Annotated in this window: 96 protein-coding genes and 2 tRNA genes (2 of these 98 running past the window's edge); 56 read left to right on the top strand and 42 right to left on the bottom strand. The window is 64.3% G+C overall.

Features of this window, described 5'->3' with window-relative positions:
• The 3 genes from ACYQ00_RS15600 to acs form a co-directional block, all read right to left on the bottom strand.
• Positions 1-12, bottom strand: the 5' end (the start) of a protein-coding gene (locus ACYQ00_RS15600) for a HAMP domain-containing methyl-accepting chemotaxis protein (protein WP_460033025.1). The gene continues 1,761 nt to the left of window position 1, outside the view; 12 of the gene's 1,773 nt are visible here — the first part of the coding sequence; it begins with the start codon at positions 10-12; its stop codon lies beyond the left edge, outside the window.
• 26 nt (positions 13-38) lie between these two features.
• The gene (locus tag ACYQ00_RS15595; protein ID WP_460033024.1) at positions 39-617 is read right to left on the bottom strand and encodes a PDC sensor domain-containing protein; all 579 of its coding nucleotides are present in this window, start codon (positions 615-617) and stop codon (positions 39-41) included.
• Between the two features lie 408 nt (positions 618-1,025).
• Positions 1,026-3,011, bottom strand: a complete 1,986-nt coding sequence (gene acs / locus ACYQ00_RS15590; protein WP_460033023.1) for an acetate--CoA ligase — start codon at positions 3,009-3,011, stop codon at positions 1,026-1,028.
• Positions 3,012-3,310: 299 nt separating this feature from the next.
• On the opposite strand from acs, the gene ACYQ00_RS15585 reads away from it, so the two are divergent.
• From ACYQ00_RS15585 to ACYQ00_RS15575, 3 genes are all read left to right on the top strand, one after another.
• Entirely contained in the window at positions 3,311-3,658 is a 348-nt protein-coding gene (locus ACYQ00_RS15585) for a DMT family protein (RefSeq protein ID WP_460033022.1), read from the top strand.
• A 120-nt stretch (positions 3,659-3,778) separates the two neighbouring features.
• Entirely contained in the window at positions 3,779-4,459 is a 681-nt protein-coding gene (locus ACYQ00_RS15580; protein WP_460033021.1) for a response regulator transcription factor, read from the top strand.
• A 10-nt stretch (positions 4,460-4,469) separates the two neighbouring features.
• Positions 4,470-5,954 carry a HAMP domain-containing sensor histidine kinase gene (locus ACYQ00_RS15575; RefSeq protein ID WP_460033020.1) on the top strand — a complete coding sequence of 495 codons (1,485 nt, stop codon included), beginning with the start codon at positions 4,470-4,472 and terminating at the stop codon, positions 5,952-5,954.
• An 82-nt stretch (positions 5,955-6,036) separates the two neighbouring features.
• Here the strand turns inward: ACYQ00_RS15575 and xopAW are convergent, their stop codons facing one another.
• Entirely contained in the window at positions 6,037-6,948 is a 912-nt protein-coding gene (gene xopAW / locus ACYQ00_RS15570; protein WP_460033019.1) for a XopAW family type III secretion system calcium-binding effector, read from the bottom strand.
• A gap of 393 nt (positions 6,949-7,341) precedes the next feature.
• On the opposite strand from xopAW, the gene ACYQ00_RS15565 reads away from it, so the two are divergent.
• Complete coding sequence (locus ACYQ00_RS15565; protein WP_460033018.1) at positions 7,342-10,071, top strand: bifunctional acetate--CoA ligase family protein/GNAT family N-acetyltransferase; 2,730 nt, start codon at positions 7,342-7,344, stop codon at positions 10,069-10,071.
• A 93-nt stretch (positions 10,072-10,164) separates the two neighbouring features.
• On the opposite strand, the gene ACYQ00_RS15560 is transcribed toward ACYQ00_RS15565, so the two are convergent.
• Together ACYQ00_RS15560 and ACYQ00_RS15555 are read right to left on the bottom strand one after the other, a co-directional pair.
• Complete coding sequence (locus ACYQ00_RS15560; protein ID WP_460033017.1) at positions 10,165-11,337, bottom strand: hypothetical protein; 1,173 nt, start codon at positions 11,335-11,337, stop codon at positions 10,165-10,167.
• Positions 11,334-12,686, bottom strand: coding sequence for a tetratricopeptide repeat protein (locus tag ACYQ00_RS15555; protein WP_460033016.1), 1,353 nt, complete (start codon positions 12,684-12,686; stop codon positions 11,334-11,336). The genes ACYQ00_RS15560 and ACYQ00_RS15555 overlap by 4 nt, the downstream gene beginning before the upstream one ends.
• A 185-nt stretch (positions 12,687-12,871) precedes the next feature.
• Between ACYQ00_RS15555 and ACYQ00_RS15550 the strand changes: the two genes are divergently transcribed.
• The 3 genes from ACYQ00_RS15550 to ACYQ00_RS15540 all read left to right on the top strand — a co-directional run bounded on the left by ACYQ00_RS15550 (position 12,872) and on the right by ACYQ00_RS15540 (position 15,950).
• On the top strand, positions 12,872-14,239 hold the full coding sequence (locus ACYQ00_RS15550; protein ID WP_460033015.1) for a GGDEF domain-containing protein: 1,368 nt from the start codon (positions 12,872-12,874) through the stop codon (positions 14,237-14,239).
• A gap of 426 nt (positions 14,240-14,665) precedes the next feature.
• Positions 14,666-15,187 carry a hypothetical protein gene (locus ACYQ00_RS15545; protein WP_460033014.1) on the top strand — a complete coding sequence of 174 codons (522 nt, stop codon included), beginning with the start codon at positions 14,666-14,668 and terminating at the stop codon, positions 15,185-15,187.
• A 7-nt stretch (positions 15,188-15,194) separates the two neighbouring features.
• A complete protein-coding gene (locus ACYQ00_RS15540; RefSeq protein WP_460033013.1) occupies positions 15,195-15,950 on the top strand; it encodes a hypothetical protein in 756 nt (251 codons plus the stop codon).
• Positions 15,951-15,974: 24 nt separating this feature from the next.
• Here ACYQ00_RS15540 and ACYQ00_RS15535 read toward each other — a convergent pair whose 3' ends face one another.
• Positions 15,975-16,814, bottom strand: a complete 840-nt coding sequence (locus tag ACYQ00_RS15535; RefSeq protein ID WP_460033012.1) for a hypothetical protein — start codon at positions 16,812-16,814, stop codon at positions 15,975-15,977.
• Positions 16,815-16,963: 149 nt separating this feature from the next.
• Between ACYQ00_RS15535 and ACYQ00_RS15530 the strand changes: the two genes are divergently transcribed.
• Positions 16,964-18,028 (top strand): hypothetical protein, encoded by a 1,065-nt coding sequence (locus ACYQ00_RS15530; protein WP_460033011.1) that lies wholly within the window; start codon positions 16,964-16,966, stop codon positions 18,026-18,028.
• Here ACYQ00_RS15530 and ACYQ00_RS15525 read toward each other — a convergent pair whose 3' ends face one another.
• The gene (locus ACYQ00_RS15525) at positions 18,029-20,245 is read right to left on the bottom strand and encodes a fused MFS/spermidine synthase (protein WP_460033010.1); all 2,217 of its coding nucleotides are present in this window, start codon (positions 20,243-20,245) and stop codon (positions 18,029-18,031) included.
• A 51-nt stretch (positions 20,246-20,296) separates the two neighbouring features.
• On the opposite strand from ACYQ00_RS15525, the gene ACYQ00_RS15520 reads away from it, so the two are divergent.
• The 5 genes from ACYQ00_RS15520 (at position 20,297) to ACYQ00_RS15500 (ending at position 26,938) form a co-directional block, all read left to right on the top strand.
• Complete coding sequence (locus tag ACYQ00_RS15520) at positions 20,297-21,217, top strand: SAM-dependent methyltransferase (RefSeq protein WP_460033178.1); 921 nt, start codon at positions 20,297-20,299, stop codon at positions 21,215-21,217.
• Positions 21,218-21,337: 120 nt separating this feature from the next.
• Positions 21,338-24,589 carry a UvrD-helicase domain-containing protein gene (locus ACYQ00_RS15515; protein ID WP_460033009.1) on the top strand — a complete coding sequence of 1,084 codons (3,252 nt, stop codon included), beginning with the start codon at positions 21,338-21,340 and terminating at the stop codon, positions 24,587-24,589.
• Positions 24,586-25,359: a cobamide remodeling phosphodiesterase CbiR gene (gene cbiR, locus ACYQ00_RS15510; RefSeq protein ID WP_460033008.1), complete on the top strand. Its 774-nt coding sequence runs from the start codon at positions 24,586-24,588 to the stop codon at positions 25,357-25,359. The genes ACYQ00_RS15515 and cbiR overlap by 4 nt, the downstream gene beginning before the upstream one ends.
• A complete protein-coding gene (locus tag ACYQ00_RS15505; RefSeq protein WP_460033007.1) occupies positions 25,356-25,892 on the top strand; it encodes a bifunctional adenosylcobinamide kinase/adenosylcobinamide-phosphate guanylyltransferase in 537 nt (178 codons plus the stop codon). The genes cbiR and ACYQ00_RS15505 overlap by 4 nt, the downstream gene beginning before the upstream one ends.
• Before the next feature lie 23 nt (positions 25,893-25,915).
• On the top strand, positions 25,916-26,938 hold the full coding sequence (locus ACYQ00_RS15500; RefSeq protein ID WP_460033006.1) for a DHH family phosphoesterase: 1,023 nt from the start codon (positions 25,916-25,918) through the stop codon (positions 26,936-26,938).
• Between the two features lie 213 nt (positions 26,939-27,151).
• On the opposite strand, the gene ACYQ00_RS15495 is transcribed toward ACYQ00_RS15500, so the two are convergent.
• Both ACYQ00_RS15495 and ACYQ00_RS15490 read right to left on the bottom strand, forming a co-directional pair.
• Positions 27,152-27,481, bottom strand: coding sequence for a P-II family nitrogen regulator (locus ACYQ00_RS15495; RefSeq protein ID WP_460033005.1), 330 nt, complete (start codon positions 27,479-27,481; stop codon positions 27,152-27,154).
• A gap of 72 nt (positions 27,482-27,553) precedes the next feature.
• A complete protein-coding gene (locus tag ACYQ00_RS15490; protein WP_460033004.1) occupies positions 27,554-28,972 on the bottom strand; it encodes an ammonium transporter in 1,419 nt (472 codons plus the stop codon).
• A gap of 648 nt (positions 28,973-29,620) precedes the next feature.
• On the opposite strand from ACYQ00_RS15490, the gene ACYQ00_RS15485 reads away from it, so the two are divergent.
• The 14 genes from ACYQ00_RS15485 to ACYQ00_RS15420 all read left to right on the top strand — a co-directional run bounded on the left by ACYQ00_RS15485 (position 29,621) and on the right by ACYQ00_RS15420 (position 43,616).
• Positions 29,621-30,424: a 2-amino-3,7-dideoxy-D-threo-hept-6-ulosonate synthase gene (locus ACYQ00_RS15485; RefSeq protein ID WP_460033003.1), complete on the top strand. Its 804-nt coding sequence runs from the start codon at positions 29,621-29,623 to the stop codon at positions 30,422-30,424.
• Positions 30,425-30,456: 32 nt separating this feature from the next.
• Positions 30,457-31,260, top strand: coding sequence for a 2-amino-3,7-dideoxy-D-threo-hept-6-ulosonate synthase (locus tag ACYQ00_RS15480; RefSeq protein WP_460033002.1), 804 nt, complete (start codon positions 30,457-30,459; stop codon positions 31,258-31,260).
• A 10-nt stretch (positions 31,261-31,270) separates the two neighbouring features.
• Entirely contained in the window at positions 31,271-32,248 is a 978-nt protein-coding gene (locus ACYQ00_RS15475; RefSeq protein WP_460033001.1) for a 3-dehydroquinate synthase II family protein, read from the top strand.
• Between the two features lies 1 nt (position 32,249).
• Positions 32,250-33,401, top strand: coding sequence for a prephenate dehydratase (pheA, locus tag ACYQ00_RS15470; RefSeq protein ID WP_460033000.1), 1,152 nt, complete (start codon positions 32,250-32,252; stop codon positions 33,399-33,401).
• A gap of 11 nt (positions 33,402-33,412) precedes the next feature.
• Complete coding sequence (aroA, locus tag ACYQ00_RS15465; protein ID WP_460032999.1) at positions 33,413-34,831, top strand: 3-phosphoshikimate 1-carboxyvinyltransferase; 1,419 nt, start codon at positions 33,413-33,415, stop codon at positions 34,829-34,831.
• Positions 34,828-35,658 carry a prephenate dehydrogenase/arogenate dehydrogenase family protein gene (locus ACYQ00_RS15460; protein WP_460032998.1) on the top strand — a complete coding sequence of 277 codons (831 nt, stop codon included), beginning with the start codon at positions 34,828-34,830 and terminating at the stop codon, positions 35,656-35,658. Before aroA ends, ACYQ00_RS15460 begins: the two co-directional genes overlap by 4 nt.
• A 186-nt stretch (positions 35,659-35,844) precedes the next feature.
• Positions 35,845-37,263 carry an anthranilate synthase component I family protein gene (locus ACYQ00_RS15455; RefSeq protein WP_460032997.1) on the top strand — a complete coding sequence of 473 codons (1,419 nt, stop codon included), beginning with the start codon at positions 35,845-35,847 and terminating at the stop codon, positions 37,261-37,263.
• Complete coding sequence (locus tag ACYQ00_RS15450) at positions 37,244-37,840, top strand: anthranilate synthase component II (protein WP_460032996.1); 597 nt, start codon at positions 37,244-37,246, stop codon at positions 37,838-37,840. The genes ACYQ00_RS15455 and ACYQ00_RS15450 overlap by 20 nt, the downstream gene beginning before the upstream one ends.
• Positions 37,841-38,875, top strand: a complete 1,035-nt coding sequence (gene trpD, locus ACYQ00_RS15445; RefSeq protein WP_460032995.1) for an anthranilate phosphoribosyltransferase — start codon at positions 37,841-37,843, stop codon at positions 38,873-38,875.
• Positions 38,869-39,687 (top strand): indole-3-glycerol-phosphate synthase, encoded by an 819-nt coding sequence (locus ACYQ00_RS15440; RefSeq protein ID WP_460032994.1) that lies wholly within the window; start codon positions 38,869-38,871, stop codon positions 39,685-39,687. The genes trpD and ACYQ00_RS15440 overlap by 7 nt, the downstream gene beginning before the upstream one ends.
• Positions 39,687-40,358 carry a phosphoribosylanthranilate isomerase gene (locus ACYQ00_RS15435; protein ID WP_460032993.1) on the top strand — a complete coding sequence of 224 codons (672 nt, stop codon included), beginning with the start codon at positions 39,687-39,689 and terminating at the stop codon, positions 40,356-40,358. The genes ACYQ00_RS15440 and ACYQ00_RS15435 overlap by 1 nt, the downstream gene beginning before the upstream one ends.
• Positions 40,359-40,382: 24 nt before the next feature.
• A complete protein-coding gene (trpB, locus tag ACYQ00_RS15430) occupies positions 40,383-41,585 on the top strand; it encodes a tryptophan synthase subunit beta (RefSeq protein WP_460032992.1) in 1,203 nt (400 codons plus the stop codon).
• Complete coding sequence (trpA, locus tag ACYQ00_RS15425) at positions 41,582-42,355, top strand: tryptophan synthase subunit alpha (RefSeq protein WP_460032991.1); 774 nt, start codon at positions 41,582-41,584, stop codon at positions 42,353-42,355. Before trpB ends, trpA begins: the two co-directional genes overlap by 4 nt.
• Positions 42,356-42,548: 193 nt before the next feature.
• Positions 42,549-43,616: an acyltransferase family protein gene (locus ACYQ00_RS15420; RefSeq protein ID WP_460032990.1), complete on the top strand. Its 1,068-nt coding sequence runs from the start codon at positions 42,549-42,551 to the stop codon at positions 43,614-43,616.
• Between the two features lie 85 nt (positions 43,617-43,701).
• Here ACYQ00_RS15420 and ACYQ00_RS15415 read toward each other — a convergent pair whose 3' ends face one another.
• The 4 genes from ACYQ00_RS15415 to ACYQ00_RS15400 all read right to left on the bottom strand — a co-directional run bounded on the left by ACYQ00_RS15415 (position 43,702) and on the right by ACYQ00_RS15400 (position 50,037).
• Positions 43,702-44,055 (bottom strand): EF-hand domain-containing protein, encoded by a 354-nt coding sequence (locus ACYQ00_RS15415; protein ID WP_460032989.1) that lies wholly within the window; start codon positions 44,053-44,055, stop codon positions 43,702-43,704.
• A 236-nt stretch (positions 44,056-44,291) separates the two neighbouring features.
• Positions 44,292-48,371: a class I adenylate cyclase domain-containing protein gene (locus ACYQ00_RS15410; protein ID WP_460032988.1), complete on the bottom strand. Its 4,080-nt coding sequence runs from the start codon at positions 48,369-48,371 to the stop codon at positions 44,292-44,294.
• 7 nt (positions 48,372-48,378) lie between these two features.
• Positions 48,379-49,746 (bottom strand): cyclic di-GMP phosphodiesterase, encoded by a 1,368-nt coding sequence (locus ACYQ00_RS15405; protein ID WP_460032987.1) that lies wholly within the window; start codon positions 49,744-49,746, stop codon positions 48,379-48,381.
• Between the two features lie 30 nt (positions 49,747-49,776).
• The gene (locus ACYQ00_RS15400) at positions 49,777-50,037 is read right to left on the bottom strand and encodes a hypothetical protein (RefSeq protein WP_460032986.1); all 261 of its coding nucleotides are present in this window, start codon (positions 50,035-50,037) and stop codon (positions 49,777-49,779) included.
• 46 nt (positions 50,038-50,083) lie between these two features.
• On the opposite strand from ACYQ00_RS15400, the gene ACYQ00_RS15395 reads away from it, so the two are divergent.
• The gene (locus ACYQ00_RS15395) at positions 50,084-50,431 is read left to right on the top strand and encodes a hypothetical protein (RefSeq protein ID WP_460032985.1); all 348 of its coding nucleotides are present in this window, start codon (positions 50,084-50,086) and stop codon (positions 50,429-50,431) included.
• Here the strand turns inward: ACYQ00_RS15395 and ACYQ00_RS15390 are convergent.
• The 10 genes from ACYQ00_RS15390 to ACYQ00_RS15345 all read right to left on the bottom strand — a co-directional run bounded on the left by ACYQ00_RS15390 (position 50,421) and on the right by ACYQ00_RS15345 (position 63,140).
• Complete coding sequence (locus ACYQ00_RS15390; protein ID WP_460032984.1) at positions 50,421-51,815, bottom strand: hypothetical protein; 1,395 nt, start codon at positions 51,813-51,815, stop codon at positions 50,421-50,423. The two genes, ACYQ00_RS15395 and ACYQ00_RS15390, sit on opposite strands and share 11 nt — an antisense overlap.
• 175 nt (positions 51,816-51,990) lie before the next feature.
• Positions 51,991-53,268 (bottom strand): class II aldolase/adducin family protein, encoded by a 1,278-nt coding sequence (locus ACYQ00_RS15385; protein WP_460032983.1) that lies wholly within the window; start codon positions 53,266-53,268, stop codon positions 51,991-51,993.
• 16 nt (positions 53,269-53,284) lie between these two features.
• Complete coding sequence (locus tag ACYQ00_RS15380) at positions 53,285-55,060, bottom strand: aldehyde ferredoxin oxidoreductase C-terminal domain-containing protein (RefSeq protein ID WP_460032982.1); 1,776 nt, start codon at positions 55,058-55,060, stop codon at positions 53,285-53,287.
• Positions 55,057-55,533: a tRNA (N6-threonylcarbamoyladenosine(37)-N6)-methyltransferase TrmO gene (gene tsaA / locus ACYQ00_RS15375; RefSeq protein ID WP_460032981.1), complete on the bottom strand. Its 477-nt coding sequence runs from the start codon at positions 55,531-55,533 to the stop codon at positions 55,057-55,059. The genes ACYQ00_RS15380 and tsaA overlap by 4 nt, the downstream gene beginning before the upstream one ends.
• Before the next feature lie 18 nt (positions 55,534-55,551).
• On the bottom strand, positions 55,552-56,112 hold the full coding sequence (locus tag ACYQ00_RS15370) for a biotin transporter BioY (RefSeq protein ID WP_460032980.1): 561 nt from the start codon (positions 56,110-56,112) through the stop codon (positions 55,552-55,554).
• Between the two features lie 31 nt (positions 56,113-56,143).
• Positions 56,144-57,190, bottom strand: coding sequence for a biotin synthase BioB (gene bioB, locus ACYQ00_RS15365; protein WP_460032979.1), 1,047 nt, complete (start codon positions 57,188-57,190; stop codon positions 56,144-56,146).
• Entirely contained in the window at positions 57,168-58,271 is a 1,104-nt protein-coding gene (locus ACYQ00_RS15360; RefSeq protein WP_460032978.1) for a thiamine-phosphate kinase, read from the bottom strand. Before ACYQ00_RS15360 ends, bioB begins: the two co-directional genes overlap by 23 nt.
• A 67-nt stretch (positions 58,272-58,338) precedes the next feature.
• A complete protein-coding gene (locus tag ACYQ00_RS15355; protein WP_460032977.1) occupies positions 58,339-58,740 on the bottom strand; it encodes a hypothetical protein in 402 nt (133 codons plus the stop codon).
• 128 nt (positions 58,741-58,868) lie between these two features.
• Positions 58,869-61,604 carry a response regulator gene (locus ACYQ00_RS15350; RefSeq protein ID WP_460032976.1) on the bottom strand — a complete coding sequence of 912 codons (2,736 nt, stop codon included), beginning with the start codon at positions 61,602-61,604 and terminating at the stop codon, positions 58,869-58,871.
• Positions 61,605-61,664: 60 nt separating this feature from the next.
• On the bottom strand, positions 61,665-63,140 hold the full coding sequence (locus ACYQ00_RS15345; RefSeq protein ID WP_460032975.1) for a PAS domain-containing sensor histidine kinase: 1,476 nt from the start codon (positions 63,138-63,140) through the stop codon (positions 61,665-61,667).
• A gap of 214 nt (positions 63,141-63,354) precedes the next feature.
• Between ACYQ00_RS15345 and ACYQ00_RS15340 the strand changes: the two genes are divergently transcribed.
• The gene (locus ACYQ00_RS15340; RefSeq protein WP_460032974.1) at positions 63,355-63,942 is read left to right on the top strand and encodes a helix-turn-helix domain-containing protein; all 588 of its coding nucleotides are present in this window, start codon (positions 63,355-63,357) and stop codon (positions 63,940-63,942) included.
• Positions 63,943-64,012: 70 nt separating this feature from the next.
• Positions 64,013-65,674, top strand: a complete 1,662-nt coding sequence (locus tag ACYQ00_RS15335) for an AMP-binding protein (RefSeq protein ID WP_460032973.1) — start codon at positions 64,013-64,015, stop codon at positions 65,672-65,674.
• A 110-nt stretch (positions 65,675-65,784) separates the two neighbouring features.
• Here the strand turns inward: ACYQ00_RS15335 and ACYQ00_RS15330 are convergent, their stop codons facing one another.
• From ACYQ00_RS15330 to ACYQ00_RS15305, 6 genes are all read right to left on the bottom strand, one after another.
• The gene (locus ACYQ00_RS15330; RefSeq protein ID WP_460032972.1) at positions 65,785-66,699 is read right to left on the bottom strand and encodes a diguanylate cyclase domain-containing protein; all 915 of its coding nucleotides are present in this window, start codon (positions 66,697-66,699) and stop codon (positions 65,785-65,787) included.
• Positions 66,696-70,226, bottom strand: a complete 3,531-nt coding sequence (locus tag ACYQ00_RS15325) for a hybrid sensor histidine kinase/response regulator (RefSeq protein ID WP_460032971.1) — start codon at positions 70,224-70,226, stop codon at positions 66,696-66,698. The genes ACYQ00_RS15330 and ACYQ00_RS15325 overlap by 4 nt, the downstream gene beginning before the upstream one ends.
• 198 nt (positions 70,227-70,424) lie before the next feature.
• The gene (locus ACYQ00_RS15320; protein ID WP_460032970.1) at positions 70,425-71,849 is read right to left on the bottom strand and encodes an esterase-like activity of phytase family protein; all 1,425 of its coding nucleotides are present in this window, start codon (positions 71,847-71,849) and stop codon (positions 70,425-70,427) included.
• A gap of 192 nt (positions 71,850-72,041) precedes the next feature.
• On the bottom strand, positions 72,042-72,371 hold the full coding sequence (locus ACYQ00_RS15315) for a hypothetical protein (RefSeq protein WP_460032969.1): 330 nt from the start codon (positions 72,369-72,371) through the stop codon (positions 72,042-72,044).
• A 331-nt stretch (positions 72,372-72,702) separates the two neighbouring features.
• Entirely contained in the window at positions 72,703-73,158 is a 456-nt protein-coding gene (locus ACYQ00_RS15310) for an amphi-Trp domain-containing protein (RefSeq protein WP_460032968.1), read from the bottom strand.
• Between the two features lie 37 nt (positions 73,159-73,195).
• Positions 73,196-73,522 (bottom strand): hypothetical protein, encoded by a 327-nt coding sequence (locus tag ACYQ00_RS15305; RefSeq protein WP_460032967.1) that lies wholly within the window; start codon positions 73,520-73,522, stop codon positions 73,196-73,198.
• A 493-nt stretch (positions 73,523-74,015) separates the two neighbouring features.
• Here ACYQ00_RS15305 and ACYQ00_RS15300 point away from each other — a divergent pair, with 493 nt between their 5' ends.
• The 18 genes from ACYQ00_RS15300 (at position 74,016) to ACYQ00_RS15215 (ending at position 96,918) form a co-directional block, all read left to right on the top strand.
• Positions 74,016-74,753, top strand: a complete 738-nt coding sequence (locus ACYQ00_RS15300) for a cytochrome c3 family protein (protein WP_460032966.1) — start codon at positions 74,016-74,018, stop codon at positions 74,751-74,753.
• Between the two features lie 4 nt (positions 74,754-74,757).
• The gene (locus tag ACYQ00_RS15295; protein ID WP_460032965.1) at positions 74,758-75,954 is read left to right on the top strand and encodes a 4Fe-4S dicluster domain-containing protein; all 1,197 of its coding nucleotides are present in this window, start codon (positions 74,758-74,760) and stop codon (positions 75,952-75,954) included.
• An 82-nt stretch (positions 75,955-76,036) separates the two neighbouring features.
• Positions 76,037-76,993 (top strand): RnfABCDGE type electron transport complex subunit D, encoded by a 957-nt coding sequence (locus ACYQ00_RS15290; protein WP_460032964.1) that lies wholly within the window; start codon positions 76,037-76,039, stop codon positions 76,991-76,993.
• A 7-nt stretch (positions 76,994-77,000) separates the two neighbouring features.
• Positions 77,001-77,582: an RnfABCDGE type electron transport complex subunit G gene (gene rnfG / locus ACYQ00_RS15285; protein WP_460032963.1), complete on the top strand. Its 582-nt coding sequence runs from the start codon at positions 77,001-77,003 to the stop codon at positions 77,580-77,582.
• A gap of 34 nt (positions 77,583-77,616) precedes the next feature.
• Positions 77,617-78,336 (top strand): electron transport complex subunit RsxE, encoded by a 720-nt coding sequence (gene rsxE, locus ACYQ00_RS15280; RefSeq protein ID WP_460032962.1) that lies wholly within the window; start codon positions 77,617-77,619, stop codon positions 78,334-78,336.
• 12 nt (positions 78,337-78,348) lie between these two features.
• On the top strand, positions 78,349-78,924 hold the full coding sequence (locus tag ACYQ00_RS15275; RefSeq protein WP_460032961.1) for an electron transport complex protein RnfA: 576 nt from the start codon (positions 78,349-78,351) through the stop codon (positions 78,922-78,924).
• A gap of 16 nt (positions 78,925-78,940) precedes the next feature.
• Entirely contained in the window at positions 78,941-79,822 is an 882-nt protein-coding gene (gene rnfB / locus ACYQ00_RS15270) for an RnfABCDGE type electron transport complex subunit B (protein WP_460032960.1), read from the top strand.
• A gap of 23 nt (positions 79,823-79,845) precedes the next feature.
• Complete coding sequence (locus tag ACYQ00_RS15265; protein WP_460032959.1) at positions 79,846-80,889, top strand: FAD:protein FMN transferase; 1,044 nt, start codon at positions 79,846-79,848, stop codon at positions 80,887-80,889.
• Positions 80,890-81,080: 191 nt separating this feature from the next.
• Positions 81,081-82,640: a sigma-54-dependent transcriptional regulator gene (locus tag ACYQ00_RS15260; protein WP_460032958.1), complete on the top strand. Its 1,560-nt coding sequence runs from the start codon at positions 81,081-81,083 to the stop codon at positions 82,638-82,640.
• A 431-nt stretch (positions 82,641-83,071) separates the two neighbouring features.
• Positions 83,072-84,772 carry an L-lactate permease gene (locus ACYQ00_RS15255; RefSeq protein WP_460032957.1) on the top strand — a complete coding sequence of 567 codons (1,701 nt, stop codon included), beginning with the start codon at positions 83,072-83,074 and terminating at the stop codon, positions 84,770-84,772.
• A gap of 69 nt (positions 84,773-84,841) precedes the next feature.
• Positions 84,842-86,224, top strand: a complete 1,383-nt coding sequence (locus tag ACYQ00_RS15250) for an FAD-binding oxidoreductase (RefSeq protein WP_460032956.1) — start codon at positions 84,842-84,844, stop codon at positions 86,222-86,224.
• 14 nt (positions 86,225-86,238) lie between these two features.
• Complete coding sequence (locus ACYQ00_RS15245) at positions 86,239-87,519, top strand: (Fe-S)-binding protein (RefSeq protein ID WP_460032955.1); 1,281 nt, start codon at positions 86,239-86,241, stop codon at positions 87,517-87,519.
• 215 nt (positions 87,520-87,734) lie between these two features.
• The gene (gene pta, locus ACYQ00_RS15240) at positions 87,735-89,846 is read left to right on the top strand and encodes a phosphate acetyltransferase (RefSeq protein WP_460032954.1); all 2,112 of its coding nucleotides are present in this window, start codon (positions 87,735-87,737) and stop codon (positions 89,844-89,846) included.
• A 4-nt stretch (positions 89,847-89,850) separates the two neighbouring features.
• Positions 89,851-91,068: an acetate kinase gene (locus ACYQ00_RS15235; protein WP_460032953.1), complete on the top strand. Its 1,218-nt coding sequence runs from the start codon at positions 89,851-89,853 to the stop codon at positions 91,066-91,068.
• Positions 91,069-91,078: 10 nt separating this feature from the next.
• Entirely contained in the window at positions 91,079-91,705 is a 627-nt protein-coding gene (locus ACYQ00_RS15230) for a LutC/YkgG family protein (protein WP_460032952.1), read from the top strand.
• Between the two features lie 3 nt (positions 91,706-91,708).
• Positions 91,709-93,874, top strand: coding sequence for an L-lactate dehydrogenase (quinone) large subunit LdhH (ldhH, locus tag ACYQ00_RS15225; RefSeq protein ID WP_460032951.1), 2,166 nt, complete (start codon positions 91,709-91,711; stop codon positions 93,872-93,874).
• 36 nt (positions 93,875-93,910) lie between these two features.
• On the top strand, positions 93,911-94,948 hold the full coding sequence (locus tag ACYQ00_RS15220; protein WP_460032950.1) for an alpha-hydroxy-acid oxidizing protein: 1,038 nt from the start codon (positions 93,911-93,913) through the stop codon (positions 94,946-94,948).
• Between the two features lie 143 nt (positions 94,949-95,091).
• Positions 95,092-96,918: an SLC13 family permease gene (locus ACYQ00_RS15215; RefSeq protein ID WP_460032949.1), complete on the top strand. Its 1,827-nt coding sequence runs from the start codon at positions 95,092-95,094 to the stop codon at positions 96,916-96,918.
• 3 nt (positions 96,919-96,921) lie between these two features.
• On the opposite strand, the gene ACYQ00_RS15210 is transcribed toward ACYQ00_RS15215, so the two are convergent.
• The 3 genes from ACYQ00_RS15210 to ACYQ00_RS15200 all read right to left on the bottom strand — a co-directional run bounded on the left by ACYQ00_RS15210 (position 96,922) and on the right by ACYQ00_RS15200 (position 99,612).
• Positions 96,922-98,172 (bottom strand): hypothetical protein, encoded by a 1,251-nt coding sequence (locus tag ACYQ00_RS15210; protein ID WP_460032948.1) that lies wholly within the window; start codon positions 98,170-98,172, stop codon positions 96,922-96,924.
• A gap of 135 nt (positions 98,173-98,307) precedes the next feature.
• The gene (locus tag ACYQ00_RS15205; protein ID WP_460032947.1) at positions 98,308-99,147 is read right to left on the bottom strand and encodes a DUF169 domain-containing protein; all 840 of its coding nucleotides are present in this window, start codon (positions 99,145-99,147) and stop codon (positions 98,308-98,310) included.
• Positions 99,148-99,159: 12 nt separating this feature from the next.
• Positions 99,160-99,612, bottom strand: a complete 453-nt coding sequence (locus tag ACYQ00_RS15200) for a MarR family winged helix-turn-helix transcriptional regulator (RefSeq protein WP_460032946.1) — start codon at positions 99,610-99,612, stop codon at positions 99,160-99,162.
• A gap of 146 nt (positions 99,613-99,758) precedes the next feature.
• On the opposite strand from ACYQ00_RS15200, the gene ACYQ00_RS15195 reads away from it, so the two are divergent.
• Positions 99,759-100,598 carry a carbohydrate deacetylase gene (locus tag ACYQ00_RS15195; protein WP_460032945.1) on the top strand — a complete coding sequence of 280 codons (840 nt, stop codon included), beginning with the start codon at positions 99,759-99,761 and terminating at the stop codon, positions 100,596-100,598.
• A 45-nt stretch (positions 100,599-100,643) separates the two neighbouring features.
• Entirely contained in the window at positions 100,644-101,657 is a 1,014-nt protein-coding gene (locus ACYQ00_RS15190; RefSeq protein ID WP_460032944.1) for a glycosyltransferase family 2 protein, read from the top strand.
• A gap of 3 nt (positions 101,658-101,660) precedes the next feature.
• Here the strand turns inward: ACYQ00_RS15190 and ACYQ00_RS15185 are convergent, their stop codons facing one another.
• The 7 genes from ACYQ00_RS15185 to ACYQ00_RS15155 form a co-directional block, all read right to left on the bottom strand.
• Positions 101,661-102,785, bottom strand: a complete 1,125-nt coding sequence (locus ACYQ00_RS15185; protein ID WP_460032943.1) for an HD domain-containing phosphohydrolase — start codon at positions 102,783-102,785, stop codon at positions 101,661-101,663.
• Positions 102,775-104,769 carry an HDOD domain-containing protein gene (locus ACYQ00_RS15180; protein ID WP_460032942.1) on the bottom strand — a complete coding sequence of 665 codons (1,995 nt, stop codon included), beginning with the start codon at positions 104,767-104,769 and terminating at the stop codon, positions 102,775-102,777. The genes ACYQ00_RS15185 and ACYQ00_RS15180 overlap by 11 nt, the downstream gene beginning before the upstream one ends.
• A gap of 10 nt (positions 104,770-104,779) precedes the next feature.
• Positions 104,780-106,018, bottom strand: coding sequence for a response regulator (locus ACYQ00_RS15175; RefSeq protein WP_460032941.1), 1,239 nt, complete (start codon positions 106,016-106,018; stop codon positions 104,780-104,782).
• Positions 106,015-107,415 (bottom strand): sensor histidine kinase, encoded by a 1,401-nt coding sequence (locus ACYQ00_RS15170; protein WP_460032940.1) that lies wholly within the window; start codon positions 107,413-107,415, stop codon positions 106,015-106,017. The genes ACYQ00_RS15175 and ACYQ00_RS15170 overlap by 4 nt, the downstream gene beginning before the upstream one ends.
• 120 nt (positions 107,416-107,535) lie before the next feature.
• Positions 107,536-108,558 (bottom strand): AI-2E family transporter, encoded by a 1,023-nt coding sequence (locus tag ACYQ00_RS15165; protein WP_460032939.1) that lies wholly within the window; start codon positions 108,556-108,558, stop codon positions 107,536-107,538.
• 260 nt (positions 108,559-108,818) lie between these two features.
• A tRNA-Asp gene (locus tag ACYQ00_RS15160) sits at positions 108,819-108,895 on the bottom strand.
• Positions 108,896-108,912: 17 nt separating this feature from the next.
• Positions 108,913-108,988: transfer RNA gene (locus ACYQ00_RS15155), tRNA-Val, on the bottom strand.
• Positions 108,989-109,243: 255 nt separating this feature from the next.
• On the opposite strand from ACYQ00_RS15155, the gene ACYQ00_RS15150 reads away from it, so the two are divergent.
• From ACYQ00_RS15150 to cobT, 4 genes are read left to right on the top strand one after another with little or no spacing between them, the layout of a single operon-like run.
• Complete coding sequence (locus tag ACYQ00_RS15150; protein WP_460032938.1) at positions 109,244-109,765, top strand: universal stress protein; 522 nt, start codon at positions 109,244-109,246, stop codon at positions 109,763-109,765.
• A complete protein-coding gene (locus tag ACYQ00_RS15145) occupies positions 109,762-110,346 on the top strand; it encodes a peroxiredoxin family protein (protein ID WP_460032937.1) in 585 nt (194 codons plus the stop codon). Before ACYQ00_RS15150 ends, ACYQ00_RS15145 begins: the two co-directional genes overlap by 4 nt.
• 9 nt (positions 110,347-110,355) lie before the next feature.
• Positions 110,356-110,958, top strand: a complete 603-nt coding sequence (locus ACYQ00_RS15140) for a peroxiredoxin (RefSeq protein WP_460032936.1) — start codon at positions 110,356-110,358, stop codon at positions 110,956-110,958.
• Positions 110,959-110,964: 6 nt separating this feature from the next.
• Positions 110,965-112,044 carry a nicotinate-nucleotide--dimethylbenzimidazole phosphoribosyltransferase gene (gene cobT / locus ACYQ00_RS15135; RefSeq protein ID WP_460032935.1) on the top strand — a complete coding sequence of 360 codons (1,080 nt, stop codon included), beginning with the start codon at positions 110,965-110,967 and terminating at the stop codon, positions 112,042-112,044.
• A gap of 212 nt (positions 112,045-112,256) precedes the next feature.
• Here cobT and ACYQ00_RS15130 read toward each other — a convergent pair whose 3' ends face one another.
• Positions 112,257-113,102 carry a transposase gene (locus tag ACYQ00_RS15130; RefSeq protein ID WP_460032934.1) on the bottom strand — a complete coding sequence of 282 codons (846 nt, stop codon included), beginning with the start codon at positions 113,100-113,102 and terminating at the stop codon, positions 112,257-112,259.
• Positions 113,103-113,223: 121 nt separating this feature from the next.
• Between ACYQ00_RS15130 and ACYQ00_RS15125 the strand changes: the two genes are divergently transcribed.
• Positions 113,224-113,538, top strand: a complete 315-nt coding sequence (locus ACYQ00_RS15125; protein ID WP_460032933.1) for a hypothetical protein — start codon at positions 113,224-113,226, stop codon at positions 113,536-113,538.
• A gap of 68 nt (positions 113,539-113,606) precedes the next feature.
• A complete protein-coding gene (locus ACYQ00_RS15120) occupies positions 113,607-114,812 on the top strand; it encodes a TOBE domain-containing protein (RefSeq protein WP_460032932.1) in 1,206 nt (401 codons plus the stop codon).
• 158 nt (positions 114,813-114,970) lie between these two features.
• Here the strand turns inward: ACYQ00_RS15120 and moaA are convergent, their stop codons facing one another.
• A protein-coding gene (moaA, locus tag ACYQ00_RS15115) for a GTP 3',8-cyclase MoaA (RefSeq protein WP_460032931.1) crosses the window boundary here: on the bottom strand, positions 114,971-114,981 show its 3' portion. Its footprint extends 1,048 nt past the window's final position; 11 of the gene's 1,059 nt are visible here — the last part of the coding sequence; the start codon falls outside the window, past its right edge; the stop codon is at positions 114,971-114,973.

The following is a 114,981-nucleotide window of genomic DNA, read 5'->3' as shown; positions in this document are numbered from 1 at the left end:
GAGCAGATGCATGGGGATGCTCCTGGCGGTGCAAGCAGTTAGTTTGGCAGCTTATCCACGTCGACACCCACCACGAGCACGCCAATGGCCTGGCCGTTCTGCCGGATGGGTACGGACACCTGCACCAGATAGGCCTGGGCGCTTTTGTCGAATTCCACCTCGCTAAAGTACAGCTCGCCAGGGCCACCAGTCATGCATTTGGTAAACTTGCCCTCATCGCCCTGCCAGTAGTCCGACGTCTTGTCGCTCATGGCCACATTGGCGCCCTGGTTGTCTGTGACGAAGAGTTCGGCCAGCCAGGGTTCCCTGGCCTGCCATTCCCGCAGCCGGAGGCTGGCGGCGTTGCCATGCAGGGCGCGCATGAAGTCGTCCATGCCGGCCTGTGCCATCCAGGTGGCATCGCGTTGTTTGATGACCTCCAGCGTCAGGCCTTGCGCATTCTGGTGTTGCACCGCGGCGAGCAACACCGGATCTTCGGCCATGGCCAGCAACTCCCTGGCAGCCAGGTCCTTGACGTGCTGGGGCGCAGGCTCTCCGGCGGAGACTGCACCCTTCATGCACATGAGCAACAGGATTCCCATCAACAGGATAGCGCCACGGCGTGAGATCAGTTGCATCGCCCCCTCCCTGGTCATGGTGTTACTGCGCGGGCTTTCATGATGAAAGCAGCGCAATGGATCTCTGACCTTATCGTATTTCTACTTCATCATGCTGGGCATGCATAGATCAGCACAGGGGATATCCCCCTCATTTGAAACGAAATAGCGACAATAAAACAGGCCGGCCGGGACAATGCGTCCCGGCCGGCCATATTTCCGCACCGCAAGAAGGGAAAAACCCTGCACGCTGGCGCTAGTGTTGCGTCCTCCAAAAGGATCCATGCAGCATAGACGCAACACTGGGCCGCTGTGCCAGCGGCCCCGGAGCAGCATGCTCCGTGAGTCAGCCGAAATCCGCGCAGTTCGGCTGACGATCTTCCACGAAATCTGATGACATTCTTGTCACCTTATTTCGTGGACATCACACTAGTCACCAGTGAGTTCTTTTTTGCCCTCGATGAGATCCTGCACCACGCCCGGATCGGCCAGGGTGGAGGTGTCCCCAAAGTCGTCATACACGCCGGCGGCGATCTTACGCAGCACGCGGCGCATGATCTTGCCCGAGCGGGTCTTGGGCAGGCCATCGGTAAACTGGATGACTTCCGGCGTGGCGATGGGGCCGATTTCCGTGCGGACCCAGGCGCGCAGGGCCTTGCGCAGGTCTTCGGACTCGTCAATGCCGGTTTTGAGGGTCACATAGGCGTAAATCGACTCGCCCTTGATGGGGTGCGGCATGCCCACCACCGCGGCCTCGGCCACGGCCTCATGAGACACCAGGGCGCTTTCCACCTCGGCCGTGCCCATGCGGTGGCCGGAGACGTTGATGACGTCATCCAGACGGCCCATGATCCAGAAGTAGCCGTCGTCATCCACGCGCGCGCCGTCGCCGGATTCATACATGCCGGGGAAGCGTTGAAAGTAGGTGGACTTGTACCGCTCCTGATCCCCGAACACGCCTCGCAGCATGCCAGGCCAGGGCTTGCGGATCACCAGGTGGCCACCTTCGTTGGGGCCGGCGGGGGTGCCGTCGGCGCGCACGATGGCCGCATCCACGCCGGGCAGGGCCTTGGTGGCCGAGCCGGGTTTGAGGGTGGTGGCGTATGGCAGGGCGGAGATGAGGATGCCGCCGGTTTCGGTCTGCCACCAGGTATCCACAATGGGTTTTGTCCCTGCACCGATGTAGGTGTGGTACCACATCCAGGCCTCGGGGTTGATGGGCTCGCCCACGGAGCCAAGCAGGCGCAGGGAGGAGATGTCGTGCTTTTTGGTCCAGTCCACGCCCTCGCGCATCAGGGCCCGGATGACTGTGGGGGCGGTGTAAAAGATGTTGACCTTGAACTTTTCCACCACCTGCCAGAAGCGGTCCGGCCCGGGCCAGGAGGGCACGCCCTCGAACATGAGCGAGGTGGCCCCAAGGCAGAGGGGACCGTAGACGATGTAGCTGTGGCCGGTAATCCAGCCCACGTCCGCGGTGCACCAGTAGACATCGTTATCCGTGACATCAAAGACCCACTGGGTGGTGTGCGCGGCGTAGGTCAGGTACCCGCCGGTGGTGTGAACCACGCCCTTGGGCTTGCCCGTGGAACCGGAGGTGTACAGGATGAACAGGATATCCTCGGCATCCATGGGTTCCGGCTCGCACACATCGGTAATGCCGTCGGCGTGCATGCAGTCATGCCACCAGCAGTCGCGGCCTTCCTGCATGGCCACATCAAGGCCGGCGCGGTTGACCACAATGCAGTGCTCCACGCTGGGGCACTTCTTCATCGCCTCATCGGCATTGGGCTTCAGGGGGATGGTCCGCCCGGCGCGCAGGACGGCATCCGCGGTCACCACCACCTTGGCCGCGGAGTCCTGGATGCGGTTCTGCAGCGAGACGGCGGAGAAGCCGGCAAAGACGATGGAATGCATGGCCCCGATGCGGGCACAGGCCAGCATGGCGATGGCCAGTTCGGGAATCATGGGCAGGTAGAGGGAAACGCGGTCGCCTTTTTTGACACCCTTGCTCTTGAGCACGTTGGCGAAGCGGCAGACCTCGGTGTGCAGCATCTGGTACGTGTAGACCTTCACATCCTCATCCGGCTCGCCCTGCCAGATGAGGGCCGCCTTGTTGCGGCGGCCGTTTTCCAGATGACGGTCCAGGCAGTTGTAGGCCACATTGAGCTTGCCGCCGGCGAACCATTTGATCTCCGGCTTGTGCATGTCGGCTTCGAGGGTCTTTTCCCAGGGGCTGAACCAGGTGACGAGCTCCTTGGCGCGCTCTGCCCAGAAGCCTTCCGGATCCTCGGCCGCCCGTTTGCACAGGGCGTCGTACTCGTCCATGGAAGACACATAGGCCCTGGCACGCGGATCTTCGATAGGCGTGAAGCTGCGCTTTTCTTTCAACAGACTTTCGATGTCCAATTCGCTCATACAGGGGGCTCCTGGATCTGGAATGATGGGTGGCTGCCGGGGCATCGGCCCGTGCCGCCACGCAGCGTCCGAAACACGGCGCGGCGCGGGTTGATTCCTGCCGTCATGACGTCACGATATGCGCCAATCAGCGTCTGTTGGCAAGCCGGCCGCCGCCGCAAGACTGCCGTTCGTCGAAAAGACAAGGCCGTTGCCCGAACCACTCGGCTTGACCCGCATCGCCCAGAGGCATAGAGAGCCGGAAGCCTGATGCCGTCATCGCCCCCGCGCACTGCCGCCATAGTGGCAAGGACTCCTGCATGCCAAGCCTGGTTGTTTCAAAAACCATTGGATTGTTGATTCTTTCCAACGTATTCATGACCTTTGCCTGGTACGCGCATCTCAAGCACCTGCATGCGCGCTCCTGGGTGGTGGCTGCCCTGGCCAGCTGGGGGGTGGCGCTGTTCGAATACCTCATCCAGGTGCCGGCCAACCGCCTGGGCTACACGGCGCTGAGCCTGCCGCAGCTGAAAATCCTGCAGGAAGTGATCACCCTGGCCGTGTTTGTGCCCTTTTCCGTCTGGTACATGGGCGCGCCGCTCAAGCTGGATCACCTCTGGTCCGGGCTGTGTCTGCTGGGGGCGGTGTATTTTGCCTTCCGAAGCTAGGGATATTGTGCCCCACTTTTGGCCCGCGCCCATTGCCTTCCGCAACACTCCATGCCAGCATGCGGAGAGGAGTCTGGCTCAGATGCGACCGTGTTCACCCCCTGCCACAGGCGGCTCTCCATGACCAAACGCGTGCTCCTGGTTGACGATGATGTGGAACTCAGCGCCATGATCAAGGAATACCTTGAACAGGAAGGCATGAACGTGGTGACCGTGCACGACGGCCTGGCCGGCGTGGAGGCCATTCGCAGCGGCGGCTTCGACATTGCCGTGCTGGACGTGATGATGCCCGGCATCGACGGCATGGAGGTGCTGCGCCGCATCCGGGCCTTCAGCCGGCTGCCCGTCCTCATGCTCACCGCCCGCGGCGATGAGGTGGACTGCGTCGTGGGCCTGGAACTGGGCGCGGACGACTATGTGTCCAAGCCCTGCCCCCCGCGCGCCCTGGCGGCCCGGCTGCGGGCCATTCTGCGCCGTGCCGGCGGCGAGGGCCCGGCCGAGGTGGTCCAAGCAGGCCCCCTGACCATGTGGCCCCAGGAACGACGGGCCCAGTGGCAGGAAGCCCCCCTGGAGCTGACCAGCACCGAATACAGCCTGCTGGAACTCCTGGCCCGCAACGCCGGCCGGCCCGTGAGCAAGGCCGACCTTTCCGAACACGCCCTGGGCCGCCCCCTGGAACGCTACGATCGCAGCATCGACGTGCACATGAGCAGCATCCGCCACAAGCTGGGCAACAGCCTGGACGGTCGCTCCTGGATTCAAACCATCCGCGGACATGGCTACCAATTCGTCAAGATCTGAGCCCCCCATCATGGGCCGCCTGTTCTGGAAGTTCTTCTTCGCTTTCTGGTGCGCACTCCTGACTGCCGGCGTGGGCGTCTGGCTGGGGATGACGCTGTACGACCGCGCCAATCAGCCGTCAGAGAATACCCTGGCCACAGGTCCGCGCGCGCTTTTCATGGTCGATACGGCCGCAGGACTGGCGGCCAGGGAAGAGTTCACCGCCCTGAAAAATCTGCTGGAACAGTGGCAACACTTCACTCCCGCCTTAGAACCGGTGTATGTGGTTGATCCACAGGGCAAGGAACTGTTTGACCGGCCGCTCCCGATAGAATTGCTGCGCAAGGCCCGGGAACTCGCGCCCTTGCGCTCACCGGGAGACATCCCCTTTGAACCCTGGCTGGCCGCGGCTCGCGATGTGGTCACCACCACCGGCGAGCCGTATCTCGTGTTCGCCCTCGTCGGTGACTCCCTCCCGCTGAACATCCCGTTGGCCTCTTCTGACAGCCCTCCCAGCGGTCCTCCAGGCTCGCCCATGGGCTCGCCCCTTAGCCACCCCCCGCGCGGGCTGCCCCTGGCGGCCGGCCTGCTGGCAAGCCTCGTCTTCAGCGCCCTGCTGGCCTGGCACTTTGCCAAGCCGGTCCGGCTGTTGCGCTGGGCCCTGGGCGCCGTGGCCGCCGGCAATCTCGATACCCGCGTCCGCCCGCTCATGGGCGACCGGCGCGACGAAATTGCCGACCTCAGCCGCGACTTTGACCGCATGACCGAAGAACTCCAGCATCATATCGCCGCCCAGCGCCGGCTGTTGCACGACGTTTCCCACGAACTGCGCTCCCCCCTGGCCCGGCTGCAGGCGGCCATTGGCCTGGCCCGGCAGAACCCGGCAAAAATGACCGCCACCCTGGACCGCATCGAACGCGAAGGCCAGCGCCTCGACATCCTGGTGGGAGAAATCCTCACCCTGGCCCGCCTGGAAGCCGGTCCGACCCAAGGCACTGCCGAATCGCTGGACCTGGCGGAACTGCTGGCCGACGTGGTGGCCGACGTGCGCTTTGAGGCGCAGACGGCACAAAAAACACTGGTATTTGGTGAGATTGCCTCATGCCCAATGCAGGGACACCTCGAGTTGCTGCACCGGGCCATGGAAAATATTCTGCGCAATGCCCTGGCCTACACCCCTCTGCACGGCGTGGTGGAGGTGATCTTGGAATGCACCGCATCCAAGGACAGTGGCGAGCGAGGGGACCCGCCCTGCCAGGCGCGCGTGGTGGTGTGCGACCGTGGCCCTGGCGTCCCTCCTGAGGAGCTGGAGGAAATTTTTTCCCCCTTCTATCGCATCAGAAAAAAACTGCCCACCGGCCACCCCCCGCCGGCCTCTGGCAGCAATGGCTTCGGGCTCGGCCTGGCCATTGCCCGCCGCGCGGTGGAAGCGCACGGTGGCATGGTGCGGGCCTTCAATCGTGAGGGAGGCGGCCTGTGCGTGGAGGTGCAGCTGCCCCTGGCAGGCTGCGCGTAACCCCCCCAGACATCAATGCACGAAAAGGCTGGAGCTCGCCGCCTTTCCGTGCATTGGCGCAATGAGGTTCCGCGTGATGGCATCAGGCCATCTGGCTGAACACTGACGACATGCCCCCACTGGAGGATCTGCCGTACTGGGAAACAAGAGTCTTGAGGTAGTCGGCAGCGGTGCTCGACCCGGCAAGCGCACCGGTGTCCTCAAGGCTGTCGTCCGACTGACCGAAGATCGAGGAATCGTCCTGGGAGGCAAAGAGCTCCTCAAAGGTTGGAGCGTCTTCAATCCCCATGAATTCCTTGAGTTCTTCCATGGTGACCACGCCGTCCTGATTGAGGTCGGCGTCTTCGTATTCCTCTTCTTCCTCCCCGGAAGAGGAGGAGGCGCTGCCGGCCCCACCGGCGCCGCCTGCGGGGGGGGTGCCGCCGGCCATGGCCTGCGCGCCCTGCATGGTCTGGCTCATGTTTTCCAGGGCCTCGGTGTGTTCCGCTTCGGTGACCACGCCGTCGCCATCGGCATCCAACAGTGCGAAGAGTTTGTCTGCATCATCACTGTCACCGCGGCTGGCCAGGGCCTCTTGCAGTTCTTCCAGGGTGATGGCGCCATCGCCGTCGGCGTCGGTGGAGGCGAACAAGTCGGACGCCGAAAGTGCCTCCTCGCCGCCCATGGCGATGCGGGTCATGCTGGCCTTGGTTTCCAGCTTCTGGTTCAGGGTTTCGAGGGCTTCCTCGTGTTCTGCCTCGGTCACAGAGCCGTCGCCATTCAAGTCAAGGCTGGCGAAGAGTTCTTCAGCGCTGGGCCCTGTTCCCTGGGTTTCGCCGGATTTGGCGCGGGATTCCAGGGCCGAAGCGAGCTCGGTTTGGGTGATGAGGCCGTCGCCGTCGGCGTCGGTGGAGGAGAACAGCTCTGCGGCGGAAGGCTGGGTCTTGGCCTTTTCGTAGAAGCTGCTCCAGGAGGTGGACGATGTGCCGTAACTGCTGCCGATGCTGCTGATCATCTTCATGCCTCCATTCGGGAGTGGCTGCGAGCGGGTGCGCATGGTCCGACATCGGGCCGCGCGACCGCCCCATCGCAGACTGGCAACCCGGCAAATGTTGCCGCGTGCAGTCCATGCGCAAGTCAAAGCAAGCCTGGCTCCAACTCTGCCAAATTATTTGTAATGATATGTTAAGCCACGTAAAAGATCCGCGCCGGGAACGAGCATGCACAAATCCCGCCAGCGGAAGAGCCTGAAACCGCCGGACCAGAAACTCCCCGCCGGACTGCATTCCGGACATGACGCGAACACAACAGCCCAGGCGCCGGACCGGCTGCGCCCATTGACTTGCCACGCCCGGCACGCCATACCAGCCATACCATCTGGGGCCAGATGCAGACCAAGGAGGCGCAGGTGAACGCGGCCTGCTTCAAGCAGCTCTTCAATCCCACGTCAGTGGCCGTCATCGGCGCAACGGACGAACCCGGGCACCCCGGCCAGATTCTGATGAAGAATCTGCTCTCGGGCACGTTCCTTGGTCCGGTCATGCCCGTGCATCCGGAGCTGGCCACCGTGGCCGGGGAAGAGTGCTACAAAACCATCGACACCCTGCCGCTGACGCCGGAGCTGGCCTGTTTCTGCACGCCCCTGCACGAACTGCCAGGGCACATCGCCGAACTTGCCCGGCGCGGGGTGCGTTCCGGCATGGCCCTCAGCCTGGGCGCGTTCCGCTATGCCGGCGGGGCCAGCCTGGAGGTGAAGCAGGCGGTGATGCAGGCCTGCAAGGAGCACGAATTCTGCCTGCTGGGACCCAACTGCCTGGGGTTCATCAATCCTGGCATCGGCCTCAACGCCAGTCTGGCCCACCGCCACGCCAAACCGGGCAAGGTGGCCTTTATTTCCCAGTCCGATTCCCTCTTTGCCACGGTGCTGGACTGGGCGGCCTCCAAGGGCATCGGCTTTTCCCATTGCATCGCATTGGGCGACCGCTACCAGATCCACTTCGGCCATCTGCTGGACTTCCTGGCCCGCGACCCGAACACCCGGGCCATTCTGCTCTATCTGGAAACCATCACCTTCGCCCGGGCCTTCATGTCCGCCGCCCGGGCCACGGCGCGCAACAAACCGGTGCTGGTGGTCAAGTCCGGCCGCTCCCCCGAGGGCGCGCGGGCAGCGGCGGCGCACTCCGGGGCCTTCCTGGGGGCGGATGATGTTTATGACGCCGCCTTCCGCCGCGCCGGCATGCTCCGCGTGTTTGATATTGACACTCTCTTCGATACCGTGGAAACCCTGGCCCACACCCGGCCCCTGCGCGGCGAGCGCCTGGCCATCCTGACCAATGGCGGCTCCCCCGGCTTCATGGCCGCGGATGCGTTGCTCCTGGGCGGCGGGCAGCTGGCCCGGCTTTCCCCGGAAACCAGCCGCAGCCTGACCGAGGCCCTGGGGTGCGACTGGTCCTCGGCCAATCCCCTGGTGCTGCGCAGTGATGCCGATGCGGACAAGTATTCCACAGCCCTGAAAATTCTGCTCAATGCCACGGAGGTGGACGCGGTGCTGGTCATGCACGTGCCCACAGCCAAAATCCCCGCCCTGGAGATTGCCAGGGCCGTGGTCGCCGTGAGCCGCAAGACCAAGCGCAACGTGCTCACCAGCTGGCTGGGCATTGATGACGCCCTGGAATCACGAGAGTTTTTCGCCCAGTCCGGCCTCTCCACCTATGACACGCCCGAGAAGGCCATCCGCGGCTTTCTTTCCATGGTGCAGTACCGCCGCAACCAGGAACTGCTCATGGAGACCCCCACCTCCCTGCCGGAAACCTACAATCCGGACACCTTCCACGCCCGCGAGGTGGTCCGCAACGCCATCGAAAGCCAGGGCCCCCTGCTCACCGGCCCGGAAACCATGGAAGTGCTCAAGGCCTATTCCATCCCCGTGGTGGACATGCGCGTGGATCTGCCGGTGGACGATGACGAAACCGTGGTGCGCGCGGCGCAGGATCTGGGCTTTCCCGTGGCCCTCAAGCTGGACAGCCCGGACATCATGCGCAAAAGCCACATGGGCGCCGTGGCCCTGGACCTGGACAGCCCCGAAGCCCTGCGCCACGCGGTGAAAACCATGCGCGAACGCATCCGGACCGCCCTGCCCGAGGCCCGGCTGACCAGCTTTGCCGTGCAACGGATGATGCGCCGGGCTGCGGCGCACGAGCTGCTGATTGAAGTGGTGAACGACCCTGTCTTTGGCCCGGTCATCCGCTTTGGCCAGGGCGGCAGCCGGACGGACATCGCCGGCGACCGGCAGGTGGCCCTGCCGCCCCTGAACATGCATCTGGCCCGTGAGCTCGTCTCCCGGACCAAGGTCCACACCCTGCTCAAGGGTTCCAGGGATTTCCCCGGCGCGGATATCGAAGCCATCTGCCTGACGTTGTGCAAGATATCCCAGCTGATCATCGACATTCCGGAAATCTTCGAACTGGAGATCAATCCGCTCTTTGCCGATTCCCACGGCGTCTTCGCCCTGGACGCCCACTGCTCGGCCGCCCGGGCCGACCATGCCAGCGGCGCGGAACTGCTCTCCATCCGCCCCTACCCTCGCGAGCTGGAAGAATGCACCCTGCTCAAGGACGGCCGGCAGGTGACCCTGCGCCCCATCCGCCCCGAGGATGAGCCGGCCCACTACGAGTTTTTGGAGCATGTGTCGGCCGATGACAAGCGGTTCCGCTTCTTCTCCAACATCGGCGAGCTGCCGCGCATGGAAATGACCAAACTGACGCAGATCGACTACGACCGGGAGATGGCCTTCATCGCCAAGGGGCCAGACCGGGCCTGCTCGCCCGACGAGCCGGGGGAGCCTTGCGAGATCAAGACCCTGGGCGTGGTCCGGGCCATGACCGACCCCGAGAACCGCGACGCCGAGTTCGCCATCCTCATCCGCTCGGACTGCAAGCGGCTGGGGCTTGGCCGGATTCTGATGGACAAGATCATCCGCTACTGCCGCTCGCGCGGCACGCACCGCATCATCGGCCAGGCCCTGTTCATGAACAACGCCATGGCCGGCCTTGCGGAACGGGTGGGCTTCCAGGTCTGGAAGGACTACGACGACGAGGTCTACAAGTTCGAGATGGAGTTGAACCCGGAAGCCGGATAGGCGGTGGCGAACTCACCCGCCGCGTTGTCCTGGCCCTGGCACTTGCACTGGCCCTTGCACGGGCACGGCCACGCGCAATCGCCCCCCCTGCCGCTACAGGGCCCGGTTGCTTCCTGGCGCAAGGGCCGGCGTGCCTGCCAGAAAGCCTGCCACCATCTCGGCCACGCGGAATCTGCCATGCAAAGAGGGGTGCCCGTCCACATCCAGAGGAGGGTACATCGGCTCATGCAGCAGGGCGGCCAAAGGCGCCCCCAGGCAATGCGACGGCACCGCCAGCGCCGCCAGATGCTCCGCAATGCGCCGGCCAACCTCAACTTCCATGGCCCAGAGGCGCTGCAGTGCCGCCTCTGCAGAGAGCCTGACGTCGCCGAACTCGCGGTGGCGCTCATAGACCACCCGCTCCTTGGTCGGCATGCGCAGCACCACCAGCGGCACCCCCCTCTCCCGGGCCAAGCCGGCCAGTTTGGTCAGGGATTGCAAGGCCAGCTCCAGTCCGCCGGCCACATACTCGTTTTGCAGATTCTGCACCGCCAGACGCAGGGCTGGCAGCATATAATGGGTGAACTGCCTGACGCGGGCAAAGCAGAAGCCTTCCGTGTCGGTTTTGGCTGCCTGCATGAATTGTTCAATACGCTTGGCCGGGTCGCTGCTTTCAATCTGCGTGGCGTGATGCGTGGGAAAATTCGCCGCGGCCTCCAGGCCACTGGCCACGAAACCCTTTCGAAACGCATCCGGAATGTTTCTAAATGTGTTGGCGCTGTTATAGACATTATTACCCATGTACAGCACAGTCACCACGCAGCCTGCGTGCAATGCATGGAGCTCCCGGTAGCCCAGAAAATACTGTATTGGGCTGTAGCTGCCCATGGCGCCATTGTACACGGCCAGGCCAGTGCGGGCACCCAAAAACGTCGGCCAGGTCTCTTGCGGCGGAGCATATAGCGAATGCACCTGGGAATTACCCAGCACCAGCACGTCCACAGACTCGGGCACGCCTAGGTTCTTGTACCCCAAGGCGTCGTGCAGGGGATGATCCGGATCGCCCCGGAAGGCCAGCATGGGATCTTTGACCAGCAACCCGCTTGGACCAAATGGGGTGGAAGGCGAGCCAATGCGCAAACGCATCTTGCGCACCACCTCCTCCAGTGCAACCCTGTCCACAGGGTGGCCGGCCCGCTCGGCGCGGCGGCGCAGCAAGACGGCCAGGAGGGAGTTCCCATCGGGGTGTGGCAGGATCCGCCCTGGTTCTGCGGTTTCGGAGCTCACCCCAGCGATTCCAGCAGCTTCTTGGCCTTTTCGAAGCTGGGGTTCAGCTCCAGAGCGGCCTTGAGGAATTTCTTGGCCTCGGCCGTGCGGCGGCCACGGGAGAAAATAAGGCCGAAGTTGTAGGCCATGATGGGATCCTGCTGGTAGCAATCCGGCCGCAGTCTGAGGGCGTCTTCCAGGTGCGCCACCGCGCGCACGGCGTCTTTGCCTTCCGCATAGGCCATGGCGATGTTGTATTGCAGGTTTTCATCGTCCGGGGCAATGCGCTGGGCTTTCTTGTATTCATCGATGGCTTCCATCCAGCGGCCCTGCCGGCGCAGGGCAATGCCCAGGGAGTTGAAGGTGCCCAGGTCACTGGCATCAAGCATATCGCCCTTGAGCTCCAGGGCCTTGCGGTAATATTTGACCGCCTTGGCCGGGTCCTTGAGGCTGTACGTGTCGGCCACGCGGCTGGTGATGTCTTCCAGATAATTCATGGCCTCGCGCTTGGCTTGCTCCAGGGCAGTGTCGAACAGCGCCTCGGCCCGCTCCATGTTACCCAGCTCCACGTGCACGCTGCCCATCTCCACCTTGCGGTCCACATTGAGCGGGGATAGCTTATCCAGCTTTTCCAAGAACTTGAGCTGCTCTTCCAGTTGCCCTTCTTCCTTGTAGAATTCGGCAAGCTTTTTGAGCGGTTCCAGATACAGCTGGGCGGAGTTGGAGGCCTCATGATAACATTCCAGCGCTTTATCTTTTGATCCCAGCGCCTTGAATGCATCTCCCATAATCAGCAGCCCCGCGGCGGAGTTGGGCTTTTCTTCCAGAATCTGCTGGCAGACCTTGAGGGTATCTTCATGATGGCCGGCGATGAGCAGCTGCCGGGCCTTGTCGATAAGTTTGCCGATCTTGCCCTGCGGCTTGATGGTGAAGGCCAGCTTTTCGATGAGCACGTTCACGGAGATGGGTTTGGCAATGAAATTGTCCGCGCCCACTTCGTGCAGCAGCACCAGACGCTGCCGCTCGGCCTCCCCGGTAAGGATGATGACCTTGACGTTGGCATACGCGTTTTTCACCTGCCGGACGAGAAAGGAGGTCTCCTTGTTGTTCAGCAAACGCTCAATGAACAGGATAGCCCGCTTTCGACGCGTGGTAACATCCCGCAATGACCGCAGAATGTGGTTTTCATCGGTGATGGGCGTCACGCAGTCTTCGTTGACGTTGAGCTGCTTGTATAATGTGTTGCGCACCACGGCCATGAAGGTGTTGTCCGTGGAAGCCACCAGAAAATGGCCATTTTCCTTTTGGACAAATTCCGTCACTGTCGTTTCGTACTGCTTGATGCGGGAGTCTGTGATGACTGCGGCCACGTCCACCTCGCTTGAAAATGTCAGGAACACTCTCGCCCATCCAATTATTACGCGGGGGTTTTCACCTGTGTCAAGCCAAGGAAATAATTCCCCGGGGTTCATGCCCGGAAAAAGCACGTCACGGCTTGACGTTGCGTACTATCTCTTCTACCTCTGAGAATACGCCATCACCATGCGAGGCCTGCATGCCAGACGTGTCCACCTATACGCGTATCATCGAGCTGTGCCGTCAAGGACGGGAGGGCTTTCGTGGCGGCCGCCCGGAACAGGCGGTGAACGCCTTGGACGCAATATCCGAGCTGGCGCTGCATGCCATGGCCGCCTCAGGCATGTTGCCGCCGGTGCTGGGCCGGCTCCGTCCGAATGCGCAGGGCGCAGGGGGGCAGAGCGTGGAGCAGGCCCGCCTGCAACTCCTGCGGCTGAAAACAGCCAACAAAGCCCTGGCCGCGGCATACGAATCCACCATTACTGCGTTCCATAAATTTCGCGACTGCCTGGATGTGGTCCAGCAACTGCGGTCGGTGCACGAGCTGCCTGCCCTGTGCCACCGCATCGAACACCTGTTCGAACTGACCGCCGTGGAGCTGGTCATGGCCACGGAAGCCCTGCCGGAGGAGACCTGCCCTGCGCCAACGCTTCAGGACGATACGCCGCCCATTCCCTGCCCCGCCTCCCTGGAAGCCGCACTCCTGGCCTCCGCCTGGGCTGCGCTGGAAGAAGCCGTGCCTGCCGGCAGCGGCCACGGCGGCTACGGCGACCGCGGGGAGCTTCGGCGCTACATCGGCCCGGCCTCGGCCCTGGAATACCCTGCCGCCTTCTTTCCCATGGCAACAGCCCAGAGCCCTGATGGGGTGTTGCGAGGGTCCTGCTTTATCTTCCCCTTTCGCCGGGGGAACACGCCCGGCCCCATCGGCTTTCTGAGCCTGCTCGACGCCGATCCAGCCCGGTACACGCCAGACAAGGCCACGGATTACCTGGAACATTTTTGCGCCGTGTTCGAGGCCATCATCTTCACCCTGCTGGAAAAGGAATCCGTGAGCGGCCGCCAGTACCTCGATCCCCTCACCGGCATTCGCAACCGGGCCTATCTGGAGCATTACGGTCGCCAGCTCCTGGAGCAGGCCGGCATTCTGGATATTCCCATCTGCCTGCTGTTCCTGGATTTGGACAACTTCAAGCCGGTCAATGACATCTGGGGGCATGAAACCGGGGATCTCGTGCTCAAGGAAGTCGCCCGGTTGCTGGACCGCGTTTCCCGGCGGGGGGATGTGGTCTGCCGTCTTGGAGGGGACGAATTCATCGTGCTGCTGCCCGATGCGTCTGCCGAAGAGGCCGCCATTTACGCCAACCGCGTGCATGCGGCCCTGGCCACCATCACGCCGCAATCCCTGGGACTGACGGCCAGGGACAAGCCGCCCTTCCAGGTGCAGGCATCCATCGGCACTGCCTGCCACAGCGGCGGCATGGATTTGGAGGCACTGCTCCATACTGCGGATATGGACATGTACGCCATCAAGCGCAGCCGCAAGCATACTGCAACACCTCGTTCGTAACAATTCGCCGTACAGCATCTCTCTCTGCCACAGGCCTTATCCCCGCGTTTGGGGACCATCCCGCAATGCTATCGGCATCAGCTTTCGGGCTGCTGCGTCTGTGCGGATGGTGACGCATTCCACATCGCACCTTGTCACACCGGCGCGAAACCGCAGCAGCTGGTGTTGCATCGGTCAAACACCTCATGCAGACCTTTTCGCCTCTTGCCATGGCCGGTTAATTGGAGTATGCCAGTTATGGATTGTGCAGTGCAGTACAGCCCGCTGCACCGCTGCGTGCACCTGTGTGTCATGATGATGGCAGATTACGCGCTGTGTGTGCCTTTGGCGTGCTGTCGTGGCAGTGTGCAACACCGTCGTTGCATGGCGTCCCTAGAGATATTGATTCAGGATCCGCAGCCCGGGCGGCGAGCCCAGGAGGAGTTCATGAAGAAGGGTGTTTCCCTGCGCCTGACCGGCACGTCGCTGGTGCCGACCCGGTTCGTTGCCTTGCTTGCTGCCGCGCTGTTGCTGACGGGCGTTGCCTCCCAGGCCCTGGCCGCCGAAAAATTCTGGGTGGAGGCCGCCGGCTACGTGCTGTTCAAAAACGACCGCGGCGATGTGGTGCGCAAGGATTTTGCGCAGTACCGTGACGTGCTTTTTGAAGACCAGCCCAAAAAGGTCGGGTACTTCCTCTGCACGCTTGACGGGTTGGAGACCCAGGTGCCCGTGCGCGACGTCAGCATGGTCAAGCGCGACCCCTCCACCGATTTCGGCGCCGTGGTCTCCATGGCCACGGGCAGCCACGCCGTCAAGGTCCCGCACGATCTGGCCGTCAGCCTCACCGGCATGCCGCATCTTGAACTGGAATACTTCAACCCCCTGACCGGCAAGAACGAAATCGGCTTCCTGCCGGGTGTGGATATTCTGGAAATCCATTTCACGGACACCACCCGCGTCAGCAAGTAGCACTGTCATGTCGCCCCTGGTGTTCGCGACATCCATCCTGTGGCTTCCACGGTCCGAAGGCCTGCGCCCTTTGTTCGGCCGGGCTTTCGGACCGCATGCCCGCAAGGTGCTGGTCATGCTCGCCGCAATGGTCTGGGCGCTGTGGTCGCAGCACGAGGCATGGGCCCAGCCCAACCAGCCTACCGGATGTTTTTCCGTGGAACTCCTGCTGAGCATGGCCCTGCAGGAAGCCTCCGGCGGGCCGGCGCCGTTTAACGCCACCATACACGCCGCCCGTGCCGGCCGCTCTCAGGACATGACACTCTTTGTGGATGGCCCGAAAGCCCGGCTACAATACGGCAACACCGCCCAGGTGGAGCGCCGCGACCTCGGTCGGCTCTGGCTGTTTGACCTGGAAAAGAAAACCTTCCTCGACCTCCCCCTTGGCCGGGACACCCTGCCTCCGCCAGCCCTGCTGCGTCAGGAAACCACCCTCACCCCTCAGGGCGAGGAAGAAATTGACGGCCGCAAGACCCTGAAATACCATGTGCAAATGCCTGCCCGTTTCTTCGAGCCCCAACTCATCAGCCCTGTGGATGACACGCGCTATGTGGAGCTGACGGTCTGGCACTCGCCGGAACTGGGCGTCATGCTCAGGCGCCTCGGCCCGGACAATGCCACCATGACCATGGAGCGCATCAGCCAGGGGCCGCAGGCAGCGGAACTCTTTCAGATTCCTGATGGCTTCCGCAAGGCCGGGCTGCCCGTGTCCTTTGCCAAATAGCCTTGCTGCGTCTCGGCGGCCCGCCTATTGCGGCAGCTGCACCTTGACCACCAGCGCCCGCTTGGCGTCCTTGTCCTTGCCGTTGGTAAATTCCTTCACCAGCGCCGCCACCCCGGCCGCCGTGGCCAGATCCCAGCGATGGGCCCCGGCCTTGGGCGTGGCGTGCATGATCCAGACATGCCCCGCCGCATCGGCGGCCAGCACACCCACGTGATAATAGAGCAGCGTGTATCCCGGCCAGGTGGTCGGCTTGCTCACCGCGGCCAGGGCCAGTTCCCCAGGTCGCAGCTGCGCAGCCACGGCCTTCCAGGCAGCGGCGTCGGTCATGGAGAACCCGCGCTGCAAGGCCGGGTCTGCCGTGAGCAGCGCCTGTCTGGTGGTTGGATGCGCCCCGGTGGCGTCCAACAGGGTCAGTTCCGCGCCTTCGGACAGATTGAGCAGCACGTCGTAGCCAAAGTCCCAGTCCTCACCCATGGGGCTGCCTGTGGCGCTGTTGGCGTTGGCGTCAGCCCGGGCCTCGTCCAGGGTGATGTTTCGGCCGGTCAGAAACCGCCAGAGCGAGACGGCCAGTCCGCTGCAGTTAACGCCCGGGGTCGGCAGGATGGCCCGCGGCGGCTCGAAGGTGGTGTAGCGGCCCTGCTCGTCCAGGACACCGTCCTCGCGATACGGCACGCCCATGAGCGCGGCGGCCAGTTCCAGGCCCATCGCATTGGCCGGCAGCTGGGCCAGGGCCTCCGGCAGGGCCGGGCGAGGGATGGCCGCGGCAGGCCCTGTTGCGGACACAGTTGCGGAAACAGTTGCGGACACAGTTACAGGCATGGCCAGAAAACAGATCAGCAGCAATGACACAACAGCGCGGTGCATGGGCAGCTCCTTGCCTGATTGCAGATGCAGCTGCTGTAGCGCGTTGGTGAAAAAAGACAAGCCAGACCGTCGTCATGCCCGGCGTGGCCAAGAGCAGCCGTTTCCGCTATGAGGCGGGAAACCCCGCCGCGAGCGGCAATGGAGGCTTCATGTCCACTCCCGTAAGCGTGCACCGCGCCGGCATCTATGCCATCCTGGCCCCCGGCTGGGGGGACTGGTACGCCGGCCGCCCCGTGCGCGGCGTGCTGCTGTTGTGCGGATTCCTGGCCTGCTTCACCTGGCTGTGCTGGGTGGGGGCCACGCTGCTCCTGGACCTGACGCTGGCGCCCTTTGCCCGGGAAGGGCTGGTGCCGGGGGCGCGGGCTTGGGCCGTGGATCCCCGCTGGCAGCTGGGGGTGGCCACGCTGGGGATGGTCTGGCTGTGGCACCTCGGCGTCTTTTCGGCCATTGCCTCGGCGCGGGAGCTGTACCGGCAGGAAGGACGGGAGTTCGAACGGGCGCCCTGGTTCGCCGTGCTGGTCAGCGTCTGCGCGCCTGGTGCGGGGCAGGCCTATGCAAGCCCGGGCGCAGGCCCGCATACAGGGCGAGTCCGCTTTGGCCTGGGGCTTCTGGTTGCCTATCTGCTGGGCTACCTGACCCTCATCCCGGCCCTGCAGGCCAGCCTGGGCATGGCTGCCGAGGCAACCAAGCAATTGGAACAACTGGGACAACTGGGGCAGCCGCAGGGCACATCGCCACTGCACCTTGCCTCCGTACTGCACAATCTGGTCATGGCCGCCAAACTCCAGGCCGAATTCAGCCTGCCCTGGAAGCTGCACGACCTGCTCAAGGCCTACGCCATTGCCGACGTCTGCGCCTGTTTTGGCGTGTTCCGGGCCGCCCCCGCGCCAGACGGGGAAGAATTTCTGCTGGAACCTGCGCCCCCACGTCCGAGACCGGCCTGGGAATCCTCCAACTTCGCCCGCGTGTTCGGGCATCTGGCCCTGGGCTGGCTCTGCCCTGGCGCGGGGCAGTTTCTGCAAGGACGGGAACGGGCCGGCTGGATTTTTTTCGGCATGAACTGGGGGCTCCTGCTCTCCGGCAGCATCATCCTGGGTCTGGACGCCATCAGCTTCCCCCGGCTTTCCCTGCTCCAGGATGCATGCACCCTGCTGGCCATCGCCGCGGGCATGGAAGCCTGCTGGCGCATGGAAGCCCGCACCCTCAAACGCTGACTATTTCAACACGCCAAGAACGTTGCTGTAGCGGTCGGTCCAGGGACGGATGGCCTTGTCCTCCTCGGGCATCCAGCGCCAGCCAAAGCGCTCGGCCAGACGCAAGGCCGTGCCCCGGCCCGTGGGCTCCCGCGTCAGGGCCATCCACTGGCAGGCATCAGCATCTGGATGTACAGTGCCTCGGTAGGTCTTTTCCAGGACAAACCATTTTCCTGCCTGGCCTCCAGCCCGCCCAGTAGCCGTGACCACTGGAGCCAGCTCCAGATATTTGTTGGAAATATGCAGAAGCAGCACACCGTCCGGCTGCAAGACTCTGGCGTATTCGTCCAGGGCCTCTCGGGTCAGCAGGTGCACGGGGATGGAATCGCTGTTAAAGGCATCCACCACCAGAATGCCATAGTGCGCGTCCGGGGCCTGACGCAGGGTCAGCCGGGCATCGCCAAAGGTCAGGGAAACCTTGCCCGGGCTGCGCTCCAGAAAGCTGAACCAGTGCCGGGCCACATCGCCGTTGTGCGGATCCAGTTCAAAGATGTCCACGGGCTGGCCGGGCCGGGCATACACGGCCAGACTCCCCGCCCCCAGCCCCACGATGCCCAGGGGCGCCACGGTATCCAGCACGTCCTCCTGCCGGGAAAGCAGCGCGCCCGAAGGTGTGGTGCGGTGATAATAGGTCAGGGCCTCACTGGCCCGGGCCGGGTCCAGATACTGGGAGCCATGCAGGGTGGTGCCGTGCTTTAAGTGCCGCTTGTCCTCGCCATCATACACGGTGGTGATTCCATAAAAATTCCGATGCACGCTTCGCACGTTGCCGCCACCGGCGTGCAGGGTCAGCCACTGGGCCGCGGCCATGAGCACCAGAAGCATCAAGGCTGCCGTGCCCGGCCGGCGCTCCAGTCGGAAATACAGCAGGGCCATGCCCATGCCGGCCACCCCGGCCAGCACATTGGTGGGCAGGTCCGGCCATCTGGAAAGGGCCAGGGGCCAGGCCAGGATCAGGGCCAGCATGCCCAGCATGCGCAGGGGCCGGTCCCAGCGTCGTCTGCCTTCCCGCTGGCCCAAGGCCAAGCCTGCCGCAGCCAGTCCAAGCGCCGCCGGGTACTCGGCCAGGGTGACGAAGGCCAGCGGCGCCAGAAAGCTCGCCAGCAGACTGCCAAGCGCCCCGCCCAGGGAAAGGAGCAGGTAGAACCGCCCCAGCCGCCGCGGATCCGCCGGCGCGGTGCGGGCCAGTTCCCCATGGCAGATCAGGCAGACCATCAGCAGCGTCAGCCAGTACGCCGGCAGGGCCACCATCACCGGCAGGTGGTACGAGAGCTGGGACAACAAAAAGAGCAGGCTGCCCACGGCCAGGGCCAGGGAAAACCGCGTCCGCACCCAGGCCGGCAGCCAGGGTGTGGGTTTGAACACCAGCACAAAACTCAGCAAATACAAGGCCAGGGGGATGATCCACAAGAGCGGGATGGCTGCCAGATCCATGGTCACCACGTTGGTGGTGGCGATGAACAGGGCCGAGCCGGCGGCAGAGAGCGCCAGCCAGCGCAGTTGCAACATCCGGGAAAGTCCTTGGAATGCCGGGATCTTCTGTAGAGCCACGCCGCACAGGCGCGGTTTGAGCCGCCAGAGCAGCAGGCCCAGCAGCCCCGCCACCAGCACGTAGCCCACCTGCCAGACCCGGAGCTGGTCATCCAGATCCACAAACGGCTCCACCAACAGAGGATAACTGAGCAATCCGGCAAAAGAGCCAAGGTTGGAGGTGGCATACAGCGTGTACGGCCGGCTGGCCTGGGGCAGTTCCGAGGCGGCCAGCACCCGTTGACAGACCACGGATACCGTGGCCAACATGGCAAATCCAGGCCCCACGGTGGTGGCCAGCATCAGGGCGATGGCCGGCCAGGAGCCGTATTCCCAGCCCGCAAAGGTCTGATCCGGCGTGGACAAGGTGGCCAGGGATATGGGAAACAGCGCCGCCGGGGCCAGAAACAGCGCGGCATGCAGCACGCGGGCGGCCGGTCGCTCCAATTGGTTGCCAATGGCCGCGGCCCAGGCGTAGCCGCCCAGCAGCAGGGCCTGAAACACCAGGACCGACGCGGCCCACACCAGCGAGCTGCCGCCGAAGCCCGGCAACAGGGCCTTGGCGGCGATGAGTTCCACCTGAAACAGCAATGCGGCGGCAAGGAAGACGAGACCGTGGCAGACACACAGCATGAACAAGGGCGACATGCCCCCGTGCATACAGCAATATTCCCCAAAACGCCATCGCTGGGGGGCGAAATTTTCTGTGCCTGCGCCCTGCTGGCTCCGGAAGGCTTTGAAGACGTCCTGCATGGCGAACTGGCCCATCGCGGTCTGGCGTTCGAGGTCCTGGGCCGGCTCTGCCTGCTGGAGGAAATCCCTGCGCCCCTGCCGGCCTGGGCGCAGAATGTCTGGTTTGCGCCGCGGCGCATCGCCTTCGGCTCCATTTCCCAGGCAGCCAAGGCCCTGAAGGCCATCCAGCGCAACTGGGCCGTGTACAGCCAGGCGCACCACCGCCGCGCCGCCCTGATCCAGGACCAGCTGCCCCCCGTCTCGGCCAGGCCATTGCCCTTTGGCGCACCGCCCCCCACCGCTCCCCTGGGCTCCTGGACCCTGCTGGATGAGGGCACGCTCCTGGCCGCCCCGCAGTGCAGCTCGGCCTTTCCGCACGGGGTGGTCCAGTTCGAGGAAGACAGGACCGGCCCGCCCAGCCGGGCCTATCTGAAGCTCTGGGAACTCTTCACCGTGACCGGCCTGCGGCCCGAGGCCGGCGCGCTGTGCCTGGATCTGGGAGCCTCACCCGGCGGCTGGAGCTGGGTGCTGGCGCAGCTGGGCTGCCGGGTGTTGGCTGTGGACCGCGCGCCCCTGGCCGAACGGGTGGCGGCCATGCCCGGCGTTTCCGAGCACCGCGGCAGCGCCTTTGGCCTTGATCCCCGTTCCTCCAAAAACGAGGTGCATCCGGACTGGATTTTTTCCGATGTCATCTGCTATCCTTCAAAATTACTTGAATATATCCGCCGCTGGCTCACGTACGGCCAGTGCCGGAACTTCGTCTGCACCCTCAAGTTCCAGGGCGGGACAGACTACGAAACCATGCAGGGCTTTCAGGCCCTTGGCGGACGGTTGCTGCATCTTTCCCACAACAAACATGAGCTGACCTGGATTATGACGGCAGGGTAGATTCCCGTGACCATCCGGTGACGTCAGTAGAGGAGAGTGGCGCTTGGTTTAGATTTTTGCTAGAATTGAGCCGTCCGAAGGCGCCTGCTGCAACCTCTTGGAAAGCCCGGGGATCGACTCATGAAGACGTTCATTGCCGACCTGCACATCCACTCCCGGTACTCCAGGGCCACCAGCAAGGCCCTGAATCCGCGGCTTCTGGCCGCCTGGGCGCGCGCCAAGGGTGTGGACGTCCTGGGCACAGGCGACTTCACCCACCCCGACTGGCTCAACGAGCTGGAAGAGACCCTGACCCCGCACCAGGACAGCGGCCTCTACCGCCTGAAGGACGAACGCGGCCTGACCCGCGAGCTGCCCGAGCACATCGGCCTGGAAGGCGCCCCCCTGCCCGGTCGCAGCCTCTTCATGCTCCAGGCGGAAATCAGCTCCATCTACAAGCGCGGCGGCAAGGTCCGCAAGGTGCACAATCTGGTCTTTGTGCCGGATTTCGAGACCGCCCGCGCCCTGAACCGCAAGCTCGCCGCCATTGGCAACCTCGCCTCCGATGGCCGGCCCATCCTGGGGCTGGACTCGCGCAACCTGCTGGAAATTGTCCTGGAACTGCATCCCCAGGCCTTTCTCGTCCCGGCCCACATCTGGACGCCCTGGTTCTCCCTCTTCGGCTCCAAGTCCGGGTTCGACACGGTGGAGGAATGCTTCGGGGATCTGAGCCCGCACATCTTTGCCCTGGAGACCGGCCTGTCCTCGGATCCGGAGATGAACTGGCGCATCTCGGCCCTGGACCGCTATTCACTCATCTCCAACTCAGACGCCCACTCCGGCGAAAAGCTGGCCCGGGAGTGCAATCTTTTCCAGGGCGAGCCGGATTACGGCGGCATCTTCCACGCCCTGCAGCGCGAGGGGCTCTCGCACAAATTTCTGGGCACCGTGGAATTTTTTCCCGAGGAAGGGAAATACCACCTGGACGGCCACCGCGCCTGCGGCGTGGTCATCGACCCCACGGTGGAGCGCCTGCCCGGCGACCGCTGCCCGGTCTGCGGCAAGCCGCTCACCGTGGGCGTGCTGCACCGGGTCATGGATCTGGCCGACCGCAAGGAGCCCGTGCAGCCGGCTGTACAGCCGGGCTTCACCTCCCTCTTCCCCCTGGCCGAATGCATTGCCGACGTGCTGGACGCCGGGGCGGGCACCAAAAAAGTCAAGCAGCTCTACGCCAAAACCCTGCAGCGCCTGGGTCCGGAACTGCATGTGCTGCGCGAGGCCCCGCTGGAAGACGTGCAAAAGGTCAATCCCGTCCTGGCCGAGGCCCTGGACCGCATGCGCCGCGGGCAGGTCATCCGGCAGGCCGGCTATGATGGCGAATTCGGTGTCATCCGCGTCTTTACCGAAGAGGAACGCGCCCAGCGCGCCAAGGGCGGGCAGCTCGTGGGCCGTGCCACCTCCACCCGGAAAAAGAAAGCCTCGGCCGCGGACTCATCGGATGCGGACGGCGACATCGGCCCGCCCGCCCGCGCACCTGCCTGCCTGTCCTTTCAGGAGGAGCCCCCCGCTCCGGAACGCATCACCCCGGCCAGTCTCAACCCTTCCCAGCAGGCTGCGGCCGTGGCCGGCCCCGGCCCGGTGCTGGTGGTGGCCGGCCCCGGCGCGGGCAAGACGCGCACCCTCCTCGCCCGCTGCCTGACCCTCCTGGAAGCCGGCCACCCGGCCCGGCACGTGCTCCTGGTGACCTTCACCCGCAAGGCCGCCGCCGAGCTGGAGGAACGACTCCTGGCTGCCCTGGGCGACTGCCAGGCCCTCCCCCGCGCCGACACCCTCCACGCCCTGGCCTACGAGGTCTGGAGCGAGGGCTACAGCGGCGATCCGCCCACTCTCATGGACGAGCCCACGGCCCGCCGGCTCTTTCGCGAGTCGGCCAGGGAGGTCCGCCCCGGCCTCTCCACCCGCGAGGCCGACGCCCTCTACGACGCCTGCCAGCTGGCCCGCGAACGTCTGGAGCGTCTGGACGACTGGGAAGACATCCTCCTGCGCTACGCCAAGCGCAAGGAGCACGTGAATCTGGCGGACTACACGGACCTGCTGGAATTCTGGCTGCAATCCATGCAGCACGGCATCTGGCAGCGGCCCTGGACCCATGTGCTGGTGGACGAGGTCCAGGACCTCACGCCCCTGCAGCTGCACTGCCTGGCCCAGCTCATGCCTTCCAGCGGCGACGGGCTCTTTCTCATTGGCGACCCCGACCAGAGCATCTACGGCTTTCGCGGGGCCGAGGCCGCCGTGCAGGAGGCCCTGCTGCGCCACTGGCCCAGCCTGCAGACCGTGACCCTGGAGGAAAACTACCGCACTCTGCCGGCCATCCTGGAGGTGGCCACGGCCGTCTTCCCGCCGGAGGATTTTCTTTTGCGCCCAGTCATCCGCCCCGTGCGCACGGGCGAAGCCTGCATCCGGCTCTTCGATGCACCCACGGCCGCCGCCGAGGCCCAGTGGATCGCCCAGCAGATGCGCCAGCTCCTGGGCGCCACCAGCCATACCATCCAGGACGCCCACGCCGCAGCCGCCGGTTCCCTGGCCGGTTCCCTGGCTGGCACCGGCCTGACCGGCGTCATGGCCCCGGGCGATCTGGCGGTGCTGGTCCGCCTCTCGGCCCTGGCCGCCCCCCTGCGCAATGCCCTGGCCGACGCCGGCCTGCCCGTGGCGGCGGCGGAGACGGAACAGTTCTGGGACGAACCACGCACGGCCTTCATCATCCGCTCCGTGCGGGGCATGCTCGGCCTGGGCTTTGAGGAAGATGATGCTCCGGAAGAGCCTCCGCTCATCCCCGAGCCCCTGCTGGCCCGAGGACCGGGCGCGCTCCCGCAAATCCTGCACGCCTCACACCCCTTTGACCCGACGTATTGGACGTCGCCATCCTTCAAGGCCCTGGTGGCCGCCTTCACTGCCCAGGGCACCTGGCAGGCCTTCTGCAACTGGCTGGCCCTGCAGACCGAGGCCGAACAGGTCCGCGCCCGCAGCCAGGCCATCCGGATCATGACCATGCACGCCGCCAAGGGGCTGGAGTTCCGCGCTGTCTTTTTGCCAGCTCTGGAAGACGGCCTCGTCCCCTTTGCCGGACCAGGGCTGCTGACCGGCTCCCTGGAGTCCGGCGCGCTGCAGGGACCCGATCTGGAGGAGGAACGCCGCCTGCTTTACGTGGCCTGCACCCGGGCCCGGGATGCCCTGTTCCTCTCCCGCGCCGCCCGCCGTCGGCTGTATGGCCGGGAGCTGCGCCTGCCGCCCTCCCGTCTGCTCACCGCGGCCACGGCACATCCGACTTGCCGCCGTTCGGCCCTGGCAGTGAAGGTCCGGCAAAAGGAAACCGCACTTTCACTCCTGGGATGAACCACCAGCTATCCGCCCCCCCCGTTCCCTGGCCCATCGCCGCGCCCTCCTGGGTGCTGGCCGGCGATGTGCTGGAGAACTGCCGCTTTCTGGCCGGTCGGGTGGAAGAAGCCGGGCTGTGCCTGTTCGAATCCGCGGCCTGCCTGGACTATCCGGCGTCCATGTGGGCGGTCCTGGCCGGGCTGCCCTTGTGTTACCATCTCCATTTGCCCCTGGATCTGGAGGAGCAGACGGACCCGGCCGCCGTCTGCCTGGCCCTGGCCCAGGCCGCCGCGCCTCTCGCGCCCTGGGCTGTGGTCATCCACCCATTCGCCGACCCCGCACGGCTGGGGGAAGTCGTCGCGGCCTGGACCGCTGCCGGCCATGCGCCAGGCCGGTTGCTGCTGGAAAATATTCCCACCCTGCCGCTTGAAACAATCGTCTCCCTGGCGTACCAGTATGATTTGGGAATATGCCTGGACCTGGGCCACTTGCTCCTTGCCCGGAATGCGTCCGCCGCATCAGATATAGCGGCGCCGATACCGCCCGCTGCCCTGGCCCGTTGCCGCATGCTGCACCTGAGCTGTCCGGAATCGCGCGGGCCGGGCCGCCCCGGGCATCGCCATCTGCCGCTGGATAGTCTGAATCCGGCAGAGACACGGCTGGCCGAGGCGCTCCTGCTTGGCGCGCCTGCGGCGCGGCGCATGGTGGAGGTCTTCGACTGGCAAGGGGTGCAGGACTCCATGCGATGGCTGAGGGCCAGGGATCGGCAGCCGGAGGGGAACGCATGAGCACGCACGGACACAGACTGGTGCTGGGAGGGGAGAAAAGCGGCAAATCCGCCTTTGCCATGACCCGTTTTCTGCAAGGCGCGGCGCCGCATCGGCTGTTGGTGACGGGCAAGGCCCGGGATCTGGAATTCCGGCGGCAAATCGAGCAGCACCGGCGCAGCCGGTCGCCCTCGCTGTTTGTGGAAGAGGTGGCGGCCACGCCGGAAGCCCTGCCGCGGGCCCTGGAATCCGCCGCCACGGCCGGTACGGCCTCAGTGCTGGTGGACAGTCTGGAATTCTGGCTCTTTGCCGTGCAGGAAGCCGGCAGCGAACTGGAGCACTCCATCAACACCCTGGCCGACACCCTGGATGCCCTGGCCGGCCGCCTGACCGTGACCCTGGTCTCCTGCGAAATCGGCCTGGGGCCCATTGCCGCCAGCGCGGCCACCCGGCGCTTCGTGCGCAGTCTGGGTGCCTGCAATCAGGCCCTGGCCGCGCGTTGTGCGGAAGTGTTCCTGGTGGCGGCCGGCCTGCCGCTGCCGCTCAAGGGCTGAAACGACGCGCAGGGACCGACCTCATGGCCTACTTCCGCAACCTGACCGCCCAATGTGCCCAGCTGGAAAAGCTGCTACGTCGCGAGGACCGTTGGCTCATCACCATCAATGCCGACCCCGACGCCCTGGCCTCGGCCCTGGCGCTCTCGCGGATCATGCAGCACAAGGTCAAGGCCGTGGGGATCATGCACGTCAATGAGGTCCGCCGGCCGGACAATCTGTCCATGATCCGCTACCTGCGTATCCCCACGGAATTCTACGACGCCGAAAAAGCCCGCACCTACACCCGGTTCGCCCTGGTGGATTCCCAGCCGCATCACCACCCCGTCTTCGAGACCCTGCGATACTCCATCGTCATCGACCATCATCCTCTGGTCCCGGCCAGGCCTGTGAAGGCGGAATTCATCGAAATCAAAACCGAATACGGCGCCAACTCCACCATCCTCGTGGAGTACCTGCACGCCCTGCGCATCAAGCCCGGCAAGCGCCTGGCCACGGCCCTGCAATACGCCATCAAGGCCGACACCCACAGCTTTGGCCGCGCTTTTTCCGATGTGGACGTCCGCGCCTTCCGCATGCTCACCCCCCTGGCGGATCAGGGACTACTGCGCAAGGTGGCCCGCAGCGAGTTCCGGCTGGACTGGCTGCACTACTTCTCCCGGGCCATCGAGCAGATCCGCTTTGACAAAAACGGCCTGCACGTGTTCATGGGCCCGGTGGAGAATCCTGACGTGCTGGTCATTCTGGCCGATTTCTTCATGGGAGTGCACGAGATTTCCTGGACCACCGTGGCCGGGCTCTTTGATGGCCGCCTCATCTGCATCTTTCGCGGGGACGGACAGAGCCGCGGCGTGCGCGACCTGGGCAAGCTGGCCGCCGCCACCTTTGGCGATGTCGGTTCCGCCGGCGGCCACACCACCATGGCCCGCGCTGAAATCCCCCTGGCCGCCCTGAAGGACGAAGACCCCGAGCCCTTTGTCTGGAACCGGCTCTGCCGCAAGCGCGGCCGGAAGGACGCGGCCACGCCAGCCACGACAACCGGATAACCCCGCCCCCCGCCTGCCCCCCGCAAGGCCGCCATCGTGGCAGGCAGCCCGGTCGTTTCGCCCAATTAAACAAATTTGTAAATGTTCACTGTCGCCTTCGATGCGACAGTCCTCTCGCGTGCTGGTCAGGCCATAGACGCCATAATGCCGACCTCCCGAAGGAAGCCGGCATTATGGCTGGGGGCCGGCGCGAAGCCGGCCGTAGGGGTTGACTTACAGGCCTTCTTCGCCGGTGCGGACGCGGATGGCGCGGCCGAGGTCCTGGACGAAGATGATACCGTCGCCTTCTTTGCCCGTGCGGGCGGCGGAAGTGATGGCCTCGATGGCGCTGTCCACCTTGTCATCGGCCAGGCCGAGTTCCAGGCGGATTTTCTTGAGCAGGTTCACTTCGATCTGCACGCCGCGGTACATCTCGGTGAAGCCCTTCTGCCGTCCGGCGCCCAGGATGTTGGTGACGGACATGGAGTAGATGTTCTTGGAGAAGAGGGCCTGCTTGACGGAAGTCAGGCTCTCGGGCCGAATATAGGCGATGACGAGTTTCATGCTGGCGTCCTCCTGATCTGGCTGATCATGCTGATCTGGCTGCTCTGGCTGATCCGGCTGCTTGCGGGATCGCTATTCCACGGTGAAGATCTGGAAGCCGCTGTACGCTTCGCTGCCGTGTTCGGTGATGTCCAGGCCCTTGAGTTCTTCCTCGGGGCTCACGCGGATGCCGAAGATCATGTCGGCCAGCTTGAAGACCACGAAGCCGCCGCCAAAGGCCCAGATGGCGATGGAGCAGGCGCCGATGAGCTGGGTGATCAGCAGCCCCGCGCCGCCGCCGTACAGCAGGCCGTCCACATCGCCACCAAAGCCGGGAGCGGCAAAGAAGCCCACCATCACGGTGCCGAAGAAGCCACACACGCCATGGACAGACACGGCGCCCACGGGATCGTCGATCTTGAGGACCTTGTCGATGAATTCCACGGAAAGCACCACGAGGATGCCGGCGAAGAAGCCGATGACACAGGCGCCGGCGGGAGCCACGTCGTTACATCCGGCGGTAATGGCCACCAGACCGGCCAGGGCGCCGTTAAGGGTCATGGACGGGTCCGGCTTGCCATAGCGCGCCCAGGCGGTGATCAGCGCGCCGACCACGCCAAGGCAGGCGGCCAGGTTGGTGTTCATGGCGATGTAGCCCACGGTGCCGTTGGCCGCGGTGGTGGAGCCGGGGTTGAACCCGAACCAGCCGAACCAGAGGATGAACACGCCGAGCGCTGCCAGGGGAATGTTGTGGCCGGGAATGGCGCGGGCCTGGCCGTCCTTGGTGTACTTGCCGATGCGGGGGCCAAGGAGCATGGCCCCGGCCAGGGCAATCCAGCCGCCGCAGGAGTGGACCACGGAAGAGCCGGCGAAGTCCACAAAGGGCACTTCAAGCGCCTGCAGCCAGCCCATGGCTTCGTCGCCCAGCCAGAAGCTGCCCCAGGCCCAGTGGCCGGAGATGGGGTAAATGATGGCGGAGACGAACATGGTCATGAGCAGATAGGCTTTGAAGTTCGTGCGCTCGGCAATGGCCCCGGAGACGATGGTGGCCGCCGTGGCGCAGAACACGCACTGGAAGAACCAGAACGTCAGGGTCCACTGGCCGTCCAGCTCGGCGCCATTCACGCCGGCAAGAGCGAACCCGGAAAGGCCCATGAAGCCGCCGCCCACGTTGCTACCAAACATGAGGGCAAACCCGACCAGGAAGAACAGGGGCGCGCCCAGGGAGAAGTCCATGACGTTCTTCAGGATGATGTTGTTGGCGTTCTTGGCGCGGGTGAACCCGGTTTCCACCAGAGCGAAACCGGCCTGCATGAACATGACCAACATGGCCGCAATGAGGGTCCAGATGATGTCACCGTGTTTCTGCAGGAGCATGGCCGGGGCTTCTTCGGCCGGGGCATCCTGAGCCAGGGCCAGGGCCGGCACCATCGCCACGAGGGCCAACGCTCCCAGCATCCCCGCCCGGAGAACCGCGGGGCGGCACATGCGGGAAGAAATCCAAGAAATCATAATCAGCCTCCTTTAAAATGTGTGAGTCGTTCCCATCTGGAGCGAGCCTTCACGCACCATGCGTGCACATTCCGGCAGCTCGGGCAGGAGCGACTCCTTGCAACGAAAGACAACCGCACGCCACTGCGTTACGCGCTACCAGAAGCAATATTCTCGCCAATTCAAAAAAAGCTTGCATATTGGTGAGTTGTGAACTCGGATGCCCAAACTGCCCCTGAGGCTCCCCTCATTTTTTACAATTTGGACAACTTTTCTCCATCCAAGCTGACAAATATGAACATCTGTCCACGCCGGGGACATTGGTTCAGATCAACAAAAATGTCAAAACAAAAACAGCCTCCGCAATCCCCCCAGCCCCGCAGCCCGGGAAAACGTCCCGGCCATCCGGGTAAATGGTTCGCCACACTTCCCGCTTGACATCCCGCCGCGCCCTGGGATATTCGCTCCCCATGCACACCTCCCAGACCTCCATGTACTTTTGGTTTTATTTCTGGTTTACCAGGGCCCGGGGTCCGGCAGGGTGGGTGCATCCTTAACCAGAAAGACAGAGCACCAACACCACACGGGCCGCGGGCGACAAGCCGGCGGCCCGTTTTTTTTGGCCCCGGAACCCCCAGCACGCGGCCCACAGCTTCAGGAGGCTTCCCAATGCTGCTCGGAAAAAGCGTCCGTCTGGAACGAATCTTCAACCGGAACACCGGCCGAACCATCGTTGTCCCGATGGACCATGGCGTCTCCGTGGGCCCGATTTACGGTCTTGTCGATTTCAAGGGCACGGTGAACAAGGTTGCCGACGGCGGCGCCAATGCCGTGCTCATGCACAAGGGCCTGCCCCGCTGCACTCACCGCGGCTACGGGCGCGATGTGGGTCTCATCGTGCATCTTTCCGCCTCCACCTCCCTGTGCCCCTTCCCCAATGCCAAGACTCTGGTGGGCAGCGTGGAAGATGCCATCCGCCTGGGTGCGGACGCCGTCTCCGTGCATGTGAATCTGGGTGATGAAACCGAACCCAAGATGCTTGAGGATCTGGGCCGCATCTGTTCCGACGCCGCCGGCTGGGGCATGCCCGTGCTGGCCATGATGTACGCCCGGGGCAAGGGCATCAAGAATCCCTACGATGCCGACGTGGTGGCCCACTGCGCCCGCGTGGCCCAGGAGCTTGGGGCGGACATCATCAAGGTGGTTTACACGGGCGACGTCGCCTCCTTCAACAAAGTGGTCGAAGCCTGCTGCGTGCCTGTGGTCATTGCCGGCGGGGAAAAGATGGAATCCACCCGCGACCTGCTCCAGATGGTGCACGACAGCGTGCAGGCTGGTGGCGCGGGGCTTTCCGTGGGCCGGAACATCTTCCAGCATGCCGATCCCGTGCGCCTCTGCCAGGCCCTGCACGGCATCGTTCATGAGGACTGGGATGTGGACCAGGCGCTCGAGCTCGTCGGAGCCGAGAGCTAATTACCAATTTTGCACATCGCGAGGGCACGACCATGCGCATCGGCAAATCCGTCCGGCTGGAACGATTCGTCAACAGAAACACCAACCGCACCATCATTGTCCCCGTGGATCACGGCATCTCCATCGGACCCGTGGAAGGGCTCATCGACATGCGGGAAACCGTGAGCCAGATCGCCGAGGGCGGCGCCAACGCCGTGCTCATGCACAAGGGGCTGGTGCGCTGCGGCCATCGTTCCCGCGGGCAGGACATCGGGCTGATCATCCATCTCTCCGCCTCCACCGATCTTTCCCCCTCCCCCAATTCCAAAACGCTGGTGACGAGCGTGGAAGAAGCCCTCAAGCACGGTGCGGACGCCGTCTCCGTGCACATCAACCTGGGCGATGAGCTGGAACGCCACATGCTCAAGGAAGCCGGCGAGGCTGCGGAAAAGGCTGCGGACTGGGGCGTGCCCTTCCTGGCCATGGTCTACGGCCGCGGCCCCAAGATCAAGAATTCCTTTGATCCCCAGGTGGTGGCCCACTGTGCCCGTGTGGGCATGGAGCTGGGCGCGGACATCGTCAAGGTGCCCTACACCGGGGACCCGGAATCCTTTGCCAAGGTGGTGGACGGCTGCTGCATCCCGGTGGTCATCGCCGGCGGGCCCAAGCTGGATTCCGAACGCGCCTTTGTGCAGATGGTCTACGACAGCGTCCAGGCCGGCGGCGCGGGGCTTTCCGTGGGCCGGAACATCTTCCAGCACCGCAGCATCCGCGAGCTGGTGGCCGCCCTGCACGCCGTGGTCCATGAAGGCGCCACCGTGGACGAAGCCCTGGCCATGATCCCCAGACCGCAATAAGGAATTCTAGATGAAAACCGTGTACTTCAAGGCCATTCCCTACGAGAAGTCCCTGGTCACCCTGGCGCTGGAAAGCGGCGTGGACGGCGTCATCGTGGAGCCGGAGCACGTGGCGGATGTCCAGTCCCTGAGCCGCGTGGAAGCCCTCACCCCGGCGGACTTCACGGCCATTTGCCTTGCGGCCAAAGAAGACGAGGAACAGGCCGTGACCTGCCTCATGGCCGGAGACAAAGTCATCCTGACCCGCGGCTGGGAGATCATCCCCGTGGAAAACATCCTGGCCCAGACCACCGGCCTGGGCGTGGAAGTGGACACCCTGGACCAGGCCCGGCTGGCGGCCGGCATCCTGGAGCGGGGCGTGGACTTTCTGGTGGTCAACCCCCAGGCCGCGCCGGAGCTCAAGACCATCGTGCAGGAAATCAAACTCTCCCAGGGCCGCATCGAGCTGGCCACGGCCACGGTCACCGGCATCAGCGCCGTGGGCCTGGGGCACCGTGTCTGCGTGGATACCATGAGCGTCTTCAAGTCCGGCCAGGGCATGCTGGTGGGCAACTCCTCGGCCTTCACCTTCCTGGTGAACGCCGAAACCGAGTCCAACCCCTACGTGGCCGCCCGCCCCTTCCGCATCAATGCCGGAGCCGTGCACGCCTACGCCCTCATGCCCGGTGACAAGACCAGCTACCTGGAGGAAGTAACCTCCGGTCGCGAGGTGCTCATCGTGGCCCATGACGGCAGCACCACCGTGGCCACCGTGGGCCGGGCCAAGGTGGAAGTGCGGCCCATGCTGCGCATTGACGCCGAAATCAAGGCCACGGGGCAGAAGGGATCCATCTTCCTGCAGAACGCCGAAACCATCCGCCTGGTGCACCCCGGCGGCCAGCCGGTGAGTGTGGTGACGGTAAAGGTGGGCGATGAGGTGCTGGTGAACGCCGACGCGCCGGGCCGCCATTTCGGCATGCGCATCCAGGAACAGATCAAGGAGCACTAGGATGCCAGCCGAGGACAACACCAATCACAACGCGCCAGCCTCGGCTCCCGAGGCGCGCATGCGCGAACTGCGCGAGCAGATCGACGGCATCGACAAGGATCTGCTGACGCTGCTGAACAAACGCGCCGCCTGCAGCCGCGAGGTGGGCGTGGTCAAGGCCGGGGCCCAGGATCTGATCTTCAAGCCCTTCCGCGAAAAGGACGTCCTGGACAAGCTCATCCAGGCCAACGAAACCATCGCCGGCACCCTGCCGGAATCGCACCTCAAGGCCATTTACCGGGAGATTTTCTCCTCCTCCCGCAGCCTGCAACGGCCGCAGCAGGTGGCCTATCTGGGCCCTGAAGGCACCTTCTCCTACTTTGCCGGCCAGCAGTTCCTGGGCCACAGCGTGGACTTCACCCCCATGCACGATCTGCAGGCCGTGTTCCACGCCGTGCACAATCGGGAATGCGAGCTGGGCATCGTACCCCTGGAAAACTCCCTGCAGGGCACCGTGGGCCAGAGCCTGGATCTCTTCCTGCGCTATGAGGTGTTCATCCAGGCCGAGCTCTCCAGCCGCATCTCCCACTGCCTGCTGGGCACGGTGGAGGATCTGGCCCAGGTGGACGCCGTGTATTCCCACCCCCAGCCCCTGGCCCAATGCGGGGACTGGCTGCGGGCCCGCCTGCCCAAGGCCAGCGTCATCCCCACGGAATCCACCGCCGCCGCCGCGCGGCTGGTGGCCGAGCTTGGCAGCAAGGGCAAAAAGGCCGCGGCCATCGGCCATGCCGCCCTGGCCGAACGCCACGGGCTGCACATCCTGGCCCGGTCCATCGAGGACATGCCGGACAACTGGACGCGCTTTGTCGTCATCGGCGCTTCCCCGGTCAAGCAGGAAACGCGGGACAAGACCTCCATGCTCTTCACCCTGCCGGACAAGGCCGGCTCCCTGGTGCGGGTGCTGATGGTCCTCTCCGGCCTGGGCATCAACATGAAAAAGCTGGAGTCCCGCCCCCTGCGCGGGGAGCGCTGGCAGTACGTGTTCTTTGTGGATGTGGAGGCCGACCTGCAGGAGATCAGCTACCGCGGGGCCCTGGAAGCCATGCGCGAGCACTGCCACACCCTGCGTATCCTGGGCAGCTACCCCCAGGGTCCCTACCTGGAATCCATGTAAAGGAGGCCGGCATGACTGCATCCATCGCACCCACCGTCACGGTCACGGCGCCGGCGTCCAAGTCCGTCTCCCACCGGGCCTGCCTGTGCGCGGCCCTGGCCGGGGGCGTCTCCACCATCCGCAATGTCCTGGAAAGCGAGGATCTGGCCCGCACCGCAGCCGTCCTCAGCGCCATGGGCGCGCGCATCACCCGCCAGGGTCCCGGCGCCTATGCCGTCACTGGCCTGGACGGCCATCCCCTGGGCGCAGCCCTTGAGACTGCCGCAGATCCAACCGAACTGACGAATGACGATGCAGCGGATCTGCCTGCCGCTGCCCCGGCAGATCTCGATGTCGGCGAATCCGGCACCACCTGCCGGCTGGTCACGGCCATTGCCGCCGCCGGGCAGGGGCGTTTCCGCCTGCACGGCCGCGGCCGCATGCACGACCGGCCCATCGCCCCCCTGGCCCGGGCCCTGGAAGCCCAGGGAGCCGTCTTCCGCTGGGAAGGCACCGTGGGCAACCCGCCCTGCATCATCGAGGCGCATGGGCTGGCCGGCGGAGACGTGGAAATCGACCTGGAGGAAAGCTCCCAGTACCTCTCCGGCCTGCTCCTGGCCGCGCCCATGGCCCGGGAGGCGACCACCCTGACCATCGGCGGCCGAAAAACCGTCTCCTGGCCCTATGTCTCCCTGACCTTGCAGGCCATGCAGGACTTCGGCGTGGACGTCACCGTCCAGGAGCTGACGGACGACGGCTGGAAGCTCGTGGACTGGCAGACGCTGCGGGAAGTCGCGCCCGGAAGGTTCCGCTTCCTCGTCAATCCGGGAGCCTACAGATCCCGCGATTACGTGGTGGAGGGCGACTGGTCCAACGCGTCTTACTTCCTGGCCGCCGGCATCCTCGGGCCTGGGGCGGTGACCGTGGCCGGACTGCGGCAGGATTCCCTGCAGGGCGACCGGGCCATCCTGGCCTGCCTGGAGGCCCTGGGCGCCACCCCGCGCTGGGAGGGCGGCACGGTGACCATGTCCCCCACCCCGCTACACGGCGCGGAGCTGGATATGGGCCACTGCCCGGATATCGTGCCCACCGTGGCCGTGGCGGCGGCCTTTGCCGATTCGCCTACGATCATTCGCAATGTCGCCCACTTGCGCATCAAGGAATGCGACCGCCTGGACGCCGTGGCCACGGAGTTGCGGCGCATCGGGACGATGGTGGAAGTGCTGGCCGACGGCCTGCGCATCGTCCCGCAGCCCGTCCCCGCCGCCGTGCTGGCCAATGGGGTGGACTGCCGGGCCTACAATGACCATCGCCTGGCCATGTGCCTCTCGCTCTTTGAGCGCAAGGGCATTGCCGTGCGGCTGGATGAACCCCATGTGGTGTCCAAGAGCTTCCCCGGCTTCTGGGACGCATGGAACGTGCTGCGCGGCCAGCATGGAGCGCGCTCGTGAACCTTCCGTTTCGAGAACTGGCCGTCTTTGGCGGCCACGGGCAGATGGGCGGGCTCTTTGTCCAGCGGGCCGAATCCCAGGGGCTGGTCGTGCAGGTGTACGACCAGCCCCTGGACGAGGCTGCCCTGGCCCAGGCCCTGCCCCGGGCGGATCTGGTGCTGCTGGCCGTGCCGGTCACGGCCTTCGCGGCCTTGCTGGAAATCATCGTCCCGCATCTGGCCCCGGAGGCTTGCCTGGCCGACGTCTGTTCGGTCAAGCTCGGCCCCATGCAGGCCATGTGCAAGGCCAGGACCGACGCCGCAGCGCAGCGAACCTCGGCGACGGCGCAAACATCCGCAGGCTGGCACGGTCCGGTCACCGGCACGCACCCCCTCTTCGGCCCCGTGCCGCCGGAAGACGCGCGGGTGGCCATCGTCCAGGGACCGGACTCCCAGGACGCCGAAGCCGCCGCCAGGGTCTCGGCCCTCTTCGAGGCCATGGGCTTTGCCTGCTTCCCCACCACGGCCGAGGAACACGACCGGGCCATGGCCGCCATCCAGAATCTTAATTTCGTCACCACCGTGGCGTATCTTGCAGCCTTGTCGGGAGACGCGTCCCTCAAACCCTTCCTGACACCGTCCTTTACCAGACGGCTGGACGCCTCCCGCAAGATGCTGACCCAGGACGCCGCGCTTTTTTCCACATTGTTCGACGCCAATCCATATTCCATGGATCTGGTGCGGCAATACCGCAGCTTCCTCCACGTGGCTGCAGGCGGGGATCTGGACCTGCTGGTCCAGCACGCCCAGCGCTGGTGGGAGGAACCATCGCCAAGGAGCGAGTCATGAGCACAGACTACGGCTGAAGGACTGACCGGGTTTTCCACACCTGGCGGATCTGGCGAGCCTGGCGAGTCTGGCGACTCCGGCGAGCCTGGAAGCGCTGGCAATCCTGGATGGGCTGGCGATTCGCTCCGGAAAATCCGAGTTGGCAGGGCAGTGCAGCACAGTAACCCAACCCAACGGAGTACGACGATGGAACCTGTGATATTGAGACAAACCGGGTCCTGGACGGCCGCGGATATTCATACTCCCATCAGCCTGTTTCTGGGTCTGGTGGGCTCCAAGCAAGGCCTGCTGCTGGAAAGCGCCGAAGTGGACGGCCGCCTGGGCCGTTATTCGGTCATCGCCTGGAACTACCGCCTCCGGCTCTCCTGCAAAAACGGTCAGCTGGAAGTGGCCTGCCGGGACAACCGCCTGGAAGGCCTGAAAGAATTCGAAGGGATGCCCTACCTTGAGGGCCTGCGCAAGGTCATGCAGCACATCCGCATCGAACCGGACCAGGAATTTGCCGACCTGCCGCCCATCTGCCGCGGCCTGTATGGCTACTTCGGCTATGCCACGGCCCGGCTCTTCGAGCCCAAGCTGGAAGCGCTCATCCCCGTGGAAGCCGCGGAATCCACCCTGGTCCTGCCGGGGCATGTGGCCCTCTTTGACCACCTCTTCGGCAAGCTGTGCATCCTGAGCGTGGTGGAAGGCGTGAAGGTGGAGCTGGACACCCAGAGCATCAACCGCCGCCAGGACATTCCCGTCCACGGCCCGATCATGAACATGCCCGAGGAAGTGGCCTACAAAAAAGGCGTGCTGCGGGCCAAGGAGCTGATCACCCAGGGCGAGGCCATTCAGATCGTCCTTTCCACGCGGTTTCAGGCCTCCTTCACCGGCGAGCCCTTTGTGCTCTACCGGCGGCTGCGGCAGATCAACCCGTCGCCGTACATGTTCTTCCTGCGGCTGCCCAAGGTGGCGGTGTTCGGGTCTTCGCCGGAAATGCTGGTCCGTTGCGACAACGGCCGCCTGAGCACCTGCCCCATCGCCGGCACGCGCCCCCGTGGCGCCACCCCGGCCGAGGATCAGCGCCTGGCCGAAGAACTCCTGGCCGATCCCAAGGAGCGCGCCGAGCACGTCATGCTGGTGGACCTGGGCCGCAACGACCTGGGCCGTATCGCCACCCCCGGCAGCGTGCAGGTGGACCGCAGCATGGAGGTGGAACGCTTCTCCCACGTCATGCACATGACGTCATACGTCTCGGCCCAGCTGGCCGAGGGCAAGGACAGCCTGGATGTGCTGGCCAGCTGCTTCCCGGCCGGCACGGTTTCCGGCGCGCCCAAGGTCCGGGCCATGGAGATCATCGCCGAGCTGGAGGGCGTGGCCCGCGGGCCGTATGCCGGGGCCATCGGCTGGTTCGGGCTGGACAAGGACCGCGTGGACATGGACACCGGCATCCTCATCCGCTCCTTCTGGGTGCGCGACGGCCTCGTCCAATGGCAGACCGGCGCCGGGCTGGTCTTTGACTCCGACCCGGACAAGGAATGGCAGGAGTGCCACAACAAGGCCCGCGCCCAGCAAGCCGCCCTCGCCGGCGAAGGAGTGCAGCATGTTCTTGCTCATCGATAATTTCGATTCGTTTACCTACAATCTCGTCCAGGCCTTCCAGAAGATCGGCCTGAACCCGACTGTGGTGCGCAACGACCGGCCCGAACTGCTGGACCTGGCCACGTCCCCGGAATTGGAAATGGTCTGCATCTCCCCCGGTCCCAGCCATCCCGTGAACGCCGGGCTGTGCCTCAACTTCCTGGAGCGCCTGCCCAAAACCACGCCCGTGCTCGGCGTGTGCCTGGGGCACCAGATCCTCGGGCACTTTGCCGGGGCCACGGTCAACGTGGGTCCGCGCATCATGCATGGCAAGACGTCCCCGATCCGGCACAACAATGAAGGTCTCTTCGCCGGCCTGCCCAACCCGTTCGAGGTGGGCCGCTACCACTCCCTGCTCGTCCGGGCCGAGGAAGCCCCGGATCTGCTGGAAGTGACCGCCGTGGTGGACGAGCCCGGCGGCGAGCAGGAAGTCATGGGCCTGCGCTACAAGGACCGGCCCTGGGCCGGGGTGCAGTTCCATCCCGAATCCGTGCTCACCCCGGACGGCCCGACCCTGCTGGCCAACTTCCCTAACAAGATCCTGATGGAGAACACGTAGATGTCCATCACCATTGCAGAAATACTGGAAGCCCTGGCCGGGAGGCAGCCCCTCTCCCGGCCGGAAGCCGACACGGCCTTCCGCATGCTCATGGCTGGCGACCTGACCCCCTCCCAGGCCGGCGCCCTGCTCATGGGCCTGCGGGCCAAGGGCGAGACCGCCGATGAGCTGGCCGCCGCCGTGGACGCCGCCCTGGGGCAGGCCCGGCTGGTGCAGCCCAGGGCCAGCTACCCCGTGCTGCTGGACACCTGCGGCACCGGCGGGGACCATAGCCACTCCTTCAACTGCTCCACGGCCGTGGCCATCTGCGTGGCTGCCCTGGGCTACCCCGTGGCCAAGCACGGCAACCGGTCCATGACCGGCAACTGCGGTTCGGCCGACGTCCTGGAAGGCCTGGGCATGGAGCTGACTGCCGACGCCGACGCTGCCGCCGCCCTGCTGGCCGAGCGGGGCTTTGTCTTCCTCTTTGCCCCGCACTTCCACCCGGCCTTCCGGCATGTCATGCCCATCCGCAAGGAGCTGGGCGTGCGCACGCTGTTCAACGTCCTGGGCCCGCTGCTCAACCCGGCCCGGCCCACGCACCAGCTACTTGGCGTGGCCCGGCCCGAACTCATGGAGCTGGTGGCCGAAACCCTGGCCCTGGCCGGGGTGCGCCGCGCCGCTGTGGTCTGCGGCAGTGGCGGGGCGGAAGGCAAACGCTGGGACGAGCTGACCACCTTTGGCCCCTCCCTGATCACCTGGGTGGCCGAAGGCGAGCTGGCCCACACCGAGCTGGACCCGCAGGACTTCGACTTCCCGACACACAGCCCGGCGGACGTGGGCATCAGGGACCGCGAAGACGGCGTGGCCAGGATGCGCGAAGTGCTGGCCGGCAAGGGCCCCCAGGCCATGCGGGACATGCTCGCCCTGAACCTGGGCGTGACCCTGCACCTGGCCGAGGAAGACACCACCCTGGGTGACTGCGTGGACAAGGCCCGGGGCGTGGTGGCCTCGGGTGTGGCCGCCCAATACCTGCGCGAGCGTTTCGGATGCTAGCGCGTTTCCGCACCGCACAGGAACCGGGCATTGCCCGGCTCAAGGCCCTGGCTGCCACCGGCTCATTGCCGGCAGCGTTTCCCGGCCCGCGGCCGCCCATGGGCCTGTCCCTGGCGGCAATGCTGGCCGCGCCGCCCCTGGCCGTCATCGCCGAATACAAACGGGCCTCGCCATCCAGGGGGCCCATCAACCTGACCATGCCCCCGGAGGACGTGGCGGAGAAGTACGCCCGCGCCGGCGCCTCGGCCATCTCCGTGCTCACGGAGGAGGCGCACTTCCAGGGCTCGCTGGCCTTTCTGGCCCGCATGACCGGCCCCGGCCTGCCGCTGCTGCGCAAGGATTTCCTGCTGGATCCCCTGCAGCTGGTGGAAACCGCGGCCACGCCGGCCGCGGCCGCGCTGGTTATCGTCCGCATGTTCGAGACGGACGACGCCCTGGCCGAGATGCTCCGCACGGCCGAGGCCCTGGGGCTGGAAGCGGTGGTGGAGGTCTTTGACGAAACCGACCTCGCCCGTGCCCGCTCGGCCATGGCCACCCTGCGGCAGGCTGCCACCCCGCGCATCATCCAGGTCAACAACCGCGATCTGGACACCCTGCGCATGGACATGCAGACCTCCGCACGGCTGATTGCCCTCAAACCCAAAAGCCCTGCCGGCGAGCTGTGGATCAGCGCATCCGGCATGGCCAAGCCCTCGGACCTTGCCCAGATGCGATCTCTTGGGTACGACGGCGTCCTGGTAGGCTCGTCCCTCATGGCCGCGCCGGATCCGGAAACCGCCCTGCTCCACCTGCTCTCGGAGGTCCGACCCTAATGTACGACAATTCCTCCTGCGCCTGCGCCTGTGGCAACGTCCTGGTCAAGGTTTGCGGCATCACCCGGCAAGAAGACGCCGACGCGGCTGCGGCCGTGAACGCCTCGCTCCTGGGATTCATTTTTCATCCCAAGAGCCCCAGAGCGGTCACGCCGGCCCAGGCCAAGGCCATCTGCACCGACGAGCGCATGCGCGTGGGGGTGTTTGTCAATCAGACTGCCGGAGAGATCCTGGACATCATGGACCAGGCCGGGCTGCATCTGGCCCAGCTGCACGGCGATCAGGACGAAGCCTGCTGTCTGGCCCTGGGCCGGCAGCGCGTGATGCGCGCCTTCTGGCCCCAGCGGCACGAAACTGTCGCCAGCTTCGAGGCGGAGTTGGCCCGCTTTGCTCCCTACTGTCGCTTCCTGCTCCTGGACGCCGGCGCCTCCGGCGGCGGACACGGCAAAACCCTGGACTGGGCCGCCCTGGGCAGGATCAAAATGCCCCGCAGCTGGTTCCTGGCCGGGGGGCTTTCGCCCGAAAACGTCCGCCAGGCAGTCGACCTCTGCAACCCCGATGGCGTGGACCTCAATTCCGGGGTGGAATCCGCTCCCGGCATCAAGGATCCCGCCAAGCTGGCCGCGGCGCGCGAGGCGCTCTGCCGGCCGGCCGATCCCCCAACACCATGAAGCATTCCATATAAAGGCAATGTCATGACCACTTCCGCACTCCGCGCCGGCTGGTTCGGCGACTTCGGCGGCCAGTTCGTCCCCGAGCTGCTCATGCCGCCCCTGCAGGAGCTCGAAAAGGCGTACGCCACCATCGCCGCCTCGGCCGAATTCAAGGCCGAGCTGGCCGAACTGATGGCCGATTATGTCGGCCGGCCCACGTCCCTGTACCATTGCCGGGTCCTCTCCAAGGAACTCGGCTTCAACCTCTGGCTCAAGCGCGAGGACCTCGCCCACACCGGGGCCCACAAGATCAACAACACCATAGGCCAGGCCCTGCTGACGAAACACATGGGCAAAACCGTGCTCATGGCCGAAACCGGCGCGGGCCAGCACGGTGTGGCCACGGCCACGGCCGCGGCCATGATGGGGCTGAAATGTCTGGTGTTCATGGGCGCCACCGACGTGGCCCGTCAGGCCCATAACGTCCGGCGCATGGAACTGCTGGGCGCCACGGTGCATCCTGTGGAATCCGGCACCCAGACCCTCAAGGACGCCATCAACGCCGCCCTGCGCTACTGGATTGCCGAACAGGACACCACCCACTACTGCATCGGCTCCGTCGTCGGGCCGCACCCTTTCCCCATCATCGTCCGGGACTTCCAGCGCTGCATCGGCGACGAGATGCGCGCCCAGTTCCGCGCCAAGATCGGCCGCCTGCCGGATTATGTGGTCGCCTGCTGCGGCGGCGGGTCCAACGCCATGGGCACCTTCTTCCCCTACATCGAGGACAAGGATGTGCAGCTCGTGGGCGTGGAAGCCGCCGGCACCGGCGAACCCGGCTGCTATCATTCCGCCACCCTGAATCTGGGCTCCGACGGCGTGCTGCATGGCACCCGCACCAAGCTCCTGCAAACCGAGGACGGGCAGATCATGCCCTCGCATTCCGTGGCCCCCGGCCTGGACTACCCCGGCGTGGGTCCGGAACACGCCTGGCTGCAGGCCACCCGCCGCGCCACCTACGAATGCGTGAACGATGCCCAGGCCCTGGCAGCCTTCCACACGCTGTGCCGCGCCGAAGGCATCATCCCGGCCCTGGAAAGCTCCCACGCCGTGGCCTGGGTGCTGGCCAACCGGGACCGGCTGCCCAAGGGCTGCCACGTGGCCGTGACGCTCTCGGGCCGTGGCGACAAGGACCTCGGCATCATTCAGGAAATTCAGGAAAATGAAAGGAAGCAGCAGGCATGAGCGCCCCATCCAGAATCGAGACAGCCATCCGGACCGCTGCGGCCAACGGCCGCCCCGCGTTGATCCCCTTCCTCCCCGCCGGCTATCCCAGCAAGGAGCGCTTCTTCACGGAGCTGGCCGCCCTGGACGCAAACGGCGCGGATGTCATTGAAATCGGCGTGCCTTTCTCCGACCCCGTGGCCGACGGCCCCGTGGTGGAGGCGGCCTCCCTGGAATGCCTGGACGCCGGGGTGACCCTGGCCTGGATCCTCAGCGAACTCAAGGCCCTGGCCGCGGCAGGCAAATCCCCCAAGGCGCCCCTGGTGCTCATGGGCTATGCCAATCCCTTCCTGCAATACGGCCTGGACGCCCTGGCCAGGGATGCGGCCGAAGCCGGCGTGTCCGGGATGATTATTCCGGACCTGCCGTATGAGGAATACGGGCCCTTCCTGGAGGCGCTCACGCCGGCCGGGGTGGATTTGATTCCCCTCATCGGCCTGAACACCAGCCCCGAGCGCATGCAGCTCTACGCCGGGACGGCCCGCGGTTTTGTGTATCTGGTCAGCGTTCTGGGTGTGACTGGCGAGCGCGACAGCCTGCCCGAGCCCGTCAAGGCCCAGCTGGCGTTGGCCGGGTCGCTCTTCCCGGTGCCCGTGGCCCTGGGCTTTGGCATCAGCCGGCCCGAACAGCTTGAAAACCTGCCGGCGGACGCGGCCATCTTCGGCAGCGCGTTGATCCGGCACATCAAGAACGGTGGCGACGCCGCCGGCTTCATGGCCCGCTGGAAGTAGCTCGCTGCCTCCAGCTGCACGCCTTTCGGCGGGAGGGTCTCCCTCCCGCCGTTTTTGCACTGCCCCGTCATTGGTGAACAACTCTTCATTTGCCTGGAAGGTAAGCTGCATGCGAGCAGAATGAACAAGCCAGCCAGCCGGCCGCATCGCACTCCGGAGTCCAACGCCACCAGGCACAGATGAAAGGTACAGAATGACTGATCGAACCGTGCCGCCTCGTGCGCATGTCAAATACATTCATTATTTTCGTGGTGTTGCCATTTTATGCATCGTGGCGGTGCATACGCTGTGGCCTAGCACGTCCCTGCGGGACAACACCTTCGCCCTGCCGCTCGACTGGCTGCGGGAGCTGGCCTTTCATAATAGCACAGTCTTTTTCGTATTCATTTCGGGCTTTTTGTTTCAGCATCTTTCCGACCGCTTCGACATGCGGACGTTTTTCCGCAAAAAACTGCTCTATGTGGTGTGCCCGTATGTGGTGATGTCCCTGGTGGGGCTTGGGGTGGGCGAATTGCTGGCCTGGTTGCGTACGGGGGAACTTTCCTGGCCCTCGCTGGCCGGTCTGCCCAGGCTCGTTGCCGTGCTGGCGCAGGGAACGGCATCGTTTCAATACTGGTATATCCCTTTCATCATGCTGGTGTTTGCGGCCAGCCCGTTGTTGCTGCGCCTTCCGGACCGTATCTTTGTGCCCATGACCGGGTCGCTGCTGATACTGCCGCTCTTTTTCCCACGGTCCGGCGCCAGCTTCAACTACAATATGCTGTTGTATTTCTTTCCGATATATCTCTTCGGCATGACCTTTCGCAGGCACCATGAGGCCTTTCTGGCATTCATCCAGCGTCACGTCCGGACCATTGCCTGGGCCTTGCTGGCAGTAACCACAGCCATTTACGGGCACCACTCGCTGGCGGTGCAGTCAGGCAGCGCCCTGCATTACTACGTCTTTTCGGGATTGTTCTATGTACAGAAGCTGCTGTTGCTGCTCTTGTGCGTGCGGGTACTGCATGGGTTGCAGCACAGGAAAATGGATGTACTCGGCAAGCTGGCAGACTTCAGCTTCGCCATCTATTTCATCCACGTCTATGTGGATGATCTATTGCGCTATGCGCTGGTGACCATCTCTCCGGAGGATTACTTCATCAGTGATCCTTACCTGGAATCAGTCACTTTCTTTGTACTGACCCTGAGCGTCAGCACAGGGTTGGCTGTGCTGGGCAAGCAGCTTCTGGGCAGCCGATCGCGCCTGTTCTTCGGCTCCTGAAAAACCAACGCACTGCGCCGTGGGCCGCCGGAGGGCAACCCACGGTGCGCGCCTGGGCACGCTCTCCTCAACATCCGGATGCGGCTCAGATCTTCATGACCATGCTGGACAATTCCTTGATCTTGCTCCAGCGCGGATCCGTCTTGGCCAGGTAGTCGTAAATTTCCCCTTCATACCCGGACAGACTGGCCCGGATCTCTTCTTCAGAGAGCAGGTCGTCCTTGTCCTCGTCCAGCTTCTTGAAGGCTTCCTCGGAGAGAGTCACCTCGTCCTTGTTGAGGCCGCCATCCTTGTCCGTGTCATTGTCTTTGAGGTATTTCTTGCTGGCCAGGGTGGCGGCCAGATTGTTGAGGTAGGACGAGGTGGTGGAGGAACCCGTGTCCTTGTCCAGCCAGCACGAAAGCGAATATTCCAACATGCTTTGCGAGACCTTGATCATGCCACTGCTCCTGCGTGTTCGTGCATCATGCCTTTGAGCCTCAGCACCGCGTCCCTGCCATGCCGAGGCCCAAGCGGTTCCGGCACCACAGCCCATGCCGCACCTGCCGTGCCAGCGCATATGCAAATATCAAGCGCAATTGTTAATACCTTAAGATATCGCAAAGATACCTTTTGATATCTGAATAACCAGTCAGGATGCCGGCAGATTTTACCGGCTGCAGTGACGCCAGACGGCTAACGGACCGCCAGGAAGACATCCCGGCACTGGGCGCGGCGGGGGGTATGGAAGGAGAAGGTCATCTCCGGAGAAAGCGGGGCGTGGCAGTTGGCCCGCAGGCTGGCCAGGGGGGCGTGTTCGAACTGGTCGAGCTGCCTGGCCATGGGCCGGCAGAACAGCTCGCCCCAGGAGGTGGCGTATATGATGGCCGCCTGCCGCAGGGCGCGTTCCTCCCGCGGAACCATGAAATTGCCCACCACCATGCAGGCCGTGACCACCTCGGCCTTGAGGAGCTGCTCCATGGGTGGGGCAAAGACGCGATCCAGCGGGAAAAAGGCCCGCAGCGCCGCCAGCAGCAGTTGCAGGTCCGTAATGGATACCGGCGCCACCAGGGCCTGGGCGGCGATTTGCGTCTGCTCCCCGCACAGGGCGTTGGCATGCAACCAGGCGCAGAGGCGTTCCGGGGAGAGATCGCGGTTGAGCAGCTGCCGGGCGTTGCGGCCACCGCGGGCCGGACCGCCAGCACCGGCGCCGCCAGCAATACCGGCCGCGGCCGTGCCCATGGCCGGCTCGGCAAAAACATCCCAGACCAGCATTTGTCCGGGCTGCCCCCGGCTGAGGAATTCCATGACCCGGAACGGTTCGCGGCCTCGGTCCAGGAAGGGGATGCGCAGAATCTTCAGCGGCCGGGGAGTGAAGAACGCGCTGATCCGGCGGTGCAGTTTGAGCAGATCCTCCATGCTCACATGCGCTTCCACTGCCCCGGAGCCGATGGCGCTGTGGATGTTGGCATAGGTGGCCACCAGAAAACGCATGATCCGCTCGCCAAGCTTCAGGCTTTCGTTAAAGGAGTCCTCTTTGGCCCCCTTGCCGCCTTTCTCGCCTGGATCGGCCAGCTCCGGCCGCCCTTCCAGCTGCATGGCAATGCCGGTTTCGCTGTATGGGAAAAAGAAGCCCTGGTATTCGCCGCGCCGCAGGGCCTGGCCCGTGCTGGCGGCATCCTGCAGGCCTGTCTTGCGCAAAAAGGCCAGACGCATGAGGCCCTGGGCATCCGTGTTGCCCATGCGTTGATACTGTTCATACACTTCGCGAAAGAGCACCGCGTAGGCATCAATTTCCCACATGTCCTTGCCGCCGCGATGAATACGGGCCTTGATCCGGTCGCACAACAGGGGCGAGACGGCGTTTTCCCGGACATACCGATCCAGGAGCGCCACCTTCATCACCGACTTGAACGGGCTCTTGAGGGCCTTGACCATCTGCCAGAGCGCCGCGCCGAAGTATTCCTCGCGTGGAATATCCGCCAGCATGCCCATGTCCATGGCTGGGGAGGCGAGCATGGGCCGCAGGCTTTGTCCTGTGAGAGAGCCGGGGCCGGCCTCGCTCCAGAACCGCAGGCGGGCGTAGGCTGCGGCATCCGCACCGGCAGGGATGCGCCACCAGAGAGGCAGTTTGCCCGCCAGCAGCATGCCGGTGCGGTAGAACTCCTCCTTGAGCAACCGGGCCTGGGCGCTGCCGCTGCTCTCCGCGCTGCTGAAGCCAAAGCGGTTCTCGCGCACAGCGTCCATGCTCATGAGGAAAAAATGCACTTCCATGCCCAGCACTTCCTCGGCCCAGAGCTCGATGTGTCGGCATTTGCGTTCCAGGGCCTCCAGCTGGGCTGGCGTGACGGCGGCTTCGTCATAGCAGCACCAGAGGTCCACGTCCGAGGTGTTGGACTGGGCGATGGTCCCGGAACTGCCAATGGTGAACAGGGCTTCCAGATGGATGGCCTGCTGCCCGACCAGCCCTGGACTGCTGCGCAGGGAATGGTGCTCCAGATGCCACTCCCGCAACATGGCAAGGGCCTCCTGATCGGGAACATAGCCGTGGATGCGACATGGGGCATGCCGGACGGGAGGGGCGTCGGCCACGGGCGGGTGGGCGCTTTGGGGCAGTGTGCCGGCCTCCAGCAGGGCCGGCAGGGCCGTCAGCAGGCCGCGGGCCCTGGACGGCAGCAGGCAGGCGGCCCAGGAGCGCCGGCGACGGTTGTTGGCCAGCATGGCGGCCTCTCCGCGGGCAGCGGCCCGAAGTTCCAGCCACCCGGTGATGCAGGCGGAAAGCATCCTGCCGCCTTCCTCGGCCAGCAGGGCCGCGGGCGGGGTGGGTGTGGCCCTGCCATCGTCCCGGGTCCCGGCCTGATCCAGCCGCTCCTCAATCTGTCGGGCCAGTTCCATGAGCAGGGTGGATTCATCGCCCTGCACGGCTTCCAGGCGGGCATCGACCAGGGAACACCCTAGCATCGAGCCGCCGCGGCATTCCCAATCCCGCGCGGCCAGGCTCTCCATGCTGCAATGCTGCCAGTGCACGGCCTTGGTGCGCAGCCTGGTCCAGCGGGCAGCCAGGAAGGAACAGCCGAGCAACGTGGCCGCGTTCCATTCCACCTCATTCCAGGAAATGCCGGAACAGTCGCAAAGCTCCATGCGGCAGTCCTCCAGCCGGACTGCCTTCCACCGGGTTCCCGTCAGGGTACAGGCTGTGAACTGGCACCGCAGGAACGTCGCCCGTTCGAAGGTGGCTGCATCCACCAGACAGCCTTCAAACCGGCAGTCCAGGAACTGTGTTTCCTGGAACACGGCTTCCGGCAGCACCGTGTTTCGAAAGGAGCACTGCACGAAGCGCGCCTGCTCCGCATGCAGCCGCGGCAGGTGGCCGCCATGGAAGACACAGCGTTCAAACTCGCCGCGGGAAATATCCGCGCCATCCTGCCTCAAGGTATCGTATGCGGCATCCCTGGCTGCTGTGCGCGGACCAAGGGCAGGGGTATTCGACTTTGACTTGCCCTTGCCTGTACCGGGGGGGGACGGCAGGACGCGGGCGCAGGCCGGCGCCTCCGGCCAGGGGAGCTCCAGGCCAGAGACTGCGGCGGCACGCCAGCTCTCCAGCCCGTCCAGCACCAGACCCATGTCCGTCATCTCTTCTTCCGCCATGCCAAAGGCCTGCCCGGCGCCGCGCCGCAGCCAATGCAGCAAGGCGTCGATACGGTCCGGATCCGTTTTGGCCAGCAACCATAGCGCGTCCAGCAGCAGCTCGCCCTGCTCCACCTTGGGCACACCTTCCAGAACGGCCTGCCATTGCGCCGGCGTGCCTTGCAGCAGGATGGCCAGGGCCCTGCGCCGTTCCGCGGCGCTGGCCGCATGCAGTAGTGCGGCGCCCGCCTCCACGGCTTTGGGCGACTCCCAATGCGCCAGGCACCGCAGAGAGGCCAGCCGCACCTCGCGCAGGGGGTGCAGTTGCATGGCCTCCACCAGGGCCACCGCGGCGGAACCGGGCTCAGCCCGCTCGCAACAGACCAGGGCAATGCGGCAGAATTCCAGCAGGGTGCCCACCTCGGCCTTGAGCATGTGCCGGGCCAGGGCCTCGGCCACACTGCGCACGCCGAGCATGCGGGCCGTGGTGGCCAGATACGCACTCTGCTGGCGGGAGATGGGCAGTTTGAGCAGTTCCGACATCCAGATGCCAAAGCGGCTGCGCATGAGCTCGCGTTGGACGGGATAGGCCAGCGGCCCGCGCAACGCGTCTGTACGCTCCAGAAAAACCAGCACTTCATCCGGCTCTTCCACCTGGATGCGCCGCACGGTCTCCAGGGCCCAGTCTGTCAGCTCCCGGTCCTGGCTCTTGTCCTGCGGATCCCTGTCCGGAATGACCGGCAGCAGCAGCAGCCGGTTGGCCACCCGCAACTGGGCCAACGCCGGCAGCTGACGCAGGAGAACCAGCACGTTCTGGCGGGAAAGCAGTGTTTCCTGGATGGAGTACACGCAGAGCACGTCTCCCCACAAACCCAGCCGGGGCAGACGTTCCCAGCAGAGTTTGACAAAGGCCGTCTCGCGGGAGATGCGGGCCAGACCGGCCAGCAGGAAGGCCAGCTCCTGGCGCTGCACCGCGGCTTCCGGCGTGCCGGCCGCATCGGCCGCATGCAGAAAGCCCATGGCCTGATCAATCAGGGGAATGGTTTCCGACGGCAGGCGGCGGCCTCCGGAATACAGCACATCCCGGATCATGCCGAGCACCCGGCGCAAGAGGGTACTGGACGAGGAGGCAGATCCTGAAGACGCCATGCAACCCTCACGCGCCGGGCGCGACGTCGGCGTAGTAGCCAAGCATCCGGCTGGGGGAAAGATATTTGAGCGCCGCGCGGGACAGGGCTTCGGGCCGCAGACAGCGCTGAATCTCCAGGCCGTCCTCGATGGAAAGATCGATGATCAGCGCCTCCATGCGTGGCACCTCGGGGTGGTAGACCATCACCGAGGGCCGGGTGGCGCGCTTGGGATTGGTGGACACAACCATGCCGAACAGCCCGTTGGAGAGCTGGACCACACTGCCCGGCGGGTACACGCCCAGGCAGCGGATGAAGGTGGTCAGGCAGAGCTCGTCCAGCTTGGAGCGGCTGCGGTTGTACAGGTGCTTCATGGCCTGGTGGGGAATGAGGCCTTCCTCGTCCTCCCGGGGCTCATCCTGCTGGCCGCCCTGGGTGCAGAGGTTGTCGTAACGATCCACCACCGTGACGATGCGCGCCAGACGATGGAGCGATTCGCCGGCAAGACCTTTGGGAAAACCGGTGCCGTCCAGAGCCTCATGGTGCTGCACAATAATGGGCAGCGCTCCGCGGGGCACATTGGGCAAATCCGCGGCCAACCGGCCACCAACAACCGGATGCTGGTGATAATACTTGCGAATCGCCAGCTTGAGCTGCATCTGCCCCCCCTGCAGGGACGTGGCCGGCATGCGCCCTTTGCCAATATCATGCAGCAGGGCCCCCATGCCCAGGGTGTTCAGGGTCGCCTCGTCCAGCCCCAGCTCCGCGCCGACCATCATGGACAGCACGGCCACGTTCAGGGAATGGAAATGCTGGCGCTCCTCCGGGGACTTGGTGGTGATGACGTTGAGCAGCACGTCGCGTTCGGACAAAAACGTATGCGCCAGGGACTTGGCCACCTGGGCGGCCTCGTCCACGGCCGCGGCGTTTTTGCCCGACACCCGGCGGATGATGCCCGCCACCTGGGACACGGAACGCGTGTACTGTTCCTCGCAACGGGCATAGCGGGATTGCCGCTCTCGATTGCGCTCCAACGTCTCCCGCTTGAGCGCCCGCAGTTCGGCGGAAAGCGGCGTGCGAAAGGCGGGCGCATCCCCCTCCGCTGTTCCGGAAGCTGGCGCACCGCCCGAGTCCGGCCCCGGACCCGAAGGCGGCGCTGCCAGATCTTCCGGAATATGCAACGGCAGCGGCATGCTGTCGCTTTTATCCAACACCACCAGCAGGTGTTTGAGCCCGGAGAGTTTGAGCGCATTGACCATGCCTTCATCCGTGATCTTGAGCGCCTTGCGCGGAAACGGCCAGCGCACGACGTCCTCTTCCACCGCCTGCTCATCCAGGCGCACAAAGAGGCCGATGCAGATCTGCTGCACGTCAATGGGATATTCGGAAACGGTCATGACAATGCTACGTGCCCCTCGCGCCGGCAGTTACCGGCAGGTATTGAACCCCAGATTGCAATTGACCAGACACGCGTTGTACACGGCCGGATTGCGGTGCGCGGCGTAGTTCTGTGCGCAGACAGCGTTGCAGTTGGCCAGGGCCTGATGGCAGGCTGCGGAACGGCCCTGCTGCCCCTGTTGCCCCTGCTGCCCCTGCTGGGGCGGACGGCCCTGCTGCTGCCCCTGCTGCGGTCTGTACTGCGCCTGCATCTGCTGGTCCTGCTGCGATTTTTTCTCTTTTTTAGACATGGACTTCGACCCCGAGGAAGGAACGGATGACGGGATGGAGGACGGGATGGATGATTTGGGTTGCGACGTCATCCCTCCCGAAGGCGCGCCCTTGCCATCCGGCTTGATGCACATCCCCGAAGAGGTTTTGACAAAGCCCTTCGGGCAATCCGCAGCCACTGCGCCAGAAACAGCAAAGAGGCAAAGCGCCGCCGCCGTCAGGGCCATTGTCAAAGACAGGGCCAATGCCGGTTTCAAACACGTGCGCAACTTCATAGCCATCTCCTTTGAATTCGTGAAGGCCCCAGCAGGTCGCCCGCCGAATTATTCCGGACCGGACACTGTTGGAGACGAAGGCCTCCACTCGAGCACGTGGCCAGAAAAAAAGCAACGTCCCCAGGTTTTCAGCGTGTAAAAAAACGCTCCATCCTTGGCGGACGCCGGCCAAATGTGGTGTCGTTCAGGCGCCCGCCCTGTGCTGCCAGGGTCAGCCGTTCCATCACAAACCCCTCATGCACCTCCGCTTCGGTCCAGCCATCCGCCCGCACCCGGGCCCGGGCCAGCACATTTCGCTTCAGATTGGCCACCAGCTCCATATGACCGCCACCGGCAAGCTCCCAGCGCAGCACGTATAACGCAGCGCCGGGCTGCTCCCGCATGAATGCCAGCATGGCCTTGGCCTGGCTGGTATCCCCCTGCACGGTCGAGGCAGGGATCTGCCGTGTCCGGATGGCCTGGGAGGGCTCCGATTCCGGCGCTGGTTCTGATACAGGCCCCTGGCGCTGGAGCGCGCCGTCCAGAGCACCTCCGGCCCCGCCGCCCGCCTCGCCCGGTCGCCCTGCAGGGGCAGATTGCGCGCCCGGCAGTGCCCCGCCGGCCTGGGGCAGGGCTGCCTCATGCTGCGGGAGGCCAAGCAGGTCGGCCAGCGGCCCGCGGGAGATGGCCCAGTTACCAATACCCAGGGCCAGCAGCAGCATGACCAGCAGGGCCGCCGCCAGCTTCCAGGGAGCAAGCCCCGGCCGCTCGGTATCCGGCACGAGGTCCGCCCCTGCACTTGGCCCTGCACTTGGCCCTGCATCTGGACTCGCATTTGGCTGCAGCCCCCCGGCCTTTCCCGGCCGGCCGGCCGCATCGGGCAGGGGCGGCAGTTGGAACCGCGGTCCTCCGGAAGGAACCGCCGCACCGGATGACGCAGGCGAGGCTGGTGTGCTGGCTGCTCCCGCCGCGGCCCCGACAGGCGGAATTGCGGGCTGAGGTGCAGGCGGAGCCGGCACGGGCTGGTCAGGGTCCATGGACGGGACGGGTGGCAGCGCTTCAGGCTCCAGCCGTCGTTCCGCCTTGCTCCGCGTCTGTTGCAGATCCCTGCCCTGGGAGACGAGCGCCAGGGCGCGGTCCAGGGCCGCCTCCACTTCCACCCGCAGCGCCGCCGGGGGTTGACGTTCGTCCTGCCAATGGTGCTGCAGTCGATGGTAGCCGTATCGCACCCCATCCACCACCACGCACAGCCAGGGATCGTCCTCTTCCCAAGGCACATAGGCCTCGCACGGTCTCTCCCCCGAAAGGGTCAGGGCCAGGATCTGCCGGGTGACCGGGAACCCTTCCGCCTCCCCGGCAAACCAGGAAAGCCGGCGCTGGTGCCGTGCCAGCCCAAGGGGCAGGCTGGTGGGATCCGCCATGTACCCCTGCAGCAAATGCGCACAGCACCGCCGCGGGTCATCGATCATGAACCGGGCCCGGCGCTGGAGCCAGTCGTCGCAGGTGCACCGCTGGGCGGCAAAATCCGGCGTAGGGTCTGGCATCAGCACTCCTGCAGCGCATGGATCCGGCTGCCCGGTCCGCTGCCTGTCATGGATATCAGGATTGCCGCGGTTGCCCCGGCGGCGCAACGCAGCGTGACGCATCCGCCCGGAAATCCAGATGAAAAAGACGCGGGCATGGACGTTCTCCTCCTCGGCACTGCGCACCCCGACCAGACTACAAGCCCAGCCGGCGCGACACTTCGCGGCGGCAGGCGTTCTCCACTTCCAGCAATGTGGCCAGGGCGCCGTTGAAATCCACCGGATCGGCGGTAAACAGGCCATGCCCAAAAACCATGGCCCCTTTGCGGCCGGTCAGGGCCACAGGCATGGTCTCGCACAGGCCCGTGGGGCCGGTCCCCACCTCGCCAGGCACCACGGGGATTTCAGGGCAGCTGTCCAGCTCCAGCCAACGCGAGCGAGGGCAACGGATCTGGCAATACTCCGCATCCGGGCATGGCTGCCGGACGCCCACGCCGCGGCCGGGGCAATCCATGGAAAGAACCACCGCAAATTTCGGATGCCCGTGCAAAATGGCCCGGACAACGCAGCCGGACTCAGGCAGGCCAGCCATGGCCCGCTCGATGACCGCCCGATGGGCCTGGCATTCGCTGGAGGCAGTCATGGCCGCCGTGGTCGCGCCCTGGTATGGATCATCGGTCAGGGAGCAGGCGTCGATGGCGTCTTCCAGCGCGTCCAGGGCCGCACCGGTCTGGCTGATGAACAGGGTTGACCCCACCCGGTAGGACACGTTGCCGAAGCAGGAGTCCACCAGCCCCAGCCGCACCGTGGCCTGCCCCACTTCGACCATGGCGGCCATGGATGCGGTCGCGGTTTCAAACGGCCCGACGGCCAGCCGCGGCGGAATATCGGTGATGGGCGGCAGCGCGGCGAAGACGGCATCCGCGGCCTCGCGCGTGGCGCTGTCCAGCCCATGCAGCCGGGCCGCCAGCAGGGCATCCACGAAAAACTGCACAAAAGTGGCAAAGCAGATGCAGGACGCCGTGACCACAGCCTGCTCGGGGATGAGCGCCCCGGTGGCCACCAGCCAGGGAGCGCCCTGCTCGTCCAGGGCCAGACACCCCTTGCGCCGGCGCAAGGCCTCGGCCAGATGTTCCGGGGCCAGGGAGGGAGCCAGGGGGATGTCGTGCAAAAAGGTCCGGGTTTCGGAATCCGCAGGCAGCAGCGCCCTGGCCCCTTCGCGCTGGGCCAGGCGGATCAGGTGCCGGGCAATCACGCCATAGGCCCCGGCCGGCCGAAAGGCCAGCAAGGCCGCTCCGGGCACGGCGTCGAAACGGGCGCGCCACGCGACGGGGTCTTCTGGAATACGATTCCAGACAAGCCCTTCATCCTGAGCGCCAAGCAACGGGCCGTCCTGCGTGCTGCCGGCTCCCGCGCCCACGGCCAAGCCCACACGCACCAGGGACTGCGCGACCTGATCCAACGCTTCCTGCATGGCGCTCTCCCCTGTCTTACGAAATCCCGCCGCTCGAAATCCCGCTGCCCGATATCTCGCTGCCCCAACGCTCACCACCAGGCCGCGAACTGGTCCTGCCCGGGTCGGTCACATCCGGACACCCCTGAGAGTCCCAGTCGCGAATCCGGTAGTATTTCCCACGTTCCTCCAAAAACGCCTCTCTGTCCAGTGCGGGAGGAGAAAATCCTCCTGCCCCGCCGGCTTGGGAGAACGATTCGACAAAGTACCGGGCGGGCAGGTCATCTGACGAGACATCCATCCCGACACGACATGCCAGCGCACGGTCCTGGTTGACAATGGCCGCGCCGCAGGCCGCCAGTTCCCCGGCCGAAACGTTCCATCCTGTGACCGCGGCCAGGGCCTGGCTGAGTTCCTCCACGCCCAGGGCCGCCAGCCCCAGGCTGCACACTCCCAGGCTCTGGGCCACGGCAGCGGCATCTTCCCCCCGCGCCACCAGCCGGGCCTTGCCGGCCCAGGAAAAACGATCCACGGCCACAGGCTTGCGCAGCAATTCCTGATGCCAGACCGTGCAGGCGTCCGGGTCCGGCCCCTGCGCCCCCACGGCCAGGGCCAGGGCCAGTCCGCAGGCGCCGCGGGGGTCCATGGGCGGCAGGGCCATGCCCTTCACCCGCAGGCTTCCATGGGAGGACCTGTCCAGACGCTCCCCCCGGCCCAGGGCCTCAAGCAGATTGAGCAGGCGGGCCTCGTCGACCGTCTCATTTCGGGCTTCCAGGTGCTCAGCCACGGCCGCGGCCGCCTCCCAGGCGTCCAGGCCCAGGGCCAGACAGCGTGCAGAGGCCCGAAGCACCGTCTCACGCCGACGCAGCCCCACCAGGGCCGTCCATCCGACCATGGCTCGCAAATCCGGCAATACCTGCGAGCCACTCTGCGCATTCAGCCGACCGCACGGCGTGGGGCAGGCCACACAGCCCAACCGGCCGGAGGCGGCATACGCCAGTGCGCCCAGTGGTTCTGTGCCGCAGGTGGAGGGCGTCTCTCCCGCCTGCCCCGGCAGCATGCCGCGGGCCTGGAGGAGATCAAAAAACGCCCCATCGCCATGCCGGCCCACGCCCGAGGCCCCGGCCAGGGCGGGGGAGGCATGGATCAGCCGCAGCAACACCCGCCGCACCCGGCGCAGGGCAGCGCGGTCCTGCACCATCAGGGGATGCGCGCCGGCAATGGTCACGGCGCTCAGATTGCGCCGGGCAAAGGCCAGCCCAGGACCGCCGCCGGAGCCGAGCCCCGGCATGGGGCGGCCGGTTTCATCCAGCAGACAGGCCAGGGGCGAGCCGGCCCGGGCGGCCGGGCCAATGCACAGCCGTGCCGCCCTGGGCGGACACGGCAACGCCGGCGCTGGCGGGTCAAAATGAACGGCCTCCCCCTCGATGCGCAGGGAAACAGGCGCTTCCGCCCGGCCATGCAGCACCACGGCATCCAGGCCGGCCCGCAGCAGGGCCACGGCCAGCCGGCCGGCGACCGGCTGATGGCGGATGATTCCCGTCAAGGGGGACACGCAGGCAACCACAGCCCGGCAGGCCATGGGCAGCACGCCCGCGGCCAGGGGTGCGCTGGCCAGAATGACCGGAGGCTCGGCCTCTTCGAGGTGGAGAGCCTGTTCCGCAAGCAGCCGCCCGGCCAGACCCCGACCGCCGAGCACGGCCTGCAGGAGTGTGGGAGGGATGGAGACCGTCCGCCACTGCCGGCGCGTCAGGTCCACATGCAGCACCCGCCCGCGCCAGCCGGCCAGCCTTCCGGGCTGCGGCCCGGTCATGCGTCCCGCCGCTCCCCGCCCGTCCGTTCCGTGCTCTCGGAATCAGGGGCTGCCGGGGGCGGGATCCTGCGGTGGGGCTTGATGTCCACAACGGGCGTGCCATCCAGCGCTTCCAGCGGGTGCACGGTCATGCGGTCCGGGGCCAGGGCCACGATGGTCGTCACATGCAGCCCCACGGGATTTGGCCGGGCCGGGGATCTGGTGTTGAACACGCCTTGGAGGGGGCGGGAGGTATCCCCGCGCGGATGGACCCGCACACAGCTGCGATCGGCCTGATGCAGCCAGGTCAGCAGCACCACCTGTTGCCCAACTTTCAGGCCAAGCATGGCCTCGCGATACTGGGGCAGTATGTCGATCACCGCCTCCACGCCGCCCTCGGTTTCCATCTTTGGCGCATCATGGGTGCTGGTGATGGACGAACGCACCACCCCCACCGGCGTCAGGACCAGATCCAACGCATCGAACTCAGCCATGGGACCCACCTCATGCAGTTACTTCGGAAGCAGGTTGAACTTGTGCAAATAGCGATAGATGGCCACAGCCAGGGCCATCTTGACGATGTCCGTGGGAAAAAACGGGGCAAACCCGATGGTCAGGGCCTTCCAGAGATCGATCTTGAGCTGCAGGATCAGCCACAGCATCCCGATGCCATAGGCAGGAACCAGGCTGCACAAGCCATAGGCCATGCCCCGACCCCAGCCCAGGGGCCGCGCCGGACTGCGCAGGCTGCGGCGCGTGGCAAAGCCGGCGATGGCGGCCGTGCCGACGAACCCGAGCAGATACCCACCGGTGGGACCCATCAAATGGGCCAGGCCGGACTTGCCGCCGGAAAAAATGGGCAGCCCGATGGTTCCGCCGGCCAGATACAGCACCATGCATGCCGCGCCGGCCTGCGGGCCAAGGATAAAACCAGCCAGCACGATGAAAAACGGCTGCATGGAAATGGGCACCGGCCCAATGGGCACGATGAGAAACGCCCCCACGGCAACGGATGCCGCCAGCAGGGCCGTCCAGACCAGCCGGTTCAACGAATGCAGGGTATGCATGGACATGCGATACTCTACGCCAGGACTCCCCGGCGCATCAAGCCCCCGGGGAATGAGGATCCGCCACCCCGTCCTCAAAGCGCCGGCCGGCCAGGGCCGCCGCTTCCGCATCCAGTTCGCTGGCCGCGCCCTGGGTGGTCAGGAAATCGCCCACCATGACGCCATCCCCGCCGCAGCGCAGGGCCCGCACCTTGGCTGCCACATCCGGAAAGCACAGCTGCCGGCCTCCGCACAGCCTGATCGCCGCCTGCGGAAGCAGCAACCTGAAGCAGGCCACGATGGTTGCTGCTTCCTCGCTGGTCAGGGACTCGCGCCAGGCCAGGGGGGTGCCGGGGATGGGATACAGAAAGTTCATCGGCACACTTTCCACGGCCAGTTCCGCAAGGGAAACAGCCAGCTCCAGGCGCTGGGCCCAGGTTTCCCCCAGGCCGAAAATCCCGCCGGCGCACACGGCCATGCCCGCGGCATGCCCGGCCCGGATGGTGGCCGCCCGCTCCTCCCACTGGTGCGTGGTGCAAATGGATGGGAAAAAGGACCGGGCCGTCTCCAGGTTGTGGTGCAGCATTGAGGCCCCGGTAGCGTGCAGCTGCCTGAGGGAAGGCTCGTCAATGAGACCGGGAGAAATGTCACAGGCCAGGCCCGTCTCCACCACGGCGCGGATGCCCTCAACCCAGGCCGGGAGATCGCGCGGCGCAACCCCACGTCCCGAGGCCACCAACCCCAGGCGCGTTGCCCCGGCGTTCCGGGCCCGAATGGCTGCGGCAGCGATGGCCGCGGCGTCCAGAAACCCGTGTGCCTCCACTTCCGTGGGATGATGGGCAGACTGGGCGCAAAAAGCGCAATCCTCGCTGCAGGCACCGGTGCGTACGCTGACGATGGCGCATCGGGAAAGCACCGCAGGCCGCACCAGGGTGGTCACGGTCTCGGCCAGGGCTTGCACTGCGGCCGGCTGCGCTTCCGCCACCGGCAGCAGGGTGGCAGCCAGCTGTGCCACGCCGGCAGGGGCGCGCAGCTGCTCCAGCCAGCGCCGGGCCAGGGATTCGCGCACGGCAATCGTGTCATCATGCGTTGGAAAAATGGTCAAAACCTGATCCTGACAATTTGGAATCATTACAGAAGACACCCGGCATCTCCACAACCTCGCCAATTTCCAGGGCCCCGGGAATCGCCGCCTGCAGGTCGGCCAGGGAGGCCGGGGAGACCGCCGCCAGCAAGGCATAGTCCTCCCCGCCCTGCACGGCCTCCTGCACCGGATCCAGCCCTGCCGCAGCACAGGCGGCCCGGAGCTCGGGATGCAGGCAGGCCGGCTCAAGCTGCAGCCGTGCGCCAAGGGGCATCGGAGCAGTCGGGGCCATCGGGGAATTCGAGGAAGTCGGGGAGACGGTCTGCTCCTGTCCAAAGGCCAGCAGCCGCGGCAGGTCGCGCGCCAGGCCGTCGGAGATGTCCATGCAACCATGCACCCCGGGAATGGCCGCCAGGGTGAGCCCAAGCGCCACCTGCGGTTCGGGACGCAGATGCGCCGCAGTGCAGGCCGGCCAATCCTGCAGCGCGTCCCGGCCAAAGGTCTCCAGCAGCCGCAGCCCCTGCCGGGCCAGTCCAAGCTGCCCGGAAGGCCCCAGAACCACCAGCCGGTCGCCCGGTTGCACGGGTCCCCGTCGCAACAGCGGCAGCCCCGGCCCGGGACGGCCCCAGATGGTCAGGGAAAAACCCAGAAGCGGGGCGCCGGACAGATCGCCCCCGGTCAAGGCCACCCCCTGCGCCGCGGCATGCGCGGCCATGCCGGAAAAAAGCGCATCCCAGAAAGACCGAGGCAGGTTTGGTGGCACCATCAACCCGAGGCTGAAGCCCAGGGGCTGGCCACCCATGGCTGCGATATCGCTCACATTCACAGCCAGGGCCTTGTGCCCGATGTCCGCGGGGGAAAAATAACCGCGCCGGAAGTGCACGTCTTCCAGAAACAGGTCGGTGGAGAGACAGATGGCCTCGCCCATGCTCAGGATGGCGCAGTCATCCCCCCGGCCAAGGACGACATGCCCGTGTGCGCGGGGGAAGTGGGTGTCGATGAGGGCGAGAAAATCGTCTTCGGAACGAACAGGGCCGGCCGGCTCCGTGGCGGCGGCGGAGCCCTGCAAGGACGAGGGGGCTGGTGACGAGAAATGTGACATTGCGACCTTGTGAGACTGGGTGAACCGGCCTGAGACGGCGTGAGCCGGGGCGGCGACTTCCGACGCCTCAGGGCATGGGCAACCCAAGGAGGGCGATGGCCTCGCGCACCAGATTTTTTGCCAGAAAGGCATCGGCCGCCCAGTTCAGCAGGATGAGGGGAATGGCGTACAGAAATCCGCGAAAAAAGGCCGGCACGCCCTGCGCCACAGTTTCAATGATACTGGTGACCGGCCCCGTATCAAAGAGGCTCTCGTGCTCCCGCAACGTGGCCAGGGTGGCCACTTTTTCAAGAAACGCACAGAGCACCGCCGGGATGACCAGCCACAGCCCCCAGACCATCCAATAATGCTGATCAAAAGGAATTTCCTTGTCAAAATACCGCAGTACGTGCTGCCCGAAGCTGGTGAACACGGCAGCATACAGCACGCCCAGGGGGACGTAGAGGAGATATTGCAGCGACTCAAGCATTGCCCTGTCCTTTTCTGCCCGGCCTGCCCGGCCAGGATGCCGGATGACAGATGAACGCTGGTGATACGTGACTGGCGCTTTGTATTCTATGAATAATTTCAAAAAAGAACAAGACCGGCCACGCCGTTTCAGGCCTTGCCACACACCTGTAACAACAGGTGATTCAGAGCGGCCATGTCCACAGGCTTGGCCATGTAGGCATTCATGCCCGCTGCAAGGAAGCGTTCGCAGTCTCCGGTCATGGCATGAGCGGTAAGCGCCACCACAGGCACATGGCGGTTGGGCGCATCCAGGGGGAGCGAGCGAATCCGGCGGGTGGTCTCCACGCCGTCCATTTCGGGCATCTGCACATCCATGAGCACCGCGTCCACCTTTTCGCGAGCAAGCAGAGCCAGAGCCTGGTGCCCGTTGGCCGCTTCCAGGATGTCGCAGCCGAGTTTTTGCAGAAAGCGAACCACCACCAGACGATTCACCTGCTCATCCTCCACCACCAGCACGGTGCATGGGGCAAGGGACCTGCCCGTCGCGGCGGCTGGATTGGCGCCTGCCTCGGGGTGGCCGTTTCCGGCTGGCGTACGCGGCCGCGCCATCCCCAACTGGCCTGGGCAGGGGGGGCAGGTTTCCCGCTGGCCCGGCTCCAGCTGGTCCGGGGTTGCGCGTTCCAGGGGCAAGGCCAGATGCATCCGGGTGCCGCCGCCTTCCTCCTGCCGGCCAAGGACACACAGCGAGCCGCCCATGAGGGTCACCAGCCGTTTGACGATGGCCAGCCCCAGGCCGGAGCCCCCGCTTTTTCGGGTGTATACGTCCTCGGCCTGGGTAAAGACGCCAAAAACCTGATCAAGCATGGCGTCCTCAATGCCCGGGCCCGTGTCCGAAACCTCCAGATGCAGCAGGGTCCGTTCCGCGTGCGTTCCCGGGTGCGGGCTGGCCCTGGTGGCGTACACCTCCAGGCTGACGGTCCCCTGGGCGGTGAACTTCACGGCATTGGAAACCAGATTGTACAATACCTGGCGCACGCGGCCGGCATCGCCCCAGAACAATTCCGGCACCTCCGGATCCACCTGCAGGATAAAGTGCAACCCTTTGCGCCTGGCTTCGTGCTCAAACAGCGAGGCCACAGGTTGGATGACCTCGACCACCGGGAACACCGTCCTGGCGATGGGCAGCTTGTCCGCCTCAATGCGGGAAATGTCCAGAATGTCTGAAAGCAGCCGCAACAGGATGCCGCTGGTATGCTGCGCAGCCCCGACGTATTCCTGTTGTTCCGCATTCAGGGACGTGGTCTGCAGCAGTTGCAGCATCCCCATGATGCCATTCAGGGGCGTGCGGATCTCGTGGCTCATCACCGCCAGGAAGGAGGATTTGACCATGCTGGCCCTTTCCGCGGCGTCCTTGGCCTGGGCCAGGGCCTCCACGTTGCGAAGGCGGGAGACGGCCATGGCAAAGAGATCGGCCAGGGCCCGGACCGCGGCGAGGTCGTCATCCGTGTACTCGCGGCCGGGGTTGGCGATGGCGATGAGCCCCACGGGCTCCTTGCCGATCACTGCCGGCACGGCCAGAAACTGCTCCAGCGGCACGTGGCCCTTGGGAGTTCCCAGAGAGGCCGGATGGGAAGCCGGGTTGTTCACATAAAAGGCCTGGCGGGTGTTCAGGGCATGCCCCCACAGGCCGGAGTAGCCTTTCTCGCCCTTGGGAAAGACGATGGGCGAATTCTTGAGTTCGCAGCGATTCGCCGCCATCATGGGTGTCAGGGTGTGGCTGCACATGTCTCCCGTGACGGGGTCAAGGGTGGCCACAAAGCCGTACTGGCTGCCAGTGGCGGCCATGGATTGCTCATATATTTTGCCGGCCACATCCTGAAGGGTGATGCCATAGGCCGTGATGGCCCTGGCGATGCCCGCCTGCGCCTGATTGAAGGCCGATTCGCGACGCAGCCGCTCTTCTGCCTTGCGGCGCTCGTGCACCTCGTTGGCCAGGAGCGTGTTTTGTGCCGCCAGGACGGCCGTGCTCCGGGCCACCTGCCGCCGCAGCAACACCGTCAGCCCAAAAAAGAGCACGGCTGCGCCGATGGCGGCTGGCAGCAGTTGCCGCAACCAGCGAGGGGTTGACTCATGCGTGGAGCTGCCCAGCCAGCGCCGCAGGGACTGATGATAGACCGTATCTGCCCCGGCCAGCAGGGAGGCCACCTCGGGATCAAGCTGCCGGAGCAGGCCCTTGGGATCGCCTTTGGTGACGGCAAACCGCATCTGGATCGGATTAAATATGATGGGGGTGGGCTGCAGGTCGTGCCCTGGCCCGTGCGTGGCGCCGTACACGCGGTTGACCACGCCAGCCTCCACCTCGCCTTGCTGCGCAGCAGAAAGAATCAAATGATACTCAGTATAGACAGGATCAAACGGCATGCCAAAGGATTGCATGAGCGACACAAACGCCTCGGCATGGGTGTCCTTTTCCTGCAGGGCCACCCGCTTGCCTCGCAGGGCCGTCAGGTCGGAAATGGTGTTTCCCTTGCGGGTGAAGACCTGCCCCCAGTTGAGCATGAGCGGCCGGCTGGAAAAATCCATATCCGCCTGCCGCGCTTCGCTAAAAGCCACGGCTGGCAGCAGGTCGATGCGTCCTTCCCTGACGCCGGCGTACAACTCTGGCCAGGTTCCCTGTATGTACTGCAGCTTCCAGCCGGACCGGCGGGCCACTTCATGGAGCACATCCGCGAACAAGCCTTCGGGACGCCCCTGGGGGCCCATGCTGAAGAGCGGCGCGTTGTCATAGACCCCCACCGTCACGTCGATCGGCGGCAGTCCGGCCGGGCTGTCGGCAAGACCTCTTGCGGGCAAGCCCACAGCCAGCAGGCAGAGACTCACCATCAGCAACACGTGCCTCAGGCGCCCAGTTGGTCTTCTCATCTCGCCCCCCCCCCCGACCATTCACATCGGCCGCGGAACCGACCCTGCCAGAGACCGGCCAGCAGCCGGCCAGGTCATGATAAACTGCGCCCCCTGGCCGGGGGCGGAGGTTGCGTGGATACGCCCGCCATAATGCTCCACAATCTGCTTGCAGATGGCCAGCCCCAGGCCCGTGCCTTTTGGATGGGGCGCCTGCTCCGGGTGCTCCGTTTGGCAGGCCTGGAAGAACCGATCAAAAATGTGGGGAAGATCGTCGGGATGGATTCCTTTGCCGGTATCCTCCACCCGGGCTTCCAGGCCGCCATCGGCCAGCCCGGCCACCACCACACGAAGCCGCCCGGCCTGAGTGAACTTGAGCGCGTTGCCCATGAGATTCAGGAACAGCTGCACCATCCGGTCATGGTCGGCAACAATCACCGGCGCGTGCGGATCCAGATCCAACTCCAGGCGGACTTCCGGTCGGGCGGCAAGTTCGCCCTGCAGGGTGGTCGCAGCCGCGCGCACGGCATCGCCCAGCTGCATGGGGGCGTCGTTCCAGACGTAGCCTTCCGCCTCGATCTTGCTCAGATCCAGCAGATCATCCACCAGTCGGGAAAGCCGATGTCCCTCGGCCTCGATCACCCGCAGGTTCTCCAACAGAATCCTGGCACGCTGCAGGGCCAGAGGGTTGTTGAGCAGGGCCGGGATGATGTGCCGGTTTACGTTCTTGACGGCCAGGGCGGCAAAGCCGAGGACAGAGGTGAGCGGGGTGCGCAGCTCATGCGAGGCAAAGGAAAGAAAGGCGCTTTTGAGCTCGTCCAGCTCGCGGAGTTTGTCGTTGGCCTGCTGCAGATCCTGCGTGCGCTGGGCCACCATGCGCTCCAGGGCGTCGTGGGAGAGCCGCAAGGCGTCCTCGGCCTGACGGCGGCTGGTCACATCACGCCAGGCATTGTACAGCAGCCGCTCGCCATGCAGGGCAATGGGCATGAGAGAGACGTCAATCACCCGCGGGGCGTTATTGAAGGTGAAGCAATGCCATTCGAAGCGATGCATGCCCTGCTCCCAGGCCCGGAGAATATGCTCCCGGCCAACCTCCACGGAGGGGCGGCCATCCGGTTGCGTGGGGGGCGAAAAATCAAAGGGCGTGGCCCCCACAAGCTGGCTTTTGTCCGTACCCTCAAGCATTTGCACAGCGGCCTGGTTGCACTCGATGAACTGTTCGCCGCGCAGCAGCAAAATGGGTTCGGCCGATTCCATGAACAGCTTGCGGAAGGTCTCCTCGCTTTCCCGCAGGGCCTGTTCCTGACGCTGGCGGCTGCGCTCGTAGTGCTTCAGCAGCCCGAAAAGCAGCAGCGTGGTGACCAGAATGAACAGCAACCCCTTGGCCCGGCTCACCAAAAGCAACAAATCCGGGGTGCTGCGAAAGGCAATCCCCATCAACTCATCAGAGAGCAGAATCCACAACATCCCGAACGCACAGTAGATTGCCGCCAGGCTGAAGGGCTTCAGCTGAAGCATTTTCACTCCATTATTCACGACACCACCACAAGCATGCGCAACGCAACACCCGGCAGCGTCTAACTGTATATGCTGTACTCCATTTTTTTCGTGAGTGGAAGCAGCCCATACTTTCCGTTGCAGTCCGGGGTGATCCCTTGCAGCAAGGCTTTGACAGGCCGTGGAAAGGATGAATATAATCAGCCTCCCGGCATCCTTTTTCCTGGAGCGATCCATGTCCACCCCGGCATCCCCGTCCCCTTCCACCTGTGTCGCCTCTCCAGACAAGGAAGTCGCCGCCCGGCTCAAGGGTCTGCGCGACGCCCTGGATTGGTCCGCTGAAACCATGGCTGCCAAGTCCGGCGCCAGTCTGGAAGATGTGCTGCAGTACGAAAGCGGCACCTGCGAAATTCCCGTCAGCCATCTGTTCAAGGTTGCCCAGGCGGCCGGGGTGGATTTGACGGATCTGCTCTCCGGGCACGAGGCCCATCTGCGCCGCTTTACCCTGGTGAAGAAAGGCCAGGGCGCGCCAGTGGAGCGCCGTTCGGCCTACAACTACCTGAGTCTGGCCTCCCGCTTTACCCACCGGGCCATGGAGCCTTTTCTGGTGACCGTGCCGCCCTGCTCCCGCGACGACCTGCACCGCAATGCCCACCCCGGCCAGGAGTTCTGCTACCTGCTCGAAGGCCGTATGGAGGTGTTGCTGGAGGGTGAGGCGGTCATCATGGAGCCGCACGACAGCCTCTATTTCAATGCCATGATCCCGCACGCCATGCGCGGCCTGGATGATGCGCCGGCCACGTTCCTGGATGTGATTATCTAGTCCGGATCCCTTCCCCCCTGTCAGGCAGCTCCTTTTTCTCCCTCACTTTCAACGTCCTGCGAGCACCCCCATGTCCCCCGTTCAGCGACTTGAGCCCGCCTCGAACAGTGAATTTTTCCGCGACCTGAAAATCGACGTCCCCGCAGATTATAACTTTGCCTACGACTTTCTCGACGCCGAGGCCGCCATCGATCCCACCCGTCCGGCCATGGTCCATGTGGACGATGCCGGCGTGCGCCGCGAGTACGATCTGGCCTTCTTTTCCACCCAGTCCACCAAACTGGCCAACGCCCTGCAGGCCCTCGGCGTGGGCCGGGGCGACCGGCTCATGCTCATTCTGAACCGCCGGGTGGAGTTCTGGGTGGCCATGCTGGCCCTGCACAAGCTGGGCGCCGTGCCCGTGCCCTCGCCAGCCCTGCTGACGCCCAAGGACATCACCTTCCGCGTCCAGTTCGGCAAGATCAGGGGCTGCATTGTGGAAACCGGGGTCACCCCCCGCGTGGACGAAGCCCTGCCCAACTGCCCCACCCTGGCCGTGCGCGTGCAGGTGGGCGAGGGGCGCGTGGAAGGCTGGAGCCATTACGAGGATATCCTGAATTCCGCCCCGGCCACCCCGCCCGTGCTGCCCCGCAAGCCCGGCGGCGAGGATCCGCTGCTCATTTTCTTCACCTCCGGCACCACGGGCATGCCCAAGATGGTGGCCCATGCCCACACCTACGCCCTCGGCCACCTCGTGACCGGGGTCTACTGGCACAACCTGCGCCCCGGCGACCTGCACCTGACCCTGGCGGACACGGGCTGGGGCAAGGCGGTCTGGGGCAAGTTCTACGGCCAGTGGATGGCCGGGGCCACGGTCTTTACCTGGGATTTTCGCGGCAAGTTCGAGCCCCGGCGGCTGCTGGAGATGCTCAGCCAGCACAAGATCACCTCCTTTTGCGCCCCGCCCACGGTCTACCGCTTCCTCGTGCGGGAGAAACTGAGCGACTTCGACCTCTCCGCCCTGCGCCACTGCACCACCGCCGGCGAGCTCCTCAACGACGGCGTCTTCCTGGCCTGGAAGGCTGCCACCGGCCTGCCCATCTATGAAGGCTACGGCCAGACCGAAACCACCCTGCAGCTGGCCACCTTCCCCTGGATGGAGCCCAAGCCCGGCTCCATCGGCAAGCCCACGCCGGGTTGGGATCTGGTGCTGATGAACGAAAAAGGCGAGCCCTGCCCCCCTGGCGAGGAAGGCGAAATCTGCGTGCGCTGCAACGAGCCCGTGCTGGGGCTCTTCCAGGGCTACCTGGACGAACCCCAACGCACCGCCGCCGCCGTCTATGACGGCTGGTACCACACCGGAGACAAGGCCTGGATGGACGAAGACGGCTACTTCTTCTTCCTCGGCCGCACCGACGACCTGATCAAAAGCTCGGGCTACCGCATCGGGCCGTTTGAGGTCGAGTCCGCCCTCATCACCCACGCCGCCGTAGTGGAAGCCGCCGTCACCGGCGTGCCGGACCCGGAACGCGGCCAGGTGGTCAAAGCCACCGTGGTGCTCGCCCCGGGCTTCTCACCCTCGGAGGAGCTGACCAAGACCCTCCAGGCCCACGTCAAAACCGTCACCGCACCCTACAAATACCCGCGCATCATCGAATACGTGGAAGCCCTGCCCAAAACCATCAGCGGCAAGATCAAGCGGGCTGAAATCCGCCTGCGCGATGAAGGCAAGGACGTCGAAACAGGCGTGTAAGGAAGCAAGGCCACACACCGCAGTGGGATACCACTCTTTGGTATCCCACTGCGCCCGGGCCGCAGCACACCGGGCCGCAGCACACCGGGGCGCATCCCCTGGGGCCAGCGTCAGGCGCCGGCCACCACGAGATTTTTGCCCTGGGCCTTTGCCATGTACAGGGCGCTGTCCGCGGCGTTCAAAAGACTGCTCGGCGAGAGGGATTCACTCGGCTGCACGGTGCTCAAGCCGATGCTGACCGTCAGAAACGGCTCCACCGGTGACGTGGCGTGCGGGATGCGCAAGGCCTGCACGGCTTCCATGAGCTGGTGCGCAATGTCCCGGGCCATGGCCGTATCCGTGTATGGCAGGATCACGGCAAACTCCTCGCCACCATAGCGGGCCACAAAATCCCCGGCCCGGCGGAGCGTGCATTGCAGGGCCTGGGCCACCCTGCGCAGGGCGGCATCCCCGCCGCCATGGCCATATGTGTCATTATATTCCTTGAAATGATCGATATCCACCAGCAGCAGGGCCAGGGGCAGGGAGGAGCGCAAGGCGCGGCGCCATTCCCGGTCCAGATATTCATCAAAACGGCGCCGGTTGGGAATCTCGGTCAGGGCATCCAGAAAGGCAAACTTCTCCAGCAGTTCCTGCTTGCGTTTCATCTCCAGATGCAGGGCCACCCGGGCCCGGACCATGGGCGGGTGAAAGGGCTTGGTGATGTAATCCACGGCCCCGACGCTGAAACCGCGCGTCTCATCCATCACTTCCGACACCGCCGTGACGAAGATGACCGGGATGTCCCGCGTCTGATCGTTCTCCTTGAGGGCCTGACACACCTGGTAGCCATCCATGCCGGGCATGAGAATATCGAGCAGAATGATGTCTGGCCTGGGCTCCTGCGCGGCCACTTTCAAGGCGCGCTCCGGGTTGATGGCTGCGGCGATCTTGTATTCGTCCTTGAACAACTCCATGAGCAGCTCAATGTTCTGTTTGTTGTCATCAACCACCAGGAGTTTGGGACGCATGTCACAGACGGTCATGTCAACATATCCTTTCGAAGCCCCGCGGCCAGGGCGTTAATGCAATCAATGGCACCATCAATATCAAAGTTATCCAGGCAGCTGTCCAGTTGTTCCAAGAGCCCGCCCCCGCGGCCGGCACCGGCCAGCACGGGCCTGAGCGTCTGAAAGGCGGCCACCCCGGCATCGAGATCATCATCCAGCTGCCGGGCAAGAGCCTCAAGCTGCTGCACCAGGGTGTTGTGATCCAGATGCTCCAGGGGCGCGCCCGTTGCGGCGGGTGCGGTGTCCTGCTGCGGCAGGCCTCCGTCCGGCCCGCCCAGCGCACCCAATCCTCCCAGCACCTCGGCCAGGGCGGCTTCGAACGCCAGCCACGGCGGCGTGTCCGGTACGGCCGCGCCGTCGTGCAGCTCCAGCTCCACCACCGCAGCGGCGTCGGAAAGCGTCAAGGCGCCAATGTTTCCGGCCACACCCTTGATGGAATGGACCAGACGTCTGGCCTCATCCGACTGTCCGGCCTCAAGCTCCCGACGCAGCCGGGCTGCCGCATCGGCATAGTCCCTGGCAAAGGAGCGTAACAGCCGCAGGTAGAGCGCCGTATTGCGGTTGGCGCGGTAGAGCCCGGTGTCGAGGACAATCCCCGGCAGCTCGGCGGGCAGGGCCTCCAGGCCGGTGGCGCCAGTGGATGGAAAAACTGGCGGGACAGGCTGGGGCGTTTGGGATGCCGGCACCAGGGCCTCCTCCCGCCCCTTTCTCAGGCTGATCCATTTGCCCAGGGTTGCGAACAATGCGCCGGGGTCGATGGGCTTGGTGAGGTAGTCGTCCATGCCGGCGCCCAGGCAACGCTCCCGGTCGCCCTTGAGGGCGTGGGCAGTCATGGCGATGACAGGCAGGGTGTGGAAGGCCTCCAGGGCCCGAATGCGCCGGGTGGCCTCAAAACCATCCATCTCCGGCATCTGCACGTCCATGAGCACGGCGTCAAAGGCGTCACGCCCGCGCGCCTGCAGCAGCTCCAGGGCCATACGGCCATTTTCCGCCGCGGTGACCACAATGCCTGCCGTGCACAGCCATTCGATGGCCACTTCCTGATTGATGGCGTTATCTTCCACCAGCAGCACCCGGGCCCCGGCCAGCTCCGCCCGGCCCTGCTCCTGCGCGCCCGGCGCCTCGGGAGCCGGCGCTGTGAGCAGGTGCGCGGTACGGCCGAACAGGCTCATGATGGTATCGAACAGCAACGACTGGTTGACCGGCTTGTGCAGGAAGGCATCCAGCACGGCGCTCTCGCTCTGGGACAGCAGATCCTCGCGGCCATAGGCCGTCACCATGCAGACGATGGGCGTGCGGTCCAGTTTCAGATCCTGTTTGATACGCCGGGCCGTCTCCAGGCCATTCAGGCGCGGCATTTTCCAGTCCAGGAGGATCAGATCATAGGGTTCGGCAGCTTCCCGGATCATCTCCAGGGCCTTTTCCCCGCTCACGGCAGTATCCGCATGCATCTGGAAGGAGGTCAGGATGTCGGCCAGGATGCCCAGGGAGGTCCGGTTATCGTCCACCACCAGCACGCGCAGGCCCCGGAGGTCCCGCGGGGTGCGCGGGGTAAGCTGCCGTTCGGCCGGCTGGCGGGCCAGACGGGCCGTGAAACTGAAGACACTGCCCTTGCCCGGCGTGCTGCGCACCGTGAGCGCCCCGCCCATCAGCGCGGCCAGCTGTTTGCAGATGGCCAGCCCCAGGCCCGTGCCACCGTACTTGCGGGTGGTGGAGCTGTCGGCCTGGGTGAAGGAGTCGAAAATATGCTCCAGACGTTCGGGCTCGATGCCGATGCCCGAGTCGTGCACGGAAAACCGCAGGAGGACGCCATCCTGCGCAGGGGGACCCCCAACAGCTGAACCAGGCCCTTCCGCCTCCAGGGCCACAGTGACCACCACCTCGCCCTTGTCCGTGAATTTGAGGGCGTTGCCAGCCAGATTGATCAGCACCTGCCCCAGGCGGACGGGATCGCCGATCAAAGCCACGGGCACGTCGCTCTCAATGGAAACGGCGAATTCAATGTCCTTCTCATGGGCCCGCAAGGCGAACATTTCCGAGAGCGTGGTCATCACCTCATAGAGCGAGAATTCCGTCCGCTCCAGTTCCAGCCGCCCGGCCTCAATTTTGGAGAAATCCAGAATATCGTTGATGACCGCCAGCAGGGACTGGGAGGCCACCTTGATTTTTTTCAAATGCTCCCGCTGTGTTGGGGAGAGGTCCGAGCGAATGACCAGATCCGTGAGGCCCATGATGGCATTGAGGGGGGTGCGGATCTCGTGGCTCATGTTGGCCAGGAACTCGCTCTTGGCCCGGGAGGCGGCCTCGGCGGCCTGGCGCTCCTGCTCGGCCCGTTCGCGTTCCAGGCGACCGGTAATGTCCTGCACCATGCCTTCCACCACCTCGCCCAGGCGATGATCGTGCATGCGCTTGGCGTGCAGCTCCACCCAAAATTCCCCGCCATCCTTGCGCAAAAACCGCACGGACAGGCCGGCCACGCGTCCCTCCCGGGACAGGGTGTCCAGAACCCGGCGTCGGTCGTCAGGGTCCGCGTACAGCTGCGTCCCGATGTCCGTGATGCCGTTGATCAGCGCTTCTGGCGTGGCGTAGCCAAGCATCTCGGCCATGGCGTGATTGGCCGAAAGGAAGCGCCCCTGGGGGGTGGTCTGGTAGATCCCCTCCACCGCATTGTCAAAGATGCCGCGGTACCGCTCCATCATCTCTCGCAGGCTCTCCCGGCTCTGCTTGAGCCGGGCGGCCATGGCGTTGAGCTCGCTGGCCAGCAGGCCGATCTCGTCGCGGCTGGACACGTTGACGCGCTGGTCCAGATCCCCCTGGCCCATGCGCGCTGCCGCCTGGGCCATCTGCAGGATCGGCCTTGAGATGCGCCGGCCCAGCAGCCAGCCCATGGCCACCAGCGGGCAGAGCAGCAGCAAAAACAACCGCACGAACAACCCGTACAAATCCTGCAGGTAACGCTCCACCGCGGCAGCCGGAATGTCCACCCCGAGCACGCCGGCGCGGCGGCCGTCTGCATGGTAGACTGGCGCATAGCCGGAAAGCCAGGTGCCCCACTCGTCCGTGTAGAGGTGATGCTCCACCAGCGTGGCATTGAGCGTGGCGAACTCCGCCTTGAGCAGCGGGCTGGCATCCTCATAGAGGGTGCCCACATGGACGAAATCCTTGGGATTGGTCTCGCCATCCACGGCAAACTGGATCTGCCCGGCTGGCGAGGTGCGCAGGGTGTAAATATACCGGATATCGGACGAAGCGGCCTTGATTTCCTGCAATCGACGTTGAAAGGCATGGAACTGCGGAGAGTGCTCCCAGGAGGGGTCTGTCAGCTGCTCCAGCACGGCAGGATCGACCTGTCTGGCGGCAATGGACACGATATCATGCAGCCGCTGCCGGATATTCTGCAGCTCCTGCCGTTCTGCAGCCTTGAACAACACCACCGCCGTGGTTCCAGCCACCAGCAGCACAAACAAAAAAACCAGGAGGATGATCTTCTGGTTCAATCTCATCGCGGCACTTCCACCTGCTCTGCTTGCGACCTGTCGCACCGCCGGGGCTGCGCGTCACAGGTTCTTGTCGGGACACCTCCCAATACTAGACCATCTTAGCCAGCATTCATAGTCCCCACCCTCCGTAGAGCCCGCACAATGCGGCACGGCAGAGGATTCCGCCCCCACCGTGCCGCATATTCGAACGTGCAGCGTCCGTTAGTTCCCCTTGAGCGGGGCCTTGATGACATAGAGGGTGTTGCCGTCGGTTTTCTCGTCGGACAACATTTTCTGTTCCATGCCCTTTTCGTCGAGCCAGAGGGCAAAGTCGTCGTCATTGATCACGGCCACGGTGTTGTCATCCACGATCCACAAACCTTCGAGCTTGTCGTGGGGGTAGCCGTTGAGCTTGACCAGATCAGCCACCAGGGTCTTTTCCACAGGAGTGATGCCCATGGCGGCCAGGGCCTCCCAGCCGCTGTCCTGCACGGTCTGCTCCACGGTCTTGCCGTCGATGAGCAGGCCCAGGGCCTCATCCTGGCTGGTGCCGGCCGCCGTCACGCCCTCCAGATCCGTGCCGGTGGAGAGGTCGATACGGTACAGATGCTTCATGGCCTCCGGCTTTTTGCCGGCAAAGGCGCCGTCGCGTTCGATCAGCAGGAACTGCGTGGCCGAAAGGGCCGCAATGCCGGAGTTGGCGTTCTGGGGTTTTTCCTGCTTGTACAGATACTGCGCCACCTTGCCGGACTTCAGATCCACGGTGACGATGCGCGTGGCTGTCTGCTTTTGCACGGACTTGTCGGGGTTGTAGAGGGTGGATTGCATGAGCCCGACGAGGGTGCTCTCATCCGGGGTAATGGCCAGGCCCTCCATGCCGCGGTTGGCCCAGCGCTTGCCGAGCTCCGCAGGCAGCTTGATGCTGGCGCGTTCGTCCTTGGCGAAGGGATTGATGCGGCCGATTTCCTTGCCATCGGCATCATAGTGGACGATGTGCGGGCCGTACTCGTCGCTGACCCAGAAGCTGCCATCGGAGAGCGCCACAAGGCCTTCGCTGTCCAGACCGTAGTCGTCCAGGCGCAGAGGGTTGTATTCCGGGCTGGATTTGTCGTCGTTGAACGGCTTGTCCTGATGCACGAGGACGGGGGAGCCGTCTGCCAGGTAGGGCACTTCGCTGGTGCCGCCAAGGCCCTTGGGGTTGGGCAGGCCGGTGATGGGCGTGCCGTCTGGCCGGCGCAGGAGGATGGTTTTGACCAGGACCGCGCTGCCGTCGGACTTCAGTTCAAAGAGCCCGATGCGCGGAGTATAGTCCGGCGTGGGGAAATACTTGCCCTTGCCCTGAAGGCCTTCATGGTCGGCGTTTGGCCCGCGGTCGGTCAGGGCATAAAACTGGTTGGCGATGGTCGGGTGGGGAGCCATGTCCGAGCCGAAGCCGCCGTTGCGGAGCTCAATCATTTTTCCGGGGCGGGAGGCGTCGGGGATGTTGTTCGTGAGCACGCTGTAGGGCAGGGGCGCGCCGGTCAGCCCGATTTTGGCCAGGGCGGCGTCGCGCTCAGCCACGCCGGCCTTGTCCGCCCAGGCGGGCGTGGCAACACCGAGGGCCAGGCAAAGCGTGCCGGCGAGCAGCCCTTTGAAATTCCGATGCATGGTTCGACTCCTTCAGGATGCAGAGGATGGGGGGAATGCGCACTGTGTGCTCATTCTCCTGCCCCTGCTCTGCGACCAAACGACGTCGAACGTGTGACAAGCTGACGACAACGCATGGGCACACCGGCAGGCCCGCGTTGAACACCCGAGACACACCACCCACCAGCAAGGCTGCCATCTCCGCCGCCGCAGTCAGGAGTGCGCGGCGTCCGGCTTCAGCAGCGCGGTTTGCCCACGCAAGGCGGCTTCCTGAGGAGCGAGCAACCGGAGCCGCTGCCGCCGCAGCTGTTCCCCGCTGGCTCCGGCATACACCCCGGCCAGCTGCTCGCGGACACTGCGCTCGTACCCGTCCACCAGGGGCATGAGCCGTTGGCAGATGGCCCGGATTCGCGGATCCGCCGTATTGCGCGCCGTTTCAGCCAGCAAGGCCTGCACAGCAGGCGGTGTTGCGTCAAACGCCGCCACGGTGTTGGCATCTGGATGCTCAAGCAGCTGCCAGGCCCTGTCCTGCAGCGTCGCCATCTGTTGCCATATCTCCTGCGCCTGGATGGCGCCTGCATGCTTCGGCAAGGGGAGGCTCTGTCGCCCTGGGACAATCAGGTACCACATCGCTAAAAAGCATAAACTTATACCACAAAAAACCAGTACCCCTTGCCCATGGCGCAATCTGACACACCCTCCAGGTTCGGGATCGGCTGACGCCCCTCTGGTCATGGCACATTCCTCCTCACGTGTCCGGGCGCATGGCCCTGTGCTGCAAAGAGCGCGGCCCGCCAGCGCAAACGCGCAAGCGGGCCGCTCCATCAGGCAAGGCCGGTTCCGTTCCCATTGCTGGCGGAACCGTCCCCTGCAGTTACTTCTTGCCGGCGACGGGCTTGGCGTCTTCCTTTTTGTCTTCCGGCTTTTTTTCCTCGGCCTTCTTGTCTTCCGGCTTCACCAGCACCGTGGTGCAAGGGGCGGCAGGAGTGGCAGGAGCGGTGGACGCGAGCGCAATGGCCGGTTCGGCCAGGGCTTCGCCTTCCGCAGGCTGGGGCAGTTCGGGCTCCGTGGAGCTGACCTTGAAGGGCGCTTCCATCTCCGTCAGCACTTCATCCCGCCAGGACAATTCCAGGGAAAGCTTCTGCTTGCCCTTCTTGGCCTGCACTTCCAGTTCCAGCTCGATCAGTTCGCCCGGCTTGAGAGTGACGAACTCTTCACCACGCTGCACACAGATGGTGCGATCCTTGAAACTGGTGACCAGATCGGCAAGGAAGGTGGAAACCGATTCGAAATCCATGGCACCTTTGATGGCGAGGTTGCTCTTGCTCACGACACTACTCCTTCGTACTGCTTTGGGTAAAAAAACACTATTTGGCCACAACAATGGACGGCGTTGCTGCGGCGATTCCGCCTGCCTCGCCGGAATCCCCAACATCACCCTGCGAGGCAGGGCCTTCCTCCTCCGCGCACAGCCCCCTGGCCGGATGCTTGTCCGGCTCCAGAGACATTTCCTCAAGTTTTTTCTCGGCTTTCTTGAGAAATTTCTCCAGGGCCTTGTCCATGGCAGAGTCCACATCAAGTTTTTTTCCGAACCGACGGGATTGGTCCTTCGCCTTCTCAAGGCGTTCGGCGAGTTCGGCATCAATGTTAAAAATGACTCGCTTGAATTCCTTTTCCTTCTTGAACACGCTCATCACCCGCTTCCTTCCCTGGTCAGTTCATTGGCATTGGCAAATCATGCACAGTCTATTTTGCAGGAAACCAAATTTGTGCGTACAAATTTTGTACGACACAGGAGCAGATCTACACGACTCCCCGGATTTGTAAAGTGGAAATTTCTCACCGTCTGCCCCGGCGTTTCCCTGGCGTGCGACGCGAGGAGGCGCGGCCTCTTTTCTTCCGCCAGGATGCAAACGCAGGGCGCTGCAAATCCCTCCCAGCGGAAACCCTGAAATACAGCGTGGTTCACTGCACGCATGTCGCTCTTGTGTATTATTTCACAACCATGATCTTGCGACTTAACTTCCCAAAAAGAAATGAAGAGCTTGTGCAGAATGTTATAATTAAAAAATCCTTCACAAAATCATTTTGATGGGATAAAGCACTCCGAACTCTGGGCTGACCTGCAGCCCGGGACGTTCTTTACCGTTGTGATTCACCCCTCCTGAATTACAAGGAACTTGCGCTTTGAACAGACGATACGCGCCCATCATCACCGGCTGTGGCATCATGGCCTTGCTGGCCCTGGCCGGGCAGTTTGCACCGACGCCGTCGGAGCAGTTGCCCGTCCGATTGCGGTTTGACAACAAAGGCGGCGATGTCGTCTTCACCCACTCGCGGCATGCGGATCTGGGCTATGCTTGTGCGGAATGCCACCATGAGAGCCCCGCACCCAAGCCCACCCCTGTGCCCTGCGGCGCCTGCCACCCGGCCGAGTTCAGCCCCGCCTGGACCGCCGCGCATCAGCAGGAGCTCGCCCAGGATACCTGCACCCGCTGCCACCACGCCACGTTCGGCAAGCTGACCTGGAGCCACCAGGAGCATGTGGATTCGTACTCCAGCGGCTGCACGGACTGCCACCACGGTCCGGACATCGAGCCCGAGCCCATGGCCTGCAACAGCTGCCATGGCGACAAGGCCGACGGCAACGCCCCGGCCCTGCGCGAGGCTGTCCACGCCCGTTGCGAAACATGCCACAGTGATCTTTACGAAAAGAAGATCAAAGGCTGCACGGCCTGCCACGAACAGCTGCCCGGCACCCCCGGCGCGACCCAGCCAGCCTGCGCCACCTGCCATTATGACGCCGAAGCCCCCCTGCTGCCCACGCGCATGGAGGCCTTCCACGGCCAGTGCATGGGCTGCCATGAGACAGCCGGCGCCGGCCCGTACGGCGAAAAATCCTGTTCCCGCTGCCACACCCGGTGACGCCATGACCAGAGCTCAACTGAATACATCCGTGGAGATCAAGGAGACGCTGCGGGAGGCCCCCATCCCCGCCTTGGTGCGTATCCCCCTGGAACCCATCCACAAGGCCGTGGTCAAAAAGAAGCAGCTTGTGGCCTGCGGGGAAGTGATTGCCGAAACGGCCGCCCACTCGGCCCATGCGACAGGCTACGTCCACGCCACCATCGACGGCATGGTGGAGGACATCACCCCCCAGGCCATCGTCATCGGCCCCGCGCCGGCACCCAAGGAAGGCGAGGAGCTCCCGGTGCCTGCCCGGCCCAAGGCCCGCACGGACCTCGACAGCCTCAAGGATGACGCCCTCTGTCGCGTTCTCCTGGAGCTGGGTATCGATACCGGCAAATTCCGCCCTTCGCGCACGCTGGTCATCAACGGCCTGAACCCCGAGCCCGGCGTCATCGTCAGCGAATTCCTGCTCAAGGAAGCCAAGCCCACCCTGGAACGCGGCCTGGAATTGCTGGAACGCGCCATCAAGCCGGCCTCGGTCTTTCTGGTGCTGGCGGAATCCAAAAAGACCCCGCTGTACAGCTGCACCGTGGTCCCCTCCACGGACAAGTACCCGTACACCCTGGATCCTTTTGCGGTATACAAGGCCACCGGTGCGGAACACCCCGACGACGTGGATGTCATCAGTATTTCCGACCTCTACCGCGTGGGCCGCGTGGGCGAAACCGGCCTGCCCCTGCTCGAAGCCATGGTCTCCCTGAACGGCGGCGTATGGCGCGCCCGCACCGGCACCCCCCTGCGGGAGTTGTTGGACGCCGCAGACATCCCCCACGGCAAGGGCTGGCAGGTGGCGCTGGATGGCCCCATGCGCGGCGAGCCCGTGTGTGATCTGGCCATGGGGGTCCCGGAGAATTGCATGGCGGTCGTCGTCGTGCAGGAGGGCAGCTTCCCGCCCGTGGGCCCGAACCCCTGCATCAACTGCGGAGAATGCGTCCTGGCCTGCCCGGCGCGCATCAATCCCGGCATGCTGGCCCGTTTTGTGGAATTTGATCTGGTGGAAGAAACCCGCTCCCGGCACATCGCCGCCTGCCTGGATTGCGGCATGTGCGCCTTTGTCTGCCCGGCCAACCGGCCCATGCTGCAGTATCTGCGGCTGGCCAAAAAACAGCTGGCGGCCAAGGATGCGCAGATGGCCGAATGCCGGCTGACAGATTAGGCACGGGTTTCACCCGAACGCTGCGATGCGGAAGTCTCGACCCGGACGTTCGATTTCGACGTTTTGACAAGGACGACACCCCATGGCCCACGCCGAGCTTGCAAAATCCTTCCTTACCGCCAAGTCCGCCCCGTTCTGGCATTGCGGCCGAACGGTCAAGGGCATGATGACGGACACCCTCATCGCCCTGGCCCCGGCCATGATCATGGCTGTGGTGCATTACGGCTACCATGCCGTGGAAACCCTGGCCTGGGCCGGGCTGGCCGCGGTGCTGGCCGAGGCCCTGGCCCAGAAGCTCATGGGCCGCGAGTACACCGCGGATGACTACACCGCCCTGGTGGGCGGCCTCCTCTTCGCCTTCCTGCTGCCGGCCACGGCGCCGGGCTGGCTGGTGTTCATCGGCAGTGCGCTCTCCATCCTGCTGGGCCGCATGGTCTTTGGCGGCTATGGCATGAGCCCGGTCTGCGCCCCTGCCGTGGGCTGGTGCGTGATGACCATCTCCTGGCCGGATCTCGTGGATCTGAACGGCATGCTCCTGCTCTGGGACCGCGTGGAACCGTTGAGCGAGCTGAAGTACTTCGGCGTGGACGCCATTGCGAACATCAGCCTGCCCAGCCTGCTTTTCGGGAGTAATCTCGGCGCATTGGGTGCATCGCAGACCCTGGCGGTACTCGCAGGCGGCGTATATCTGATCTTGCGCGGGCAACTGCGCTGGCACATCCCGGTGTCCTTCCTGCTGGGCGTGTTCCTCACGGCACTTCTGTACAACCTCATCGATCCCCAGCTCTACGCCCCGCCCCTGTTCCATCTCTGCTCCGGTGGCGTGATGCTCGCTGCGTTCTTCCTGATGCCCTACCCCTCCTCCTCGCCCGTCTGGCCTGCAGCCATGCTGCTCTACGGGCTCTTTGGCGGCGCGGTGCTGGTGATCATCCGCACGTACGGCATCTACCCGGACGGCGCGGCCTTTGCCGTGCTGCTGGCCAATCTGTTCACGCCGCTCTTCGACCTCATCCAACCCAAGCCCTTCGGCGGGAGGTAGGCTGGCCATGATGGAACTTGTGCGCATGGTGGTGGTGCTCTCCGCAATCACCGGTCTGGCGGGCTTTGCCCTCTCCGGTCTGAAGGTCTGGACCGCGCCCATCATCGAAGAACAGGTGCTGACGTATGTGCAGGGCCCGGCCATCAAGAAAATCTTCGAGGATGCAACGAACGATCCCATCGCCGACCGCAAACTGCTCCCCGTGCCCGGTGCGGACGGCCAGAAGATCTTCCTCTTCCCGGCCATCAAGGACGGCAAGCTCACGGCCGTGGCCATGGAGGCTGCCGGCAAGGGCTATGGCGGGATGGTCAGCGTGATGGTCGGATTCGACGTGAATCAGGATAAGGTGGCCGGCATCAGCGTGACCACCCACAAGGAAACCCCCGGCCTGGGTTCGCGCATCGAAGACACAAACTTTACCAAGCAGTTCCGCAACCGCAGCCTGGAAAAAGTCGGGCTGAAGCGTGACGGCGGGGAGATTGACGCCATCTCCGGCGCCACCTTCTCCTCCATCGGCGCGTCGGACGCGGTAAAGCAGGCGGCGCAGTGGTACACGGCCCTCAAGGACGAGATCAAGAAGAGCTGGTAGCGGCGCACGCGCCCCGGCTGCCAAGGAGCATGGCATGGCAAGCATGATGCAAGAGTTCACCAAGGGTCTGTGGAAGGAGCTGCCGCCCTTCCGTCTGGTGCTGGGGTTGTGCCCGGTGCTGGCGGTGACCACCTCGGCCAACAACGGCCTGGGCATGGGCGCGGCGGTTATCTTCGTGCTGGCGCTGTCCAACGTCATCATTTCGCTGGTCCGCAACATCATTCCCAAAAAAGTCCGCATCGCCTGCTTCATCGCCATTGCCGCCTCGCTGGTGGTGGCCGTGGAAATGCTGATGCAGGCCTTCTCCTACCCGCTCTATCAGCAGCTGGGCATTTTCGTGCCGCTCATCGTGGTGAACTGCATCATCCTGGGCCGGGCCGAGGCCTTTGCCGCCAAGAACCCGCCCCTGCTCTCCCTGGCCGACGGTCTGGGCATGGGCATCGGTTTCACCCTCTCCCTGACCTTCCTGGGTGGCATCCGCGAAATTCTCGGCGTGGGCACCTTTTTTGGAACCAGCGTGTTCGGCCCCCATTTCAAGCCGTTCGAATTCATGGTGCAGGCTCCCGGTGCCTTCGTCTGCCTGGGATTGATCCTGGCCGGCATGAACTACCTGACCCTCTGGCAGGCAAAGCGCAAGGGACTGAACGTGGACCCCACATTTGATGCGGGGTGCAAGGGCTGCGCGGCCTGCCGCAAGTTGGACGAGATCGCCAGCCAGAAAAAGCTGGAAAAACTCCAGGCCGCCAAGGGCTAGGGGGAGTTGCGCATGGACATTTTTCTGCTGTTCATCTCTGCCATTTTCGTCAACAACATCGTCCTGGCCCAGTACCTGGGGAACTGTCCGTACCTGGGATGTTCCAAAGAAAAGAGCGTCTCCATCGGCATGGGCGCGGCGGTCATCTTCGTCATGATCATGGCGACCATGTTCACCTGGATCATCCAAAAGTATGTGATGCTCCGCTTTGGGCTGGAATACCTGCAGACCATTGTCTTCATCCTGGTCATTGCTTCACTGGTGCAGTTTGTGGAAATGTTTTTGAAAAAGGCGGCCCCACCGCTGTACAAATCCCTGGGCATCTTCCTGCCGCTCATCACCACCAACTGCGCCGTGCTCGGCGTGGCCATTCTGGTGCAGCGCAAGGAATTCGACTTTATGACCTCGCTGCTGTATTCCATCGCCGCGGGCGTGGGCTTTCTGCTGGCCCTGGTGGTGCTGGCCGGGATTCGCGAACGGTTCGTGATCACCCGGTTGCCGCGGTCCATGCAGGGCGTGTCCATCGGCCTGATCATGGCCGGGATCATGTCCCTGGCGTTCATGGCCTTCAAAGGCATGATCGCCTAAGGAAGGAGAACCATTCATGATCATTGTCTCCGTCCTCACGCTGTTCACCCTGGGCTTTGTGGCTGCAGGGATTCTGGCCGTGGCCTCGCGGGTGCTGTATGTGGAGGAAGACCCCCGCATCGAGGTGGTGGTGGAAGCCCTGCCCGGCGCCAACTGCGGCGGCTGCGGCTTTGCCGGCTGTGAATCCTATGCGGTGGCGGCCCTGAACGATCCGATGATTCCGCCCAACCTCTGCTGCGCCGGCGGGCCGGACGTGTCCGTGCGCGTGGCCGAGCTGACAGGCAAGGCCATGGGCGATGCCGAACCCAAGGTGGCCTTCCGCCGTTGTATGAAGGACGAAGGCAAGGTGGCCACCCGCTTTGCCTACCAGGGCGCCACCAGCTGCGCCGCGGCCAATCTGGTCCTTGGCGGGCCGGATGCCTGCGCCTTTTCCTGCCTGGGCTTTGGAGATTGCGTGCGCGCCTGCCCCTTTGACGCCATGTGGCTGGAAAACGGCCTGGTGCGCATCTCGCCGGATAAATGCACCAGCTGCGGCACTTGCATCCGCACCTGCCCCAACAACATCCTGGAACTCATCCCCCGCCGCGCCCGGGTCATGGTCTTCTGCTCCACTAAGGACAAAGGCAAGGCCGTCAAGGATGTGTGCGAGGCAGGTTGCGTCAATTGCGGCGCCTGCATCAAGAAATGCCCGGCCAAATGCATCAGCAACGCCGGCGGGCGCATCGCCATCGACCATACGGCCTGCCTGGCCTATGGTCCTGACTGCGACGAGGCATGTGTCAAGGCTTGTCCGCGCAACATCCTGCGTTGCCTGTCCCCCGAAGGCATGGCCCCGGCCCCGCACAAGGAGCCGGCCCGCATTCCCGAAGAATCCCACGTTGCCGATCTGAACGCCTAGCCCGCCGCCAGGGAGCATCTGTCATGAAGCATTCGTCCTCCTCCCGGATCAGCCGTCGCGAAGCCTTGCGCCGCGTTGGTCTTGTGGCCGCCGGTCTGGCGGCAACCGCTGCGGCGCCCACCCTGCGCGTGCTGCCGGCCCTGGCCGCGCCAGCCCTGAAGAAAACCACCGAACTGCGCCTGCAGATGGGCACCCTGGTGGAAATCTCCGTCCTGGCGCCCTCCAAGGCCCAGGGGCAGGATGCCATGGCCCGCGCGTTTCAGGAAATCGACCGGCTCAACGCCGTATTCAACCGCTACAATCACAGCTCGGCCCTTGGCGCCTTCAACGATGTCGGCCGCCTGCAGCATCCGCCCCAGGAACTGCTGACCGTGCTGGAGCACAGCCGGCTCCTGTACCGCAAATCCTCCCACGCCTTCGACATCACCATCGCCCCGGTGGTGGCCCTGCTGGACCGGACCAAGGGCAACCCGGATCAGCAGGAGTTGCGTGAGACCCTGGCCCTGGTGGATGCCACCCGCCTGCGACTGGATGGTGATACCCTGCGCCTGGATGGCCGCGGCATGGCCGTGACCATGGACGGCATCGCCAAGGGCTACATTGCCGACTGCGCGGCTGACGAACTGCGCCGCCTTGGGGTGGAGCATTTCCTGATCAATGCCGGCGGGGACATCCGCCTCCAGGGGTCCGCGGAAGGTGTGCCCGGCGGCCGGCCCTGGCACGTGGCCATCGAGGATCCGGAGAAGCAGCAGCAGTACCCTGCCGCCCTGAATCTGACCTCCGGCGCCGTGGCCACCTCCGGCGGCTACGAGGTGTTTTTCAACGAGGACAAATCCTCCTCCCATCTGGTGGACCCGGCCACCGGCCGCTCCCCGCAACTGGTCCGCAGTGTCAGCGTCACCGCGCCAACCACCATGCAGGCCGACGGCCTGGCCACGGCGCTGAGCATCATGTCTCCGCATCAGGCGCTGGCTCTGACGGGCATGCTCCCGCAGCATGAATGCCTGCTCGTCACTGCCTCAGGCGCGCTGCTCTCCAGTTCCGGCTGGGGCCGCACCGGGGCCTAGCACTGGATAAATACCGCATGGCTGCCGCTCCCGATGGCGATGCGGTGAGGCTTTTGACCCGCCGGGAGGGCGAGACGGAAACGGCTGCGGCCGTTTCTTGACCGTTCCCCTCCCGGCGTGGCATGTTTTCGCAGTGATCCCGTTGCAAGGACGGCCTCTCAGTCACCAACCCTCCGCCCCACCCCACGCCCATGGCAATCATCCTGGTCATCGACGACGACGAGCAGATCTGCGAAACCATGCTGCGCATGGTCGCCAGGGCAGGACACCAGGGCCTTGCCGCGCCAACTCTCGCCAAGGGCCTGGAGTTGCTTAAGACTTCCAATGCGGACATCGTCTTTTTGGACGTCCGCCTGCCAGATGGTGACGGGCTCCAGGCCCTGCCAGCCATTCTGGACACCCCCTCGCAGCCTGAGGTGATTGTCCTGACCGGCGAGGGCACGGCCGACGGTGCCGCCGCCGCCATCCACGGCGGGGTCTGGGACTATCTGCTCAAGCCCATGTCCCTGCAGGATACCCTGCAGCGCCTGGAACGCGCCCTGGCCTACCGCGAAAGCAAACGCGCCAAGGGCATCTCCCCCCTGTGTCTGGACAATGTGGTGGGAGTGAGCTCGGGCTTTCGCGCCTGCCTGGACCAGGTGAGCAAGGCCGCCCGCAGCGAAGCCCCGGTGCTCCTGGTGGGGGAAACCGGGACCGGCAAGGAGCTGATGGCCCGGACCATTCACTGCAACAGCAACCGCCGCGAAAAGCCTTTTATTGTGGTCGATTGCGCGGCGCTTTCCGAGACCTTGCTGGAGAGCCTGCTCTTTGGCCACAAAAAAGGCTCCTTCACCAGCGCACACACGGATTCCCTGGGCCTCATTCGCGCCGCGGACCAGGGCGTGCTTTTTTTGGATGAGATCGGCGAACTCTCCCTCAACGCCCAGAAGACCTTCCTGCGCGTGTTGCAGGAAAAGCGCTTTCGCCCCGTGGGGGAGATCAAGGAATACTCCAGTGATTTCCGCCTGTTGGCCGCCACAAACCGCAACCTTGAAACCATGGTCGAAGAAGGCGCGTTCCGCAGTGACTTGTATTTTCGCCTGAAGACCATGGAGATCCACCTGCCGCCCCTGCGACAGCGCCAGCAGGATATCACCCTGCTGGCCATGTACCGGGTGGGAGCCCTGGCCCAGCGGTACGGCATGGCCCGCAAATCTTTGGACCCCGAATTTCTTGAGCATTTGCGGGTCTATCAATGGCCGGGCAATGTCCGCGAACTCTTCGCCATGATGGAGACGGCCTTTGTGGCCGGCTGGGACAGCGACGTGCTCTATGCCAGCCACCTGCCCAGCGCCCTACGCATTGCCGTGGCCCGGCGCAAGCTGGGGCATGAGCCCGGCGCAGATGCGGCCCCGGCCGTCAGCCCCGGCGCAACGGCGAACCTCGCGCCACTCCCTTCGCCTTCTCCACCCGTTGCCGTGGCGGCAGTGGCGGCCCGGCCCTCCTTCTCCGGCATGGCGGCCTCGGAACTCTCCCTGACACAACGTTCCGGGCCGGCGCTCACCCAGGAGGGCCATCCCGCCCCGCTCACGCTTGACCCCGACACCCCTCTCCCTTCCCTCAAAGCATTCAAGGCCTCCATAGAGCATGTTTACCTGGAAGCCCTGCAGCGCCAGACCGGCGGGGATGTGGAACGCATGACCGAGGTCTCAGGCCTGTCCAAGTCGCATTTGTACGCCCTGCTGAAGAAGCACCAGCTGCCGACACGGTAAGTCACGACCTGCCACGCCGGCCTCCCTGGCCCGACATAGTCCTGCAATCCCCCCGCAGCGTGCAGCGCTGGGCACGCAGCCAGTCCTTTCCGATTCTTCCATGACGATTCTGATTTTTCAGACACCTGAAATCTCACTGCTTTTTCGGCTGATTCTGAAAAATAGGACAGCCCCACGTCTATTCTCAAGCCTCAAGGACGTTTGGATTGTGCCAAAATGAACAATCGCCACTTTTGAGGGGAGCTGCCCTAGGTTAGCACTCCTAACCTACTGGAAACACATCTACCGCTTTCATGGCACGACATATGCTATGGAAATTTGGATAAAACTAGTCAGCACGACAAGGCTTGCGCAGGAGCGCGGTCCGGGATTTCCGATTGGAAGGACTGCCGGACAAAGATCTAGCAAACACAAGAGCATTGGGAGGTAGCATGTCTATCGGTATGTTGGCACTGGTTGCGTTCTTGCCCATTTTGTTGGCGTTGATCCTCATGTCCGGCCTGCGCTGGCCCGCCACCAAAGCCATGCCCCTGGCCTGGCTGGTGACGGCTGCTGCCGGCGTGGCCATCTGGAAAATGGACATCGGGTTCGTCCTTGCCGCCACGCTCTCCGGGTTCGGCGGCGCCTTCAACGTGCTGGTCATCGTCTTTGGCGCCATCCTGATTCTGTACACGCTGCGCGACTCCGGCGGCATGGAGACCATCAACTGCGGCTTCCACGGCCTGTCTCGTGACCGTCGCGTGCAGATGATCATCATCGCCTTCGTGTTCGCGGCCTTCATCGAAGGCGCGGCCGGCTTCGGCACGCCTGCCGCCATTGCCGCCCCGCTGCTGCTCTCCCTGGGCTTCCCGCCGCTGGCCGCAGCCATGGTGTGTCTGATCATGAACTCCGTGCCTGTGACCTTCGGCGCGGTGGGCACGCCCCTCATCGTGGGCATGGCCCCGGTCAAGGAAAAGGTGGTCGAAGCCATTGCCGCCAACCCCGGCATGGCCTTCCAGAACTGGGATCAGTTCCTCAAGCTGCTGGGCCAGTGGTCCTCCATGCTGCATCTGTCCATGGCCTTCATCCTGCCCCTGTTCACCCTGGGCCTGATGACCATGTTCTTTGGCAAAAAGCGCAGCTTTGCCGAAGGCCTGGGCGCCTGGAAATTTTCTCTTTTTGCCTCCGTGTGCTTTGGCGTGCCGTATTTCGCCACGGCCCAGCTCATCGGCGTGGAATTCCCGGCCCTCATCGGCGGCCTCATCGGCCTGGGCCTGGTGGTCACCGGCGCCAAGAAGGGCCTGTTCCTGCCCAAGGAAACCTGGGACTTTGCGCCTCAGGCCGAGTGGGAAAAGGAATGGACCGGTGAAATCAAGGCCGAAGACAAGTGCACCTACACCGCGCACATGAGCCAGGCCCGCGCCTGGACGCCGTACGTGCTCATCGGCCTCATCCTGGTGCTCACCCGCATTGGCAGCCTGGGCCTCAAGGGCATGCTGACCTCCCCCGCCGTGACCATCGCCATCAAGGACATCATGGGCTACAAGGGCGTGAACTGGGTGTGCTCCATCCTGTACCTGCCCGGCACCATTCCCTTTGTGCTGGTGGCCATCATGACCATCTTTATCCACAAGATGCCCATGGAAAAGGTCAAGCTGGCCTGGAGCGACTCCTTCAAGCGCATGAAGAACCCCACCATCGCCCTGTTCTTTGCCGTGGCCCTGGTGGAAATCTTCAAGCAGTCCAAGGTGAACCCCGGCGGCTACCCCTCCATGCCCCTGGCCATGGCCGAATACGTGGCCGGTCTGGCTGGTCAGGCCTGGCCCATGTTCGCCAGCTTCGTTGGCGCGCTGGGTGCCTTCATCACCGGCTCCAACACCGTGTCTGACCTGCTCTTCTCCGAGTTCCAGTACGGTGTGGCCACCCAGCTGAACCTGCCCCGCCAGATCATCCTCTCCCTGCAGGCTGTGGGCGGCGCCATGGGCAACATGGTGTGCATCCACAACATCGTGGCCGCCTGCGCCACCGTGGGTCTGGTAGGCATGGAAGGCCTGCTCATCCGCCGCAACGCCATTCCCCTGACCCTGTACGGGCTGGTGGTGGGCGTCATCGGCACGTTGCTGTGCTTCACCTTCGTGCCGGGCATCTTCTAACCAACAGTTCGATTCGCAACCGGGCGGGAGCAGGCTGCTCCCGCCCTCTTCAACTCTGGAGCATTCCGCATGTCTGCAAAGGCTCTCGTCAAGGAATTCGAAGCCATCGTCGGCAAGGACAACGTGTTGACCAGCGAGGCCGACCTCGCCAGCTACTCCTACGACGCCGCCGTGCTGCCCAACAGCATGCCCGGTCTGGTGGTGCGCCCTGCCACTTCCGAACAGCTCGGCAAAACCGTCAAGCTCTGCAATGACAACGGCATCCCCATGACCGTGCGGGGCTCCGGCACCAATCTTTCCGGGGGCACCATCCCCAGCACCGGCGGCATCGTGGTGCTGACCACCGCCCTCAACCGCATCCTCGAAATCAACGAGGAAGACCTCTACGCCGTGGTGGAACCCGGCGTCATCACCGCCAAATTCGCTGCCGAAGTGGCCAAGCGCGGCCTCTTCTACCCGCCCGATCCGGGCTCCCAGACTGTCTCCACCCTGGGGGGCAACGTGGCGGAAAACGCCGGCGGCCTGCGCGGCCTCAAGTACGGCGTCACCAAGGATTACGTCATGGGCATGACTTTCTATGACGTGAACGGCGAGCTGGTGAAGAGCGGCGGCAAGACCGTCAAGTGCGTCACCGGGTACAACTTCACCGGCCTGATGGTCGGCGCGGAAGGCACCCTGGGCGTGTACGACACCATCACCCTCAAGCTCGTGCCCCCGCCCACGGCTGCCAAGTCCATGATGGCCGTGTACGACACTGTGATGGACGCCTGCCGCACCGTGGCTGCCATCATCGCCGCCAAGATCGTGCCTGCCACCCTGGAGCTGATGGATAACTTCACCATCCGCACCGTGGAGAACTTCCGCAATGCCGGCCTGCCCACGGAAGCCGGGGCCCTGCTGCTCATCGAAGTGGACGGCCACCCCGGCATGGTGGAAGAAGACGCCGCCAAGGTGGAAGAAATCTGCAAGAAGAACAAGGCCACTTCCGTGCGCGTGGCCAAGGACGCCGCCGAGCGCAACGCCGTCTGGCAGGCCCGCCGCGACGCCCTGCCCGCCCTGGCCAAGGTCAAGCCCACCACCGTGCTGGAAGACGCCACGGTGCCGCGCTCCAAGATCCCGGCCATGATGTCCGCCCTGGAAGACATTGCCAAGAAATACAACCTGACCATCGGCACCTTTGGTCACGCTGGCGACGGCAACCTCCACCCCACCATCCTCACCGACAAGCGCAACACCGAGGAATGGCACCGTGTGGAAGCCGCCATCGACGAGATCTTCGACCATGCCCTGGCTCTGGGCGGCACGCTCTCCGGCGAGCACGGCATTGGCATGGCCAAGGCCAAGTACATGAAGCAGGAATGCGGCATTGCGGCCATCGAATACTCCAAGCGCATGAAGAGCGTGCTTGATCCCAAGGGTATCCTCAATCCTGGCAAGCTGATCGTGGGCTAAGGAGGCGCAGCACCATGGCCGATCCGAAAAAACTTGTCGAAATGCTCAAGTCGCTGGAAGACCAGCTCGTCACCTGCATGCGCTGCGGCATGTGCCAGGCCCAGTGCCCGGTATTTGCCCAGACCGGCCGCGAAGGCGACGTCACCCGCGGCAAGATCGCCCTGCTGGCCGGCCTGGCCGAGGAGATGATCAAGGACCCCGACGGCGTCAACAAGAAGCTCAATCGCTGCCTCTTGTGCGGCACCTGCGAGGCGAACTGCCCCAGCGGCGTCAAGGTCACGGACATCTTCCTGAAGGCACGCGCCGTCATGGCCGCCTACAACGGCATGAGCCCGGCGCAGCGGCTGATCTTCCAGAAGCTGCTGACCAATCCCGGTCTGTTCAACACCATTCTGGACCTCGGCGCCAAGTTCCAGGGCATCTTCACCAAGCCCGTGGACGACATGCTGGGCACCTCCTGCGCCCGGTTCAACGCCCCCATCATTGGCGACCGGCACTTCCGCACCCTGGCCGCCAAGGCCCTGCACTCGGAGGTTCCCAGCCTGGACACCCCGGCCGGTGCGGCCGGCATCCGGGTGGCCTTCTACCCCGGCTGCGTGGTGGACAAAATCTACCCCAGCGTGGGCCATGCCGTGATCAAGGTGCTCAAGCACCACGGCGTGGGCATCTTCATGCCCAAAGGCCAGGCATGCTGCGGCATTCCGGCCATTTCCAACGGCGACGTGGCCTCCTTCCAGGAGATGGTCAGGACCAACATTGAACTCTTCCGCAAGGGCGATTTCGATTACCTGATCACCCCCTGCGCCACCTGCACCTCCACCATCAAAAAGATCTGGCCTGCCTACTACGAAGACAAGTCCGACCAGATCGCGCTGAGCAGAATTGTGGACAAGGTCAAGGACGTGAGCGCCTTCCTGGTGGATGTGCTCGGGGTCTCCCCCACGGACATTCCGGGAAATCAGACGGTGACCTACCACGATCCCTGCCACCTGCGGAACTCCCTGGGCGTGACCGCGCAGCCCCGTACGCTGCTCAAGGCCACCCCGGGCGTGAAGTTTGTGGAAATGACCGACGCCGCCACCTGCTGCGGCAGCGGGGGGAGCTTCAACCTGAAGTTCTATGAACTCTCCCAGGAAATTGGCCGCAAAAAAGCACAGCACATCATCGACTCCAAGGCGGACACCGTGGCCACGAGCTGCCCGGCCTGCATGATGCAGATCACGGACATGCTCTCCAAGGCCGGGGCCTCCCGTAAAGTTCGTCACGTGGTGGAGCTGTACGCCGACGCGCTGTAGATGATAGAGTCACGCTGAAGCGCACGCAGAAAACAGGGCGCGCGCGGGGGTGAATAGGTGAAAAAATCCGGAATTTCGTCCGCAAGATCGATTGATTCATCAATCTAAACCTGCTACGAATGCTCGGATTTCCCCCCGCGCCGCCCTCTCTAGGGGCCGAAGGTGAAGGCGGATGCGCAACTTACTGTCTTACAAGGAGAACCGAAGGAGCGCTCATGGTCAAAAATCTTTACATCATCGGCACTGAACCGCGCACAGGCAAATCGGCCATCGCCCTTGGCCTCACGCAAATGCTTCTGCGCGACGTGCAGCGGGTGGCCTTCTTCCGGCCCATCATCAGCGGCGGGCAGGCGAACAAGAAAGACCACGACATCAACCTGATCCTGTCCCAGTTCTACCTCAACCAGCGCTACGAAGACACTTATGCCTTCACCCTGGCCGAGGCGCGCGACATCATCAACCGCGGCGAACACGCCTTGTTGGTGGAAACCATCCTCAACAAGTACAAGAGCCTGGAGCAGCGCTTCGACTTTGTGCTCTGCGAAGGCACGGACTTCCTCGGTTCCGACCCCGCCTTCGAGGTGGACATCAACGCGGAAATCGCAGCCAACCTCGGCGCCCCCGTCCTGCTGGTGACCAACGCCCAGGGCAAGTCCCCCGACGAGGTCGTGTCCTCCACCCAGCTGGCCATCGACGGGTTTGAGGAAAAAGGCCTGGACATCCTGGCCACCATCATCAACCGCGCCGAAGTCAAGGACAAGGACTACGTCCTCTCCCAGCTTTCCTGCAAGTTCCGCAGCACCACGGAATGCCTGCATTACGTCATTCCTGAAGAGCCCTCCCTGGGCAAGCCCACCATCAATGACGTGGCCAAATGGCTGGATGCCGAAGTGCTCTACGGCAAGGGCCTGCTCGACGCCCAGATTGACGATTATCTGGTGGCCGCCATGCAGGTGGGCAACTTCCTTGATTACATTTCCAAAAACTGCCTGGTGATCACCCCCGGCGACCGTTCGGACATCATTCTCTCCTGCTACGCCTCCCGCCAGTCCACGGAATATCCGGACATGGCCGGCATTGTGCTCACTGGCGGCATCGAGCCCCAGCGCAACATCCAGAAGATCATCGAAGGCTGGTCCGGCAACCCCATGCCCGTGCTCCTGACCAAGGGCCACACCTTCAAGACCGCCCGCGTGCTCATGGATTTGTACGGCCGCATCGACGCCGAAGACCAGAAGAAGATTGCCACCGCCCTGGGCACCTTCGAAACCCATGTGGACGTCAACGAGCTGCGCACCCGGCTGGAAGCCAAAAAGTCCACCCGCGTCACGCCCAAGATGTTCGAATACAGCCTCATTGAGAAGGCCAAGAGCGACCGCAAGCACATCGTGCTCCCCGAAGGCAGCTCCGGCCGCATCCTCAAGGCGGCAGATATCCTGCTGCGCCGCGGTGTGGTGGACCTGACCATCCTGGGCGACCCCGACCAGATCCGCTCCGACATCTCCCAGATGGGCCTGGATCTTTCGGCCGCCCAGATCATCTGCCCCTCCAAGTCCGAGCAGTTCGATGCATACGTCAATACCTTCTTCGAAATGCGCAAGGCCAAGGGCATGACGCCTGAAGTCGCCCGCGACACCATGGCCGACCCGACCTACTTCGGCACCATGATGGTCAAGCTGGGGCACGCCCATGGCATGGTTTCCGGCTCCATCACCACCACGGCCCAGACCATCCGGCCGGCCTTCCAGATCATCAAGACCAAGCCCGGCTCCTCCATCGTCTCCTCGGTCTTCCTGATGTGCCTGTCCGACCGCGTGCTCGTCTTTGGCGACTGTGCTGTCATCCCCAACCCCAACGCCAAGGAACTGGCCGACATCGCCATCCAGAGCTCCGAGACGGCCCGCATCTTCGGCGTGGAGCCCCGCGTGGCCATGCTCTCCTACTCCACGGGCGAATCCGGCTCCGGCGAGGATGTGGACAAGGTCCGCGAAGCCACCAAGCTGGTGCGCGAACTCCAGCCCGAGCTGCTGGTGGAAGGCCCCCTGCAGTACGACGCCGCCATCGACCCCACCGTGGCTGCCACCAAGATGCCCGGCAGCGCCGTGGCCGGCAAGGCCACGGTCTTCATCTTCCCGGATCTGAACACCGGCAACAACACCTACAAAGCCGTGCAGCGCGCCGCCGGCGCCGTGGCCATCGGTCCGGTTCTCCAGGGCCTGAACGCGCCCGTCAACGACCTCTCCCGCGGCTGCACCGTGGAAGATATTGTGAACACGGTGGCCATCACCGCCATTCAAGCTCAGGCCGCTCAGGCCCAGGGGAAGTAGTTCCATGAAGATTCTTGTCATCAACTCCGGCAGCTCTTCCATCAAGTACCAGCTGTTCGACATGGCCGCCGGCAACCGCGTGCTCTGCTCCGGTCTGGTGGAGCGTATTCACGAGCCCATGGGCCTCATCAAGCACAAGAAATTCCCCGACACCGCCGAGGAAGCCGTGTTTACCGATGAGCTGCCCATCCCGGACCACAAGATCGGCATGCAGCTGGTGGTGGATCGCATCACCAAGGGCGAGGCCGCCGTGGTGGCCAGCCCGGATGAAATCGATGGCGCCGGCCACCGCATCGTGCACGGCGGCGTCTACTTCACCGAACCCGTGCTGGTGGACGACAGCGTGGTGGAAAAGCTCACCGCCACCATCCCGCTGGCTCCCCTGCACAATCCCGGGCACCTGGCCGGCATCGCCACCTCCCGGGAACTGCTGCCCAAAGCCAAGCAGGTCACGGTGTTTGACACGGCCTTCCATCAGACCATGGCTCCCGAAGCCTATCTGTATGCCCTGCCTTATGAATATTATGAGGAACTGCAGGTCCGCCGCTATGGCTTCCACGGCACCTCGCATCAGTATGTCTTCAACAAGTCTGCGGAATTCATCGGCCGCAAGCCCGAGGAAACCAGCGGCATCACCATGCACCTGGGCAATGGCTGCTCCATGGACGCCGTCAAGCGCGGCAAGTGCATCGACACCTCCATGGGCCTGACGCCCCTGGCCGGTCTGGTCATGGGTACCCGCTGTGGGGATGTGGATCTGGCTGTCTACCCGTATCTGGCAGAACGCAAGGGCCTGACGGTCAAGGAAATTGACACGGTCCTGAACAAGCAGAGCGGCCTCAAGGGCATCTGCGGCGTGAACGACATGCGCGACGTGCATGCCCGCCGCGAAGCCGGGGACGCCAAAGCCCAGCTGGCGTTCATCATGTTCTGTCGCAAGGTGAAGCATTACATTGGCGCCTACCTGGCCCTGCTGGGCGAATGCCACACCCTGAGCTTTACCGCCGGCATTGGCGAAAACGACGTCGATGTGCGCCAGGAAGTCTGCCAGGGCCTGGAACACCTGGGCATCAAGATTGATGCGGAAAAAAACGCCACGGCCAAGCGCGGCCAACCGGTGGACATCAGCGCCGACGATTCCGCCGTCCGCATCCTGATCATGCCCACCAACGAAGAACTTGCCATCGCGCAGCAAACGCTTGCGCTCTTGAAAACCATCTAAGGAGATACTCATGACCAAACAGGAGATGGTCGACCTGTTCCGGCAGAAAGCCGAGCTGGTGTCCGCCAAGGTGATTCCCGTCACCTCCATGAAGGACGCATACGCCTATGCCATCGACATGTGCACGAACAAGGAAGCCTGCCAGCTGCTGATCAGCGGCTGTGGGGAGGCCATCTCCGAGACGGCCGGGGCGCTGTGCGAAGCCAAGCCGGCGCCCCGGATCATCGCCGCGCCGCAGCTCAAGGACAAGGAGCTGAGATCATTCAGCAAACTGGCCGAAGAACGCGGCATCCAGGTCATCGCGGAAGGCATGCGCACGCACCTGGCCGGCATCGACATGGCCTTTACCTCCTGCGAGTTCGGTATCGCGGAAACCGGGACCATTGTCATCGACTCCGCGAGCGAGGAACTGCGTCTGGCCACCATGATCGGCGAAATCCACATCGCCGTGCTCAAGGTGAGCGACATCGTCAAGGCCAGCTACGACATCGAATCCAAGCTGGACAAGCGCATGAAGAAGGCCCCCTCGTACATGGCCTTCATCACCGGCCCGTCCCGCACCGCGGACATTGAACGCGTGCTGGCCATTGGCGTTCATGGCCCGCTGGAACTGCACATCCTGCTCCTGGAGGACTAGACCATGCAAACCGCCCACACGCTTTCTCAGTACAAAGCTGAACTCCGGGAGTCGCTGGATAACGAGTTTTTGCGCAAAACCCTGGATAACTTTGCCGTGGCCTACCGCACCGGCCGCGACAATGCCTTCAAGGACATGGACCTGGCCGGGCTGATTGCCGAAATCGCCGACGCCAAGGATGCTTCCGTGGCCCGCCTGGATGAACTCTACGAAGAGTTCAAGCAAAACGCCGAGGCCATCGGTATTCAGGTGCACCTTGCCAAGACTGCCCTGGAAGCCAACGAGATCATCGCCCGCATTGCCGAAGAAAACGGCTGCAAGTCCATCGTCAAGTCCAAGTCCATGACGGCGGAAGAAACCCTGCTCAACCATCACCTGGAAGACAAGGGCCTCGAAGTCACGGAAACCGACCTGGGCGAATGGATCATCCAGCTGCGCCATGAAGGGCCCTCCCACATGGTCATGCCGGCCATCCACCTGTCCCGCTATCAGGTGGCGGATCTCTTTACCCAGGTGACCAAAAAGGACCAGGATTCCGACATCCAGAAGCTGGTCAAGGTCGCCCGCCGCGAACTGCGCGTGAAATATGCCACCGCGGACATGGGCATCTCCGGCGGCAACTTCGCCATTGCCGACAGCGCCACCATCGGTCTGGTGACCAACGAAGGCAACGCCCGCCTGGTGACCACCCTGCCCCGCGTGCACGTCGCCCTCGTGGGTCTGGACAAGCTCACCCCCACCCTGCACGACGCCCTGCGCGTGCTGCGCGCCCTGCCCAGAAACGCCACCGGCCAGCAGCTGACCTCCTACGTTACCTGGGTGACCGGCACCAACGAGTGCGGCGCCGCCCCGGACAACAAGAAGAGCATGCACGTGGTCTTCCTGGACAACGGCCGCCGCGCCCTGGCCAAGGATCCCGAATTCAAGCAGGTCCTGCGCTGCGTGCGCTGCGGCGCCTGCGCCAACGTCTGCCCCGTGTACCGCATGGTCGGCGGCCACAAGTACGGCCACATCTACATCGGCGCCATCGGCCTCATCCTGACCTACTTCTATCATGGCCGGGAAAAAGCGAAGAACCTGGTGCAGAACTGCATCAACTGCCAGAGCTGCAAGGCCATCTGCCCTGCCGGCATTGATCTGCCCCGGCTCATCAAGGAAATCCACGCCCGCATCCTCAGCGAGGAAGGCCATCCCATCGAGGGCAAGCTCCTGAGCCTGATGATGAAGAACCGCAAGCTGTTCCACGGTCTCCTGCGCGCCGCAAGCTGGGGCCAGAAGCCCTTTGTGGGCAAGGGACAGACCAACGGCCGCTTCATCCGCCACCTGCCCATGATCTTTGCCAAGGACCAGGACTTCCGGGCCCTGCCTGCCGTGGCCGAGACGCCCTTCCGCGACCTTTGGGAAAAAGGGCTCAAGCAGGAGGTCAACCCCAAGGCCGGCCAGCACGCCAGCATGAAGGTGGCTCTCTTTGCCGGTTGCGCGCACGACTTCCTGTTCCCCGAACAGCTGGTGGCCGCCGCCAAGGCCATGGCCGGCAAGCAGGCCCAGATCGACTTCCCCATGGACCAGAGCTGCTGCGGCCTGCCCCTGCAGATGATGGGCGAGGTTGACGCCGCGCGCGATGTGGCGCTGCAAAACATGCTGGCCATGGACCCCGCGGAGTACGACTACATCGTCACCTCCTGCGCCTCCTGCGCCTCGCACCTCAAGCACAGTTATCCGAAACTGCTTGAGAACAAGCCCGAGATGGCCTTCAAGGCCGCGCAGTTTGCCGACAAGGTCATCGACTTCTCCTCCTTTGTGCACGACGTGCTCAAGGTGCAGCCCAAGACCACCGGCGGCAAGAAGGTGACCTACCACGCCCCCTGCCACCTCTGCCGTGGTATGGACGTCCGCGAGGCCCCGCGGGCGCTCATCGCCGCCAGTGGCAACGAATATGTCCCTTGCGCCGAGGAAGAGGTCTGCTGCGGCTTTGGCGGCAGCTACAGCGTGAAGTTCGCCGAGATCTCCAGCAACCTCCTCCAAAAAAAGCTGGACAACATTGTTGCTTCCGGCGCATCAATTGTTGTCACTGATTGTCCCGGTTGTGTCATGCAGATTCGGGGCGGCATGGAAAAGCGCCAAGGGCCAAAGGTCGAGGTCAAGCACATCGCCGAATTGCTGGGATAATCCTCGACAGCCAATCAAGAAACAGGAGATCGGGCCATGGATTTGAACACCCTCAGGGAAACAGCGCGGGCAAAGCTCAAGGGGTATTGCCGCGTATGTTCCATCTGCAATGGCATCGCCTGCCGGGGCGAGGTTCCCGGCATGGGCGGCGTCGGTTCCGGCAGTTCGTTCAAAGCCAATGTCGAGGCCCTATCCCAACACCTGCTGAACATGCGGACCATTCATGAGGTGCGCGACCCAAGGACCAACCTTGTGCTCTTTGGGAACGAGCTGGATATGCCCGTGCTCGCCGCGCCCATGACTGGCTCCACCTACAATCTGGGGGGGGCGGTTACCGAAGAGGAACTCGCCTCCTCCCTGCTGACCGGCAGCACCAAGTCCGGCGTCATGGGCATGATTGGCGACGGCGCCGACCCCACCATGTACGCCTCCGGCCTGGCCGCCATCAAGGAAGTGAAAGGCCGCGGCATTGCCATCATCAAGCCGCGCGGGCAAAAGGAAATCATTGCCCGCATTCAGGAAGCCGAAGCCGCCGGCGCCTGCGCCGTGGGCATGGACATTGACGGCGCCGGGCTCATCACCATGGCCCTCAAGGGCCAGCCCGTGGGCCCCAAGAGCCTGCGGGAGCTGCGGGAAGTGATCCAGGCCACCAGCCTGCCCTTCATCATCAAAGGCATCATGACCCCGGTGGAAGCGGAAATGGCCGTGGAGGCCGGGGCTGCCGCCATCGTCGTCTCCAACCACGGCGGCCGCGTGCTGGACTCCACCCCTGGCGTGGCCGAGGTGCTGCCCTGGATTGCCGAAAAGGTCCGCAACCACACCGTGGTCATGGCCGACGGTGGCGTGCGCAATGGGGCCGACGTGCTCAAGCTCCTGGCCCTGGGCGCGCAGGCCGTGCTCGTGGGCCGGCCCCTGGCCATCGGGGCCGTGGGCGGCGGCGCGGAAGGCGTGTCCCTGCTGCTGAACAACATGCGCACCGAGCTTATCCAGTCCATGCTGCTCACGGCCACGGCCGATGTGCGCCACGTGGACCGCAAGATCCTCTTCCTGCGGCAGGCCTCCTCCCTGGCCTAGCCCGCAGTCGACATATCCTCGCCTCCACCCCGCGACCGGTCCTTCGGGCCAGTCGCGGGGTGTTGCGTTTGGCAACGTTTTTGCCCCGCCCCACTGGTTTTCCGCGCTGCCGCATGCTATGCGCAGGACAGGGAGGAAGCCCTATGCCCGCCGCTGCACCTGCGCTGACCCTGGATATGGTCCTGGTCTTCTGCATCACAGGAGCCACCATCCTTCTGTTCATCACCCAATGGCTCCGGGTGGATGTGACGGCCATCCTGGCCATGCTGGCCCTGTCCCTCCTGGGATTGGTGGAACCGCGCCAGACCTTCCAGGGGCTGTCCTCCACGGCGGTGGTATCCATCATCGCCGTGGTCATCATGGGCCGCGGGCTGGATCATACGGGGGTCATCACCAACGCCGTGCGGCCGCTCATGCATCTGGCCAGGGGCAGCCGCTCGCGCATGCTGGCCCTGTTGTGCGGGGCCATCGCTATCCTCTCCAGTTTCATGCAGAATATCGGGGCGGCGGCGTTGTTTTTGCCCGCGATAAAACGACTCTCGTCCCAGACCGGCATCCCCCTCTCCCGCCTGCTCATGCCCGTAGGGTTTTGCGCCATTCTCGGCGGCACGGTGACGTTGGTCGGTTCCTCGCCCCTGATCATGCTCAACGACCTGATGCGCCCCTTTGGCCTCAAGTCCTTTTCCCTGTTCAGTGTCACGCCTATCGGTTTGGCGCTGGTAGGCCTGGGCATCGGCTATTTCCTGCTCCTGGGCAATCTGGCCCTGCCCAGGGAACGCCGCGGCGAACAGCGACCGGCCACTCCGGAGCCGCTGGAGTTCTATCCCGAACTCGGCCGGCTCTTCGAAATCCGCGTGCCCGGGCAGCCCCTGTCCCAGGCCGCCGGCGTACAGATCACCGACCTGTGCGACTGCCATAATATCCACACCGTGGCCCTGGCGCCCCAGGGGATGACTGGCGACCGGGACATGCTCATCCCACCAGACAGGGAAATGCTCATCCGCCCCGGCGCAATCTTTGCTGCCTATGGCCCCGAAGACGGCCTGCGCGAGGCAGCCAGCCACTTCGGCTGGGAGATTCGAGAACAGCCCGAGTTCTTTGCCGGGGCGCTTTCGCCGGACATGGGCGGGGTGGTGGAAGCCGTGGTGCCGCCGCACTCCCGGTTCGAGGGACGGACCATTTCGGAGATCCGCTTCCGCCACACGCACCACCTCGCACCGTTGGCGCTCAATCGCGAAGGCGCAAAGCTCTATCAGCAGCTGGGCGGCCAGCCTCTCAAACCCGGGGATGCCATCCTCATGTTCGGGACCTGGGAGGCCTTCCACGCCATGCGCCCGGCCCGGGACCTGCTCTTTGTCCAGCCCCTGGATCACGAGATCCTGCATCCGCGCAAGGCCGGTCTGGCCGTGGGCTGGTTCCTGCTGGCCACACTGCTGGCCATCTTTTCCGGGCTGCCCCTGGCCGTGTGCCTGATGAGCGGGGCCATGGGCATGGTGGTGAGCGGCGTATTGAACATTGACGAAGCCTACCGCGGGGTGGACTGGCGCACCGTCTTCCTCCTGGCCGGGCTCATTCCCCTGGGCACAGCCATGGAAAAGACCGGCGCCGCCGCCTGGCTGGCGCATCAGGTGCTGCTGCTGGCCGGGGACGCGCTGGCCACGCCTTTTGTTTTTTTCCTGGTGCTTGCCGCACTCTCCACGGCCATCACGCTGGTGGTTTCCAACGTGGGCGCCGTGGTGTTGCTGACGCCCCTGGCCATTGACATCGCCCAGGGCGTGGGCGCAGACCCGCGCATGGCCGCCCTGGTGGGAGCGCTGGCGGCCTCGAATTCCTTCCTCCTGCCCACGCACCAGGTGAATGCGCTGTACATGGGCGCAGGGGGCTACTCATCCGGAGATTTTCTCCGGGCCGGTGGCCCCCTGTCCGTCTGTTACGTGCTGGTGCTGGCCGCCCTGGCTTCGCTGTACTGAGGCTTATTTCTTGAAGAATTCCCGCAGTTCCACCACTTTCCAGCCCTGGGCCACCATCTGCTTGCGGGCTGTGGCGCTGGCCATGCCGCCCAGGCGGATTTCCAGGCCCGACACATGCGCGGCCCGGGCTTCCTCGGTGAAAAAGCGGACCAGATTCTCCACCTGCGGAGCCCAGATGAGATAATCCAGCGGGAAGCACATCAGCCGCTTGCCGCTTTTCGTTTGGGCGGCAATGAACTGCCCCACCGGGACAAAGCGTTCCAGCGGTTCCACATTCAAATGATAATTCGAATACATGCGGGCCATGCGCTGGCGGAAGAAGGCCAGTCGCTCGTCCGAGGTGGGCACGGCGAACTGGATGAACACATCCCGCCCGGCCACGCCCTGCATGTCCGTCAACGCCGCCACCAGCAGGCTCTGTTGCAAGGGAGTGAAGCTTTCGTTCTTGTTGAACAGATCGGCCACCTCATTGGCAACGCCCATCTGCTCCATCCGCTCCTTGTTGAACCGGCGGATATCCACGGGCGGCAGGGCCATGTCGATGCCCTTGAGCGACCCCACGCCGGACACTGCGCCCACAGCCAGGCCCACGCCGCCCGGAATGGCCATCTTGGCGGCGGTGCCGGCCAGATGGGCCACAAAGCCGGCCTTGGCCAGCCTGTCCAGCCGATCCTGCAAGAGCTGGTTGCTGCTGTAGGGATCCACGTCAAAAGCCTTGGCGTATTCGCGCTTGGCTTCGTCGTAGCCGCTGATGCTGGAGGCGACATTGCCGTCGTATTTGCTGCGGTTGCCCGTCAGCCTGTCCCCGGCGCGCTGGAAGATCTTGCCCACGCCGGACACCGTGCCCGTGATGGTGCCCAGGGGGTCTGTCACCACGTCGGCCACGGTATCCACCATCTGCTTGCCGCCCTGAACCAGGGCATCGCCAAAGGCCTTGGAGCTGGCCAGCTTGTCCATGGCGTCTATGGCGTAGATTTCCTGAATGCGGACCAGCAATTCCGCCGTGGACTCAGCCCGGAATTCCCCAAGCGGGGATTTGATGGTGTACAGATTCATGTACCCATCATTAAAGACGGCCTCATCCACGGTGTGCAACGCGCCCTGGCGGGTGGCCTCCGGCAACATGGCCGAGGCCTTGAGGGTGGAGGGACGTTCGTAGGCAGGGCCCGCAACGCCATGCGCCACCATTGCCGCCAGCAGGCACGCCGCCATTCCCAGCAAGACAACACGACCCTTTTTCCAATGCAGTCGCATGGCCGCCCTCCCCTCAGACGTAACAAGTGACGGTGACCGGACACTCCGACCACCGTCATATTCCATATCGCGTCTTGCGGGATTTGCGCAACTGCCGTGGTGTCTGGCCCAATAACAGGCCGACTCGTGGCGAAGTCAGGCTGTGGCGCTGGCTTCGCCCCAGGTCCGGCGGCTTTTGGCAATCTTTTTCAGCACCGTCTTCCAGGCATGTTTGGTGAGAAAGCTCTCCTCCCAGCGGGACAGCATGGTTTCGAACATGGCCAGGGGCAGACTGAAGGAAAGCTCATCCGGCTTGAACCAGGGCCGGGCCGAAGGATCCCACCCTCCCAGCACGGCGCGCGGCGTGCCTGCGGCCAAAAACCGCAAGGGCCAGGAGACGAGATTGGTGCAACCCGCGCCAAACGGCGTGGCCACGGCATGGGGGTCGGAGGTGATGAACATGGCCAGCTGATGCAGGCCGCTCAGCACTTCCGGCCTGGCGAAAAACTGCACCAGCAAGGGCGGTTCTTCGACAGTGAACTGCGAAAGCGGCTTGAAGACCGCATGACTGCCCGTGGCCGGGAGGGGATCCACCTGCTCATGAAAGAACTCCCGGCAGCGTTGCGGGGATTCCACATAGTGCTCGCCTTCCATGAACCCGGGAATACCCGAGGACACGTAATGCACGATGCCCTCCAGCTGCGGCTTGTTGTAGCCCAGAAAGAAGGCCCCGCCCAGGCAGCCGTAGCGCTCGCGGGAAAGCGCCGCCGCACCGCCCTGCACCCGCGCCCGCCAGATGTATTTGATGACGCAGGAAAAGTTCTTGTTGATGGCCTCCCAGTCCACTTTGCCCTGCTGTTCGTCCGCATGGCTGGGCAGGGCGCAGGAGGGGGCCATGAGCGCCTGGGGCGGCGGCGTGCTGGTGTAATGAAACCCGAAGGGTTCCTCGTCATACCCCAGGGCCTGGCAGAAGGCCTGAACAGCGGTGGCATCCATCACGTCTCCTCCTTATTGCAGGTCGCAGCAGTGGTCGGCGGGCTGCGCAACCGGTTCCGGGTGACTCACGTCCTGTGGCTCCAGACGGCGAATCAGGTGTTTGAGCGCGGCAAAGAGCATCGTTCGCTCCGCCTCGTTCAATGCCTCCAGGGCCTCCGCATTCACGGCCGCGGCAGTTTCTTCCAGCACGGGCAACAGGGCCACGGCCTTGGGCGTCAGCCTGAAGAGCGTGACGCGCCGGTCTGCCTCGCTGCACTGGCGCTGCACCAGCCCGTCGCGCTCCATCCGGCTGAGGGTGTTGGCCATGGTGGGTTGCTCGATGGACAGGCGCTCGCTCAGGGCCGTCTGGGAGAGGGGCCCCTCTTCCCGGAGAACCACCAGGGCGCCGAACTGGGCCGGCTGCACGCCGTGCGGCGCGATTCGCTTTCGCAAGGTCTGCTCGAACCGGCGCGCAGTCAGGTTCATCAGATACCCCAGCGAACAGTCGAGACGGAACGGCTCGGACGGTTTACATAGCATGCTATGTAAATAGCGCGTCAGGACTCTCCCGTCAAGCCGGGCCGGGCTGCTGGTCGATTGACGGAACCGCCCAGTCGCGCTAGCCTTCCGGCATGCACCACCTGCGCGGACTGATCATCAATGCTGACGATTTCGGCCATTTCCAGGCTGTTTCCCAAGGCATTTTGGAGTGTATCGATGCCGGGACTGTCACGGCCACCGGCATCATGCCCTGCGGTCCGGCGTTTGAGGCCACGGCTCCGGCCCTGGTTGCGCGCGTTGCGGCGGGGCAGGCGGATGCGGGGGTGCATCTGACCCTGACTTACGGCCACCCTCTCTCCCCTGCCCTGCGGAACCTGTATCCGGAGGGCTTCCCGGGCAAAGGCCGACTTGTGCGCGATCTGGTCATGCGCCGCCTCACGGTGCGGGCCGTGCGCGAGGAATGGACGCTGCAGGTCACGCGCTGCCTGGATGCCGGCCTGGCTCCCTGTTTTCTCAACGGGCACGAGCACGTGCATCTGCTGCCACCGTTGTGGCCCCTGGCGCTGGGCCTTGCCAGACGTTACGCCCTGCCATATGTCCGCCGTCCGGGGGCGGGTCCGGGCAAGGCCCGCGTGCTGCGCTGGATGCATGCCGCCTGCCGGCTTCGCGCCCTGGGCCACCGCCGGGCCCCAGGGGGGCGACCCTCGCCGCCCATGTTTGGCGGGGAGTGCAGCGGTCACATGACCCTGGCCACCCTGGAACGGGCGCTGGCCCAGCTGGCGCGCGCCCCTGCCGGCAGCGTGGCGGAATACATGTGCCACCCGGGGCGGGACAACCCCGCCGAAATGGCGGATCCCAGACTGCGAATGTTTCACGACTGGGAGGGCGAACGCGCCGTGCTGTGCGACCCGGCCTTGCCCAGTCTGCTGGCCCGGCAGGGCGTGCGGCTTGTCCGCTTCCGCGATCTGTAAGAATTTGACCCGACTCCACCAACGTCCGCTTTCTCGGAGTGCGCCATGCCTATGACCGCCCCGGGCGCTATGCCCGCCTCACCGGAACTGTCCATCGTCCTGCCTGCGCACAACGAATCCAAAGGGATAGGCCGGGCCGTGGCCACTCTTGCGGCCATTCTGGAGCAGGCTGTTTCTTCGTATGAAATCATCGTGGTGGACGATGGGTCCTCGGACGGGACATTTGAGGCTGCGGCCGCGCTGCGCGAGGGGTTTCCGCAGCTCAAGGCGCTTTCCCTGTCCCGCAACTTTGGCAAGGAGGCCGCCCTGTTGGCCGGGTTGAGCGCCGCCTCGGGCCGGGCCGTGATCACCATGGATGCCGACCTGCAACACCCGCCGGAACTCATTCCTCAGTTTGTGGCCCACTGGCGGGCTGGCGCCAAGGTGGTGCATGGGGTCAAGGAAGATCGCCACACGGACAGTCCTTCCCAACGTTTCCGGGCCTATGTGTTCAACATGCTGCTGACCCGGCTGGGCGGCTTCAACTGTTCCAACTGCTCGGACTACAAGCTCCTGGACCGGGAAGTCGTCCAGGTGCTGACCACCCGCATGCACGAGCGCAACCGCCTCTATCGCGGGCTGGCCAGCTGGGTGGGCTTCCGGCAGGAAACCGTGGGCTTTGTGGTGGCGGAACGGCTGGATGGCCGCAGCCGTTTCAGCTTCAGGGCGCTGATGAACCTGGCCACCACGGCGCTGGTGAGCTTTTCCACCCTGCCCCTGCGCATTGTGACCTTTCTGGGTGCGCTCACCCTGCTGCTGGGCTTTGGCGTGGCCGTGGAGGCAATCTGGAGCTGGCTGCACGACCGGGCCGTGAGCGGCTTCATGACGCTGATCATGACCCTGCTCATCATCGGGTCCAGCATCATGATCAGCCTGGGCATCATCGGCGAGTACGTGGGCCGGATCTATGAGGAACTCAAGGCCCGCCCCGTGTTTCTGGTGGAACGCCGGGCCGGTTTCGACGATTGCACGAGAGGGGAGCCCCGCGAAGGACTTCCCCTCAATGGCACTTCGCGCTAGGGCCTAGGCGAGCTTTTCCCGCGGCACCAGGGTCAGCACGTTTTCCGGCAATTGCTTGGAACGCATGAAGTTGTGCAGTCTGGCCAGGGCGGTTTCGGTCAGTTCCGCCCCCTTGGGCATGACGTGCGCGCCGTCCTGGGAATGCAGGGCCTCGTCCAGAATCATGCCCACTGCCAGTTCGTTCAGGGGCACCTCGCGGCGCAGGTAGGCCTCGTCCTGGGCCTCACCACCGGCCAGCATGTCCAGCATGCTGGCATCATACACGCCATGCGCGGCCCGCATGCGCTCCAGGGCCTGGACTTTGTTCAGCCGCTGTTGCACCAGGGCATCGTAATCCAGACACACCTTAAGCAGCCGCGCCTCCAGGAGCATTTCCGGCGTTTCCGAAAGGGTGGAGTGCAGCTGGCGGATGATCTCCGCCACCCGGCCCATGCGCGGAATGTGCATCAACAGCCGCGCGGCCACTTCAGGATGCTGGGAGTAGGCGTCCTGCTCTTCGGGACTCAGGGGCGCCCCGGCGTCGATCTTTTCCAGAATGCCGTCCGGCAAGGAGACACAGCCCAGCTGGCAGAGCATGGCGGCCAGTTCCAGGTGCAGCATGTTGCGCAGCTGGAGCTTTTCCCCCAGATACACAGCCAGCCGCTTGACCCGTTCCCCGCGCCCGAAGGCCAGCGGTTTGACCAGGGAAAGCACATCCGTCAGAATCTTGATGGACCCGCGCACCGTGCCCTTGAGCAGCTCCTTTTCGGCCATGATGAGGGCGTACTGCCGGGTGGCGGCTTCCAGGGTGGTCTGCAGTTCGTCCTGGGGGCAGGGTTTGGTCAGAAACCGAAAGATGTGCCCCTTGTTTACCGCGGCGATGGCGGCATTCAAATCGGCATAGCCCGTGAGCATGATCCGCACCGAGTCGGGCGAGCGCTCGCCGACCTTGGCCAGAAACTGGATGCCGTCCATGCCGGGCATTTTCAAATCCGAGACCACCACGGCAAAAGGGCCGTCTTCCTTCAAGGCTTTGAGCCCTTCCTCCGGGCCCACAGCCACGGTGACGGCGTAGAGCTTTCGCAAGGACACTTTGAATGACTCAAGGATGTTGACCTCGTCATCCACAAACAGAATCTTATGCTTCATGGCCTGGAGCCCTCTCTTCCTCACTCAGTTCGCAGCTGGTCCGCCACGTGTCAAGTCGTTCGTCGAGCCCAAGGTGTTGCAAAGATACCCTATCCAGCGCACGCCCGGCGCGTGGCAGGCTGGTGTGCAGGGAACCGGCCATGACGTGATCCATCCAGTTGGCCACGTGGATAATCAGTGATGCCGGCAGGCCGGAGGATGTCTCCCGGCAATGGATGAACTGGGGGGGCGGTGCGGCGGCCTCCCCCACCGGCGAGATGAGTGTCTCCTCACCCCGGGGCTGGGAAGGCTCGCACAGCGGCATGGACAAGTCCATGGCCGGGGAATGATGGTTGAGCACGGCGCGCAGCACGTCTTCGGGCAGGCCCCAGACCCCCAGCAGGGCCGCGCCGGCCTCGCCATGGTGTGCGCCCAGGCGCAGGGTTTCCGCGGCCAGTTCCGGCCGGCCCTCCTCGCGCATGCTGTGCAGCACGCCCTGATAGGCTTCAGGATGCTGGCAGATAAAGAGAACCTTGCCAATATCGTGCAGCAATCCGCCCACAAAGCATAATCCCGCAAACTCCAGCTCCGCGCCCTCCTGCAGGGCGATGCAGCGGGCAAAATGCGCCGTCTGCAGGCTGTGGCGCCAGATGGGCCGGGACAACCACGCCAGGGGCGAGCTTTCCGGAATCAGGGAGAACAGATGCACCCCCACCACCAGCCCGCGCATGGTTTCCGTGCCCAGATAGGCCACGGCCTGGAGCATGTCCGTAATGGGTTTGAGCAGATTGAACCCCGGCGAATTGACCACCCGCAGCAGCGACTGCGCCATGTTCGGCGAGCGCAGCACCAGCTGCCCCACCCGAACCAGCGAGGGCTCCGGCAGATTGAGCTCCCGGTTCAGCTCCAGCAGCAGGGACGGTGGCGCATGCAGGTGCTCCATGCCCAGTAGCAGGCGGCGCACCTCTTCGCGCTGCATGATCTGCCCCAGGATGGAGGTGGATTTGGCCGCCTCCCGGATCACGTCCGGAATGCTGGCCATGGCCGAGCGCTCTTCGTCCGTGCGGCGTATGGAATCTTCCAGGGTGGTATCGCAGGCCTCCAGGGCCTGCAGCACGGCCGGGTCGTAATGCCCCTCCCGCCCGCGCATGCGCTCCAGCGCCTGGGCCCTGGTCAGCCGGCGGTGCAGCAGACGTTCGTACTCCTGGCACACCGAGAGCACCCTGGCTTCCAGGAGCGGTGGGGGATCCTGCTGGAACGGGGTAAACTGCTGGCGGATGATCTCGGCCACCTTGCCCATGCGCGGGATACTTTTCAGGAGCATGGCCCCGATCCCCGCATGGCCGGTGAAGTCCTGCTTTTCTTCAGGCGTCAGCTCCTGGCCCAAATCCAGTTTGAGCAGCAGCGGTTCTTCCAAGGCCACGCATCCCAGCTGGCAGAGCATGGCCGCAAGTTCCAGATGCACGGAAGCACCAAGCCCCAGCTTCTCACCCAGCTGAACCGCCAGCCGGGTGATCCGTTCCCCGCGCCCGAAGGCCGCAGGCTGGATCATGGCCAGCACATCTGTGAGCAGCTTCACACTGCCCCGCAGGGCGCCTTTGAGCAGATCACGCTCGGCCTGTTCCAGGGCATGCTGGTCAAGGGCATCTGCCAGCGCCTGTTGCAGGATTTCCTGCGGGCATGGTTTGGTCAGGAAGCGAAAGACATGCCCCTTGTTCACCGCGGCGATGGCGGCTTCCACATCGGCGTAGCCCGTGAGCATGATGCGTATGCTTTCCGGCGAGGCGGCCTGCACTGCAGACAGGAACTCAATGCCAGTCATTCCCGGCATGCGCAGATCCGAAACCACCACCGGAAAAGGTCCGTCCGCCTTGAGCCGCCTGAGCCCTTCCTCCGGCGTGGCCGCCACGCTCACGGCATACAGCTTGCGCAACGACACTTGAAAAGAGGCCAGGATGTGCGGCTCATCATCCACAAACAGGACTTTCGGTTTGGTGGCCCCCATCACGCGCCCCTTACTGAGGTTTTTCGCAGCGGGTTCGCCAGGTGGAGAGCCGAAGCAACAGCCCCCGTTCAGCCAGGCCCTGCACGTCGAGAAACTCCCGGGCCACGGGTCCCTTTTCCGGCAGCACGCCTTCGATGACCATGTCCATATAGTTGGCCACATGCACGGCCAGGGCTGGCGAGAACCCTGGCGGAGGCACGCCTTCGCTTGCCTGCAGGACTTCCATTTCCGCTTCCAGCCGGTGATGCCACTGCACGGCCGTGAAGATCTCCACCGGCAAGCCCCACACACCCAGCAGACAGCCCCCGGCCTCGGCATGGTCCACGCCAATAATGGCCCGTTCCGCCCGGGAGCAGGAGCAGCCCTCCTCCACCTGCATGCGCAGCACTTCTGTATACATTTCCATGAACTGGCTGGCAAAAATTACCTTGCCGATATCATGCAGCAGCCCGGCCACAAAACAGATGCCCGCCAGCTGCTGGTCCGCTCCCTCGGCCAGGGCAATGGTCTTGGCATATTGCCCCACCTGCAGCCCATGCCGCCAGAGGGGGCGGATGATGCCGGCCAGGGGCGAGGCCTCCGGGGTGAGGGTGAACAGGTGAATGCCCAGCACCAGCGCGCGCAGCGTCTCGGTGCCCAGGTAGGTCACGGCCTGCGAGGGGCTGGTGATGTGCTTGAACAGCCCGAAAAACGCGGAGTTGACCACCCTGAGCAAGGTTGCCGTCATGGCCGGATCCTGCTCCACCAGCTTGCCGATCCTGGTTAGCGAGGGTTCCGGCTTGGCCAGTTCGCGGTTCAGTTCCACCAGCACGGAGGAGAGGGTTTCCAGGGAGTCCACGGCCAGCAGGATGCGTCGGACTTCCTTGCGTTGCAGCAGTTCGCCCAGCCGGGCCGCACGGCGCAGCGCCTCTTTGAGCATGCCCGGATTGCAGGGCTTGGGCAGAAACTGATGCGCCGGCTTTACGGACTGCAGGTTGGACTCATATTCGGAATAGCCGGAAAGAATGATGCGCACGGTACCCGGAAACCGCTCCTGCACCAGCCGCAAAAAGGCAACACCGTCCATGCCGGGCATGCGGATGTCCGTGACCACCACATCCACGGCCTGTTGCTCCAGCAGGGCGAGGGCGGCTTGTGCGTCCGTGGCGTACAGGGCACTCCACTCCTTGCGCAGGCTGTGCATGGTCAAGCGCATGCCGGCCAGCACGCCGGAATCGTCGTCCACGAACAGCACTGTCCGGCGGGTCATGCGGAGTCTCCGGAGGCGGAGCCTGTCTGCTCGGGCTGGAGAAATGGCAGACGGATGGTAAAGAGGGTGCCCTTGCCGGGCTGGGAGTCCACAAGGATGGTGCCGTGGTGTTTGTTGACCACGATATCGTGGGCAATGGCCAGGCCCTGGCCCGTGCCTTTGCCTACCTCCTTGGTGGTGAAGAAGGGATCGAAAATGCGGGTGATATGCTCGGCCTTGATGCCGCAGCCATTGTCCTGGATGTGAACCAGGGCGTAGTCGCCATCGCGGGCCGTGGCCACGCGGATGCGCCCCCGGACCCCGTTTCCGGCCGTGTCGCCGGCTTTTTCCTTTTCCTGATGGCTTTGAATGGCGTGGGCCGCGTTGACTACCATATTCAGAAAGACCTGATTCATGTCCCCGGGCAGGCAAAGGACCAGCGGCAGTTCCTCATCAAAGGAGGTTTCCACCTGGGCCACGTACTTCCACTCGTTCTTGGCCACCACCAGGGTGTTTTCCAGGGCCTTGTTCAGGTCCACAGGCTTCATCTCCTCCCCGCCCACGTGGGAGAAGTTTTTCATGGCCAGGACGATGCGGCTGACACGCTGCACCCCGTCCAACGCCCGATCGCAGGCGCGGGGGAGTTCGGTTTTCAGGAATTCCACATCCACATCATCCTTGAACTCGCGAACCAGCGTCAGGGCCTGATACACCTGGGGGGTGTCCGGCAGCTGGCTTTCCAGCACCTCGTAGGCGGCCAGCAGCTCCTGCAGGTCGTTGATGGCGCTTTTGAGGAAGGCCACGGAGTCGCTGATGTACTGGATGGGCGTGTTGATCTCGTGCGCCACACCTGCGGCCAACAGCCCCACGGATTCCAGCCGCTGGGCCATGCCGAGTTGGCGTTCGAGCTTTTTCTGTTCCGTGATGTCGATGAAAGCCTGGACCAGGAGTTCCTTGCCTTCCAGCACGGTGCGGAACAATTTTCGGGACACGGGCGTGACCACATTATCACGTCCCATGAGCAAGCCTTCTTCAAGTCCCTCGGGGGCGTACACGTCCGGACAGATGACGTTTTCCTGCCGGTTGCTGGCCTTGAACACCAGGCCGGAATCCAGGCAGGGCAGGCTTTGCAATGTGTCGCGCCTTACATTGAGCATGGCCAGGGCGCGATTGTTGGCATCGATGGTCCGGCCCTCTTCGGGGTCGAACACCAGAATCCCAGCCCCCACCTGCTCCAGAATATTTTCCAGAAACGCCTGTCGCGCCTCCATGGACATGCACTCACCGCTTTGCGCCAGTTCAATATTCGGATCCAGATCCGAAGACGATTCCGCCTCCACCCCCACCTGCGTGCCCGGCTCCTCGAACAATACGGAGCCCTGCGTCATCCTGCCCTCAGGCTTGTGTGCTGCATCCATGTGCGCCTGCCTCACCTGCCCATGCCGTTGATGTACACAGCCCACCGCCAGCGGCGAGGGGCCCCCCTTTTGCTGAGACGGTAGAAATTCCCTCTTCCCCGGTCAAGGAAAAAGTACCCTTTATATGAGTCCGCAATCCGCGAGTTCGCGTTTGACGTAAGCGTAATAGATGGGTGCGGCGATGAGCCCCGGCACACCAAAGGCGGCCTCCATGAGCAGCATGGCCACCAGCAGTTCCCAAATCTGCGCCTGAATCTGCGTGCCCACGATACGGGCATTCAGGAAATACTCCAGCTTGTGAATGACCACCAGAAAGATCAGCGAGCCGGCGGCCACATACACGGACACACTCAGGCTCACGACAACAATCACCGTATTCGAAATGATGTTCCCGATGACCGGCAACAACCCGGCCAGAAACGTGATGGCGACCATGGTGGCCGTGAAAGGCAGATTCACGCCCATGAGGGGCAACCCCGCCAGCAGATACAGAGCCGTAAGCAGTGTATTGATGGCGGAAATCCGGAGTTGGGCAAAGACCACAGAGCGGAAGGCATCCGCCAGACGGGCCGTGCGCTCCTGCAATGCCGCAGCCAGGGGTCGCTGACTGGAGGTACTGTTGATGTTGGACAAGGAGACTATGGCTCCGAGCACAAGCCCGATGATACTGTGCACAATGGCCAACCCCACGCCCTTGCCGGCAGTCTGCAGCAGCATGGCATGCTCGCGCAGCATGTCCAGCAGACCTTTGTACAACTCGTCCGTGTTTGCCGGAAAACGCTCCAGGGCCCAGCCGGGGAGCCGGGAGCGGGCCAGCTCCAGCACCTCGGCCATCTTTTTCAGCAGCAGCGGGATATCCCCGGAATATTTCTGCAGCAAAAAGGACGACCACCAGATCAGCAGTCCCAGCAACGTCACAATGATGGCCGCCAGCACGGCCACAACAATGAGCCGGGCCCGCTTGTCATTGATGCGGGGAATGTGCAGCAACGAGGCGAGCATGCGCACCAGCTCATGCACAAACAACGCCGAGAGCAGGACCGAGATGAGATGCAGGGGGAAGAGCAATAACAGCAGGCTGCCGATGATACTCCAGGCAGCGATGACGAATGGAGACAACGGCCGGGGAAGAGATGCGACCATACAAACGCCTCGCTGCGCGTGGTCGTCGCCTGCGCGCGGCCCTCGCGCTGTAGAAAAACAAATGCCCCCCGTTGCAATACCGGGAGCGCACCGGAATGGCGCAGCATGCGCCACCATGTTGGGAACCTGCAGCCCGCACTGCAGCAACAGTGCCTGGGGAGCGCCCGGCAAGGGTGCTTCAGCCACGCGCAAAGGAAAAGCCCCGAAGGACTGAGTCCTTCGGGGCGTCCTCAAGCAGCCACGCTGCTTGCTAGAATCAGTGGCGGAGCCGACGAGACTTGAACTCGCGCCCTCCGACGTGACAGGCCGGCGTTATAACCAACTTAACTACGGCTCCGCATTGTCACACACAAGTGGTAGGCGGAACAGGGCTCGAACCTGTGACCCTCGGCTTGTAAGGCCGATGCTCTCCCAGCTGAGCTACCCGCCCACGTGCGCTGCACCCTGTCGGAGTGAGTGAGCGCCCCCGTGTCGAGAAATCGTGTCTACGCAGAATCGACCTGACCGTCAACAATTTTTTGAGCCGACCCTGCATTTTTTTTCTGCAGCCCAAAACAGCTTTCATCCCGTGGCCCCATGCGGTACGCTGGGAGCCAGATCGGCACCCTCAGGCCCGGCCGGCTGTCCCTTGGGTTGCGGAGGTGCCCCGACGTTTGCAGCCGCGCTGCTGCCCTTTGGAGTCCGCATGCCCCAGCGTCAGCTTTTTCCCGCACCCACTGCCCAGCCGGCATCCGGCCCGGCGGTGATCCTGTGTCCGGTGGACTTTTCCGAGGCCACGCCGCGGGTGGCCGCGTATGCCAAACAGATGGCCCGCGCCCTTGGTGCGCGGCTGGTGCTCTTGCACGTCTCACGTCCCATGTTGCGCTTTGCCGCCCTGGATGTGCGCCGCGAGGACATTTCCCGCTTTGCCAAGACCGTGCATGAGGGAGCGCTCCGGAACATGGAACTCCTGAAAGCCCGGCTGTTCGCCGACATGGACGTGACCATGCGCGTGGAAATTGGATATCCTGCCGACATCATTCTTGATATAGCCAAGGAAATCAAGGCAGAGATGATTATCATGGGCACGCACGGCTATTCCGGCCTCAAGCGCGTGGTCTTCGGCTCTGTGGCGGACAGGATCGTCAAGACCTCGCCCATCCCCGTACTCACCGTGCGGCCGTATCCGCCACAAGACCCGAACGACTCTCAGACGGAGACTGCATGAACGCCATCTGCCACGCTTTTCGCTTCCTGCCTGTGGTTGTGGTCCTGGTCTGCAGCCTGGCCAGCCCTGCGCCGGCGCAGGCCCAGGCCATTGCGGGAGAAACGCTGCCCTCCCTCATCCTTCCCGGCCCCCTCACGGCCAAGGACGCCGCCACCCTGGGCGTCCCACAGGACCAGCCCTTCGCCCTGGAGCGTATCGGCACGCCCTTTTTGCTTCTGCAGCTCTTCTCAATGTACTGCCCGCACTGCCAGCGTGAGGCGCCGCAGATGAACACCCTGCACGCCACCATAGTCAAACACGGGCTGGACAAAAAAATCACCATCCTCGGCGTCGGGATTGGCAATTCTCCCTTTGAAGTCAATATATTCCGCGAAAAATTCGCCCTTTCGTTCCCCCTGGTTCCAGACAAGGAGCTGAAAAGCTACACTGCCGTCGGTTCCGTGGGCACGCCCTATTACGTGTTCTGCGCCAAGGATGCCGCCGGCTGGAAGGTCTTGTACGAACAAGAGGGAACCTTCGAGAATCCCGACGACTTCCTGGCCCTGCTGCTGCGGCGTGCCGGCCTGCCTGCACTCAGATAAGGAGTCCCCATGCGCCCCATGCGCCCCAAGCGTCTGTTGCTTGCCCTCAGCTGCCTCTGCCTGCTCCTGCTGCCGATTCCGGCCCAGGCCCATGTGAACAGTACACAGATTTATAACCCCGGCCCGCTTCCCGCCCGCGACAGCCACACCACCCTCAAGGTGGGCGACGAGGCACCGGATTTTACCCTGCCTTCCATAACCGGCGAACGCATCACCCTTTCCCAGTATCGCGGCCGGCATCATGTCATGCTCTCCTTCGTTCCGGCTGCCTGGACCCCGGTCTGCTCCGACCAGTGGCCCGGCTATTGCCTGACCCAGGACCTCTTCGAGACGCACAACACCATCCTGCTGGGCATCACCGTGGACAATCTGCCCACTCTCCACGCCTGGACGCGGGAAATGCCCGGCCTGTGGTTCCCCGTACTCTCGGACTTCTGGCCCCACGGCGCCGTGGCAAGCAAATACGGCATCCTGCGTTCCGACGGTGTCAGCGAACGGGCCACCTTCCTCATCGACACCAAGGGTGTCATCCGCTACATGGATGTCCACGACATCAACACCCGGCCGGACCTGGAAGTTCTCGTCAAGGCCATGGAATCGTTAAAGGAATAAGCAGAAATGAGCATGTTGGATGACACCCTGGCCGGCATCATCGCGCCGGACGCCTCGTTTCGTCCCCTGGCCCAGGCCAGACTGGACAGCCTGACCAAACCCCAGGGCAGCCTCGGCCGGCTGGAAGAGCTGGGCGCCCTGCTCTTTACCCTGCAACGCGGGCAATTGCCCGTGCAAGTGGATCCGGTGCGCTGCATCGTCATGGCCGGGGATCACGGCGTGGCCGGCCCGGACGGGCCGGGCGTCTCGCTCTTCCCCCAGGCTGTGACCCGGCAGATGGTCCTGAATTTCGTCAATGGAGGCGCCGGGGTGAACGCCCTGTGCCGCGCGGCCGGAGTGGATTTGCAGGTGGTGGATGTCGGCTGTGCGGGTGGTGAATTCCCCGCGCATCCGACCCTGGTCCAGCGCAAGGTCGCCCCCGGCACCGCCAATTTCCTGGAAGGCCCGGCCATGTCCGACGCCCAGTGCCGCCAGGCGCTGGAAGTGGGTATCGCTCTGGCCCGGGACGCGGCCACCGCCGGCGTGCGCACTCTGTGCCTGGGAGAGATGGGCATCGGCAACACCACAGCCGCCTCGGCCCTGTTCGCAGCCTATCTGGGGCTGGAACCGGCGGCCATCGTCGGGCCTGGCACGGGGCTCACCCCGGCGGCCATCGCCAAGAAGGTGGACGTGGTCAGCAAGGCCCTGGCCGTGCATGCCGAGGTGGTGCGCACCGGTTCACCCCTGGGCATCCTCTCGGCCCTGGGCGGGTATGAAATTGCCGGCATGGCCGGTCTGGTGCTTGGTGGCGCAGCCTGTGGCATGCTGGTGGTGGTGGACGGGTTCATTTCCACTGCGGCCTATGTGGCAGCCCAGACCTTCCAGCCCCTGGTACGGGAATACTCCATCTTTGCCCACGCTTCGGCCGAACCGGGCCATCAGGCCATCATGCAGCGCCTGCAGGCCTCGCCCATTCTGCACCTGGGCATGCGGCTGGGCGAAGGTACCGGCGCCGTGCTCAGCTGCCAGGTGCTCCGTGCGGCAGCAGCCGTAATCAACGACATGGCCACCTTTGAAAGTGCCGGGGTCAGCGAGGCGACGAACTGATCCGCCCACCCGGTGCCCCGGCGCGAGCGCAGGCGCAATGCGCCCATGCATGTTGAGGCCCCCCCATACATCAGAAAGCCAGAAGCGGACAGGACGCTTCTGGCTTTCACGCATAGAGCCCCGCAACCGGCTGGCAGCACGGCCTTTCACCCCGGGACGATGAAAACCATACGTTTCCGTGGGCGGACGGGCGATATGCTTGCAGAAACGTATCAAGAAGCAGGCAGCGCGGCGCCGGTCCCCGCGGGGTTCGGCACCAGGGCGCAGACCCGCTGGGCCAGGAGGGTCAGCAGGTCCTCCTGACGATGATTGAACCGGAATTCCAGTTCCTTGATGAGCAGGGGAAAACTCTTTTCAGACACGCCCTGCCGGGCCAGGAGCCGGGGCCGGGCAAAACGCCAGAAGGTCGAGCCCTTATCCAGGGCCAACCCGCGGTCTGTATGCTTGATAAAACCATGGGTCAGCTCCTGGGCGCAGGTGGCCAGGGCGGTGTACTGGCGGTAGCGATCCGTATAAACCATGCCGCCCACCGCCTTGGTCCGCAGCCGGAAGCTGGACTTGAAATGCATGAGCGACTCCACGGCCAGCTCGGGCAGCAAATCCACAAACGCCATGCCCCCGTGCTCCACAATGCCAAATACCGGCGTCTGGGCCGGCTCCTCCCAGGGAGTGGCCCAGCCGGCCTCAATGCAGGCCGGCGCATCCAGGCTGCCGGCCACAATGGCCGCCCGCACCGTGGTCACAGCCTTGGCTACCGTGGCCTCGGCCATGCCCAGCTGCTCGGCCATCAGCTGGACCGGCACCTCCAGCTCCAGCAGCTTGAGCAGCCGCAGCCAGTCGTCGGCCGACAACCCGCCCCGGTTTATGTAACGCCCTGAAAAGTCATGAAACGTGTACCGGCAGCGCCCGCAGCGCCGTCGCCCCTCGGCCAGCTTGTACAGCGTGCGGGAACGACAACGCGGACAGTAGCGCTGATGGTTTTTCCAGCAGAATCCCAACAGCCATTTCCTGGCTGAGGTTTCATTTTTAATTAATAATTCGTAGTCCTTAAGATTCATGTGCCGCACGATTCCGCTGCAAAATATTGTGTCGATTTTTCGGCCATCACCCTGACATGAAGCGCCCCCCTTGGCAAGCCAGGAGCAACCCGGCGCATTGCCGCCTGGTGCAGGCTTTGGTATGGCACTGCCATTCACCTTTCCCGGCAAGGATCATTGCGTGCATACCAACCCCACCCCGCCTGCCCGTCCTTCGCAAGCCAGCTTCCTTTTCCGACGCACCCTCGCGGCCTTTTTGACTTTTTGGAAAACACCCAGCACCCTGCGCACGTTGCTGCTGGGCGTGCTGGCCTTGCAGCCGCTGCTGTTGTTTCTGGCCGCGCGCAAGCACATTGACTTCTCGAACTATCTGGTCATGAACGTGGTGTTCATCGGCTTCTGGCGACTGGCCGTTTTTGTCTACAAAAAGAGCTTCCCGCCTCCCCCTGACGCCTGAACACTCACGATTTTGCAACTTATCAGGATTGAATTGCCTTGTTCTCAGGCGGGATATATGTTTCGGGCATGCATACGATGCTCGACTCTTCCAGCCCCGAGGCGCAGACTGCCACACGCCTGCCTGTTTCCATAAATCTGCGGCAGCTTACCATGGACGAACTGCAGATTTTGCAAGCGCAGGTGGAGTCCGAACTGCAGCACCGGACGGGCATTCCCCTGGCCACCCGCCGCCGGGCATGTCCGGCCCGCGCCTTTATTGTGCCCGAGGGCATTTCGCACCTGACCACCCGGGAAATGGACGCTCTGGCCGAGGCCTTCCGCCAATGGCGGGACGCCTCCCGCACGCCGCTGCAGCGTCGTTCCCGCAGCCGCATGCTGGCCGCCTATCTTGTCCTGCGCCACTCGGGCATGAAGCTGGGCGAGGTGCTGGCCATGGACGACCGCAGGGACTTGGACCCGGTGCAAAGCGTGGTCTATGTTCGCGGGACCCGGAAGCGGGAAGCCCCGCTGCCCAAGGAAGTGGCGGAAGAACTGGCCCGGCTTTTTGATGACCCCCTCATGGCCAGCCTGCGCGGGGAAATCCTGCATCTGGATCAGGGCTATGTACGCAAGCAGTTCCTTTCCATGGCTGTGACCACCGGCCTGCCCAAGGGCTCCCTCAATCCGCAGACCATCCGCCATTCCCGGGCGGTGGAACTCCTGCGCAGCGGCCTGCCCCTGCCTCTGGTGCAGTCCATCCTGGGGCACAAGGATATCACGCTCACCGCGCAGTACGTGGCCTTCAACGACCGCGCCGCCGCAGAGCTTATCGAACAAACCATCAAAAGCGCCACCGTCATGAAAACCAGCGCCCGTAACGCCTTTCCCGGCGTCGTCAGCGCCATCCGTTCCGGAACGTTGCTCACGGAAGTGGAACTGACCACGGAATCCGGTCTGAAGATTGTTTCGGTCATCACCAACGAAAGCGCCGGCCACCTGCGCGTGGAGCCCGGTAAACACATGACCGCCCTGGTCAAGGCGCCCTGGGTCGTGCTGTTGCGACAGGATGACCAGCCCCGCACCAGCGCCCGCAACGTGTTTTGCGGCACCATCACCGCCGTGAACGTGGGCGAAATCGCCGCGGAAGTGGCGGTGACCCTCAGCGACGGCACCGTGGTCACCTCCCTGGTGACGGACGAAAGCGTCCATGCCCTGGAGATGAAGGTGGGCGACCCCATCTGCGCCCTGATCAAGGCCTTCAGCGTCATCCTGAGCCTGGAAGAGCCGGCGTAAGGGCAACACGCAGGCGGCGGGGCCTGGGAGGCCGGCTCCCCCTTTTCAAACAATTTCGGCCGGGCTGGGCGTTGCAATAACGCGCCAGCCCGGCCGAGCCTTGTCAGGGGAATCAGGGCCAGGACTGTCAGGGCCAGGACAATCAGGTTGGCCTGTGCCTATCCTCCAA

This window comes from Megalodesulfovibrio paquesii (genome assembly GCF_054653055.1).
The sequence above is the reverse complement of the archived record's forward strand: the minus strand, read 5'-3'. Positions and strand labels throughout refer to the sequence as shown.

What these genes read in the sequence shown, in the direction of transcription:
- xopAW (WP_460033019.1), bottom strand. Translation starts at nt 6,948, where the DNA reads ATGATCAGCAGCATCGGCAGCAGTTACGGCACATCGTCCACCTCCTGG.
- ACYQ00_RS15170 (WP_460032940.1), bottom strand. Translation starts at nt 107,415, where the DNA reads ATGGATGCAGCACACAAGCCTGAGGGCAGGATGACGCAGGGCTCCGTA.
- ACYQ00_RS15595 (WP_460033024.1), bottom strand. Translation starts at nt 617, where the DNA reads ATGCAACTGATCTCACGCCGTGGCGCTATCCTGTTGATGGGAATCCTG.
- ACYQ00_RS15125 (WP_460032933.1), top strand. Translation starts at nt 113,224, where the DNA reads ATGGCACTGCCATTCACCTTTCCCGGCAAGGATCATTGCGTGCATACC.
- ACYQ00_RS15435 (WP_460032993.1), top strand. Translation starts at nt 39,687, where the DNA reads ATGTACGACAATTCCTCCTGCGCCTGCGCCTGTGGCAACGTCCTGGTC.
- ACYQ00_RS15350 (WP_460032976.1), bottom strand. Translation starts at nt 61,604, where the DNA reads ATGGTGAGTCTCTGCCTGCTGGCTGTGGGCTTGCCCGCAAGAGGTCTT.
- ACYQ00_RS15200 (WP_460032946.1), bottom strand. Translation starts at nt 99,612, where the DNA reads ATGAACCTGACTGCGCGCCGGTTCGAGCAGACCTTGCGAAAGCGAATC.
- acs (WP_460033023.1), bottom strand. Translation starts at nt 3,011, where the DNA reads ATGAGCGAATTGGACATCGAAAGTCTGTTGAAAGAAAAGCGCAGCTTC.
- rsxE (WP_460032962.1), top strand. Translation starts at nt 77,617, where the DNA reads ATGGCAAGCATGATGCAAGAGTTCACCAAGGGTCTGTGGAAGGAGCTG.
- trpB (WP_460032992.1), top strand. Translation starts at nt 40,383, where the DNA reads ATGACCACTTCCGCACTCCGCGCCGGCTGGTTCGGCGACTTCGGCGGC.
- ACYQ00_RS15340 (WP_460032974.1), top strand. Translation starts at nt 63,355, where the DNA reads ATGTCCACCCCGGCATCCCCGTCCCCTTCCACCTGTGTCGCCTCTCCA.
- ACYQ00_RS15295 (WP_460032965.1), top strand. Translation starts at nt 74,758, where the DNA reads ATGACCAGAGCTCAACTGAATACATCCGTGGAGATCAAGGAGACGCTG.
- ACYQ00_RS15360 (WP_460032978.1), bottom strand. Translation starts at nt 58,271, where the DNA reads ATGTCACATTTCTCGTCACCAGCCCCCTCGTCCTTGCAGGGCTCCGCC.
- ACYQ00_RS15380 (WP_460032982.1), bottom strand. Translation starts at nt 55,060, where the DNA reads ATGACCGGGCCGCAGCCCGGAAGGCTGGCCGGCTGGCGCGGGCGGGTG.
- ACYQ00_RS15580 (WP_460033021.1), top strand. Translation starts at nt 3,779, where the DNA reads ATGACCAAACGCGTGCTCCTGGTTGACGATGATGTGGAACTCAGCGCC.
- ACYQ00_RS15190 (WP_460032944.1), top strand. Translation starts at nt 100,644, where the DNA reads ATGCCTATGACCGCCCCGGGCGCTATGCCCGCCTCACCGGAACTGTCC.
- ACYQ00_RS15370 (WP_460032980.1), bottom strand. Translation starts at nt 56,112, where the DNA reads ATGTCCATGCATACCCTGCATTCGTTGAACCGGCTGGTCTGGACGGCC.
- ACYQ00_RS15165 (WP_460032939.1), bottom strand. Translation starts at nt 108,558, where the DNA reads ATGGTCGCATCTCTTCCCCGGCCGTTGTCTCCATTCGTCATCGCTGCC.
- ACYQ00_RS15515 (WP_460033009.1), top strand. Translation starts at nt 21,338, where the DNA reads ATGAAGACGTTCATTGCCGACCTGCACATCCACTCCCGGTACTCCAGG.
- ACYQ00_RS15495 (WP_460033005.1), bottom strand. Translation starts at nt 27,481, where the DNA reads ATGAAACTCGTCATCGCCTATATTCGGCCCGAGAGCCTGACTTCCGTC.
- ACYQ00_RS15450 (WP_460032996.1), top strand. Translation starts at nt 37,244, where the DNA reads ATGTTCTTGCTCATCGATAATTTCGATTCGTTTACCTACAATCTCGTC.
- ACYQ00_RS15210 (WP_460032948.1), bottom strand. Translation starts at nt 98,172, where the DNA reads ATGCGACTGCATTGGAAAAAGGGTCGTGTTGTCTTGCTGGGAATGGCG.
- ACYQ00_RS15250 (WP_460032956.1), top strand. Translation starts at nt 84,842, where the DNA reads ATGTCTGCAAAGGCTCTCGTCAAGGAATTCGAAGCCATCGTCGGCAAG.
- ACYQ00_RS15420 (WP_460032990.1), top strand. Translation starts at nt 42,549, where the DNA reads ATGACTGATCGAACCGTGCCGCCTCGTGCGCATGTCAAATACATTCAT.
- ACYQ00_RS15505 (WP_460033007.1), top strand. Translation starts at nt 25,356, where the DNA reads ATGAGCACGCACGGACACAGACTGGTGCTGGGAGGGGAGAAAAGCGGC.
- ACYQ00_RS15335 (WP_460032973.1), top strand. Translation starts at nt 64,013, where the DNA reads ATGTCCCCCGTTCAGCGACTTGAGCCCGCCTCGAACAGTGAATTTTTC.
- ACYQ00_RS15490 (WP_460033004.1), bottom strand. Translation starts at nt 28,972, where the DNA reads ATGATTTCTTGGATTTCTTCCCGCATGTGCCGCCCCGCGGTTCTCCGG.
- rnfB (WP_460032960.1), top strand. Translation starts at nt 78,941, where the DNA reads ATGATCATTGTCTCCGTCCTCACGCTGTTCACCCTGGGCTTTGTGGCT.
- pheA (WP_460033000.1), top strand. Translation starts at nt 32,250, where the DNA reads ATGCCAGCCGAGGACAACACCAATCACAACGCGCCAGCCTCGGCTCCC.
- rnfG (WP_460032963.1), top strand. Translation starts at nt 77,001, where the DNA reads ATGATGGAACTTGTGCGCATGGTGGTGGTGCTCTCCGCAATCACCGGT.
- ACYQ00_RS15315 (WP_460032969.1), bottom strand. Translation starts at nt 72,371, where the DNA reads ATGGCGACGCTGCAGGACAGGGCCTGGCAGCTGCTTGAGCATCCAGAT.
- trpA (WP_460032991.1), top strand. Translation starts at nt 41,582, where the DNA reads ATGAGCGCCCCATCCAGAATCGAGACAGCCATCCGGACCGCTGCGGCC.
- ACYQ00_RS15175 (WP_460032941.1), bottom strand. Translation starts at nt 106,018, where the DNA reads ATGACCCGCCGGACAGTGCTGTTCGTGGACGACGATTCCGGCGTGCTG.
- ACYQ00_RS15545 (WP_460033014.1), top strand. Translation starts at nt 14,666, where the DNA reads ATGAAGAAGGGTGTTTCCCTGCGCCTGACCGGCACGTCGCTGGTGCCG.
- ACYQ00_RS15525 (WP_460033010.1), bottom strand. Translation starts at nt 20,245, where the DNA reads ATGTCGCCCTTGTTCATGCTGTGTGTCTGCCACGGTCTCGTCTTCCTT.
- ACYQ00_RS15535 (WP_460033012.1), bottom strand. Translation starts at nt 16,814, where the DNA reads ATGCACCGCGCTGTTGTGTCATTGCTGCTGATCTGTTTTCTGGCCATG.
- ACYQ00_RS15255 (WP_460032957.1), top strand. Translation starts at nt 83,072, where the DNA reads ATGTCTATCGGTATGTTGGCACTGGTTGCGTTCTTGCCCATTTTGTTG.
- ACYQ00_RS15405 (WP_460032987.1), bottom strand. Translation starts at nt 49,746, where the DNA reads ATGACCGTTTCCGAATATCCCATTGACGTGCAGCAGATCTGCATCGGC.
- trpD (WP_460032995.1), top strand. Translation starts at nt 37,841, where the DNA reads ATGTCCATCACCATTGCAGAAATACTGGAAGCCCTGGCCGGGAGGCAG.
- ACYQ00_RS15390 (WP_460032984.1), bottom strand. Translation starts at nt 51,815, where the DNA reads ATGCCAGACCCTACGCCGGATTTTGCCGCCCAGCGGTGCACCTGCGAC.
- ACYQ00_RS15230 (WP_460032952.1), top strand. Translation starts at nt 91,079, where the DNA reads ATGACCAAACAGGAGATGGTCGACCTGTTCCGGCAGAAAGCCGAGCTG.
- ACYQ00_RS15290 (WP_460032964.1), top strand. Translation starts at nt 76,037, where the DNA reads ATGGCCCACGCCGAGCTTGCAAAATCCTTCCTTACCGCCAAGTCCGCC.
- ACYQ00_RS15500 (WP_460033006.1), top strand. Translation starts at nt 25,916, where the DNA reads ATGGCCTACTTCCGCAACCTGACCGCCCAATGTGCCCAGCTGGAAAAG.
- ACYQ00_RS15485 (WP_460033003.1), top strand. Translation starts at nt 29,621, where the DNA reads ATGCTGCTCGGAAAAAGCGTCCGTCTGGAACGAATCTTCAACCGGAAC.
- ACYQ00_RS15395 (WP_460032985.1), top strand. Translation starts at nt 50,084, where the DNA reads ATGGATGATTTGGGTTGCGACGTCATCCCTCCCGAAGGCGCGCCCTTG.
- ACYQ00_RS15140 (WP_460032936.1), top strand. Translation starts at nt 110,356, where the DNA reads ATGCGCCCCATGCGCCCCAAGCGTCTGTTGCTTGCCCTCAGCTGCCTC.
- ACYQ00_RS15400 (WP_460032986.1), bottom strand. Translation starts at nt 50,037, where the DNA reads ATGTCTAAAAAAGAGAAAAAATCGCAGCAGGACCAGCAGATGCAGGCG.
- ACYQ00_RS15215 (WP_460032949.1), top strand. Translation starts at nt 95,092, where the DNA reads ATGCCCGCCGCTGCACCTGCGCTGACCCTGGATATGGTCCTGGTCTTC.
- aroA (WP_460032999.1), top strand. Translation starts at nt 33,413, where the DNA reads ATGACTGCATCCATCGCACCCACCGTCACGGTCACGGCGCCGGCGTCC.
- ACYQ00_RS15540 (WP_460033013.1), top strand. Translation starts at nt 15,195, where the DNA reads ATGTCGCCCCTGGTGTTCGCGACATCCATCCTGTGGCTTCCACGGTCC.
- pta (WP_460032954.1), top strand. Translation starts at nt 87,735, where the DNA reads ATGGTCAAAAATCTTTACATCATCGGCACTGAACCGCGCACAGGCAAA.
- ACYQ00_RS15475 (WP_460033001.1), top strand. Translation starts at nt 31,271, where the DNA reads ATGAAAACCGTGTACTTCAAGGCCATTCCCTACGAGAAGTCCCTGGTC.
- ACYQ00_RS15180 (WP_460032942.1), bottom strand. Translation starts at nt 104,769, where the DNA reads ATGGGGGCCACCAAACCGAAAGTCCTGTTTGTGGATGATGAGCCGCAC.
- ACYQ00_RS15415 (WP_460032989.1), bottom strand. Translation starts at nt 44,055, where the DNA reads ATGATCAAGGTCTCGCAAAGCATGTTGGAATATTCGCTTTCGTGCTGG.
- ACYQ00_RS15385 (WP_460032983.1), bottom strand. Translation starts at nt 53,268, where the DNA reads ATGCAGGAAGCGTTGGATCAGGTCGCGCAGTCCCTGGTGCGTGTGGGC.
- ACYQ00_RS15410 (WP_460032988.1), bottom strand. Translation starts at nt 48,371, where the DNA reads ATGGCGTCTTCAGGATCTGCCTCCTCGTCCAGTACCCTCTTGCGCCGG.
- ACYQ00_RS15205 (WP_460032947.1), bottom strand. Translation starts at nt 99,147, where the DNA reads ATGGATGCCACCGCTGTTCAGGCCTTCTGCCAGGCCCTGGGGTATGAC.
- ACYQ00_RS15130 (WP_460032934.1), bottom strand. Translation starts at nt 113,102, where the DNA reads ATGAATCTTAAGGACTACGAATTATTAATTAAAAATGAAACCTCAGCC.
- ACYQ00_RS15550 (WP_460033015.1), top strand. Translation starts at nt 12,872, where the DNA reads ATGCCAGACGTGTCCACCTATACGCGTATCATCGAGCTGTGCCGTCAA.
- tsaA (WP_460032981.1), bottom strand. Translation starts at nt 55,533, where the DNA reads ATGGCTGAGTTCGATGCGTTGGATCTGGTCCTGACGCCGGTGGGGGTG.
- ACYQ00_RS15145 (WP_460032937.1), top strand. Translation starts at nt 109,762, where the DNA reads ATGAACGCCATCTGCCACGCTTTTCGCTTCCTGCCTGTGGTTGTGGTC.
- ACYQ00_RS15345 (WP_460032975.1), bottom strand. Translation starts at nt 63,140, where the DNA reads ATGCTTCAGCTGAAGCCCTTCAGCCTGGCGGCAATCTACTGTGCGTTC.
- ACYQ00_RS15260 (WP_460032958.1), top strand. Translation starts at nt 81,081, where the DNA reads ATGGCAATCATCCTGGTCATCGACGACGACGAGCAGATCTGCGAAACC.
- ACYQ00_RS15440 (WP_460032994.1), top strand. Translation starts at nt 38,869, where the DNA reads ATGCTAGCGCGTTTCCGCACCGCACAGGAACCGGGCATTGCCCGGCTC.
- ACYQ00_RS15575 (WP_460033020.1), top strand. Translation starts at nt 4,470, where the DNA reads ATGGGCCGCCTGTTCTGGAAGTTCTTCTTCGCTTTCTGGTGCGCACTC.
- ACYQ00_RS15325 (WP_460032971.1), bottom strand. Translation starts at nt 70,226, where the DNA reads ATGAGATTGAACCAGAAGATCATCCTCCTGGTTTTTTTGTTTGTGCTG.
- ACYQ00_RS15480 (WP_460033002.1), top strand. Translation starts at nt 30,457, where the DNA reads ATGCGCATCGGCAAATCCGTCCGGCTGGAACGATTCGTCAACAGAAAC.
- ACYQ00_RS15585 (WP_460033022.1), top strand. Translation starts at nt 3,311, where the DNA reads ATGCCAAGCCTGGTTGTTTCAAAAACCATTGGATTGTTGATTCTTTCC.
- ACYQ00_RS15305 (WP_460032967.1), bottom strand. Translation starts at nt 73,522, where the DNA reads ATGAGCGTGTTCAAGAAGGAAAAGGAATTCAAGCGAGTCATTTTTAAC.
- ACYQ00_RS15220 (WP_460032950.1), top strand. Translation starts at nt 93,911, where the DNA reads ATGGATTTGAACACCCTCAGGGAAACAGCGCGGGCAAAGCTCAAGGGG.
- cobT (WP_460032935.1), top strand. Translation starts at nt 110,965, where the DNA reads ATGAGCATGTTGGATGACACCCTGGCCGGCATCATCGCGCCGGACGCC.
- ACYQ00_RS15330 (WP_460032972.1), bottom strand. Translation starts at nt 66,699, where the DNA reads ATGACCGTCTGTGACATGCGTCCCAAACTCCTGGTGGTTGATGACAAC.
- ACYQ00_RS15320 (WP_460032970.1), bottom strand. Translation starts at nt 71,849, where the DNA reads ATGCATCGGAATTTCAAAGGGCTGCTCGCCGGCACGCTTTGCCTGGCC.
- ACYQ00_RS15235 (WP_460032953.1), top strand. Translation starts at nt 89,851, where the DNA reads ATGAAGATTCTTGTCATCAACTCCGGCAGCTCTTCCATCAAGTACCAG.
- ACYQ00_RS15265 (WP_460032959.1), top strand. Translation starts at nt 79,846, where the DNA reads ATGAAGCATTCGTCCTCCTCCCGGATCAGCCGTCGCGAAGCCTTGCGC.
- ACYQ00_RS15120 (WP_460032932.1), top strand. Translation starts at nt 113,607, where the DNA reads ATGCATACGATGCTCGACTCTTCCAGCCCCGAGGCGCAGACTGCCACA.
- ACYQ00_RS15185 (WP_460032943.1), bottom strand. Translation starts at nt 102,785, where the DNA reads ATGAAGCATAAGATTCTGTTTGTGGATGACGAGGTCAACATCCTTGAG.
- ACYQ00_RS15195 (WP_460032945.1), top strand. Translation starts at nt 99,759, where the DNA reads ATGCACCACCTGCGCGGACTGATCATCAATGCTGACGATTTCGGCCAT.
- ACYQ00_RS15530 (WP_460033011.1), top strand. Translation starts at nt 16,964, where the DNA reads ATGTCCACTCCCGTAAGCGTGCACCGCGCCGGCATCTATGCCATCCTG.
- ACYQ00_RS15150 (WP_460032938.1), top strand. Translation starts at nt 109,244, where the DNA reads ATGCCCCAGCGTCAGCTTTTTCCCGCACCCACTGCCCAGCCGGCATCC.
- ACYQ00_RS15245 (WP_460032955.1), top strand. Translation starts at nt 86,239, where the DNA reads ATGGCCGATCCGAAAAAACTTGTCGAAATGCTCAAGTCGCTGGAAGAC.
- ldhH (WP_460032951.1), top strand. Translation starts at nt 91,709, where the DNA reads ATGCAAACCGCCCACACGCTTTCTCAGTACAAAGCTGAACTCCGGGAG.
- ACYQ00_RS15355 (WP_460032977.1), bottom strand. Translation starts at nt 58,740, where the DNA reads ATGCTTGAGTCGCTGCAATATCTCCTCTACGTCCCCCTGGGCGTGCTG.
- ACYQ00_RS15455 (WP_460032997.1), top strand. Translation starts at nt 35,845, where the DNA reads ATGGAACCTGTGATATTGAGACAAACCGGGTCCTGGACGGCCGCGGAT.
- ACYQ00_RS15275 (WP_460032961.1), top strand. Translation starts at nt 78,349, where the DNA reads ATGGACATTTTTCTGCTGTTCATCTCTGCCATTTTCGTCAACAACATC.
- cbiR (WP_460033008.1), top strand. Translation starts at nt 24,586, where the DNA reads ATGAACCACCAGCTATCCGCCCCCCCCGTTCCCTGGCCCATCGCCGCG.